General features: G+C 45.6%; 102 protein-coding genes, 2 tRNA genes and 1 pseudogene. 87 read left to right on the top strand and 18 right to left on the bottom strand.

Annotation, left to right across the window (positions count from 1 at the left end; translation table 11 throughout):
* Nucleotides 1-57 precede the first annotated feature (57 nt).
* Both EAI83_RS02295 and EAI83_RS02290 read right to left on the bottom strand, forming a co-directional pair.
* Nucleotides 58-783, bottom strand: a complete 726-nt coding sequence (locus tag EAI83_RS02295; protein ID WP_059085343.1) for a UTRA domain-containing protein — start codon at nucleotides 781-783, stop codon at nucleotides 58-60.
* A gap of 319 nt (nucleotides 784-1102) precedes the next feature.
* Nucleotides 1103-1834, bottom strand: coding sequence for a YoaK family protein (locus EAI83_RS02290; protein ID WP_129974551.1), 732 nt, complete (start codon nucleotides 1832-1834; stop codon nucleotides 1103-1105).
* Between the two features lie 221 nt (nucleotides 1835-2055).
* Between EAI83_RS02290 and rpmJ the strand changes: the two genes are divergently transcribed.
* The 13 genes from rpmJ to EAI83_RS02230 all read left to right on the top strand — a co-directional run bounded on the left by rpmJ (nucleotide 2056) and on the right by EAI83_RS02230 (nucleotide 11358).
* Nucleotides 2056-2169: a 50S ribosomal protein L36 gene (rpmJ, locus tag EAI83_RS02285; RefSeq protein ID WP_003022746.1), complete on the top strand. Its 114-nt coding sequence runs from the start codon at nucleotides 2056-2058 to the stop codon at nucleotides 2167-2169.
* A gap of 307 nt (nucleotides 2170-2476) precedes the next feature.
* Complete coding sequence (rpsM, locus tag EAI83_RS02280) at nucleotides 2477-2845, top strand: 30S ribosomal protein S13 (protein WP_008707282.1); 369 nt, start codon at nucleotides 2477-2479, stop codon at nucleotides 2843-2845.
* A 55-nt stretch (nucleotides 2846-2900) separates the two neighbouring features.
* A complete protein-coding gene (gene rpsK / locus EAI83_RS02275) occupies nucleotides 2901-3293 on the top strand; it encodes a 30S ribosomal protein S11 (RefSeq protein ID WP_015526942.1) in 393 nt (130 codons plus the stop codon).
* A 16-nt stretch (nucleotides 3294-3309) separates the two neighbouring features.
* Complete coding sequence (gene rpsD / locus EAI83_RS02270) at nucleotides 3310-3903, top strand: 30S ribosomal protein S4 (protein WP_015526943.1); 594 nt, start codon at nucleotides 3310-3312, stop codon at nucleotides 3901-3903.
* Nucleotides 3904-3987: 84 nt separating this feature from the next.
* The gene (locus EAI83_RS02265) at nucleotides 3988-4947 is read left to right on the top strand and encodes a DNA-directed RNA polymerase subunit alpha (RefSeq protein ID WP_059085345.1); all 960 of its coding nucleotides are present in this window, start codon (nucleotides 3988-3990) and stop codon (nucleotides 4945-4947) included.
* A gap of 91 nt (nucleotides 4948-5038) precedes the next feature.
* The gene (locus EAI83_RS02260; protein WP_021976084.1) at nucleotides 5039-5575 is read left to right on the top strand and encodes a bL17 family ribosomal protein; all 537 of its coding nucleotides are present in this window, start codon (nucleotides 5039-5041) and stop codon (nucleotides 5573-5575) included.
* Between the two features lie 197 nt (nucleotides 5576-5772).
* Complete coding sequence (locus EAI83_RS17145) at nucleotides 5773-5937, top strand: hypothetical protein (RefSeq protein WP_161206335.1); 165 nt, start codon at nucleotides 5773-5775, stop codon at nucleotides 5935-5937.
* Nucleotides 5938-5972: 35 nt separating this feature from the next.
* On the top strand, nucleotides 5973-6152 hold the full coding sequence (locus EAI83_RS02255) for a LytTR family transcriptional regulator DNA-binding domain-containing protein (protein WP_235812329.1): 180 nt from the start codon (nucleotides 5973-5975) through the stop codon (nucleotides 6150-6152).
* Nucleotides 6153-6381: 229 nt separating this feature from the next.
* Nucleotides 6382-7236, top strand: coding sequence for a phosphatidylinositol-specific phospholipase C/glycerophosphodiester phosphodiesterase family protein (locus tag EAI83_RS02250; RefSeq protein ID WP_022426417.1), 855 nt, complete (start codon nucleotides 6382-6384; stop codon nucleotides 7234-7236).
* A 30-nt stretch (nucleotides 7237-7266) separates the two neighbouring features.
* A complete protein-coding gene (locus tag EAI83_RS02245) occupies nucleotides 7267-8601 on the top strand; it encodes a MurT ligase domain-containing protein (RefSeq protein WP_015526950.1) in 1335 nt (444 codons plus the stop codon).
* Entirely contained in the window at nucleotides 8598-9326 is a 729-nt protein-coding gene (locus tag EAI83_RS02240; RefSeq protein WP_015526951.1) for a type 1 glutamine amidotransferase, read from the top strand. The genes EAI83_RS02245 and EAI83_RS02240 overlap by 4 nt, the downstream gene beginning before the upstream one ends.
* A gap of 9 nt (nucleotides 9327-9335) precedes the next feature.
* Nucleotides 9336-9953 carry a WYL domain-containing protein gene (locus EAI83_RS02235; RefSeq protein WP_129974550.1) on the top strand — a complete coding sequence of 206 codons (618 nt, stop codon included), beginning with the start codon at nucleotides 9336-9338 and terminating at the stop codon, nucleotides 9951-9953.
* 13 nt (nucleotides 9954-9966) lie between these two features.
* A complete protein-coding gene (locus EAI83_RS02230) occupies nucleotides 9967-11358 on the top strand; it encodes a substrate-binding domain-containing protein (RefSeq protein WP_129974549.1) in 1392 nt (463 codons plus the stop codon).
* A 95-nt stretch (nucleotides 11359-11453) separates the two neighbouring features.
* Here the strand turns inward: EAI83_RS02230 and EAI83_RS02225 are convergent, their stop codons facing one another.
* Complete coding sequence (locus tag EAI83_RS02225) at nucleotides 11454-12026, bottom strand: xanthine phosphoribosyltransferase (RefSeq protein ID WP_015526955.1); 573 nt, start codon at nucleotides 12024-12026, stop codon at nucleotides 11454-11456.
* Between the two features lie 173 nt (nucleotides 12027-12199).
* On the opposite strand from EAI83_RS02225, the gene EAI83_RS02220 reads away from it, so the two are divergent.
* The 3 genes from EAI83_RS02220 to EAI83_RS02210 all read left to right on the top strand — a co-directional run bounded on the left by EAI83_RS02220 (nucleotide 12200) and on the right by EAI83_RS02210 (nucleotide 13741).
* Nucleotides 12200-12427 carry a hypothetical protein gene (locus tag EAI83_RS02220; protein ID WP_022426230.1) on the top strand — a complete coding sequence of 76 codons (228 nt, stop codon included), beginning with the start codon at nucleotides 12200-12202 and terminating at the stop codon, nucleotides 12425-12427.
* A gap of 14 nt (nucleotides 12428-12441) precedes the next feature.
* Nucleotides 12442-12810, top strand: coding sequence for a metal-sensing transcriptional repressor (locus tag EAI83_RS02215; protein ID WP_015526957.1), 369 nt, complete (start codon nucleotides 12442-12444; stop codon nucleotides 12808-12810).
* 94 nt (nucleotides 12811-12904) lie between these two features.
* Complete coding sequence (locus EAI83_RS02210) at nucleotides 12905-13741, top strand: Mrp/NBP35 family ATP-binding protein (protein WP_129974548.1); 837 nt, start codon at nucleotides 12905-12907, stop codon at nucleotides 13739-13741.
* Between the two features lie 167 nt (nucleotides 13742-13908).
* Here EAI83_RS02210 and EAI83_RS02205 read toward each other — a convergent pair whose 3' ends face one another.
* On the bottom strand, nucleotides 13909-14787 hold the full coding sequence (locus EAI83_RS02205; protein WP_021650784.1) for a LysR family transcriptional regulator: 879 nt from the start codon (nucleotides 14785-14787) through the stop codon (nucleotides 13909-13911).
* A gap of 154 nt (nucleotides 14788-14941) precedes the next feature.
* Between EAI83_RS02205 and EAI83_RS02200 the strand changes: the two genes are divergently transcribed.
* The 26 genes from EAI83_RS02200 to EAI83_RS02075 all read left to right on the top strand — a co-directional run bounded on the left by EAI83_RS02200 (nucleotide 14942) and on the right by EAI83_RS02075 (nucleotide 45719).
* Complete coding sequence (locus EAI83_RS02200) at nucleotides 14942-18697, top strand: phosphoribosylformylglycinamidine synthase (protein ID WP_129974547.1); 3756 nt, start codon at nucleotides 14942-14944, stop codon at nucleotides 18695-18697.
* A gap of 368 nt (nucleotides 18698-19065) precedes the next feature.
* Nucleotides 19066-19138: transfer RNA gene (locus EAI83_RS02195), tRNA-Val, on the top strand.
* Between the two features lie 16 nt (nucleotides 19139-19154).
* Nucleotides 19155-19228: transfer RNA gene (locus EAI83_RS02190), tRNA-Met, on the top strand.
* 179 nt (nucleotides 19229-19407) lie between these two features.
* The gene (locus EAI83_RS02185) at nucleotides 19408-20373 is read left to right on the top strand and encodes a diacylglycerol/lipid kinase family protein (protein ID WP_059085348.1); all 966 of its coding nucleotides are present in this window, start codon (nucleotides 19408-19410) and stop codon (nucleotides 20371-20373) included.
* 93 nt (nucleotides 20374-20466) lie between these two features.
* Entirely contained in the window at nucleotides 20467-22584 is a 2118-nt protein-coding gene (locus tag EAI83_RS02180; RefSeq protein WP_021650786.1) for a glutamine synthetase III family protein, read from the top strand.
* 204 nt (nucleotides 22585-22788) lie between these two features.
* Nucleotides 22789-23706: an AAA family ATPase gene (locus EAI83_RS02175; protein ID WP_015526964.1), complete on the top strand. Its 918-nt coding sequence runs from the start codon at nucleotides 22789-22791 to the stop codon at nucleotides 23704-23706.
* The gene (locus EAI83_RS02170) at nucleotides 23699-25498 is read left to right on the top strand and encodes a nitric oxide reductase activation protein (RefSeq protein ID WP_192926459.1); all 1800 of its coding nucleotides are present in this window, start codon (nucleotides 23699-23701) and stop codon (nucleotides 25496-25498) included. The genes EAI83_RS02175 and EAI83_RS02170 overlap by 8 nt, the downstream gene beginning before the upstream one ends.
* A 218-nt stretch (nucleotides 25499-25716) precedes the next feature.
* On the top strand, nucleotides 25717-27615 hold the full coding sequence (locus tag EAI83_RS02165; RefSeq protein WP_044961039.1) for an OPT family oligopeptide transporter: 1899 nt from the start codon (nucleotides 25717-25719) through the stop codon (nucleotides 27613-27615).
* Entirely contained in the window at nucleotides 27615-27989 is a 375-nt protein-coding gene (locus tag EAI83_RS02160; protein WP_021650789.1) for a PqqD family protein, read from the top strand. The genes EAI83_RS02165 and EAI83_RS02160 overlap by 1 nt, the downstream gene beginning before the upstream one ends.
* 191 nt (nucleotides 27990-28180) lie before the next feature.
* The gene (locus EAI83_RS02155) at nucleotides 28181-29050 is read left to right on the top strand and encodes a YitT family protein (protein ID WP_022426731.1); all 870 of its coding nucleotides are present in this window, start codon (nucleotides 28181-28183) and stop codon (nucleotides 29048-29050) included.
* Nucleotides 29051-29186: 136 nt separating this feature from the next.
* On the top strand, nucleotides 29187-30278 hold the full coding sequence (locus EAI83_RS02150) for a PucR family transcriptional regulator (RefSeq protein ID WP_015526970.1): 1092 nt from the start codon (nucleotides 29187-29189) through the stop codon (nucleotides 30276-30278).
* Between the two features lie 554 nt (nucleotides 30279-30832).
* Nucleotides 30833-31516: a cell division ATP-binding protein FtsE gene (ftsE, locus tag EAI83_RS02145; protein WP_015526972.1), complete on the top strand. Its 684-nt coding sequence runs from the start codon at nucleotides 30833-30835 to the stop codon at nucleotides 31514-31516.
* Complete coding sequence (gene ftsX / locus EAI83_RS02140) at nucleotides 31506-32411, top strand: permease-like cell division protein FtsX (RefSeq protein WP_129974546.1); 906 nt, start codon at nucleotides 31506-31508, stop codon at nucleotides 32409-32411. Before ftsE ends, ftsX begins: the two co-directional genes overlap by 11 nt.
* Nucleotides 32412-32583: 172 nt before the next feature.
* Nucleotides 32584-33771, top strand: a complete 1188-nt coding sequence (locus EAI83_RS02135) for a S41 family peptidase (protein ID WP_129974545.1) — start codon at nucleotides 32584-32586, stop codon at nucleotides 33769-33771.
* A 21-nt stretch (nucleotides 33772-33792) separates the two neighbouring features.
* Nucleotides 33793-34716, top strand: coding sequence for an AEC family transporter (locus EAI83_RS02130; protein WP_015526976.1), 924 nt, complete (start codon nucleotides 33793-33795; stop codon nucleotides 34714-34716).
* A gap of 360 nt (nucleotides 34717-35076) precedes the next feature.
* Nucleotides 35077-35724, top strand: a complete 648-nt coding sequence (locus EAI83_RS02125) for an L-rhamnose mutarotase (protein ID WP_129974544.1) — start codon at nucleotides 35077-35079, stop codon at nucleotides 35722-35724.
* Nucleotides 35725-36048: 324 nt separating this feature from the next.
* Entirely contained in the window at nucleotides 36049-36747 is a 699-nt protein-coding gene (locus tag EAI83_RS02120; protein ID WP_044961052.1) for a phosphatase PAP2 family protein, read from the top strand.
* A complete protein-coding gene (locus EAI83_RS02115) occupies nucleotides 36747-37769 on the top strand; it encodes a lysylphosphatidylglycerol synthase transmembrane domain-containing protein (RefSeq protein ID WP_022426551.1) in 1023 nt (340 codons plus the stop codon). Before EAI83_RS02120 ends, EAI83_RS02115 begins: the two co-directional genes overlap by 1 nt.
* Nucleotides 37770-37879: 110 nt before the next feature.
* Nucleotides 37880-38563, top strand: a complete 684-nt coding sequence (locus EAI83_RS02110) for a CDP-alcohol phosphatidyltransferase family protein (protein ID WP_015526979.1) — start codon at nucleotides 37880-37882, stop codon at nucleotides 38561-38563.
* Complete coding sequence (locus EAI83_RS02105; protein WP_015526980.1) at nucleotides 38560-39426, top strand: phosphatidylserine decarboxylase; 867 nt, start codon at nucleotides 38560-38562, stop codon at nucleotides 39424-39426. The genes EAI83_RS02110 and EAI83_RS02105 overlap by 4 nt, the downstream gene beginning before the upstream one ends.
* A gap of 224 nt (nucleotides 39427-39650) precedes the next feature.
* Nucleotides 39651-40331 carry a response regulator transcription factor gene (locus tag EAI83_RS02100; RefSeq protein ID WP_015526981.1) on the top strand — a complete coding sequence of 227 codons (681 nt, stop codon included), beginning with the start codon at nucleotides 39651-39653 and terminating at the stop codon, nucleotides 40329-40331.
* Nucleotides 40328-41845, top strand: coding sequence for a sensor histidine kinase (locus tag EAI83_RS02095; RefSeq protein WP_021650802.1), 1518 nt, complete (start codon nucleotides 40328-40330; stop codon nucleotides 41843-41845). Before EAI83_RS02100 ends, EAI83_RS02095 begins: the two co-directional genes overlap by 4 nt.
* 146 nt (nucleotides 41846-41991) lie before the next feature.
* Complete coding sequence (gene hisH, locus EAI83_RS02090) at nucleotides 41992-42621, top strand: imidazole glycerol phosphate synthase subunit HisH (RefSeq protein WP_021650803.1); 630 nt, start codon at nucleotides 41992-41994, stop codon at nucleotides 42619-42621.
* Nucleotides 42622-42623: 2 nt separating this feature from the next.
* Nucleotides 42624-43382, top strand: a complete 759-nt coding sequence (gene hisF, locus EAI83_RS02085) for an imidazole glycerol phosphate synthase subunit HisF (protein ID WP_059085355.1) — start codon at nucleotides 42624-42626, stop codon at nucleotides 43380-43382.
* 21 nt (nucleotides 43383-43403) lie between these two features.
* Nucleotides 43404-44078, top strand: a complete 675-nt coding sequence (gene ung / locus EAI83_RS02080) for a uracil-DNA glycosylase (protein ID WP_021650805.1) — start codon at nucleotides 43404-43406, stop codon at nucleotides 44076-44078.
* A gap of 15 nt (nucleotides 44079-44093) precedes the next feature.
* Complete coding sequence (locus EAI83_RS02075) at nucleotides 44094-45719, top strand: putative polysaccharide biosynthesis protein (protein ID WP_021650806.1); 1626 nt, start codon at nucleotides 44094-44096, stop codon at nucleotides 45717-45719.
* Between the two features lie 182 nt (nucleotides 45720-45901).
* Here EAI83_RS02075 and pepT read toward each other — a convergent pair whose 3' ends face one another.
* Complete coding sequence (pepT, locus tag EAI83_RS02070) at nucleotides 45902-47128, bottom strand: peptidase T (RefSeq protein ID WP_129974543.1); 1227 nt, start codon at nucleotides 47126-47128, stop codon at nucleotides 45902-45904.
* A 188-nt stretch (nucleotides 47129-47316) separates the two neighbouring features.
* Between pepT and uraA the strand changes: the two genes are divergently transcribed.
* From uraA to xerD, 6 genes are all read left to right on the top strand, one after another.
* The gene (uraA, locus tag EAI83_RS02065) at nucleotides 47317-48567 is read left to right on the top strand and encodes a uracil permease (protein WP_022426696.1); all 1251 of its coding nucleotides are present in this window, start codon (nucleotides 47317-47319) and stop codon (nucleotides 48565-48567) included.
* Between the two features lie 264 nt (nucleotides 48568-48831).
* A complete protein-coding gene (gene recA / locus EAI83_RS02060) occupies nucleotides 48832-49884 on the top strand; it encodes a recombinase RecA (protein WP_015526986.1) in 1053 nt (350 codons plus the stop codon).
* A gap of 3 nt (nucleotides 49885-49887) precedes the next feature.
* Nucleotides 49888-50376, top strand: a complete 489-nt coding sequence (locus tag EAI83_RS02055) for a regulatory protein RecX (RefSeq protein ID WP_022426695.1) — start codon at nucleotides 49888-49890, stop codon at nucleotides 50374-50376.
* Nucleotides 50377-50516: 140 nt separating this feature from the next.
* Nucleotides 50517-52076 carry a ribonuclease Y gene (gene rny / locus EAI83_RS02050; protein ID WP_021650814.1) on the top strand — a complete coding sequence of 520 codons (1560 nt, stop codon included), beginning with the start codon at nucleotides 50517-50519 and terminating at the stop codon, nucleotides 52074-52076.
* Between the two features lie 129 nt (nucleotides 52077-52205).
* A complete protein-coding gene (locus EAI83_RS02045) occupies nucleotides 52206-52814 on the top strand; it encodes a stage II sporulation protein M (protein WP_022426694.1) in 609 nt (202 codons plus the stop codon).
* Between the two features lie 179 nt (nucleotides 52815-52993).
* On the top strand, nucleotides 52994-53878 hold the full coding sequence (xerD, locus tag EAI83_RS02040; protein WP_015526990.1) for a site-specific tyrosine recombinase XerD: 885 nt from the start codon (nucleotides 52994-52996) through the stop codon (nucleotides 53876-53878).
* Nucleotides 53879-54018: 140 nt separating this feature from the next.
* Here xerD and EAI83_RS02035 read toward each other — a convergent pair whose 3' ends face one another.
* Both EAI83_RS02035 and EAI83_RS02030 read right to left on the bottom strand, forming a co-directional pair.
* Nucleotides 54019-55050, bottom strand: a complete 1032-nt coding sequence (locus EAI83_RS02035) for a 3-deoxy-7-phosphoheptulonate synthase (RefSeq protein WP_015526991.1) — start codon at nucleotides 55048-55050, stop codon at nucleotides 54019-54021.
* Between the two features lie 42 nt (nucleotides 55051-55092).
* On the bottom strand, nucleotides 55093-56427 hold the full coding sequence (locus tag EAI83_RS02030) for a polysaccharide biosynthesis protein (protein ID WP_022427043.1): 1335 nt from the start codon (nucleotides 56425-56427) through the stop codon (nucleotides 55093-55095).
* A 122-nt stretch (nucleotides 56428-56549) separates the two neighbouring features.
* Between EAI83_RS02030 and EAI83_RS02025 the strand changes: the two genes are divergently transcribed.
* The 4 genes from EAI83_RS02025 to EAI83_RS02010 all read left to right on the top strand — a co-directional run bounded on the left by EAI83_RS02025 (nucleotide 56550) and on the right by EAI83_RS02010 (nucleotide 61314).
* Complete coding sequence (locus tag EAI83_RS02025; protein WP_015526993.1) at nucleotides 56550-56978, top strand: RrF2 family transcriptional regulator; 429 nt, start codon at nucleotides 56550-56552, stop codon at nucleotides 56976-56978.
* A 25-nt stretch (nucleotides 56979-57003) separates the two neighbouring features.
* On the top strand, nucleotides 57004-58191 hold the full coding sequence (gene nifS, locus EAI83_RS02020; RefSeq protein ID WP_021650819.1) for a cysteine desulfurase NifS: 1188 nt from the start codon (nucleotides 57004-57006) through the stop codon (nucleotides 58189-58191).
* A gap of 28 nt (nucleotides 58192-58219) precedes the next feature.
* The gene (gene nifU, locus EAI83_RS02015; RefSeq protein WP_015526995.1) at nucleotides 58220-58666 is read left to right on the top strand and encodes a Fe-S cluster assembly scaffold protein NifU; all 447 of its coding nucleotides are present in this window, start codon (nucleotides 58220-58222) and stop codon (nucleotides 58664-58666) included.
* 89 nt (nucleotides 58667-58755) lie between these two features.
* Nucleotides 58756-61314 carry an HAD-IC family P-type ATPase gene (locus EAI83_RS02010; protein WP_129974542.1) on the top strand — a complete coding sequence of 853 codons (2559 nt, stop codon included), beginning with the start codon at nucleotides 58756-58758 and terminating at the stop codon, nucleotides 61312-61314.
* A gap of 135 nt (nucleotides 61315-61449) precedes the next feature.
* Here EAI83_RS02010 and EAI83_RS02005 read toward each other — a convergent pair whose 3' ends face one another.
* Complete coding sequence (locus EAI83_RS02005; protein WP_129974541.1) at nucleotides 61450-63504, bottom strand: hypothetical protein; 2055 nt, start codon at nucleotides 63502-63504, stop codon at nucleotides 61450-61452.
* Nucleotides 63505-63579: 75 nt separating this feature from the next.
* Nucleotides 63580-64398 carry a histidinol-phosphatase HisJ family protein gene (locus EAI83_RS02000; protein ID WP_022426901.1) on the bottom strand — a complete coding sequence of 273 codons (819 nt, stop codon included), beginning with the start codon at nucleotides 64396-64398 and terminating at the stop codon, nucleotides 63580-63582.
* Nucleotides 64399-64703: 305 nt separating this feature from the next.
* On the opposite strand from EAI83_RS02000, the gene gap reads away from it, so the two are divergent.
* The 3 genes from gap to tpiA all read left to right on the top strand — a co-directional run bounded on the left by gap (nucleotide 64704) and on the right by tpiA (nucleotide 67900).
* Nucleotides 64704-65723: a type I glyceraldehyde-3-phosphate dehydrogenase gene (gene gap / locus EAI83_RS01995; RefSeq protein WP_021652276.1), complete on the top strand. Its 1020-nt coding sequence runs from the start codon at nucleotides 64704-64706 to the stop codon at nucleotides 65721-65723.
* Between the two features lie 185 nt (nucleotides 65724-65908).
* On the top strand, nucleotides 65909-67105 hold the full coding sequence (locus tag EAI83_RS01990; RefSeq protein ID WP_015527000.1) for a phosphoglycerate kinase: 1197 nt from the start codon (nucleotides 65909-65911) through the stop codon (nucleotides 67103-67105).
* Between the two features lie 45 nt (nucleotides 67106-67150).
* Nucleotides 67151-67900: a triose-phosphate isomerase gene (tpiA, locus tag EAI83_RS01985; protein ID WP_021977259.1), complete on the top strand. Its 750-nt coding sequence runs from the start codon at nucleotides 67151-67153 to the stop codon at nucleotides 67898-67900.
* Between the two features lie 115 nt (nucleotides 67901-68015).
* Here tpiA and EAI83_RS01980 read toward each other — a convergent pair whose 3' ends face one another.
* Complete coding sequence (locus EAI83_RS01980) at nucleotides 68016-68294, bottom strand: helix-turn-helix domain-containing protein (RefSeq protein ID WP_015527002.1); 279 nt, start codon at nucleotides 68292-68294, stop codon at nucleotides 68016-68018.
* A 101-nt stretch (nucleotides 68295-68395) separates the two neighbouring features.
* Between EAI83_RS01980 and EAI83_RS01975 the strand changes: the two genes are divergently transcribed.
* The 7 genes from EAI83_RS01975 to EAI83_RS01945 all read left to right on the top strand — a co-directional run bounded on the left by EAI83_RS01975 (nucleotide 68396) and on the right by EAI83_RS01945 (nucleotide 76775).
* Complete coding sequence (locus tag EAI83_RS01975; protein WP_021652279.1) at nucleotides 68396-68617, top strand: hypothetical protein; 222 nt, start codon at nucleotides 68396-68398, stop codon at nucleotides 68615-68617.
* Between the two features lie 183 nt (nucleotides 68618-68800).
* On the top strand, nucleotides 68801-69919 hold the full coding sequence (locus tag EAI83_RS01970; protein WP_129974540.1) for an Mbeg1-like protein: 1119 nt from the start codon (nucleotides 68801-68803) through the stop codon (nucleotides 69917-69919).
* Between the two features lie 53 nt (nucleotides 69920-69972).
* Complete coding sequence (locus tag EAI83_RS01965; protein WP_092069668.1) at nucleotides 69973-71268, top strand: homoserine dehydrogenase; 1296 nt, start codon at nucleotides 69973-69975, stop codon at nucleotides 71266-71268.
* A 211-nt stretch (nucleotides 71269-71479) separates the two neighbouring features.
* On the top strand, nucleotides 71480-73021 hold the full coding sequence (gene gpmI, locus EAI83_RS01960) for a 2,3-bisphosphoglycerate-independent phosphoglycerate mutase (protein ID WP_015527007.1): 1542 nt from the start codon (nucleotides 71480-71482) through the stop codon (nucleotides 73019-73021).
* Nucleotides 73022-73278: 257 nt separating this feature from the next.
* The gene (locus tag EAI83_RS01955) at nucleotides 73279-74631 is read left to right on the top strand and encodes an MATE family efflux transporter (RefSeq protein ID WP_129974539.1); all 1353 of its coding nucleotides are present in this window, start codon (nucleotides 73279-73281) and stop codon (nucleotides 74629-74631) included.
* Between the two features lie 127 nt (nucleotides 74632-74758).
* On the top strand, nucleotides 74759-76393 hold the full coding sequence (locus tag EAI83_RS01950) for a L,D-transpeptidase family protein (protein ID WP_243113434.1): 1635 nt from the start codon (nucleotides 74759-74761) through the stop codon (nucleotides 76391-76393).
* 82 nt (nucleotides 76394-76475) lie between these two features.
* Nucleotides 76476-76775: a DUF3784 domain-containing protein gene (locus tag EAI83_RS01945; protein WP_015527011.1), complete on the top strand. Its 300-nt coding sequence runs from the start codon at nucleotides 76476-76478 to the stop codon at nucleotides 76773-76775.
* 106 nt (nucleotides 76776-76881) lie between these two features.
* Here EAI83_RS01945 and EAI83_RS01940 read toward each other — a convergent pair whose 3' ends face one another.
* Together EAI83_RS01940 and EAI83_RS01935 are read right to left on the bottom strand one after the other, a co-directional pair.
* Nucleotides 76882-78240: an MATE family efflux transporter gene (locus EAI83_RS01940; RefSeq protein WP_192926460.1), complete on the bottom strand. Its 1359-nt coding sequence runs from the start codon at nucleotides 78238-78240 to the stop codon at nucleotides 76882-76884.
* Nucleotides 78241-78242: 2 nt separating this feature from the next.
* The gene (locus EAI83_RS01935) at nucleotides 78243-78863 is read right to left on the bottom strand and encodes an HAD family hydrolase (RefSeq protein ID WP_129974537.1); all 621 of its coding nucleotides are present in this window, start codon (nucleotides 78861-78863) and stop codon (nucleotides 78243-78245) included.
* Between the two features lie 304 nt (nucleotides 78864-79167).
* On the opposite strand from EAI83_RS01935, the gene sfsA reads away from it, so the two are divergent.
* From sfsA to EAI83_RS01920, 3 genes are read left to right on the top strand one after another with little or no spacing between them, the layout of a single operon-like run.
* Nucleotides 79168-79848, top strand: coding sequence for a DNA/RNA nuclease SfsA (gene sfsA / locus EAI83_RS17465; RefSeq protein ID WP_129974536.1), 681 nt, complete (start codon nucleotides 79168-79170; stop codon nucleotides 79846-79848).
* Between the two features lie 12 nt (nucleotides 79849-79860).
* Entirely contained in the window at nucleotides 79861-80916 is a 1056-nt protein-coding gene (gene mutY / locus EAI83_RS17460) for an A/G-specific adenine glycosylase (protein ID WP_129974535.1), read from the top strand.
* Nucleotides 80913-81929, top strand: a complete 1017-nt coding sequence (locus EAI83_RS01920; RefSeq protein WP_118752574.1) for a glycosyltransferase family 2 protein — start codon at nucleotides 80913-80915, stop codon at nucleotides 81927-81929. Before mutY ends, EAI83_RS01920 begins: the two co-directional genes overlap by 4 nt.
* A 25-nt stretch (nucleotides 81930-81954) precedes the next feature.
* On the opposite strand, the gene EAI83_RS01915 is transcribed toward EAI83_RS01920, so the two are convergent.
* Nucleotides 81955-82644 carry a phosphatase PAP2 family protein gene (locus EAI83_RS01915; RefSeq protein ID WP_129974534.1) on the bottom strand — a complete coding sequence of 230 codons (690 nt, stop codon included), beginning with the start codon at nucleotides 82642-82644 and terminating at the stop codon, nucleotides 81955-81957.
* A 73-nt stretch (nucleotides 82645-82717) separates the two neighbouring features.
* Complete coding sequence (locus EAI83_RS01910) at nucleotides 82718-83650, bottom strand: diacylglycerol/lipid kinase family protein (RefSeq protein ID WP_059085371.1); 933 nt, start codon at nucleotides 83648-83650, stop codon at nucleotides 82718-82720.
* A gap of 180 nt (nucleotides 83651-83830) precedes the next feature.
* Here EAI83_RS01910 and EAI83_RS01905 point away from each other — a divergent pair, with 180 nt between their 5' ends.
* The 6 genes from EAI83_RS01905 to EAI83_RS01880 all read left to right on the top strand — a co-directional run bounded on the left by EAI83_RS01905 (nucleotide 83831) and on the right by EAI83_RS01880 (nucleotide 90115).
* Complete coding sequence (locus EAI83_RS01905; RefSeq protein WP_021652293.1) at nucleotides 83831-84505, top strand: response regulator transcription factor; 675 nt, start codon at nucleotides 83831-83833, stop codon at nucleotides 84503-84505.
* Nucleotides 84506-84659: 154 nt separating this feature from the next.
* Nucleotides 84660-86855, top strand: coding sequence for a DNA topoisomerase III (locus EAI83_RS01900; RefSeq protein ID WP_021652294.1), 2196 nt, complete (start codon nucleotides 84660-84662; stop codon nucleotides 86853-86855).
* A 48-nt stretch (nucleotides 86856-86903) separates the two neighbouring features.
* Entirely contained in the window at nucleotides 86904-87350 is a 447-nt protein-coding gene (locus tag EAI83_RS01895) for a DUF6483 family protein (RefSeq protein ID WP_015527020.1), read from the top strand.
* Entirely contained in the window at nucleotides 87350-88021 is a 672-nt protein-coding gene (locus tag EAI83_RS01890; protein WP_021652295.1) for a YkgJ family cysteine cluster protein, read from the top strand. Before EAI83_RS01895 ends, EAI83_RS01890 begins: the two co-directional genes overlap by 1 nt.
* Before the next feature lie 79 nt (nucleotides 88022-88100).
* Entirely contained in the window at nucleotides 88101-89000 is a 900-nt protein-coding gene (locus EAI83_RS01885) for a LysR family transcriptional regulator (protein ID WP_015527022.1), read from the top strand.
* Between the two features lie 326 nt (nucleotides 89001-89326).
* Entirely contained in the window at nucleotides 89327-90115 is a 789-nt protein-coding gene (locus EAI83_RS01880; protein WP_021652296.1) for a shikimate kinase, read from the top strand.
* Nucleotides 90116-90256: 141 nt separating this feature from the next.
* Here the strand turns inward: EAI83_RS01880 and EAI83_RS01875 are convergent, their stop codons facing one another.
* Nucleotides 90257-91165 (bottom strand): LysR family transcriptional regulator, encoded by a 909-nt coding sequence (locus tag EAI83_RS01875; protein WP_021652297.1) that lies wholly within the window; start codon nucleotides 91163-91165, stop codon nucleotides 90257-90259.
* Nucleotides 91166-91451: 286 nt separating this feature from the next.
* Here EAI83_RS01875 and EAI83_RS01870 point away from each other — a divergent pair, with 286 nt between their 5' ends.
* The 5 genes from EAI83_RS01870 (at nucleotide 91452) to EAI83_RS01850 (ending at nucleotide 98145) form a co-directional block, all read left to right on the top strand.
* Nucleotides 91452-92291 carry a sugar phosphate isomerase/epimerase family protein gene (locus EAI83_RS01870; protein WP_129974533.1) on the top strand — a complete coding sequence of 280 codons (840 nt, stop codon included), beginning with the start codon at nucleotides 91452-91454 and terminating at the stop codon, nucleotides 92289-92291.
* Between the two features lie 113 nt (nucleotides 92292-92404).
* Nucleotides 92405-94330: an FAD-dependent oxidoreductase gene (locus EAI83_RS01865; RefSeq protein WP_129974532.1), complete on the top strand. Its 1926-nt coding sequence runs from the start codon at nucleotides 92405-92407 to the stop codon at nucleotides 94328-94330.
* A 114-nt stretch (nucleotides 94331-94444) separates the two neighbouring features.
* Nucleotides 94445-95326: a shikimate dehydrogenase gene (aroE, locus tag EAI83_RS01860; RefSeq protein WP_015527027.1), complete on the top strand. Its 882-nt coding sequence runs from the start codon at nucleotides 94445-94447 to the stop codon at nucleotides 95324-95326.
* A gap of 5 nt (nucleotides 95327-95331) precedes the next feature.
* Nucleotides 95332-96531, top strand: coding sequence for an MFS transporter (locus EAI83_RS01855; protein ID WP_129974531.1), 1200 nt, complete (start codon nucleotides 95332-95334; stop codon nucleotides 96529-96531).
* Nucleotides 96532-96762: 231 nt separating this feature from the next.
* Complete coding sequence (locus EAI83_RS01850) at nucleotides 96763-98145, top strand: hypothetical protein (protein ID WP_129974530.1); 1383 nt, start codon at nucleotides 96763-96765, stop codon at nucleotides 98143-98145.
* Nucleotides 98146-98380: 235 nt separating this feature from the next.
* On the opposite strand, the gene aroD is transcribed toward EAI83_RS01850, so the two are convergent.
* The 3 genes from aroD to EAI83_RS01835 form a co-directional block, all read right to left on the bottom strand.
* The gene (aroD, locus tag EAI83_RS01845; protein ID WP_129974529.1) at nucleotides 98381-99142 is read right to left on the bottom strand and encodes a type I 3-dehydroquinate dehydratase; all 762 of its coding nucleotides are present in this window, start codon (nucleotides 99140-99142) and stop codon (nucleotides 98381-98383) included.
* A 37-nt stretch (nucleotides 99143-99179) separates the two neighbouring features.
* Nucleotides 99180-100058, bottom strand: coding sequence for a shikimate dehydrogenase (locus EAI83_RS01840; protein WP_129974528.1), 879 nt, complete (start codon nucleotides 100056-100058; stop codon nucleotides 99180-99182).
* A 222-nt stretch (nucleotides 100059-100280) separates the two neighbouring features.
* On the bottom strand, nucleotides 100281-102278 hold the full coding sequence (locus EAI83_RS01835) for an oxidoreductase (RefSeq protein ID WP_129974527.1): 1998 nt from the start codon (nucleotides 102276-102278) through the stop codon (nucleotides 100281-100283).
* A 357-nt stretch (nucleotides 102279-102635) separates the two neighbouring features.
* Between EAI83_RS01835 and EAI83_RS01830 the strand changes: the two genes are divergently transcribed.
* From EAI83_RS01830 to tnpA, 11 genes and pseudogenes are all read left to right on the top strand, one after another.
* Nucleotides 102636-103139 (top strand): NUDIX hydrolase, encoded by a 504-nt coding sequence (locus tag EAI83_RS01830; protein ID WP_092069605.1) that lies wholly within the window; start codon nucleotides 102636-102638, stop codon nucleotides 103137-103139.
* Nucleotides 103140-103449: 310 nt separating this feature from the next.
* A complete protein-coding gene (locus tag EAI83_RS01825; protein ID WP_015527035.1) occupies nucleotides 103450-103815 on the top strand; it encodes a BMC domain-containing protein in 366 nt (121 codons plus the stop codon).
* 11 nt (nucleotides 103816-103826) lie between these two features.
* Nucleotides 103827-104258, top strand: coding sequence for a BMC domain-containing protein (locus EAI83_RS01820; protein WP_044961969.1), 432 nt, complete (start codon nucleotides 103827-103829; stop codon nucleotides 104256-104258).
* An 18-nt stretch (nucleotides 104259-104276) separates the two neighbouring features.
* Entirely contained in the window at nucleotides 104277-104807 is a 531-nt protein-coding gene (locus EAI83_RS01815) for a EutP/PduV family microcompartment system protein (RefSeq protein WP_022426452.1), read from the top strand.
* Between the two features lie 129 nt (nucleotides 104808-104936).
* On the top strand, nucleotides 104937-105119 hold the full coding sequence (locus EAI83_RS01810) for a hypothetical protein (RefSeq protein ID WP_015527038.1): 183 nt from the start codon (nucleotides 104937-104939) through the stop codon (nucleotides 105117-105119).
* Entirely contained in the window at nucleotides 105112-106563 is a 1452-nt protein-coding gene (locus EAI83_RS01805) for an alanine/glycine:cation symporter family protein (protein WP_021652308.1), read from the top strand. The genes EAI83_RS01810 and EAI83_RS01805 overlap by 8 nt, the downstream gene beginning before the upstream one ends.
* A 3-nt stretch (nucleotides 106564-106566) precedes the next feature.
* The gene (locus EAI83_RS01800) at nucleotides 106567-108168 is read left to right on the top strand and encodes an amidohydrolase (protein WP_110102509.1); all 1602 of its coding nucleotides are present in this window, start codon (nucleotides 106567-106569) and stop codon (nucleotides 108166-108168) included.
* A gap of 46 nt (nucleotides 108169-108214) precedes the next feature.
* On the top strand, nucleotides 108215-113221 hold the full coding sequence (locus tag EAI83_RS01795; protein WP_059085378.1) for a leucine-rich repeat protein: 5007 nt from the start codon (nucleotides 108215-108217) through the stop codon (nucleotides 113219-113221).
* A 221-nt stretch (nucleotides 113222-113442) separates the two neighbouring features.
* Nucleotides 113443-113745 (top strand): annotated as a pseudogene (locus EAI83_RS01790) (nucleotidyltransferase domain-containing protein); the annotation flags it as partial.
* Nucleotides 113746-113973: 228 nt separating this feature from the next.
* Nucleotides 113974-114645 (top strand): transcriptional regulator, encoded by a 672-nt coding sequence (locus tag EAI83_RS01785; RefSeq protein WP_227573683.1) that lies wholly within the window; start codon nucleotides 113974-113976, stop codon nucleotides 114643-114645.
* 256 nt (nucleotides 114646-114901) lie between these two features.
* Nucleotides 114902-115312: an IS200/IS605 family transposase gene (gene tnpA / locus EAI83_RS01780; protein WP_180214424.1), complete on the top strand. Its 411-nt coding sequence runs from the start codon at nucleotides 114902-114904 to the stop codon at nucleotides 115310-115312.
* The last annotated feature ends 31 nt before the right edge of the window (nucleotides 115313-115343 follow it).

The raw sequence follows: 115343 nt of genomic DNA, 5'->3' as shown, positions 1-115343 counted from the left end.
AGCCACATTTGTCACCTGCTCATAACCGTATAGCTGCGAAGCAGTTATGAGCCGGGCTCATCGGCGCAGGGCATTATCATAAAATCGAAAATGATCCGGTCTGTGCCGTGACTGGGTATATTCAAACATCACACCGTCACTGTTATAAGTCTGGCTGGACACCACAGCCACGCAGTTATAATCCTTTACATTCAGATGAAGATATTTTTCATCAATTTCTGTAACCTTTTCCACAGTCATGATACGTTTGCTGTTGACAATGGTCATATGAAGCACCTGTTCCAGATATTCATAGATAGAATGACTGGCAATCTCGGCAGTAAGGCCGGGAACGGATTCCTTCAGAAAATAATTATGGTTGATGATCAGCGGGATATCTTCAAGATAATGGATACGCTGAATATAATATACTTCTGCACCAGCGGGAAATCCTGTGTAAGCTGACTGATTTTTGCTGATACAAAGCTCTGTAAAAAGAGCCACCTCCGTATGGGCATTCTGACCGTTCCTTGCAGCAGATTCCTTGAAGGTTTCGATCTCTCCGATGGTGAAAGCAGTCTTCTCGTTTGGACGGTAGATATTGCGGACACCTTTTCCCTGCATGGTCTGTACATAGCCGTCACTGACAAGAAGACTGACCGCACGTCGCAGGGTATTGCGGGAGCAGCCGTAAGTCTGGATCAGAGTGTTTTCGGAAGGCAGAAGCTCCTGATAGGCAAAGGTGTTGTCCTCTATTTTCATTTTCAGATCTTTATAGATATCTTCGTAAATACTTTTGGGCATTTCAATTCTCCATTCATGTTCGGTCAAAAATATATAGCAGGATTTATGATTTCTGAAATAATTATAAAAGATTTTCCCGGTAAGCGCAATGTAAATACCGTGGAATGTTTAAACAAGTTACAGAGTATATTGATATGTTATGAGGATAGTATGAGAAATATAGATGAAATCAATTTGTGGCCATTCAAAATCATGATACTGGATTTCGAACGCATATAAGCTGTAAGCGCCAGAGGGGCTTACGCGTAAACAAAAAAGGAAATGTGACAGTGTAAAAACAGATCACATTTCCTCTTATTTTATCAAAGCTAAAATAAAGTCAGGCCTCTTTTTTCTTATAGGAAAGATTCCTGAAGCTGCTGCCGTCAGAAGCTGTGCTTCGGGTAACTGCCGGTGTATCGGCTACGGTATTCCGGTCTGCACTGATCAGCCATACAGCATAGAAGGCAGGAACCAGACAGAGCCATACGCCTGAGAGACCGCAGGTCATATACAGGATCAGAGACAAAGCTGCACCTGTATGAAAAGAAAGCAGCGTCATTCCGTAGAATTTTGCTTTATCGCACTGTGCGCTGTCCTTTTTCATAAGGAACTGAGTGACAGCTGTGGTGAACTGGCGAAGGTTGTTGGTGGAAAAGATCGTGGAGCTGTTATATCCGCCGGGAGCCTTGAAGGTACACCACTGGAAAGGCATTGCAAAGAACACGGGGTAAAGAGCCACAACCGGAGACATTCCGGAAGGAAAGAATCCCAGGAGCAGGATCGAAAAGATATCGATCACGATACTGATAAAACGAAGATCTGCGGAAAAATGCTCTGGGATCCAGACCGTAAGGATAACAGCAGCCATATATATGAGAAGCGCACCCACACGCAGAAGCATATCCGAAAAATTCCTGCCTATGAGATCCCGCACAACACCAAGAAGATTGGCTGTCTGGGCATTGCCGAAAAGATCAGCTCTTGACACAATGGCATAAAGCCCCAGGTATCCACCGATAAAAGATAAGGTGTAATGTATCAGAAAACGATATTTCATTTCCGTATGCATATGTAAAGATTCCTTTCATTAAAATAGGCAGATTCCATATGTCTGCCGGACTTTGCCACCCATTATAATACAGCCTGTAAAAAAAATCAAAAATTTTTTTAATTTTTTCTTGCATTTCAGGAAAACAGGTGTTAGTATATATTTCAAGCGCGCAAATACTGTGTATGAGTGCGCCTGTGAAACTGCAGATATGAGACTAATTTACGGAAGGAGGATTTCCAGTGAAAGTAAGATCATCTGTAAAGCCGATCTGCGAGAAGTGCAAGGTCATTAAGAGAAAGGGATCCATCAGAATCATCTGTGAGAACCCGAAGCACAAACAGCGTCAGGGTTGATTTCCATATCGGGACTTCTTTGGAATGTTTGTGAAACGTGCGGCTGCAGTATGAAACACCCGGCAGGGTTGTTCTACTGAACAGATAATAAGCATGTATTGCCTAATACCGAGAGGCAACAGCGGTTAAGATCCGCAATTTCGGAAAGGCTGTGATTCGCCAATTACAGCTGGGTGTTTTACCGAGGCACCCCAATTAGGAAACTAGAAAAGAAAGAGGCAGGTCGATATGTCCCATTTCACCTTGCGAGAGCAAGTGACATACGATATGCGGAACTTTCAGAAACAGAAAATGGAGGAAACAGTACATGGCTCGTATAGCTGGTGTAGACTTACCAAGAGAGAAACGTATTGAAATCGGTCTTACCTACATTTATGGAATTGGTAGACCAAGCGCAGACAAAATTCTTGCTAAAGCAGAGGTTAATCCTGACACACGTGTCAGAGATCTGACTGATGACGAGGTTAAGAGACTGAGTGCTGTTATTGATGAGACAATGACAGTAGAAGGTGATCTGAGAAGGGAAATCGCCCTTAACATCAAGAGACTGCAGGAGATTGGATGCTACAGAGGTATCCGTCATCGTAAAGGACTCCCGGTTCGTGGTCAGAAGACTAAGACAAATGCGAGAACTCGCAAGGGACCGAAGAGAACTGTTGCAAACAAGAAGAAATAATTTATAGATATAACTAATTAATTTCAATAAAAGGAAAGTGTAGGTTAGTTTTAAAATGGCAAAAGTTACAAAGAAAACGACAAAACGTCGTGTCAAGAAAAACGTTGAACACGGACAGGCACACATTCAGTCTTCCTTCAACAATACAATCGTCACACTGACAGATAACGAGGGAAACGCTCTTTCATGGGCAAGTGCCGGTGGTCTTGGATTTAAAGGTTCAAGGAAATCTACCCCTTATGCAGCACAGATGGCAGCAGAGACTGCAACAAAGGCTGCTTTAATTCATGGATTAAAAACAGTAGACGTTATGGTAAAAGGCCCGGGCTCAGGCCGTGAAGCTGCAATCCGTGCGCTTCAGGCATGCGGACTTGAAGTAACCAGCATTCGTGACGTAACTCCGGTTCCTCACAACGGATGCCGTCCACCAAAACGCAGAAGAGTCTAATTAGGAGGTAGTTGAAATGGCAGTAAATAGAGTACCTGTTCTGAAAAGATGCAGATCCCTTGGCCTGGATCCGATTTACTTAGGAATTGATAAGAAGTCCACAAGACAGTTAAAACGTGCAAACCGCAAGGTGTCTGAGTATGGTCTTCAGTTAAAAGAGAAACAGAAAGCAAAATTTATCTACGGAGTTCTTGAGAAACCTTTCCGTAACTACTACAAGAAAGCCGACAGAATGCAGGGCCAGACAGGTGAGAACCTTATGGTTATGCTTGAGAGCAGACTTGACAACATCGTTTTCCGTATGGGATTTGCCAGAACAAGAAGAGAGGCTCGTCAGATCGTAGATCACAAGCACGTACTTGTTAACGGAAAATGTGTAAACATTCCGTCCTACCTGTGCAAAGCAGGAGACACAATTGAGATCAGAGAGAAGAGCAAAGGCTCTGAGAGATATAAAGGAATTCTTGAGATCACTGGCGGAAGACTTGTTCCGGAGTGGATCGACGTTGATCAGGAGAACCTGAAGGGTGTAGTTAAAGAGCTTCCTACAAGAGAGCAGATCGATGTTCCTGTAAACGAGATGCTTATCGTCGAGCTGTATTCTAAATAATTAGTAACTGTTTACTGTGTCTACAGTTATAAAAATTGGTAATACCCTCGAATGTTGATTAACCCAGAAGGAGGGAACCTTATAGTGTTTGATTTCAATAAACCAAAAATCGAAATAACCGAAATATCCGAAGATAAGAAGTTTGGAAGATTCGTTGTAGAGCCTCTGGAAAGAGGTTATGGTACTACCCTTGGCAATTCTTTAAGAAGAATTATGCTGTCCTCCCTTCCGGGAGCTGCAGTAAGCCAGGTGAAGATCGATGGTGTACTTCATGAATTCAGCTCCATTCCGGGCGTGAAGGAAGATGTGACCGAAATCATCATGAATCTGAAATCTCTTGCCATTAAGAATCACAGCAGTGACAATGAGCCGAAGACCGCATACATTGAGTGTGAGGGCAAAGGTGTTGTTACAGCAGCTGATATCCAGGCAGATCAGGATATTGAGATCATGAACCCGGATCAGGTGATCGCAACCCTGAACGGTGGAAAAGACTGCAGACTGGCCATGGAGCTTACCATTACCAAGGGACGTGGCTATATCAGTGCAGACAAAGGCAAAACCGATGACATGCCGATCGGTATGATCGCAGTGGATGCGATCTACACACCGGTAGACAGAGTCAACATGATCGTAGAGAATACACGAGTTGGTCAGGTAACTGACTTCGACAAGCTTACACTGGATGTATATACCAATGGAACACTTGATCCGGATGAGGCAGTCAGCCTTGCAGCAAAGGTTCTCAGCGAGCATTTAAACCTGTTCATTGATCTTTCCGAGAATGCTAAGACCGCAGAGGTTATGATCGAGAAAGAAGACAATGAGAAGGAAAAGGTTCTGGAGATGAGCATTGATGAGCTTGAGCTCTCTGTTCGTTCCTACAACTGCCTTAAGAGAGCCGGTATCAATACGGTTGAAGAATTATGCAACAAGACTTCTGACGATATGATGAAGGTTCGTAATCTGGGCCGCAAATCCTTAGAGGAAGTACTTGCAAAACTCAAAGAGCTGGGACTTCAGCTCCAGCCTACAGAGGAATAATCCGGAAACAGAGTAATGAGTGGGGTGTCAGCAGCAGGACAGTAAGACCGAACAAGCATGTCCTGGTGTCCCACAGATGGAGGATAATAAAATGGCAAAATATAGAAAATTAAGCAGAACATCTAACCAGAGAAAAGCACTTCTCAGAAATCAGGTTACAAACCTTCTTCATCACGGAAAGATCGTGACAACAGAAGCTAAGGCTAAAGAGATCCGTAAGATCGCTGAGGGACTTATCGCTATGGCTGTACGTGAGAAAGACAATTTCGAGACAGTTACAGTAACAGCTAAGGTTGCTCGTAAAGATGCTGACGGAAAACGTGTAAAAGAAGTCGTAGACGGCAAAAAGAAAACAGTTTACGATGAAGTTCAGAAAGAGATCAAGAAAGATGCTCCTTCCAGACTTCATGCACGTCGTGAGATGATGAAAGTTTTCTATCCTGTAACAGAGGTTCCTGCTAAGGGCGCTGGCAGAAAGAAAAATACAAAAGAAGTTGACATGGTTGACAAGATGTTCAGCGAGATTGCTCCGAAATACGCAGATCGTAACGGTGGTTACACAAGAATCGTTAAGATCGGACAGCGTAAAGGCGATGCAGCAATGGAAGTTCTTATCGAGCTTGTATAATTTACTTCTGACCGATTTAAAGGACATTTGCAGAAATGCAGATGTCCTTTTTTAATATTCCAAAAACTCGAAAAAATGCATAAATGGTGGGTTTTCGACCATAAATTACATTAAGATATCATAATTTGAATAACAAATCATGGTATAATATATAGAACAAAAAGTAACAATGATGGAGTAAAAGGGGATACATAAATATGACGATGATGACCATTGCCATTTGTGATGATATGCAGACGGATGCGAGAAAACTTCACAAACAGCTTGAGCGGATCGTTCCAGGGTCAGAAATTCGGATATTTAAAAGCGGCGAGCTTTTATTGGAAGAATTGGAAAAGAAAAGGAAACCTGAGGTAAGCTGAAAGACTTCGAAAAACAGCTTGACGACGGTACATTTTTGCGGTGTCATCAGAGCTTTATAGTAAATATGGAACGGGTCACAGGAGCTGAAAATGACAGCTTCCATATCGGAGAGCATGTAATACCGATCTCCCGATCCTATAATCGGAATGCACACGAGAAATATGATGAATATCTGAGGCTTCAGCAGGAATATGACGAGGAAGAAGAGGATTAACTTGATTATTATCCTTTTTTAGCGTACAATCGGTAATGTATGAAATACGACTACACGTATGCGAAAGGATGATAAACATGGTCGGTGGGACTTTTGGTATTACCGGACAGAAACAATATAGGAATGATTTGGGACAGGTTCCCGGATATGATAAATTTGCAGAAGATAAAAAGGAAAGCAGCGAGGAAATGTTTTCCTTTACGTCTTGTGCATTTTTTTGTTGCCTGAGATGATGCGACGTTTTATACTGACATTGGAAATACTGTTTGTATCACTTTTTCTTCTGGGAGGAAGTTTTCCGGAAACAGAAACTGCCCGGAATACATCAGGAGGATTTAGCTGGAAGGACTACAGGACCATTGCACATGCTCTGGGAGGTATGGACGGAAAGGATTACCTGAATTCCAGAGAGGGATTTCTGTTCATGTATGAACAGGGAGTTCGTCTTTTTGAATTGGATCTTTCCAGGACATCCGATGGAGTATGGGTCTGCAGGCATAACTGGAACGATCCCATGGGACAGTGGGATGGCAACGGAAAAAAAGTCCTTACAGAAAAGGAATTCAGACAAAGTAAAATATATGGGAAATACACCCCCATGACACTGGAGGATTTTTTCCTTCTTCTGAAAGATTATCCGGATGCATATGTGCTGATCGATTCCAAACAGTATTCTCTTCGCAATTATCAGAGAACACTGGAGGATTACAGTGATTATGTGGAAATTGCCAGGAATGCAGGTGCCGGTGAGACGCTGGATCGGATCATTCCGGAAATCTACAATGAAGCAATGTTTCCCGGAACGGCCATGCTCTATTCTTTTCCTTCCTATGTATATTCACTGTGGCAGGAGTATTCTGTGGAAGAGCTGGAGTATATTGCATCCTTCTGTAAAGAAAAGGAAATTCCGGCAGCAACAGTATACTGGGAGTATTGGTCAGAAGAAACGGAGAAGATCTTTGAAAAAAACGGGATCAGTCTGTATGTTTATACGGTTAATGACCGTGACCAGGCCAGAAGATACATTTCGCAGGGAGCAGAAGGAATCTGTACCGATTTCCTGACAGCGGAAGATCTGTGGTAAGAGAAATAAAAACAAAGGAATCAGAAGATTATGAAAATAAGAACAACCATTGCTGTGATGGCAGCAAAGATCACAGGACATGTCTGTAAGCTTATGGGCCGGCAGGGTGTGACCTGGGCCGGTAAGGTCGCGATGAAGATCTGTCCGGATATCCTGGAAGAGCTTTCTTCTCAGGTAAGAGAAAAAATATTTGTAGTATGCGGAACAAACGGAAAGACCACAACCAATAACATGCTGTGCGCAGGCCTTGAGGCAGAGGGAAAAAAGGTCATCTGCAATCATACCGGTTCAAACATGCTCAACGGAGTTGTGGCAGCCTTTGTATTGGGGGCAAAATTCAGCGGAAAACTGGATGCGGATTATGCCTGTATCGAGGTGGATGAGGCATCCACAAGACATGTGTTCACAAGGATCAGACCGGATTATATGGTTATGACCAATCTGTTCCGTGATCAGCTGGACCGTTATGGCGAGATCGATATCACTATGAACATCCTGGAAGAAATGATGAAAAAGGTTCCGGATATGAAGGTCATTGTCAATGGTGATGATGCACTGTCTGCATATCTTGCCATGGACTGCGGAAATCCTTTTGTAACCTACGGGATCAGCAAACCGGTGATCGAGAACAAAACAAACGAGATCCGTGAGGGCCGGTTCTGTAAGTGCTGTGGAGAAAGGCTGATCTACAGCTTCTATCATTACAGTCAGCTGGGAGACTACAGATGTCCGAAATGCGGCTTTAAACGTCCGGAGATCGACTTTGATGCCACAGATGTGAAGGTGGATGATCAGATTGCCTTTACAGTGGAGGATAAACGGATCGTGGCCAATTATAAGGGATTCTATAATGTGTATAATATTCTGGCTGCCTATGCGGGAATTCGTACCGCAGGCTTTAAGGCGGAGCATTTTAATGAGATGCTCCGGAAGTTTAATCCGGAAAACGGACGCAATGAACAGTTTCGGATCAAGGGCACCAGTGTTGTTCTGAATCTTGCCAAGAATCCGGCCGGTTTTAACCAGAACATTTCAGCTGTGATGCAGGACGGATCACCAAAGGATATCATCATTGTGATCAATGATAATGCACAGGATGGAAAAGATATCTCCTGGCTCTGGGATGTGGATTTTGATCTTTTCGGAGGGGACAATATCAATTCCATCACAGTCAGTGGTATCCGGTGTCAGGATATGCGCCTCCGTCTGAAATATGTGGATATCCCGTCCATGCTGGAAAATGATGTGGAGACAGCCATCCGCAAACGAATCGGGGATGGATGCGGCAATCTTTATGTACTTGTAAATTATACGGCGCTGTTTGGCACCAGAAATATCCTGAAGAAACTGGAGGGTGAGAAATGAAGATAACGATAGGGCATTTATATCCGGATCTTCTGAACCTTTACGGTGACAGAGGAAATATCCAGTGTCTGATGAAGCGCTGTCTCTGGAGAGGAATCGAGGCAGAAACCATAGCTTATGAACTGGATGACAGAATCGATTTTTCCAAACTGGATATCGTACTTCTTGGCGGTGGCTCCGACAGAGAACAGATGCTGGTATGTGAAAAGCTGAAGGAAATCCAGAAGGATTTCAAGGCGTATGTGGAAGACAATGGAGTTGTGATCGCAATCTGTGGAGGGTATCAGCTCCTTGGAAATTATTATAAGACGGATCAGGGAATGATCGAGGGTCTGAAGCTTGTAGATATGAGCACTGAGCAGGGAAAAGGCCGCCTTATTGGAAACATTGTGATGCAGAGCGATCTTTTTGATATGCCCATCGTAGGTTTTGAAAATCATGGAGGGCGTACCACCATCGGAAACAACAGATCCCTGGGAAAGGTTCTGTCAGGATACGGAAATGACGGACAATCCGGTGAGGAAGGGGTTGTATACAAAAATGTGATCGGTACGTATCTTCACGGACCGCTTCTTCCCAAGAACCCGCAGCTTGCAGATCTTCTGATCAGCCGTGCACTGGAAAAGAAATACGGTAAAAAGATCGAACTTGAGAAACTGGACGACAGCGAGGAACAGGAGGCAAACTCCTATATTTTCCATCGCTTTGTAAAAAACGAAGGATAAGAGGGCAGTATGGCAAAATCAAACAATCAGAAGGCGAAGATCCTGTACCTTGAAAAAATGCTGCGGGAAACAGGGGAGCATCGGGTAATATCTATGCAGAAGATCCTTGAGAATCTTGAGAAACAGGGAATCCGTGCAGAGCGAAAGAGCATTTATGATGATGTGGAGGTATTACGTTCTTTTGGAATGGATATCCGTTATACAAGAGAACGGCCGGGTGGGTATTATCTTGCCGGTGAGAGTGCCGGAGAGGAACAGCCGTCTGAAGAACCCGGGCTGACTGCGGAAGCTAAGGAGATTCATGAAACTAAAGATATTCATGAGACCTCTGTGGCAGGTTACCGGAAGCTTCTTGAGGCTTCAGCCGGAACCATAAAAAAAGAAATAAAACTTCTCTGTACTGGAGCTGTACAGGCGGAGGTGCGTGACTTTTTCGGCACAGATGCAGAATATAAGATGAAAGATAGCGGAGATCTGACGGTAACTGCAGAGCTTCCGGAAAATGGAAAATTCTACGGCTGGCTGACCGGGATGGGCGGCAGTGTACGTATCCTGAAACCCAAGAAATCTGCAGCCGCCTACAGAGACTATCTGAAATCACTGGCAAAGGACTATAAAGGCTTATAGGAGAGATTTGATCATGAAGAAAAAAACAGCAATCCTGCTTGTGGGAGCTTTTGTCTTTACAGCAGCCTTTTCCGGCTGTGGAAAAAACAAAGAGGCGACAGAGGCAGCCAATGAAAGTGTGGAGTCTGAAGACCCGGAAGGAAAAGCCAAAAACAGCAATGATGCAGAGGAAGAAGAAAAAGAAGAAGCAAAAGAAACTGCGGCAGCAGATAAGAAAGTAGGTGTGTTTCTGCCTTCATCAGCAGATGATCCCCGTTGGTCTGCTGATGGAGAAACTCTTCAGAATACACTGGAAGATGATGGATATGATGCAGAGATATTTTGGGCAGATGAAGACAGTGATACGCAGGTATCACAGATCCAGTCCATTCTGGACGATGAAGAGCTTTCTGCACTTGTCATCGCACCTTCAGATGCTTACAGCCTGAACGATGTGCTGGAGCAGGTGTATGAGAAATCTATCCCTGTGATTTCTTACGATCAGCTGATCATGGATACAGATAAGGTCAACTATTATGTTACCTTTAATACAAGAAAAGCCGGAAAAATGGTGGGAGATTCCATCATAAAAAAAATGGATCTGGAGAAAGCCCGGGAAGAAAAGAAAACTCTGACCATTGAGTTCCTTATGGGCTCTCCGGATGATCGTGACGCACTGTTCTTTTATAATGGCGTGATGGAGAAGCTTCAGGAATATTTCGACGACGGAACACTGGTATGTACTTCAGGAAAGCTGACCTTTGATGATACTGCAGTGATGCGTTCCGGAAGAAATACCGCAAAGAATGATATGGCGGAGATCCTTTCTCAGAGTTATACAGAGGGTGCGCCGGATATTATCTGCACAGGTGCCGACGACCTTGCACTTGGGGCTGTGGATGCCCTGGAGGATGCAGGACATGTGTCTGGAGAGGATGGTTGGCCTATGATCACAGGAGGCGGCTGTGAGGCAGAAGCAGTGACCGCTGCGATCCAGGGAAAGATTGAGGATGATCTGCTGTTTGATAACCGTGTACTGGCACATGACTGTGTGACGATGGTGGATGCTCTTCTGAAAGGGGAGAAGCCGGAGATCTCCGATTATGAGCAGTATGACAACGGGACCAAGATCGTGGGAACTGTGACCAGTGATATCCAGCTGATCGATGCAGATAATTATCAGATGCTTGTGGATGACGGATATTATGAAGAAAAAGAGATCATGCCGGAGGCAACTGCCACACCAACGCCGACAGTGACATCGGAAGCTACGGTGACGGAAGAACCGGATATAGATGAAAATACACCGGAAGCTGCATCGGCTTCATCGGAAAAGGAAGAAACGGAAATTTCCGGAACACCGACACCGGAGGAAACAGTAACTCCGACACCTTCAGAGAAAGCGGAAAAGGGTGCAGATGCATAGATCAGAAATGATATCATGATCTGGCTGTGATAAAAATAAAAATACTCCCGGAAACAATGTATATAAGTTTCCAGGAGTATTTTTTATGATAAATCTTATTCACGGAAAGTAAGTTTGCCATCAGCAATGGAATCAATGATAGCAAGGGATTCCAGATGGATACCCATGTCACGGATGGTCTGTCCGCCGGACTGGAAGCCTTTTTCGATAACGATTCCGGCTCCTTCAAGAGTTGCGCCGGATTTCTTAACGATGTCGATCAGACCGAGAAGTGCACAGCCATTGGCAAGAAAATCATCGATCAGGAGTACGTGATCTTCCGGTCCGAGAAATTTCTTGGAAAGGATCACATCGTAAACTTTCTTGTGGGTGAAAGACTCTACCTTGGTGGTGTACATCTCGCCGTCAAGGTTCACACTCTGTGCTTTCTTGGCAAATACAACCGGTACATGGAAATACTGTGCCGCAATACAGGCAATACCGATACCGGAAGCCTCGATGGTAAGGATCTTGGTGATTGGACAGTGGTCAAAACGTTTCTTGAATTCTTTGCCGACCTCGTTGATCAGGTCAATATCCATCTGATGATTCAGGAAGCTGTCCACTTTTAAAATATTTCCTTCTTTTACTACGCCGTCTGTCAGAATTCTGTCTTTTAAAAGCTGCATGAAATTTATCTCCTTTGATTTATCACATTAATATATGTTTACTGCCCACGGACAGAGCAGTAATATTTTTAATATGTATCATACGACAATATTTGCGTGAGTGCAATTATTTTTGACAAAAAAACATAAAATTATTATAATGGATAGGATGACTAAGAAAGGAACAGGCACAGATGAAAGAGTACGAAGTAATCTGGGAAATTTTTAACAAATGTCCGAGAAATCAGATGCGTGATGTATTTGTGGAAGAAGTGGAGATTGCAGATCCGGAAGCGTATGTGAAACAGAAATTTCAGGGGAAGGATGTCTCCTACGAGAAGACAGTAATGGAAGACGGAACCATCATTTTTGACATTCAGACATCTATGATCCGGCAGCGCTGTTCTTTCACGGAGATCTGAAGGAGGAAATACACATGAAAGAAACACATGTGCACGTTCTCGAGGATGGAACCGTTCTTGAACATACCCACGGGGAACAGGAACATGTGCATACTCACGATGGCACACATCCTCATCATCACAGCCACGCACAGACCAAGGCCGTACTCAACAGACTTTCCAGGGCCATCGGGCATATGGAATCCATTAAGCGTATGGTGGAGGAAGGACGTGACTGCAGCGAAGTGCTGATCCAGCTGTCAGCCGTAAAATCTGCGATCAATAATACAGGCAAGATCATCCTGCAGGATCATATAGAACACTGCATCGTGGATGCAGTGGAGCATGGAGACAGGGATGCTATCAAGGAACTGGAAAAAGCGATCGACAGATTTATGAAGTAAGGTAAGGAGTTCATGAGAGATCGTGAATGAGAAAAATACACGGACAGAGAGCCAGTTCTGTCTGTGTAAATACAAAGAATGAGAGGAATCTATTATGGCAAAAGAGTGTAGCAATACATCCTGCAACAAATCAAGCTGTGAAGGCTGCGGACAGAAACAGCCCCAGAGCCTCATGGCAGAACCAAATGTTTTTTCTGACGTAAAACATGTGATCGGAGTTGTCAGCGGAAAGGGAGGCGTGGGTAAATCCTTCGTAACAGGCTCCCTGGCAAACCTGATGGCTTCCAAGGGATATAAAGTGGGCATTATGGATGCTGATATCACCGGTCCGTCCATCCCGAAGATGTATGGCATCAAGGGCAATGCACAGGGCAGTGACAATGGGATCTATCCGATGCCAACTGCAAACGGAATCGAGGTTATGTCTGTAAACCTTCTTCTCCCGGATGAGGAGACACCGGTGATCTGGAGAGGTCCGGTCCTTGCAAATATGGTAAAACAGTTCTGGAGTGATGTGATCTGGGGTGAATTGGATTATCTCTTTGTAGATATGCCGCCAGGAACCGGAGATGTTCCGCTGACAGTATTCCAGTCCCTGCCGATCGAGGGTGTCGTGATCGTTACTTCTCCGCAGGATCTGGTCCGCATGATCGTCAAGAAGGCCTATAACATGGCTGATATGATGAAGGTTCCGGTCCTTGGAATCGTGGAGAACTATAGCTATGTGAAATGTCCGGACTGCGGAAAAGAGATTAAGGTCTTTGGCGAGAGCCATATCGATGAGATCGCTGCAGAACTGAAGGTTCCGGTCCTGGGCAAGATGCCGATTGACGTGAAGCTTGCAGAGCTTGCAGACAGCGGTCTGTTCAGTAAGATCGAGAATGAGTATATCACTGCGGCAGCAGACGTGATGCCGAAGGCTGAAGTGTAAGTAATAAGAATAATATCTGACCGATATCAATAACAGAAAAGACCACCGGAATTGAGTATATAAGGATCGTAATAACCTTATGGCAGATTCCGGTGGCTTTTTTACTGAATCAGGGAAGTATCCTGCTTCGATCGCGAAAAGCAGTAAGCGGCAGGAACTTGATCGTATCAGATCTGGGAAAAATATTTAAGAAAGCATTGGGCAGCCTGGGAAAGCTGCAGTGCTTCATGATGAGCGATCACGGCACTTCTTGCGGGCAGAGGTGTTTTCAGATGGACAGGTTCCAGACCCGGACGGTTGCGGAGCATATAATCCGGGATACAGGCAATACCAAGTCCGATCTCTGCAAGATCGATCAGCAGATCGTTGCTGTTCAGTTCAACCTCAGGCAGTAGCTTCAGTCCCTGGGCTGCAAACACCTGATGAAGATATTCGCTGGTGGTACTCTTTGGAGCGAGCATCAGGATGGGATAATCCAGAAGATTTTCCATGGAAAGAGGCGATTTGCCCATGGTGAAATAGTCCGGATTTGCCACGAAGATATCCCGGAATTCCAGCACAGTCTGAAGCTTGGTGTGGGCTGAAAGCCGGGAATTCGGGTAGTTGGTGACGATCAGCTCAGCCTGGCCGTTTTCCAGAAGCTCCGCACATCCGATGGAGGTACTGTTGATGATCTTGATCCGTACCTCCGGATGATCCTTGTGGAAACGGCGGAGATAGGGGATGAGAAAATAGCGGCACAGAGTATCGCTGGCACCAATCCGCAGCTGACCGGTAAGATTTCCTTCTCCGGAAAGGACAGCCTCTCCTTCGTTTAGCATGGAAAGGGCCGGCTTTACATGCTGGAGAAGAAGCTCTCCCTCCGGAGTCAGGATGACCCGTTTGGTGCTGCGCACAAACAGAGTATGGCCCAGCTTTTTTTCAAGGTTTTTGACGGCCTGGCTTACTGCAGACTGTGAGATAAAAAGCTGTCTGGAAGCCTCCGAAAAGCTCAGCGTCGTGGCCACGTAATAAAACACTTTGTAAAGTTCAAGATTGATATCCATATGTGAAAAATCCTCCGCTTATAAATGATATAAGATATATTAATTTTACTAATGATATTTCCTATGATACTATATTTTCAGCAGAAAAGAAAGACTGAAATGCTTTCTGCACGTTTACCATCCTTATTATCGGATATAGAGAAAGGAGCCTTCTATGAGCAACGTAAGACGTGTGTATGTAGAAAAGAAACCTGCCTTTGCAGTAAAAGCAAAGGAACTGAAACATGAGATCAAACATTATCTTGGTATCAGCACTGTGACAGCAGTCCGTGAGCTGATCCGTTATGACGTGGAGAATATCTCCGATGAAGTATTTGAGAAAGCCTGCAAGACCGTATTTGCAGAGCCGCCGGTAGATGATCTGTATCTTGAAAAATTTGATGTGGCAGAGGGCGCACGTGTATTTTCCGTAGAATTCCTTCCCGGACAGTTTGACCAGAGAGCCGATTCTGCAGTGCAGTGTGTACAGTTCCTGGATGAGAATGCAGCACCGATCATCCGTTCAGCAACTACTTATGTAATCGAAGGAACCGTTACAGATGCAGAGTTTGAGGCGATCAAACATCACTGCATCAACCCTGTGGATTCCCGTGAGACAGGTCTTGAGAAGCCGGAAACACTGGTAACAGTATTCCCGGATCCTGAGGATGTGAAGATTTTTGACGGATTCAAGGATATGGCTGAGGCTGATCTGAAGGAGCTGTACGCTTCTCTGAACCTCGCCATGACATTTAAGGACTTCCAGCATATCCAGAATTATTTCAGAAATGAAGAGAAACGCGATCCTTCCATGACAGAGATCCGTGTTCTGGATACCTATTGGTCTGATCATTGCCGTCATACTACTTTCTCCACAGAGCTTACCAGCGTGAAGTTTGACGAAGGTGATTATAAGACTCCTATTGAAAAAACATACAAAGAATATCTGGATGCCCATAAGGATATGTACAAGGGCCGTGATGATAAGTTTGTCTGCCTGATGGATCTTGCACTTATGGCAATGAAGAAACTGAAAGCAGAAGGCAAGCTTGCAGACCAGGAAGAATCTGATGAGATCAATGCCTGCAGTATCGTGGTACCGGTGGATGTGGACGGGAAAGAAGAAGAGTGGCTGATCAACTTCAAGAACGAGACACACAACCATCCGACGGAGATCGAGCCTTTTGGTGGTGCGGCAACCTGCCTTGGTGGAGCCATTCGTGATCCGCTTTCCGGACGTACCTATGTATACCAGGCAATGCGTGTAACCGGTGCGGCTGATCCGACCGTATCCGTAAAAGAAACTCTGAAAGGCAAACTTCCGCAGAAGAAACTTGTCCGCAGCGCAGCTCACGGTTACAGCTCCTACGGAAACCAGATCGGTCTTGCAACCGGTTCTGTAAAAGAAATCTATCATCCGGACTACGTTGCAAAACGTATGGAGATCGGTGCGGTTATGGGTGCTGCCCCGAGACGTGCGGTTATCCGTGAGAATTCCGATCCTGGAGATATCATCATCCTTCTTGGAGGACGTACCGGCCGTGACGGTATCGGCGGTGCTACCGGTTCTTCCAAGGTCCACACAGAGGCTTCCATCGAGGTCTGCGGCGCAGAGGTGCAGAAAGGTAACGCACCGACAGAGCGTAAGATCCAGAGAATGTTCCGCAGAGAGGAAGTCAGCCATATCATCAAGAAATGTAACGACTTTGGCGCAGGCGGTGTTTCCGTTGCCATCGGCGAGCTGGCACCGGGACTTCAGATCGACCTCGACAAGGTTCCGAAAAAATACGCAGGTCTTGACGGCACTGAGATCGCCATCTCTGAGTCTCAGGAGCGTATGGCTGTTGTAGTTGACCCGAAAGATGTGGATACTTTCCTGAAATTTGCAAATGAAGAGAATCTCGAGGCAATTCCGGTTGCAGTTGTAACGGAGGAGCCACGCCTTGTCCTTAACTGGAGAGGAAAAGAGATCGTAAATATCTCCCGTGCATTCCTGGATACCAACGGTGCACATCAGGAGACCTCCGTTGAGGTTGAGATCCCGTCAAAGGACGGAAATCTTTTCGAGGAACGTCCGGATGTAACAGATGTAAAGAAAAAATGGATGGATACTCTTGCTGACCTGAATGTATGCTCACAGAAGGGTCTTGTGGAGATGTTTGACGGCTCCATCGGCGCAGGCAGTGTATTTATGCCTCACGGTGGCAAATATCAGCTGACAGAGACACAGTCCATGGTTGCAAAGGTTCCGGTACAGAACGGAAAAACAGAGACTGTTACCATGATGAGCTACGGCTTTGATCCATACCTTTCCTCATGGAGTCCGTATCATGGAGCTGCCTACGCAGTAACCGAGTCTGTTGCCAAGATCGTTGCAACCGGTGGTGACTATAAGAAGATCCGTTTCACCTTCCAGGAATACTTCCGTCGTATGACAGAAGATCCTAAGAGATGGAGCCAGCCGTTCTCCGCACTGCTTGGCGCTTATGCGGCACAGATCGGATTCGGCCTTCCTTCCATCGGCGGTAAGGACAGTATGTCCGGAACCTTCAATGACATTGATGTTCCTCCGACACTGGTGTCCTTCGCAGTGGATGTTGCAAAGGTAAAAGATGTGATCACACCGGAGCTCAAAAAAGCAGGAAGCAAGCTGGTATGGCTCCGTGCACCGAAGGATTCCTATGATCTTCCGGATTATCCGGCTCTTATGGAGCAGTATGATAAATTACACCAGGATATCCAGGCAGGCCGTGTGATCTCCGCATATGCACTTGACCGTCATGGAATCGCTGCTGCAGTCAGCAAGATGGCCTTTGGTAACGGCATGGGTGTAAAGATCGAGCATAACCTTGATCCAAGAGATTTCTTTGCTCCGGCATTCGGCGATATCATCTGTGAGGTTCCGGATGGAAAAGTCGGTGAGCTTGCCATTACCTATACTGTGATCGGTGAGGTTACGGATAATGCGAAGTTCACCTACGGTGATACAGAGATCACTCTGAAAGAGGCGCTTTCCACATGGGAAGGAACTCTGGAGAATGTATTTAAAACAGCAGCAGGAACCGAGGACGTCAAGGCAGATGACGGTTCCCTTTACAAAGCAGACAGCATCTATGTATGCAAACATAAGGTTGCAAAACCGCGTGTATTTATTCCGGTATTCCCTGGAACAAACTGCGAGTATGACAGCACCCGTGCATTTGAGAGAGCAGGCGCTGAGGTAGACGTAAAGGTATTCAAGAACCTTACAGCAGAAGATATCCATGATTCTGTAGAGCTCTTTGAGAAAGCCATCGATCAGGCACAGATGATCATGTTCCCGGGCGGCTTCTCAGCCGGAGATGAGCCGGATGGATCCGCGAAATTCTTTGCTACCGCGTTCCAGAACGAGAAGATCAAGGAGGCAGTTATGAAGCTCCTCAATGAGCGTGACGGTCTTGCTCTTGGTATCTGCAACGGATTCCAGGCACTGATCAAACTGGGACTGGTACCGTACGGTGAGATCTGCGGACAGAAAGAGGATTCTCCGACACTGACCTACAACACCATCGGACGCCACGTATCCAAGATGGTTTACACCAAGGTTGTCAGCAACAAGTCTCCATGGCTTCAGAAAGCACAGCTTGGCGGCGTATACTGTAATCCGGCTTCTCATGGTGAGGGACGTTTTGTCGCAAACGATGAGTGGCTGAAGAAACTCAAGGAAAACGGACAGATCGCAACAGAGTATGTACCGGTAGATGAGACTGGATATGAGGGTGAGTTTAACGTAAACGGCTCTTATATGAACATCGAGGGAATCACAAGCCCGGATGGACGTGTTCTCGGAAAGATGGCACACAGTGAGCGTCGTGACGCAGGCGTTGCTGTCAATATCTACGGAGAGCAGGATATCAAGATTTTTGAATCTGGTGTTGAGTACTTCAGATAATACCAGGGGGAAAAGGTCAAAAAGTCGTTCGTGCTTGCACGATAAGACTTTTGAACTTGGACCCCGCCAAACATGAGGAAGTAGCAATTTACGTAGTAAATTAGCGGATTCCGAATGTTTGAGGATTGCGTGAGCTGCGTGCAGCGGAGCAATCCGGGAGTATCAAGTTATGGGCAATACTTTGCCCATAACATCCTTACAGTGGCAGGGGATTTCAGACCTCCCTGCCACTGTAAAAATACAAAAAAGCATATATTTTTTAAAAAATTAAAAAAAGTGAAAAAAACTGTTGACACAAGTCACAAACCATTATATAATAGCAAAGCGAGTTGCGGAACGGAAGAGTTCCTAAGACGAACAACTGTTATGGGATCTTAGCTCAGCTGGGAGAGCATCTGCCTTACAAGCAGAGGGTCATAGGTTCGAGCCCTATAGGTCCCATGTTACAAAAGAATATGGCGAGATAGCTCAGTTGGCTAGAGCACACGGTTCATACCCGTGGTGTCGAGGGTTCGAATCCCCCTCTCGCTATTTAACAAAAGGTCTGAAGATTCAATTTTATTGGGTTTTCGGACTTTTTTTGTTATAAAATTCCGGCTGCCTGTGGTAAGACCATATGTGAAAAGTTAAGATTGACATTTTACATCGTTTTTTTTATCATAGTAAAAGAATAGACATAACGAATCATTTCGGGAAATGAGGATTGTATAATGAAAAAAAGAATGCTTTTTGTTTTCAACCCCAAAGCAGGAAAAGGAAGAATCAAGATGCATCTGCTGGACATTGTGGATATCTTTAATAAAGGTGGGTACGAAGTGATCATCCGTGCCACGCAGGGACCGAAGGATGCTTATGAACAGGTGAAGGAATATGCAGATCAGGTAGATCTGATCGCCTGCAGTGGAGGTGACGGTACACTGGATGAGGTGGTTACCGGAATCGTGGAAGTGGGCAGCCAGACACCGATCGGGTATATCCCTGCAGGAAGCACCAATGATTTTGCCAACAGTCTGTTTATGCCGAAGAGTATGACTGCAGCTGCCTCCATGATCATGGAGGAGCAGATCTATCACTGTGACATCGGTAAATTTAATAACCAGACATTTGCCTATGTGGCTGCGTTTGGACTGTTTACCAATGTTTCCTATGAGACAGACCAGGATCTGAAAAATATCCTGGGACATGTTGCCTATGTGCTGGAAGGGATGAAGCAGCTTTTTGAGGTGAAATCCTATCATCTGAAGGTAACCTCCGATGAGCTGACTGTGGAGAATGATTTTATCTACGGTATGATCAGCAATTCCAGATCTGTAGGCGGATTTAAGAATCTTACCGGAAAAAACGTGGATATGAATGACGGACTGTTTGAGGTGACACTGATCACCAATCCGAAGAATCCGCTGGAGCTTCAGGAGATCATGACTGCGCTTCTTACTGCAGAGGATAATACAGATCTGATCTATTCTTTTAAGTCTGCGCATGTTGTGATAGAGTCAGAGGAGGCTGTTCCGTGGACGCTGGATGGAGAGTTCGGTGGAGATCAGACCCGTGTGGAGATCGATAATCTTCATGAGGCCATGAACCTTTATCTTACCAGCAGTAAGAAACAGAAAAAAAGCCGGTTGAACCAGAAAATGCAGGAGATCAAGGAGATTACCCAGAAGAGCGAAGAATGATCCGAGTATCCGAAGACAAGGTGATCATACAGAGATGAAAATGTCTTTCCTCATAAGAAAGACTGGATATACAGGAACGAAAAGGAGGAAGAAATGGGAGATTATATCAACGTAAAGGAAATCTTTGGCTGCGATGTATTTAACGATTCTGTTATGCAGGACCGTTTGCCGAAGAAGGTATACCGCGAACTGAAAAAGACAATAGAAGAGGGTAAGGAGCTGTCCATGGAGATCGCTGATGTGGTTGCACATGAGATGAAGGAATGGGCTATTGAGAAAGGTGCTACTCATTATTGTCACTGGTTTCAGCCGCTGACAGGTGTTACTGCCGAGAAACATGACGCATTTGTCACAGCGCCAAGAGAGGACGGCAAGGTACTCTTAAGCTTTTCTGGCAAGGAGCTGATCAAGGGTGAGCCGGATGCATCCTCATTTCCATCCGGAGGACTTCGTGCAACATTCGAGGCAAGAGGCTATACAACATGGGATTGTACATCACCTGCCTTTGTACGTCATGACGCAGCCGGCGGGATCTTATGTATCCCCACAGCATTCTGCTCCTACACAGGAGAGGCGCTTGACCAGAAAACACCGCTTCTTCGTTCCATGGAAGCGGTCAATACACAGGCGCTTCGACTTCTTCGCCTTTTCGGAAATACAACATCAAAAAAAGTAACTCCTTCCGTTGGAGCTGAGCAGGAGTATTTCCTGGTTGATAAGGAGAAATGGCTCCAGAGAAAAGATCTGATCTATACAGGAAGAACTCTTTTCGGTGCTATGCCGCCGAAGGGACAGGAGATGGATGACCATTATTTCGGAACCATCCGTCAGAGAATCTCCGCATACATGAAGGAAGTCAACGAGGAGTGCTGGAAGCTGGGCGTAACAGCAAAGACACAGCACAATGAGGTTGCACCTGCACAGCATGAGCTGGCACCGATCTACGCACCGGTAAATATTGCAGCAGATCACAACCAGATCATGATGCGTATCCTCAAAAAAGTTGCAAGCCGCCATGGTATGCGCTGCCTGCTTCATGAGAAACCGTTTGCAGGAGTTAACGGTTCCGGTAAGCACAACAACTGGTCCCTGACGACGGATGACGGGATCAACCTTCTTGAGCCGGGAAAAACTCCTCATGAGAATATCCAGTTCCTTCTTGTTCTCACCTGTATCCTGAAAGCCGTTGATGAGCATGCAGATCTTCTGAGAGAGTCTGCAGCAGACGTTGGAAACGATGAACGTCTCGGAGGAAACGAGGCACCGCCGGCAGTTATCTCCGTATTCCTTGGTGAGCAGCTTCAGGATGTTCTGGAGCAGCTGATCAGCACAGGTACCGCCACACACAGTAAGACCGGCGAGATCCTGGATACCGGTGTTAAGACACTTCCGGATTTCATGAAGGATGCTACAGACCGAAACAGAACATCACCATTTGCGTTCACAGGAAACAAATTTGAGTTCCGTATGGTTGGTTCCCGTGATTCCATTTCCGAGTGCAACGTAGTTCTGAACACGATTGCAGCAGAAGTATTCCGCGATGCATGCGACCGTCTGGAAGCAGCAGACGATTTTGATACTGCAGTACATGACCTGATCAAGGAGTATGCGATCCAGCATCAGCGTATTGTATTCAACGGAAACGGATATGCACCAGAGTGGGAGGCAGAGGCAAAGAGACGTGGACTTCCGATCCTTCCGTCTATGGTAGATGCCATTCCTGCGCTGACTACAGATAAGGCTGTGAAGCTTTTTGAATCCTTTAATGTATTTACAAGAGCAGAGCTTGAGTCCAGAGCAGAGATCCAGTATGAAGGCTATGCAAAGGCTATCAACATTGAGGCCAAGACCATGGTGGATGTAGCTACCAAGCAGATCATCCCGGCAGTGATCCGTTATACAACGGTTCTTGCAGAGTCCATCAATTCTGTGAAGGCAGTGAGCGCAGCGCTTGATGTCAGTGTACAGACAAGTCTTCTGGAAAAAACCTCCGCACTTCTTGCTGAGACCAAGACAGCTATGGATAAGCTTTCCGGACTGATCGCTGAGTCGGAATCCCATGAAGAGGGACGTGACCGTGCTGTATTCTTCCGAGAGAGCGTGGTACCGGCAATGCAGGCTTTAAGAAAACCTGTAGACGAGCTTGAGATGATCGTAGATAAAGATATGTGGCCGATGCCATCCTACGGTGATCTGATCTTTGAGGTATGATCGGTTAAATAAAATACAGGAAATAAGAGATGTTCCCTGGGTGCAGCGGCATCTTTGAAATCAAATGACGGGACAGATGTAAGATCTGTCCCGTTTTTTACCTGGCGGAGAAAAAATCTGTAAGCGGTTATCCGTCATAGGATCATATAATAACTGCGGATGAGGATATCTGCGGTATTCAATCAGATTCAGGAGTAAGTATATATGATAGAATTAGAATTTTTAAAAGAACAGAACGTTTCCGAAAGCCTGATCCACGGTATCGAGGAGTTTCGAAAAAATTATAACGTTGATGAGGGGGCTGCAGCCAGAGTTACCAGACCGTCCATACCGTTCTACGGAAAAGAAATCCTGGAAATGGCCATTGCAGGACTTCTGGAAGGAGAAAATCTTCTTCTTGCAGGCCCAAAGGCCACGGGAAAAAATATCCTGGCAGAAAATCTGGCATATGCTTTTGGCCGTCCGGTTTATAATGTATCTTTCCATGTCAATACAAACAGTGGAGACCTGATCGGAACGGATACCTTTGTAAACAATGAAGTCTGCCTCCGAAAGGGCAGCATCTATCAGTGTGCCGAGTATGGTGGCTTCGGTATTCTGGATGAGATCAATATGGCAAAGAACGATGCGGTCTCTGTCCTTCATGCAACTCTGGACTATCGCCGCTCCATTGATGTTCCGGGCTATGACCGGATCGACCTTCATCCTGCGGCACGTTTTATCGGAACCATGAACTACGGATATGCAGGAACAAAGGAGCTGAACGAAGCTCTGGTTTCCCGTTTCCTGGTGATCGATATGCCAGCGCAGACAGAAGAAACCCTGGGATTTATTTTCCGCAAAATGTTCCCGGAGGCAAAGGAAAAGGCAGTGGAACAGTTTATCGGTGTATTTATGGATCTTCAGAAGAAATCCGTAAACAGTGAGATCTCCACAAAAGCGCTGGATCTTCGAGGACTTCTGGCTGCCATGAAGATTGTTCGTGCAGGACTTTCTCCCCTGGCAGCAGTGCAGATGGGAGTGGTGAACAAAACCTTCGATATTTTTGAAAAGGAGATCGTGGACGATGTAGTCCGTACAAGGATCCCGGAAGAGTGGACAAAGGACGATGTCTATGCATAAAGATCTGACAGAAGAACTTTCTATAGAAGATTACAAGATGGAGCTGGAAAACCGGATCCGTAATCTCCTCTGGACGGTAAGCGGCGACTATACACTGGATGTGAAGCCGGATGTATCGCTGTTTCTCCGCTCAAAAGAGATCGCTCTTTACGATGGGATCAAACAGGGGGCTTTTGCCAGATATTTTGACAAAAATCTGCTTGGCCTTTATCTTGTAAAAAAAATCTATCTGGATGCCTCTGAGACGGAGCTGACCGGGCTGACACAGCTCTGTATCGAAGCGGCAGTGGGAGAGCGGATCTGTGAAGAGCGCCCCGGGGTTCGCCGCATGAGAAAAAAAGCTCTGGAAGATATCCTGGATCAGGAATATGAAACCCTGCCTTCCTACGATAAGCTGTTAGACAGGCTGAAAATTGCAGTATTCCGTGATGTACTTACAGGAAGCGTACAGCCTCTGGAGAAAAAACTGTCTGCATTCCGGGATCAGATCTATGCCTGCGCAGAAAGCAGAGATACCATGGAACTGATTCGGATCATCGACAGCCTCTATAATGCGGTCATCGATCCGGACTTTGAGAAGAAAAACGGTTCCCTTGAACGGGTAATGGCGGTGACGCTGGAAGAACTGACGGAATTTGGCTGGGAAGACTACCTTAATGAAGAGATGTATGAGGAAGCTCTGGAAAATTATGTGGAAAAGCTCACAGACCGGATGACAGATATTGAAGATTCCTCGCTGACACAGGATATGGAAGAAAAACGTAAGGTGAAAAACAAGATCACGGTGATTTCAGAGGAAGCTCTTCAGAAAGCTCATACCTATGTGGAACTGAATTTTGGAAAAACCTATCTCACACCTGCGGAAGAAAAAAGAATGAACCATCTTATGTGCCGGGGAATACACGGAGACTGCAGCCTGTATTTTACAGAAGGAATCCTGAAAAATCCGGTTCGTGATAATTATCAGTACCAGTATGCAAAGCGTCTGCGTAATAAGAACATATGGATCTATCATGACAAGCACAGAATTGCAAAACGAAATATTGCCATATTGACTGAGCTCCTGAAAAAAGCACTGGTGATCCGAAGTGAAAATCAGGAAGTCCTATCAGACCGGGGAACTATCGTTCCTTCTAGGCTGTGGCGTATAGGCAGAAGCGGTGAGGCAAATCTTTTCAAGAGGATTCTTCGTGGAGACAATACGGATTTTGTGGTGGATATACTGATCGATGCCAGTGGTTCACAGATGAGTCGGCAGGGAGATGTGGCACTGCAGGCTTATATGATCAGCTCTGCCCTGAGCAATGTGGACATCCCTCATCGGGTTATGAGCTACTGTACATTCTGGGATCATACGATCCTGCACAGGTTCCGGGAATATGATGATCCGGTTTCGGCGGATGAGGATATTTTCAATTATGTGACTTCCTCCAATAATCGGGACGGGCTTGCCATAAAAGCAGCGGGATACAGTCTTTTGCAGAGGGAAGAGGAAAAAAAGATCCTGATCATCTTAAGTGACGGACGCCCCTACGATGTGATCATAAACCGCCCCAATGCAAAAAATCCGGCCCCTTATCAGGGAAAATATGCCATTTCAGATACTGCAACAGAGGTGCGGCGTCTTCGGAGCCAGGGCGTCAGTGTTCTGGGGGTATTTGCAGGCGAAGAGAAGGATCTTCCGGCGGAAAAGAAGATTTTTGGAAAGGATTTTGCCTATATCCGGGATATCGGAAATTTCTCGAAGATCGTAGGGCGATATCTGACAAAACAGCTGGAAACGGACAACTGAAAAAAAAAAGTATTTTATTTTAAATGTATAATATTCAATTGTAAGGAATAAGGTCACTATGTTAGCATAAAAGCTGCATAGTGACCAATTATTTGCTTATAATTATACAGAAAATTGTAAATAATATATAATATCTCAGATATAATTTCTTGCAAAATACTGCGAAATTTGCTATACTATATAACGTTACTAATTTACTAGATAAAGGGAGAGGAAATATGAACAAAAACACAGAGTTCAAACCTTACATTCCTGCGGAGAAAATCACTCCGGAGCTCACAGTTACATCTGTGATCATGGGATGTATTCTTGCTGTCATCTTCGGCGCAGCCAATGCTTACCTTGGTCTTCGTGTTGGTATGACAGTATCTGCCTCCATTCCGGCGGCAGTTATCTCCATGGGTGTTATCCGCGTGATTCTTCGCAGAAACTCCATTCTGGAGAGCAATATGGTCCAGACTATCGGTTCAGCCGGTGAGTCTCTTGCAGCAGGTGCTATCTTCACCATGCCTGCACTGTTCCTCTGGGCAGAGGAAGGACTTACAAGCAAACCAGGCATCGTTGAGATCACTCTGATCGCACTTTGCGGTGGTATCCTTGGTGTACTTTTCATGGTACCCCTTCGTAATGCCCTCATTGTTAAAGAGCATGCAACTCTTCTCTATCCGGAAGGAACTGCCTGCGCAGACGTTCTTCTTGCCGGTGAGGAAGGTGGAGCAAATGCTTCCACAGTATTCTCCGGTATGGGACTTGCTGCTGTCTTCAAATTTGTTGTTGATGGACTGAAGCTTCTTCCGGCAGATGTTTCTGCAGCATTTAAATCCTTCAAGGGTGAGATCGGTATGGAGGTTTATCCGGCACTTCTCGGTGTTGGTTATATCGTAGGACCGAAGATCGCATCCTACATGTTTACAGGTTCTCTTATCGGCTGGATGGTCATCATTCCGCTGATCTGCCTGTTCGGACCTGATACATGGATGTATCCGGCAGCAGAGGGAACGACCATTGCCCAGCTTTACGCAAACGGCGGAGCATCAGCAATCTGGTCTACTTATGTTAAATATATCGGCGCAGGTGCTATCGCAACAGGTGGTATCATTTCCCTGATCAAATCCCTGCCGCTGATCGTTACAACCTTCCGTGACTCCATGAAGAGCATGAAGGGAAGCAAGAACACAAGCACAGAGAGAACCGCACAGGATCTTCCGATGCAGTTCATCCTTCTCGGTGTTATAGCAATGGTATTTATCATCTGGATCGTTCCGGCAATCCCGGTAACTCTTCTTGGTGCATGTATCATCGTAGTTTTTGGATTCTTCTTTGCAACAGTATCTTCCCGTATGGTAGGTCTTGTAGGAAGCTCCAACAACCCGGTTTCCGGTATGGCTATCGCTACTCTTCTGATTGCTACATTTGCGATCAAGAGCTCCGGTAAAACAGGTATCGACGGAATGACAGCAGCGATCGCTGTTGGTTCTGTTATCTGTATCATCGCAGCGATCGCCGGTGATACCTCTCAGGACCTTAAGACAGGATACCTTCTCGGTGCTACACCTAAGAAGCAGCAGATGGGCGAGATGCTCGGTGTTGTTGTTTCCGGTCTTGCTATCGGCGGTGTTCTGTATCTTCTGGATGCAGCATGGGGCTACGGTACAGCAGAGATCCCTGCGCCACAGGCTCAGCTTATGAAGATGATCGTTGAGGGAATCATGGGCGGAAACCTTCCATGGGGACTTGTATTTGTAGGTGTATTCCTTGCAATCTGCCTTGAGATCCTCCGTATCCCGGTAATGCCTTTCGCAATCGGTCTTTACCTTCCAATCTACCTGAACGCAACCATCATGATCGGTGGTATCGTTCGTGGATTACTTGACAGCAGAAAAGGTGTTGACGAAAAAACCAAGACAGCTCAGTCCACAGATGGTACCCTGTACTGTGCTGGTATGATCGCCGGCGAGGGTCTTGTTGGAATTCTTCTTGCGATCTTTGCAGTTGTCGGTATCAGCCTTGATATGTCCGGCGTTGTAAACCTTGGAAATATCGGCGGCGTTGTGCTGATGATCATCATGATCCTGTCACTGCTTAAATTCTCTATCTGGAGAAAGAAGAAAGCCTGATGAGAAAAAACAAAAAGGATAAGAAACAGGATATCAACTATCTTGATCTGATCCCGGAAACAAACCAGTCGATCCGGTGGCACCGGGACCTGAAGCAGCGGATCATTCTTGAGATAGAGAATAAGGGTATGTTCAATACCATCGCGCAGAAGGTTTTTGGCAAGCCAAGGTTTTCCAAGGTTCATCTTGATGAAATGGGAACTTTTATCTGGCCTGAGATCGATGGAGCCAAAACCGTGCAGGAGCTTGCCCTGCTGGTGAAAGAGCATTTCGGAGATAAGGCAGAACCGCTTTATCCGAGAATCGTAAAATACTTTCAGATAATGGAAAGCTATGAATTTGTTCATTTTATAAATAAAAAGACAGAAAAATAGCATGGAGAACGGGAACGGACGCAGAATAGTGTACGGTCCCGTTCTTTTTATGACACGTCAGTGCGGGAAACTGATGCAGTTGTCATATGATACTATAGCATTTCCGGGATTTTCACAACGGAATAGAAATATTGAGGACATTTCAAGACAGAAATTCCGGGAATTGCTGTAAAAAATGAAAGGAGCACTTTATGAGTCTTGTGAAAAAAAAGGACTGGTATCTGGATTATCTTCTGATCATAGTAGGAACCGGGCTGATGGCACTTGCCATCAATTCCGTTTTTGATGCAACCGGGCTGGTAACAGGCGGCTTTTCCGGTATAGCGATCCTGGTGAAGCATTGGACCGGTGAGATTATAGATGGCGGGGTTCCGCTGTGGCTTACCAATATCACGCTGAACATTCCGCTGTTTTTTCTGGGATGGCGGATCAAAGGCTTTTCCTTTGTAAAAAAAGCTCTGGTCGGTGAGATCTCCCTCTCAACCTGGCTTGCCATTCAGCCTGTGTGGAATATTGCGGGAGATGATCTCCTTCTGGCTGCTGTATACGGTGGTGTGATCCTGGGAATCGGCATTGGAATGGTTTTCCTTGGACAGGGAACCACAGGCGGAACGGATATGATGGCAGCACTGATCCAGAAGTATATGCGTCATTATTCCATCGCACAGATCATGCAGTTTATTGATGGGCTTATTGTGATCGTAGGAATGTATGTGTTCGGTATCCAGCGGGCCCTGTATGCCATCATTGCGGTTTATCTGGTAACAAAAGTATCCGACAGTCTGATCGAAGGTCTGAAGTTTTCCAAACAGACATTTATCGTCACGGAGAAGCCGGATGAGGTTGCCAGAGTCATTATGGAAGACCTGGATCGCGGAGCGACAGGGATCTGTGGCAAGGGGATGTATTCCGGTCAGGAGAAGACGATCATCTTCTGTGTGGTAAACAAAAAGGAAATTGTGAAGCTGAAAGAGCTGGTAGATGATATTGATCCCAACGCTTTTGTGATCGTTTCCGATGCAAGAGAAGTTCATGGAGAAGGTTTTATAGAGAAAAATTAGGCGGATTTCAACAAAAATTTGTAAATTTTTTCAGTTTTACTCTTTCATTTTTGGTGATTTTGTATTAAAATAGCCATAGATAGAGAGGGAAAGACAGAAGATAAGCATACACATAAGTGAGAAGGGATTGAACGGAATGATATCGAATCAGGTGTTACAGAATACGCTCGAGGGACTTAAAGAAATATCAAGGACGGAATTTTGTGTCATTGACACAGACGGCAAGGTACTTGCGTCTACCTTTTCTGATTTTGAGATCCAGCCGGCAGATATCCAGGCTTTTGTAGAATCCCAGGCGGACAGCCAGCTTGTCAAGGGATTTCAGTACTTTAAGGTCTGTGATGATTATCAGTTGGAATATGTCCTGGTAGCCCACGGAGATGATGAGGATACTTATATGGTAGGCAAGCTTGCAGCCTTCCAGATCCAGAATCTGATCGTTGCGTACAAGGAGCGTTTTGACAAAGACAGCTTTATCAAGAATCTTCTTCTTGATAATCTTCTTCTGGTGGATATTTACAACAGAGCGAAGAAGCTTCATATTGAAGCAGATGTCCGTCGTGTAGTTATGATCCTGGAACTGAACCAGGAGAAAGATCACAGCTCTGTAGAGAGCGTGAAAAGCCTTTTTGGCGGAAAGAGCAGAGATTTTATCACTGCTGTTGATGAGAAGAGCATCATTATAGTCAAGGAACTGGAAGAGGGAGAGGGCTATCCGGAGATGGATAAGCTGGCTCATACGATTATGGATACTCTGGATCTGAATAAAGATGGTGAGGATGTCCACATGGCATACGGTACCATTGTCAATGAGTTGAAAGAAGTTTCACGTTCCTACAAGGAAGCGCGTATGGCCCTTGATGTAGGTAAGATCTTCTTCGGAGACAGGGAAGTTATCGCATACAGCTCACTTGGAATCGGACGTCTGATCTATCAGCTGCCTATTCCTCTGTGTAAGATGTTTATCCGCGAGATCTTTGACAACAAATCTCCGGATGATTTCGATGAGGAGACACTTGTCACCATCGATAAATTCTTTGAGAACAGTCTGAACGTATCTGAAACTTCACGTCAGCTGTATATCCACAGAAATACGCTGGTATATCGTCTGGATAAACTCCAGAAGAGTACAGGCCTTGATTTGAGAGTGTTTGAGGATGCCATTACATTTAAGATCGCGCTGATGGTTGTTCGATATATGAAATATATGGAGACATTAGAGTATTAATAGCATTCGGAATGCAGGATGATAGTTTGCTATATTAAGGCAACATATTAGAACTTTTAAACTGCCGCTTATTCCTTCCCGGAATAGGTGGCAGTTTTTGTATGAGCGTTTTTCATCATGGAATATTGTTGTAAATGTCCCTCCTGTTTGGAAGCATTCACGAAGTGTGTTACTGAGAACGGAGTGAGCAGTAACGAATTCACATGAACTTCACAGAATAACATCCATGACTCTATTGTAATTTTGGTATTTTTACGTTAAAATAAATAATTTGGAGAGGGCTGTTGATTACTGTTCACTGGTAATGTCCCGCGAGGTGTTTTTTGTGAGCGAAGGTCACAGAAAACCCGAGACATATCGCGCGAATTTATGCGATCAGCATAAATTCTGTGCATCGCGAAGCGTGTTACTGAGAACGGAGTGAACAGTAACGTGAACAGTAACCGTTGTAGGGCCCGGGAAATTTATTCTTGCATTTAAACAGAAAATATATTACAATAATATTACAAAAAAATTAAGAAAATTATGCTTTCATAATATAGAGGAGGATATATATGATCGATCTTGTAGATGTGAGCAAATCTTACGGCCCGGGTCTTCCGGCTGTGAATCATGCGAACTTACATGTTGATAAAGGGGAATTCGTATTTGTAGTAGGAAGCAGTGGCTCCGGTAAATCCACACTGATCAAGCTTCTGATGAAAGAACTGGATTCTACCAGCGGAACGATCACAGTCAGCGGGGAACGTCTGGAGAAGATGAAACACAGACGCGTTGCCAAGTATCGCAGAAAGCTTGGGGTAGTATTTCAGGATTTCCGTCTTTTAAAAGACCGTAATGTATATGAGAATGTAGCATTTGCGCAGCGTGTCATAGGAAGACCTACCCGTGTGATACGCAAACGTGTGCCGGAGGTTCTCCAGGAGGTAGGACTTGCAGGAAAGTATAAGGCATACCCGGATGAGCTTTCCGGTGGTGAGCAGCAGAGAGTTGCTCTTGCCAGAGCACTGGTAAACCGCCCGGACATCCTTCTGGCAGATGAGCCGACCGGAAACCTGGATCCGAAAACCTCTGAAGAGATCATGGCTCTGATGGAACAGATCAATGACAGAGGAACCACAGTTCTGGTAGTTACCCACAATAAGGACATCGTCAATGCCATGCGCAAGCGAGTAGTCACCATGCACAACGGCAAGATCATCAGCGATGAGAAAGAGGGAGGATATCATGAGGCCTAGTACGATCTGGTATACCCTGAAGCAGGGCTTTAAGAATATAAAAAGAAACTGGATGTTTTCCCTGGCATGTATCATCACGATGGCAGCCTGCATTTTTCTGGTAGGCATTTTCTATTCCATCGTGAACAACGTCGGTAATATTGCCCATAAGGTGGAAGAAGAAGTGCCGATCACAGTATTCTTTGATGAGGGCACTTCAGAGGAAGAGATCCAGGCGATCGGCGATGCTATTCAGTCCAGGCCGGAAGTGGCCAGGATGGACTATCAGTCCGCAGATCAGGCATGGGAAGAATACAAACAGAAATATTTTGGAGATGAAGATGCGGCAGATGGATTTAAAGATGATAACCCTCTTGCCAATTCATCCAATTATCAGGTATATCTTAATGATATTACCAAGCAGACAGAACTGGTGAATTATATCCAGGGACTGGAACATGTCCGGAAGGTAAATCAGTCTGAACAGGCATCCAGGACACTTGGTTCCATTAACAAGCTGGTTTCTTATGTGTCGATTGCCGTGATCGCAATCCTTTTGGTCATTTCCATATTCCTGATCAGCAATACAGTATCTATGGGTATTTCTGTCCGCAAGGAAGAAATCGGAATTATGAAATACATAGGAGCTACAGATGCTTTTGTACGACTGCCATTCCTTCTGGAAGGTATGATCCTCGGTGTGATCGGTGCGGCGATACCGCTGATCTGCCTGTTTTTCCTGTATAATTCCGCTGTAGAGTTTATTCTGACAAAATTCAATGTATTGACAGGAATCGTGGATTTCATTCCAATTTGGCAGATTTATGAGGGTCTGGTTCCCATGGGACTTGGACTTGGTGTGGGAATCGGTCTTTTGGGAAGCTTTTTCACAACAAGAAAACATCTCAGAGTATAACCAAATAGCAGAGAATCTTATGTATCCGCATGATGTGTGATCATAAGATATACAGCGGCTGTCGGAATATCGGCAGCCGCTTTCGGTATATAAAAACCGAACGGCGCACAGAGGAGTACAGAAAATCTGTGATCTTATCGGCTTTGCCGGCTGTGCAGAAGAAAGGAAAAATATGAAAAATAAAGAATTCAAAAAAGGTATAGCCATTGGAGTGGCAGCAACGCTGGTTGTGACAGGCGCTGTTTTTACCAGCTATCAGAAAGTACTGTTTCCGAACGGCAATGCGCTTTCCGATGTGAAAACGGTTCAGAAGCTGAATTACCTGGAAGAACTGATCGATGAAGAATATCTGGATGAAAAAGACGAAAGCAGCCTGCGTGAGGGGCTTTATGCTGGCCTGCTTGCCGGCCTGAAGGATCCGTACTCCACCTATTACACAGCAGAACAGTATAAAGAGCTGAATACTTCCAATGAAGGCTCCTACGTAGGGATTGGTGCCGTTCTTCAGAAGGATGACACCGGAGGGGCAAAGATCATACAGCTTTATGAGGGTGGCCCTGGAGAACAGGCGGGACTGAAAAAGGGAGATGTGATCAAGGCAGTAGATGGAGCTGATGTTACAGACAAAGAAACTTCCGATATTGCTTCCATGGTCCGTGACAGTGAGAAAGCTTCCGTAATGCTGACCATACAGCGGGAAAACGAAGAGAAACCTCGGGATGTCAAAGTGGAGATCCGGGATGTGGAGATCCAGACCGTTTCCCATGAGATGCTTTCCGGAGACACCGGCTATATCCGAATCTCCGAATTTTCTGAGGTGACCAGCGATCAGTATAAAAAAGCATTTGCAGATCTGAAGGATCAGGGAATGAAGAAGCTGGTTGTGGATCTCCGTGATAATCCGGGAGGCCTTCTTACTGCAGTCTGCGGCGTACTCCGCCAGATACTTCCGGAAGGGCTGATCGTCTATACAGAGGACAAAAACGGAAAAAGGGAAGAGGAAACCTGCGACGGAAAAAATGAACTGGACATGCCGCTGGCTGTTCTGGTAAACGGAAACAGTGCCAGTGCATCGGAGATCTTTGCGGGGGCGGTAAAGGACTATGGGATTGGAACGATTGTAGGAACAACTACCTATGGGAAGGGTGTGGTGCAGACCATCCAGCCTCTTACCGATGGCAGTGCGGTAAAGATCACCATCGCAAAATATTTTACGCCAAAGGGCAATGATATCAACAAAAAAGGAATCACTCCGGATGTGGAAGCAGAGCTTTCCGGAGACATCACAGACTGGACAGAACTTACACATAAAGAAGACGCGCAACTTCAGACAGCCCTGAAAGAGATCGGACAGAGCTGACGCGTTCGGAGGGGAGAAAAAATGATAACTTTACAATTATTGCAGCAGATCATCGTATTTTTTCTGATGATGTCCTGTGGATTTACAGTGGTAAAATGCGGACTTATCGATGCAAAAAGCAGCAGGACACTTTCAGTCATCTGTATCTACATCATCATGCCCTGTGTAATGATCAATGCTTTTCAGATCGAATATTCCAGAAGCATCCGGAATGGCTTCCTTCTGGCAGTGGCAGCAGCCATCCTGATCCATATTTTTCTTCTGGTATTTGTACAGATCATCGGCAAGCCACTGAAATTAAGTGTGGTAGAAAAAGAATCCATCATCTATTCCAATTCCGGAAATCTGGTGATCCCTCTTGTAACGGTAGTCCTTGGGGAAAAATGGGTGATCTATGCCAGTGCTTTCCTGAGTGTGCAGATGATCCTGATGTGGACCCACGGACAGTCGCTGATGGAGGCGAAGGCCGGCATCAACTGGAAAAAAATCCTCTGCAACATCAATTTGATCGCTATTATCCTTGGAATCGTTCTGTTCTTCACGCAGATCAGATTGCCGGTGATTCTTGGAAACACCATGAGCCAGATTTCAGCCACCCTGGGACCTGTATGTATGATCATGCTTGGAATGACCATGACGGAGGTAAAATGGAAAGATATTTTCAGCCATTCCAGGATCTATCTGATCACGATCTTGAAAATGGTGGTGACTCCGCTGCTCATACTGTTGTTTTTGAAGTATCTGCCCTTGGCTTCAATGGTAAAGGATGGAAAAACCATTCTGCTTATCAGTCTGATGGCAGTGATCACACCGTCGGCAACAACGATTGTACAGCTGGCACAGCTCTACGATCAGGACCCGGTCTATGCCAGCACCATCAATGTAATGACAACGCTGGTAAGTATCATAACCATGCCACTGATGGTCATGTTGTATCTTGCCTGAGCATCTCAGGGAATCGTTACGGATAACTTTGTGTCAGGCAACATGCTTTGCGGAATATTATCTGGTTACTGTTCACTGGTAATATTCCGCGAGGTGTTTTTTGTGAGCGAAGGTCACAGAAAACCCGAGACATACCGCGCGGATTTATGCGATTAGCATAAATCCTGTGCATCGCGAAGCGTGTTGCTGAGAACGGAGTGAACAGTAACATTACCTGTGAACAGTGATCGGAAATCCTACCCTCATAATTGTAAAAACAAAATAAAAGTGATAGAATCAAATCATATGAGAGCAGAAGAACTATATCTGCTCATAGTGGAAAACATAGCACAGGATCATCAAAACAGGAGGATAGCATAAATGGAACGACATGCTTTTGCAATGAAAGTAAAAGAAGGAAAAATGAATGATTACCGTAAGACCTTAGGCGAGATCTGGCCGGAGCTTACTGCATATCTTGACCGTAACGGCATTCATAATTTCAGCATCTGGAATGCGGCAGACCTGATCTTCGGATATTACGAAAATGCAGACGGAGAGGTGATCTCTCCGGAAGAGGAGAAAGTAAAGGCAGCATTGACTGAAAAGATCGGAGATACCTTTACCTGGATCTCTACTCCTGGAAAAGACATGCGCCTGACGTATCATAATTTTGGTGTTGTGAGAGAAAACAAAGAGCTGATCCGCCACAGAATGTTCATGACAAAATTAAAAGACGGCTGTGAGGAAGAATATAAAGCCCGTCATGACGGACTTGTGGCGCAGAGAGGCGAAACAATAGATCCGGGCCCGGACAGCAACTTCAGCATCTGGAGTGCAGGCGGATATATTTTTGGATATGATGAGATCGACACAACCATGGAAGTGGAAGAAACACCGGAAGCAAGAGAGGCAACCATCGCATGGGAGACACGCCAGCTCGGGATCATGGACTGGATCACCAACGATGTGGACTGGATGACAAAAGAAGTACATCCATCCAGTGTACGTCTTGCATGGCATAATTAAAAAATGGGAAAATAAAAAGGAAGGAGGCCGGGGCTTTGTTTGGAGGTAGCCCCGGCAGTATGAAAAAGAAAAAAGTGTTATCAAAGGTAGTACCCTTTGCACATCTAATAATATACTCATATTTTGTGGTCATTCTGTGACGTCATTCTGAAAAAAGTATGAACAAAAAAGAAAAAATAACTGAACTCAAATCTTAACAATTCTTAAACTTTCCATATTTAGTTGAAACCATACGCCCCGACTGTTATACTGTGACTAGCAGATGTTAGCAGGAGAAGAATATGTTTTATTCCTGATATCAATAAAATAATGAGGCGTGAATTTATGAAACGTTTTTGGAAATATGTAACAGGGATCGTACCTGCGTACGGGCTTTTTCCCCTTGTTTTTTCATTTGTATTTAACTGTCTTGTATATTCCGGTTCAAGGGCGATCGCAGGCGGTTGGTATCATCACAATATAGAAAGTAATCTTGATCTGCGGCTCCCATTTGTGCCGCAGTTTTTGATTATCTATTTTGGCTGTTATGTATTCTGGGCAGTGAATTATATCCTTGCGGCAAGGCAGGAGCGGGAACAGGTTTACCGTTTTTTTACTGCGGATATTATATCCCGTTGTGTGTGTCTGATCATATTTCTGGCATATCCCACTACCAATACAAGACCGGTGATCGAAGGAAACGGAATCTGGGATCTGCTGGCCGGCTGGCTGTATTCCATTGATGCGGCAGATAACCTGTTTCCATCTATCCATTGTCTGGTAAGCTGGTTCTGTTTTCTGGGGATCAAGGATCAGAAAAGAATTCCGACATGGTATAAGGGGGTATCGTTTACACTGGCTGTGCTGGTTTTTCTGTCTACCATTTTTACCAAGCAGCATGTACTTGTGGATGTGGCAGGTGGTGTGATCCTGGCTCAGGTATGCTTTATTCTGGGACAGAAAACAAAACTCTGGCATATTTATGAACGGTTTGGAACTAAAATTGAAAAGAAGATCAACAGCTATACAGAAGGTGTCAAGTGATGAAGAGCAGAAAAAAAATCATATTTAACGGAGTGTTCCTGGCAGTAGTTTTTGCCCTGACTATCTACGGCGTTTTTCATGGAGAAGACCTGTCTTCCATGATGGATGCCATACATAGGGCAGATAAACGGTGGCTGCTTCCGGGAATTGCACTGGTAGCATTTTTTATCTGGGGGGAATCCATCATTATCTGGTATATGATGCGTTCCAGCGGGATTCATCTGAAAAAAAGAACCTGCTTTCTGTTTTCGTCTGTAGGATTCTTTTTCAGCTGTATCACACCATCCGCCAGCGGCGGACAGCCCATGCAGATCTACTATATGAAAAAAGAGAAGATTTCCATTCCGGTGTCAACGGTGATCCTGATGATCGTGACGATTACCTATAAGCTGGTGCTTGTGGTGATCGGTATTGGGATCGCAATTTTCGGAAGAGGATTTCTTCACAAATATCTGGAAGGAATCCTGCCGGTGTTTTATCTGGGGCTGATGCTGAATATCTTCTGTGTCACTTTTATGACCATTCTGGTATTTCATCCGCTTTTGGCAAAAGCGATCCTGATGAAGGGCATGAAGCTTTTGGAACGGTTTCATCTGATGAGGAAAAAAGAGGGACGGCTGAAAAAACTGGAAGCTTCCATGGATACTTACCGAAATACTGCGGCATATCTGAAGAATAATCCGCTGGTGATCGTTAAAGTAATAGAGATCACTTTTATCCAGCGTATGGCACTGTTTGCAGTAACCTGGTTCGTATATCAGGCTTTTGGACTCCATGGAACCGGTTTCTGGGATATCCTTTTTCTCCAGGCAGTGATATCGGTATCTGTGGATATGCTGCCGCTTCCGGGAGGAATGGGGATCAGTGAGACTTTGTTTCTTACCATTTTCAGTCCGGTATTCGGTGGCCTGCTGCTTCCGGGAATGGTGCTTAGCAGAGGGCTGGGATATTACGGAGAGCTGCTGATCAGTGCGGTGTTTACTGCGGTGGCTCAGCTCACTATCGGAAAAAAGGAATCCTGAAAAGATTTGATCGAATGCAGATCGCGGAGATCTGCTTGACCCAGATCAGGTAAGTCTCCTGTGGGACTGTGAATATAGCCTGACATGAAAAAGAAAAAAGAGGTGTGCAAATGATAGGATTTTATGATTACACGGTAATAATGACTTACATAAGCGTAGTTTCTTCCATGATCGGAATCTTCTGCGCTGTGACGGACCATATTTCAGCAGCGGTGTGCTGTCTTGCATTTTCCGGACTGTGCGATATGTTTGACGGAAAGATCGCAAGAACTAAGAAGAACAGAACGGAGGAAGAGAAATGCTTCGGGATCCAGATCGATTCCCTTGCAGATATCGTCTGTTTCGGGATCCTTCCCATTGTGCTGGGATTTAAGCTTGGAATGTGTCATATTTACGGAATAGCTATTCTTTTATTTTACGGTCTGGCAGGCCTGATCCGTCTGGCATACTTCAATGTTATGGAGGAAAAACGTCAGAATGAAACCTCCGAAAACCGAAAATATTATCAGGGACTTCCCATCACATCCATGTCTGTGGTCCTGCCGCTTCTGTTTGTGGTATCCTTGCTTTTTCCGGAGTATAAATGGTTTGTGGTGCTCCTTCATATTGCAATGCTGACGGTAGGACTTCTGTTTATCCTGGATTTTAAATTCCGTAAGCCCACCAACAGGGAGCTGGTGATCATTGTTGCGGTAGTTTCTGTGGCAGTCCTTCTTGTACTTTTCTACAACGAAGGATGGTGGAAGTTCAATTATCTCTATAAGCTTTCCATGGAGAGAGGTGGTAATCTATGATCCGGACAGCGGACAGAATGGGGCATATTACAGAGGAGGATTCCTTTCAGAACAACCTTCTGGAAAAAATCTACGGTTCTGTAGCCGGACGCATGCTGATACGTCCACTGGTCACTCCTGTTGTTTCCATTGCCATGGGAAAGCTTCTGGATTCCAGGCTTTCGGCAGCAGCGGTGAAACCCTTTATACGGTTCAATCATCTGGATATGAGTGATTATGAAAAGCGTAAATACATCTCTTACAATGATTTTTTCAAGCGGAAGATCCGGGAGGGTGCCCGCCATATTGATATGGAACCGGGACATTTTATCAGTCCCTGTGACTGCAGGGTGAGTGTGTATCCGGTAGATGAAAAAGCCCGTCTTCATATCAAACAGACCGAATATACCATAGATGAGCTTCTCAGGAATCCTTCTCTTGGAAAAAGATATCAGGGTGGCTATGTGTGGGTGCTTCGTCTCTGTGTTCAGGATTATCACAGATATATTTATCCGGACAATGCGGCGGAGTCCGGACGCATCCGGATCCCGGGGATCCTGCATACAGTCAACCCCGTGGCCAACGATGCCTATCCGATCTACAAGGAAAACAGCAGAGAGTATTCTCTTTTGAAAACAGAGAATTTCCGTACCGTGCTGATGATGGAGGTAGGTGCTCTTCTTGTCGGAAGGATCGAAAACCGGCCAGGGAAAGCATTTGTGAAACGGGGAGACGAAAAAGGAAATTTTGCTTTCGGAGGCTCCACCATTGTGCTGATCACCGAAAAAAATGCGGTAAAGCCAGATGAAGATATTTTAAACAATTCCCGTGAAGGAATTGAAACAAGAGTATTCATGGGAGAAAAGATCGGAGAATCCTTTTAGAGGGTTCTCCTTTTTTGCGGATAAAATTAAAAAAATGAAATTACGTTCACACACACAACACAAACCTGTGATATATTATGAGCAGTAGCAAAGCGGAATGGAAATATCCGCTTTAGAATGAAACGGAAGTAAAAGCTCAGCTTTTTGTAAAGAGGGATGATACAGAGCATTTCGGGCTGTCAGCAGCTGTCCGGAACAGCGACTGAGAAACGGAGGAAGATAGAATGGATGCATTAAAAATTCTTGTAGTAGATGACGAGAGCAGAATGAGAAAACTGGTAAAGGATTTTCTCACCAAAAAGAATTTCCAGGTACTGGAAGCCGGTGACGGTGAGGAGGCCATGGATATTTTTTATAAAGAAAAGGACATTGCGCTTCTGATCCTGGATGTGATGATGCCGAAGATGGATGGCTGGGAAGTATGTCGTGAGATCCGCAAAAATTCCAAGGTTCCCATCATTATGCTGACAGCAAGAGGAGATGAGCGTGATGAGCTTCTGGGATTTGAACTCGGGGTGGACGAATATATCTCCAAACCCTTCAGCCCCAAGATCCTTGTAGCACGTGTAGAAGCCATTCTTCGAAGAACGGGACAGAGCAACCCAGATGAGATACTTTCAGCAGGTGGGATTGTCATTGACAAGGCAGCGCATCAGGCAACGGTAGATGATAAACCGATGGATCTGAGCTTCAAGGAATTTGAGCTTCTGACTTATTTCCTGGAGAATGAGGGAATCGCTCTTTCCAGAGAAAAGATCCTGAATTCTGTGTGGAATTATGATTATTTCGGAGATGCCAGAACCATTGATACTCATGTCAAAAAACTGAGAAGTAAAATGGGCGATAAGGGCGAGTATATCAAGACAGTCTGGGGGATGGGCTATAAGTTTGAGGTAGGAGAATGAAAAAAACGAAGGAAAAAATAAAAAAGATCCACAGTCTCCGCCATCAGATCACAGCATACTTTATCGGTCTGCTGTTTTTATCCATTCTGACTATTACCGTGATCAACGGAGCCTTTCTTGAAAAATATTATGTGACAAAAAAGATCGATGTACTTCTGAATCTCCGAACAACTTTGGAAAATACAGATATTGACAAGATGATGAACAGCAACAGTTCGAAAGGTATGGAGAGTATTCCCGATGAGATCCAGAGAGCCTGCTCCAGAAACAATCTTTCCTGGGTTATCATTGACAGCAGCAATACCAGCTGGCTTTCCTGGGGCGAAAATGAAAAAATGCTTCAGAGCAAGCTGTTCGGATATGTCTATGATCTGGATGAGGACGGAGATAAGAGCCGGACCTTGAAGCAGGGTGACAATTATACCATCCAGCAGTCGCATGACCGTTTTGCGGGAATGGATTATGTGGAATGCTGGGGACAGCTGGATGAGGAACATTATTTTATCATAAGGACACCCCTTGAGAGCATCCGGGAGAGCGCTGATATTTCCAATAAGTTTTACTTTGCGGTAGGTCTGATGATCATAATCTTAAGTGGTCTGGTCATTATGGTCGTGACCAGGAGGATCACCCGTCCCATCAGTGAGCTTACGGAACTTTCCAGAAAAATGTCAGATCTGGATTTTGAGGCAAAGTACGAGAGCAAGGTCGGCAATGAGATCGATGTTCTGGGAGATAATTTCAATCGGATGTCCTCACAGCTGGAGACTACCATCAGTGAACTGAAATCTGCAAATAATGAACTGCAGCGTGACATTGAGGACAAGATCAAGATCGACAAGATGCGAAAGGAATTTCTGGATAACGTGTCCCATGAACTGAAAACTCCCATTGCCCTGATCCAGGGCTATGCAGAAGGCTTAAAAGAAAATATTTCTGATGATCCTGAGAGCAGAGAGTTCTATTGCGATGTCATTATGGATGAAGCCTCCAAGATGAATAAACTGGTAAAAAATCTTCTCACACTGAATCAGCTGGAATCCGGCAAAGATGCAGTTGTAATGGAGCGGTTTGATATCGTATCCCTGATCCGCGGTGTGCTTCAGACCATGAATATCATGATCGGGCAGAAGAATGCAAAAGTGATCTTTGAGGCGGAGAAGCCGGTTTATGTATGGGCCGATGAGTTTAAGATCGAAGAGGTTGTGACAAACTATGTAAGCAATGCCCTGAACCATCTGGAGGGAGAGAAAGAAATCGAGATCAAGCTGCAGGATGAGGGTAACCGTGTGAAGATCAGTGTGTTTAACACAGGGACTCCGATCCCTGAGGCAGATGTACCGAATCTCTGGAATAAATTTTATAAAGTTGATAAAGCGAGAACCAGGGAATACGGCGGAAGCGGTATCGGTTTATCCATTGTAAAGGCCATCATGGAAAGCATGAACCAGGAATATGGCGTGCAGAACTTTGATAATGGCGTGGAATTCTGGTTTACACTGGACCGGAAATAATAAAACTTTACCGTGATAATGTGAAAAAATGGGCGGCAGCAGAGAAAAGTCTTTGCAACCGCCTGTTTTTGCGTTATACTAAAGCAATGTAAATCGAAGGTGAGAGAGGAATATCGAGATACAAAAGAGCAGGAGGAAGCATTATTATGATAGGAATCATTGACTACGATGCAGGAAACATCAAAAGTGTGGAAAAAGCACTTCAGTATCTGGGACAGGAGACTGTCGTCTCAAGAGATCCCCAGGTGCTTCTGAAAGCAGATAAAGTAATCCTTCCAGGGGTTGGAAGCTTTGGTGATGCTATGGAAAATCTCAAAAAATACGGACTTGTTCCGGTAATACATGAGATCGTGGAAAAGGGAACGCCATTTCTTGGGATATGCCTGGGACTGCAGCTGCTTTTTGAGAGCAGTGATGAGACACCGGGAGTGGAAGGTCTTGGAATCCTGAAGGGGAAAATCCTGCGCATCCCGCCAAGTCCGGGACTGAAGATTCCGCATATGGGCTGGAATTCCCTGCATATTCAGAACAGCGGAAGATTATTTAAGGGTATTCCGGAAAACACATACGTTTACTTTGTACATTCCTATTATCTTCAGGCAGAGGAGGAAGAGATCGTGAAAGCGACCACTCAGTACAGCACATGCATCCATGCGTCTGTGGAGAAGGGAAATGTATTTGCGTGTCAGTTCCATCCGGAAAAAAGCAGCCGGTGGGGCTTGAAGATCCTTGAGAATTTTGCGGCACTTGAGTCAGGCACCGGAAAGGAGGCATAATCATGTTTACAAAAAGAATCATTCCATGTCTGGATGTAAATAAAGGACGTGTAGTAAAAGGCGTGAATTTTGTTGATCTTAAGGATGCCGGAGATCCGGTGGAAATTGCCAAAGCTTACGATGCAGCCGGTGCGGACGAGCTTGTTTTTCTTGATATCACTGCCTCCTGCGAGGAGCGTGATACCGTGGTGGATATGGTAAGAGCTGTTGCAGCCAACGTATTTATCCCGTTTACCGTAGGCGGAGGAATCCGTACCGTAGATGATTTCCGGAAGCTTCTCCGTGAAGGTGCAGATAAGATTTCTGTAAATTCCGCAGCTATCGACCGTCCGGAGTTGATCCATGAGGCCGCACAGAAATTCGGAAGCCAGTGTGTAGTAGTTGCCATTGATGCCAAGAGAAGACAGGATGGCGGCTGGAATATCTACAAACATGGCGGAAGACTGGATACCGGTATTGATGCTCTTGAATGGGCAAAGAAGGTGGAAGAACTTGGCGCAGGTGAGATCCTTCTTACCAGCATGGACTGTGACGGAACCAAGGCCGGGTATGATATTGAACTTACAAGAGCCGTTGCAGATGCGGTTTCCATCCCGGTGATCGCCTCCGGTGGTGCCGGAACCCTGGAGCATTTTTATGATGCACTGACAGAAGGCGGAGCAGATGCGGCACTGGCAGCATCTCTGTTCCACTACAAAGAGCTGGAGATCCGGGAAGTGAAGGATTACCTTGCGGAAAAAGGAATTTCCGTGAGAAGATAAGTTGGATGAGAGGTGATAGATATGGCTCCTATAGCAGGAGACTGGCAGGAGGCACTGAAAGGTGAGTTTCATCAGCCCTACTATGCCAAACTTTATAAAACCGTGATGACAGAATACAGAACAAGAAAGATTTTTCCGCCGCCGGAAGATATGTTCAATGCGTTTCATTTTACGCCTCTGCATCAGGTAAAGGTTGTGATCCTGGGACAGGACCCTTATCACAATGACGGACAGGCTCATGGGCTTTGCTTTTCCGTAAAAAAAGGTGTGGAAACACCGCCATCTCTGGTGAATATTTATAAGGAACTTGAGGATGATATGGGATGTTATATCCCAAACAACGGTAATCTGGAAAAATGGGCAAAGCAGGGCGTGCTTCTTTTGAACACAGTGCTGACTGTACGTGCACATCAGGCCAATTCCCACAGAGGGATCGGCTGGGAACAGTTTACCGATGCGGCCATCCGGATCCTGGACCAGGAGGATCGCCCGATCGTGTTTCTTCTCTGGGGGCGGCCTGCTCAGATGAAGGCATCCATGCTTCATAATCCGAAGCATCTGATCCTGGAAGCACCACATCCAAGCCCCCTTTCTGCCTACCGGGGATTTTTCGGATGCAAGCATTTCAGCAAGGCTAATGAATTTTTGAAAGCCAATGGGGTAGAACCTGTTGACTGGCAGATTGAGAATATTTAAGTTAAGGAAAGTAAAATGGGTAAAAAAAATGATAACACACTTGTGAAAAACGCATCTTTTCTTATGGTTGCGGCGCTGATCTCCAAGATCATCGGAATGCTGTACAAGAGTCCACTTTCAACTACACTGGGAAGTCAGAGCTTTGCACTTTTCCAGTTTGCACAGAATGTATATTTTATCCTGCTGATGATCGCGTCCTTCAGTATTCCTCAGGCTGTATCCAAGATCATGGCGGAGAAGATCGCTTTTCACAGATATAAGGATGCACAGAAGGTATTTTACGGTGCACTGATCTATGCGGCAGTTGCCGGCGGTATCGTGGCGCTGATCTGTGTATTTGGTGCAGGGATCCTGGTTCCGGACAGTATGGCTAACGCCCGTCTGGCACTGCAGATGCTTGCGCCCACAATTTTCATGTCCGGTCTCTGCGGTGTATTCCGTGGATATTTCCAGGCATACCGCAATATGATGCCTACATCGATCTCGCAGATCATTGAGCAGATCTTTGTGGCAACCTTTGCGCTTCTGATGTCACATGTATTTATCCAGCATTTTTCCGCAACAGGAGATATGGATCTGGTCCATCGCTGGGGTGCGGCAGGTGCTACCATGGGTACCGGAGCAGGTGTGGCTTCCGCGCTGATCTTTATGCTGATCGTTTATGGGGTAAACCGTAAGATCATCCGGAAAAGGATCGTCAATGACCGCCATTCTGTAAATGAGAGTATGGGTCATGTAATGAGTAATATCGTGCTCATCATCATGCCAATCATTCTCAGTGCTTTTATTTATAATGTAAACGGATATATCAACAGTTATATGTATTCCGGTATCATGGATATCAAGGGTGCTGCCAAGGACGTGATCCAGACCTTGTATTCCGAGTACGGATATTATATGACGCTGATCAATATCCCGCTTACCCTGGCAAGTACAGCACCGACATCTATGATCCCTGAGGTTTCCGCGCATTATGCAATGCACGATATTGAAGGGGCAAATATGAAGACAGACCGTGCCACATGGATCAGTATGCTGATCTCCATTCCGGCGGCAGTAGGTCTTGCAGTTCTTTCCGGACCGATCACGAGACTGATCTTCCCGGGAACCAATGGCGTAGGCGGACAGCTTCTGATCCTGGGAGGAATCACCATTATCCTGAATGGCAACTCCAATATCACCAACGGTGTACTTCAGGGAATCGGCAAGCCGAAGCTCCCGATGATCCATGCAGCCATTGCACTGGTGGCAGATGTGATAGCCATGGCCCTGCTTCTGGTATTTACCAATCTTGGCGTTTATACCATTGTCATCGCCCAGATCGTTTATGCAGTTGTGATGTGTCTTCTCAACGACCGTTCCATCAAGAAATATATGGGCTATAAGAATCCATGGAGAAGTGCTTATTTAAGCCCGTTCCTTGCATCTATCCCGATGGGGGTTGTTGCGGGAGTGGTGTATTACGGTCTGTATGCACTGATCCATTCCAATGTGATCTGCCTAGGTATTTCCGTGATCCTGGCAGCAGTTGTATACTTTATTGTATATCTGTTTGTAAGCAAGCCCGGTGAAGAAGAGCTGGGTATGATGCCTGGTGGAAGATATATGAAGAAGCTGGCGAGAATGATGAAGATCATCTGATCTGTAAGTCCGATCAGTAAACGGCAATACAGTTATTCGGTGCAGAACTCAAAGTGAACACAGCTAGCACATGAAAAAATACTCACAGATTTGTTCCGGCAGATTTCCAGCCGGAGGATCTGTGAGTATTTTTTATTGTATCAGGTCTCTGGAAATGCAGGCTTTTGAAGAAGGGATTCCTTTTAGACTTTTTTCTGTGAAAACAGTCTTATGATCTCCAGAGTAACGTTCACAGCGGCATCCATTCCTTCTGCTGTAATATGCTCATAAGGCCCGTGATAGGCATGTCCGCCGGTTCCGAGATTCGGGCAGGGCAGTCCCATAAAGCTTAACTGTGCACCGTCTGTGCCGCCGCGGATAGGCAGGATCAGCGGTGTGACACCGCAGCTGTGGCAGGCTTCCTCAGCCAGAGATATCAGCCATGGGCAGGTATCGATGATCTCTTTCATATTGCGGTACTGCTGGGCGATGGTAAGAGTTACGGTACCTTCCCCCCATTTTTCATTGAGGATCTCCGTGATATGTGTGAGCGTTTTCTGACGGATCTCAAAAGAAGCGGCATCGTGATCCCGGACAATATACTGAAGCTCAGCCTGGGAAACATCTCCTTTCATGGAACACAGATGGAAAAATCCTTCGTAATCATCTGTATTCCTGGGAGTGTCCGCTGCCGGAAGCATGGAGTTAAATTCCATGGCAACGAGGGCTGCGTTGATCATAGTATTTTTGGAAGAACCGGGATGTACATTAACACCCTGGAAGGTTATTTTTGCACTGCAGGCGTTAAAGTTTTCGTACTGGATCTCGCCTTCCGTATCACCGTCCAGGGTATATGCATAATCCGCACCGAATTTTTTTACATCAAAGTGGGCCGGTCCCATGCCGATCTCTTCATCCGGAGTAAAAGCAACGCAGAGAGGTCCGTGAGGTATTTTTTCCGTAAGGATATGCTCCAGCGCAGTGAGGATCTCTGCAATGCCGGCCTTGTCGTCTGCGCCCAGGATCGTGGTTCCGTCTGAGGTGATCAGGGTACGCCCGGCAAGTGAAGCAAGATGGGGGAACATTTCCGGGGAAAGAGTTCTGCCGCTTGTGCCGAGAGGGAGATCTTTTCCATCGTACTCCTTTGTGACCACCGGTGTGACTGCATGGTCGCAGAAATCGGAAACTGTATCCATATGAGCGATAAAGCCCAGTGCTTTGCAGTGCTCCAGACCTTCTGTAGCAGGAAGATGTGCATAAACGTAACAGTGTTCATCCAGAGACACATCAGAGATCCCAAGGCCTTTCAGTTCCTCCACAAGAAGCCGGGCCAGGTTAAACTGGCACTGGGAAGAGGGGGAAGAAGAGCTTTCTTCATTGCTGGGGGTGGATATTTTTACATAGGATAGAAGTCGTTGGTATGCTTTCATAGAAGAATATTCCTTTCTGAAAAATTCCTTCCGGAACAGACAGCAGCTGTATTTATGGAATCCGCCTGTTTTTCCGGAGATAATAACAGTATACCACACAGTATCCGTATATTTTCAGAAAAAATATCCCACGATGTGAAAACCTGTGCTATAATCTGTGAGATAATAAAAAACAGGAGGATTTGAGAGTGGAAAAAAGAATCATACAGGTCGAAGAAAAAGTACCTGCAAAGATGCTGATACCGTTAAGTATCCAGCATATGTTCGCCATGTTCGGAGCATCCGTACTGGTGCCATTCCTTTTTGGTATCAGTCCGGCTATTGTGCTTCTGATGAATGGTGTGGGAACACTCCTTTTTATTTTCATCACAAAAGGAAAGGCACCGGCTTATTTGGGCTCCAGTTTTGCCTTCCTTTCACCGGCTCTTCTGGTGATCAGCAAGTATGGATATGAGTATGCTCTTGGTGGTTTCGTTGTTCTGGGTATTGCTGGTATGTGCGTGGCATTGATCGTCCGCCAGTGCGGAACAGACTGGATCGATATCGTGCTTCCTACAGCGGCAATGGGACCGGTAGTGGCACTGATCGGTCTGGAACTTGCGGGAAATGCAGCAAGTACGGCAGGACTTCTGGACGAGAAGGTAGATCCGAAGAATGTGATCGTATTTCTGGTCACACTTGGAGTTGCGGTATTCGGGCAGATCCTGTTCCGGGGCTTCCTTTCTGTGATTCCGATCCTGATCGCGATCATTGTGGGATATGTGGCAGCAGGTGCATGCGGGCTTCTGGATTTTACACAGGTAAGGGAAGCGGCATTTTTGGCTCTTCCCAACTTTACATCTCCGAAATTTAATTTTGAGGCCATTATGACGATCTTTCCGGCATTGCTTCTGGTAACCTCCGAGCATATCGGCCATCAGATCGTAACTGGAAAGATCGTTGGAAGAAATCTTCTGAAAGATCCGGGTCTCCACAGATCCCTGTTTGCAGATTTCTTCTCTACCACAGTTTCCGGATGCCTTGGTTCTGTGCCGACAACTACTTACGGTGAGAACATCGGTGTCATGGCAGTGACAAAGGTTTACAGTGTACAGGTGATCGGTGGTGCGGCAGTGCTTTCTATCTGCTGTTCCTTCCTTGGCAAACTGGCAGCCCTGATCAGTACCATTCCCGGTCCGGTGATCGGTGGGATTTCCTTCCTTCTTTACGGAATGATCGGAACCTCCGGCCTTCGTATGCTGGTTGACAATCACGTGGATTACAGCAAGTCCAGAAATCTGACGCTGACAAGCGTTGTCTTTGTTGTAGGTCTTTCCGGAATTGCCCTGAAGCTTGGAAATGTTGAGCTTACCGGTATGGTGCTGGCATGTGTGGTTGCCATGGCATTAAGCCTTGTATTCTATATTCTGGACAAACTGAAGCTGACCAACGATCAGTGACAGGAAATATATTGCATAAAAAGCAGATGAAGAGGGAAATCTTTTTATCTGCTTTTTTGCATTCAGAGAGGAAAAAGAAATCATGTATGGGAAGCTTTTTGTCGGATTTTCAGAGATCCTGTCAACAAAAAAACAGAGGGATTTTCAAGTATCTTATTGACAATCATTCCGTTTTATAATACTATGTAATACAGAAAACACGAACAAAGGTTCGGATTAAAGGAAACCTGATTAGAAAGAGAATAAAGAATAGGAGATTACATAATGATCAGTGAAGAGAAGCAGAAGGCGCTGGAAGCGGCTCTTGGAAATATTGAGAAACAGTTCGGTAAAGGCTCTGTCATGAAGCTTGGAGATTCCAGTTCCCATATGCAGGTGGAGGCAGTTCCCACAGGATGCTTAAGCCTGGATATCGCCCTTGGCGTAGGTGGTGTTCCCAAGGGACGTATCGTGGAGATCTACGGACCGGAGTCCAGTGGTAAGACAACGGTAGCCTTACATATGGTCGCTGAAGTGCAGAAGAGAGGCGGAATCGCAGGATTTATCGATGCGGAGCATGCTCTTGATCCTGTTTATGCCAAGAGTATAGGTGTTGATATCGACAACCTTTATATTTCACAGCCGGATAACGGAGAGCAGGCGCTGGAGATCACAGAGACTATGGTACGTTCCGGTGCTGTGGATATCGTGATCGTGGACTCTGTTGCAGCCCTGGTCCCCAAGGCTGAGATCGAAGGAGATATGGGAGACAGCCATGTAGGTCTGCAGGCCCGTCTGATGTCACAGGCACTCCGTAAACTGACAGCTGTTATCAGCAAGTCCAACTGCGTGGTGATCTTTATCAACCAGCTTCGTGAAAAGGTTGGAGTGATGTTTGGCAATCCGGAAACTACAACCGGTGGACGTGCGCTGAAATTCTATGCATCTGTCCGTATGGATGTACGCCGTGTGGAAACATTGAAGCAGGGTGGTGAGATGGTCGGAAACCACACCCGTGTGAAAGTAGTTAAGAACAAGGTGGCTCCGCCATTTAAGCAGGCAGAATTTGATATCATGTTCGGAACCGGTATTTCCAGAGAGGGAGATATCCTGGATCTGGCTGCAGAATGCTCCATCGTAAACAAGAGCGGAGCCTGGTATGCATATGAGGGGGATAAGATCGGACAGGGACGTGAGAATGCCAAATTATTCCTGAGAGAGCATCCGGAGATCCGCGATGAGATCGAGAAGAAGGTTCGTGTACATTATCATCTGGATCCGGCAGATGAGACAGCAGAAGCAGCAGTACAGGCAGAAGATACAGAGAAGGAAGAGTAATCCATGCTGGATCTGGAAGAACGAAACCGTGCAAGAAAGAAAGCCATGCGGCTTCTGGAACATATGGACCGCACAGAGAAAGGCCTGACGGATAAACTCCGTCAGGCTGAATTTTCACCGGAGGCAGTAGAAGATGCCATTGCTTATGTGAAGTCCTATGGGTATATCAACGATGCCCGTTATGCCAGAACCTATATCTCCTTCCGCATGGAAACCAGGAGCCGTCAGAAGATCCTCTCGGAACTTCAGTTAAAGGGTGTGGACCGTCAGACTGCCCTGGATGCCTGGAATGAGATGGAAGAGCTTATGGAACCGGACGAGCGGGAGGTATTACGCAGGACGATCGAGAAGAAATATGCGCCGGACACAGAGCTTGATGAAGGACAGATGCGAAGGCTGTATGGATATCTGGCCAGACGAGCGTTCCGGTATGAGGATATTTCCCATACCCTGGAAGAAATGAACATCCGGGTGAACCGTGATATGGAATGACTCTGCGGAGAAAAAGAGCCAGTTTATATATGCTAACCAAAATCTGCTTTTTCATGAGAAAAACTTGACATAAATGTGAAAAACAGCTAAACTTGTATTGTTGTATTTGTACAATGAAAACTAAATAAGGAGGTGCTCCTGTGGCAGGCACAATTATCGGTGTTATTGTCGCTGTGGTAGTCACGCTACTTATTGCAGTTCCTGTTACTTGCAAGGTTGCTGTTGACAAGAAAGTACGCAAGGATGCGGAAATCATAGGTACAGCAGAGGATAAGGCAAGGAATATTCTTGATGAAGCATTGAAAGCAGCAGAGACCAAGAAACGTGAAACTTTACTTGAAGTAAAGGAAGAATCTCTGCGAACTAAAAATGAACTGGAAAGGGAAACCAAGGAACGGAGAAACGAGCTGCAGAGATACGAGAAGCGAGTTTTGTCAAAAGAGGAATCTGTTGACAAAAAAGCCAATGCAGTGGAGAAGCGTGAGCTGGAATGTACAGCGAAATTTAACGAGTTACAAGAAAAAGAAAAACGAGTAAATGAACTTGAGGAAAAAGGAGTACAGGAACTGGAACGAGTTTCAGGTCTTACCTCCGAACAGGCAAAAGAAGAATTACTGAAATCTGTAGAAGATGACGTAAAGGTGGATGTTGCAAGACTCTATAAAGAGCTTGAGAACAGAGCAAAGGAAGATGCCAATAAGAAAGCCAGGGAATATGTAGTCAATGCCATTCAGAAATGTGCAGTGGATCATGTTTCCGAGACAACGATTTCTGTGGTACAGCTTCCAAGTGATGAAATGAAGGGAAGGATCATCGGTCGTGAAGGCCGTAACATCCGTACACTTGAGACACTTACCGGTGTGGATCTGATCATTGATGATACACCGGAGGCAGTGGTACTCTCCGCATTTGATCCGATCAGGAGAGAGATCGCCAGAGTGGCTCTTGAGAAACTGATCGTGGATGGACGTATCCATCCGGCAAGAATTGAAGAGATGGTAGAGAAAGCCCAGAAAGAAGTGGAAGCACAGATCCGGGAAGATGGTGAGAATGCTGCCATGGATGTAGGGGTACATGGAATCCATCCGGAACTTCTGAAGCTTCTTGGACGTATGAAATTCCGTTCAAGCTATGGACAGAATGCTCTGAGACATTCAATTGAGGTTGCACAGCTTTCCGGACTTCTTGCAGGAGAAGTTGGTGTGGATGTGCGTATGGCCAAGCGTGCCGGACTTCTTCATGACATTGGTAAATCCATTGACCATGAGGTAGAAGGTTCTCATATTCAGATCGGTGTGGATCTCTGCAAGAAATACAAGGAGTCCCCGATCGTTATCAACACGGTTGCGTCTCATCATGGTGATGTGGAGCCGGAATCTCTGATCGCGTGTATTGTACAGGCTGCTGATGCAATTTCCGCAGCAAGACCTGGAGCAAGACGTGAGACCCTGGAAACCTATACTAATCGTCTGAAACAGCTTGAGGATATCACCAATGAATTCAAAGGTGTAGAGAAATCTTTTGCTATTCAGGCAGGAAGAGAAATTCGTGTTATGGTCGTGCCGGATCATGTAAGTGATGCAGATATGGTTCTCCTTGCAAGAGATATTGCAAAGCAGATCGAGGCAGAGCTTGAGTATCCTGGACAGATCAAAGTTAATGTGATCCGTGAAAGCAGAGCGGTTGACTACGCAAAATAAGCTTTCAATGGAAGAAAGTTCTGGAAATATCAAAGGTCGGACAGCTTTTTAGCTGGCCGGCCTTTTTGTCATGTGGAAAAACGGTCATATTACCGGAAAAACAGGCGTAAACTGGTACAGGGTGAGTAAATGGAGAGTAAGACAGAGAACCGGAAGTGGAAAAATGCCGGACGTTTTCCGGCGGAGCTTCTTTTTATGACCGGATTTTTTGCGGGAAATGTGTTGCCAAATCTGATCTGGAAAATGGAGTGGAAACAGAAAACCCTGGCTTCTTTTTATCTGATCCGCAGCTTTGCAGGAAAAGATATTTCCGGCGGAGCTTATTTCCTGGAAGTGCTGCGACGAAGAGGAGGTTTTTTTCTTCTGTTGTTTTTATGCGGATTTACAATATTCGGAGTGCCTTTGACGGTCGCATATATGCTGTTTTTGGGAATAGAGACAGGAATGATCCTGGCATTATCGGTTCTGGAATTTGGTATTTATGGCGGTGTGGCCGGCGCCGGACTTCTGATGCCGCAGTATCTGGTCTATATTCCGGCGTATTTTTATCTTGCAGGTATCGTATACAGACAATCGTATGGGATCTGGAAAAATTATGGACTTGTGCCGCAGAAAACAGGGGCTTATTTTCGGCAGGGGATCACAGTTTTTCTGCTGTATACAGGAGGAATCCTCGCAGAAAGTTTTCTGAATCCCTGGATCGTAGAAAAAGTTATAAAGGGCCTGAAATTTTTTTGAGGAAAATTTCCACAATATCTAGTAATGGTTTCCATAAAATCTGCGATATTTGGTGGTTTGCGCCGGAAAGTGTTGAAATTGTGCGGTTTTACGATGAAAAACTGTTTGATTTTATGTAAAATTCACAGTATAATTCAGTCATAAACGAGTATGATTTTAGAGAAACGGGATGCAGAGAAATGGACATAGAGATACGGGAATTTATTACATATTTACATAATAGAAAAAGGACGTCACATAATACAGAAGTATCTTACCAGAGAGACCTGAAGAAGATGGCAGTGTATTTTGCAGATCGTGGGATCTATGATATCCGAGATGTAGGAGAACTGGAGCTGGAAGGCTATCTCAGCTATATGGAGAGAGGACAGTTCGCTTCCTCAACGATCTCCAGAAATGTAGCATCTATCCGTGCCTTGTTTCAGTATCTTTATCAGGAGAACAGGATCGAGAGGGATCCGTCTCTGGAACTGAAGCCGCCCAAGGTTGAGAAGCGGATGCCGGAGATCCTTACTGTGGATGAGGTAGACCGCCTTTTGAAACAGCCGGATCTGAATACACCGAAGGGAATCCGGGACAGTGCCATGCTGGAGCTTTTGTATGCTACAGGAATGCGCGTCAGTGAACTTTTGCGGCTGAACCTGGAGGATCTCAATCTGCGGCTTGGTTATGTAGTCTGTCACGATGAGGATAAGGAACGGGTGATCCCGATAGGAAATGTATGCAAAACAGCCATGGAGAAATATCTGAAGGAAGCCCGTGGAAAATTTGTGAAAGAAAATGAGACGGAGAGTCTTTTTACCAACTGTTCAGGAAAATCCATGAGCAGACAGGGATTCTGGAAGGTTCTGAAGGGATATGCAGAGGAAGCCGGGATCCAGCATGATATCACGCCGCATACACTGAGACATTCTTTTGCCGCACATATGCTGCAGAATGGAGCGGACGTGAAGAGTGTGCAGGAAATGCTTGGACATTCGGATATTTCCACCACACAGGTCTATCTGAATTTTGGCGTTGCGAAAATGCGAGACGTATATATGAAAGCACATCCGAGGCATTGATCTGTAAGAAATAATATAAAAAACGCGTTCAAAAAAGAACCGGCAGCTTCCAAAATGGAAGAATGCCGGTTCTTTTTTTTGAACATAAAGTGTAAAAGGATCACAAATATCCGTTTCCTGAACTGCAGATCAGACAGATCTTAGCAATTTTCAGCAATCGTGTAAAGCAGCTTCTCAGACTCATCCCAACCAAGGCAGGCATCTGTGATGGATTTTCCGTAGATGTGATCTCCACCGATCTTCTGGTTGCCTGGCTCGATATAGCTCTCGATCATGAGACCCTTTACCATGGAGTGAAGCTCAGGATCTACCTGACGGCTGTGAAGAACCTCACTTGCGATACGAACCTGCTGCTCGTAATGCTTGTTGGAGTTGGAGTGGTTGGTATCCACGATCACTGCCGGGTTGGCAAGGTTCTTTGCATGGTATTTATCATAGAGAAGACGAAGATCCTCGTAATGGTAGTTTGGGATTGCTTCCCCATGCTTGTTTACTGCACCACGAAGGATTGCGTGAGAGAGTGGATTACCGGTGGTCTCAACCTCCCAGCTTCTGTAAATAAAACGATGAGCGCCCTGTGCTGCAACAATGGAGTTCAGCATAACGCTGTAGTCACCACTGGTAGGATTCTTCATACCAGCCGGAACATCCATGCCGCTGACAGTGAGTCTGTGCTGCTGATCTTCAACAGAACGTGCGCCTACAGCAACGTAGGAAAGCAGATCAGAGAGATAACGGTAGTTCTCCGGGTAAAGCATCTCATCTGCACAGGTGAAGCCGCTTTCGCGGATAGCGCGCATGTGCATCTTACGGATCGCGATCAGTCCGGCAAGAAGGTTCGGTTTTTTCTCAGGATCCGGCTGATGGACCATTCCCTTGTATCCTTCACCGGTCGTACGTGGTTTGTTTGTGTAAACACGCGGGATGATAAGGACTTTATCCTCGATCTTTTCCTGAACTTTGCGAAGTCTTAAAAGATAATCGCATACGGCATCTTCGTTATCTGCAGAACATGGTCCGATGATAGCGAGGAATTTATCGGATTTTCCGGTGAAAACGTCGCGAATCTCAGCATCGCGTTTCTCCTTGAGCGCCTGAAGTTCAGCATCGAGCGGATACTGATTGCGGATTTCCTCAGGAGTTGGCAGTTTTTTTATGAATTCAAAACTCATAGTACTTTATTCCTCCATAACTATAGACATTTCGATTATTTATTATAAACGATTATTGGCCGATTGTCGATAGGGAAATTTTAGCGCTTTCACGTGTAGAAGAGTAAGCAGCAGCTCACCCAGAAAAATCCCGTAAAAATAGCCTCGGATCCCTGTTGCCGGAATTATAAAAACAACGGAGAAAATACGGATGAGAATGCCGGCAATACTGTGTATCAGACAGAGCCCCGGTTTTCCAAGTCCCTGCAGGATGCTGGTGAGCATGGTGTTTGTATAAAGAAAAGGACAGATAAAAGACAGATACCGTATGTAGGTGCCGGCAGTCTGGCTGTGAAAAAGCAATGTTCCGAGGAATGGGCCAAAAAGAAAGAATCCGCTTCCGCATAGAAATCCCAGGAACATGCACAGAAAAAAGGTCTGATCTGTGACACGGCGGATCTGCTTCTGCTTTCCCAGTGCATCAAGCTGTGCGATGGAAGGCATCAGCATTACAGCAGCGGAAGACGTAAGTGTGGAAGGAAACAGGAGCAGGGGCAGTGCCATTCCTGTAAAGAGCCCATAGATCTTCAGTGAGTCTGAGGCTGTCATGCCGGAACGCAGAAGCATCTGTGGGATCAGGACCGCTTCTATGCTGCCGAGAAGTGTCAGAAGGATCCTGTTCAGGGAAATGGGAAAAGACAGTGTGAAAAGGTCCTTTATCAGCGGAAAGATCCTGACGGGAGTCTTTTCGTGTATAGGGTGATTTCCGAAATGAAAGGAAACTACCAGCAGCGACACCAGCGAAGCGGCAGTCTCTCCGGCAAGGGAACCTCCCGCTGCGATCAATGCAGTGATCGGACGCCCTTCGGAAAGAAAGATCAGATATAGGATATAGGTAGTGCCGATCCGTGCAGACTGCTCCGAAAGCTGCACGACTGCCGGAACAGAGGCTTTTTTTCGGGCATAATAATAGCTGTCAATGCAGGAATGAATGGCACAGAGAGGAATACTGACAGCTGTTATGCGAAGAAGACCGGCAGTCTGCGGTGTTTTCAGAATTGCGGAAGCAAAAAAATATGCGTGCTGAAAAAGCAGAAAACCGGCTGCAGCAGAAAAAAAGACAGCCATAAGTGTTCCTGTGACCAGCGAAAAACGTGCCTCCTTTTTCTCTTGAAGGGCAAGTCTGGACGCGATCAGGCGTGAAAGGGCAGACTGGATCCCTGTATAGGATAAAGCGGCCATAAGTCCCTGGAGAGGAAGAACCAGCTGATACAAACCAAGACCTTCCGCACCAATGGCATGGGAGAGGAATATTCTATAAAAGAAACCTGCGATACGGCTGATAAGGCCTGTGCAGGCAAGAATCAGGGTTCCTTTGAGAAATATTTTTTTTGACATGGATAACCTTGAGTCTTTTTTGTCAGTATATGAAGAAGTTAGTCTTGACAGAACCATATGTTTCTGATAGAGTAAACATGAAATCCGAGGAAAACACTGGGAATTGAAAAAGAGGTGAGCGGATGAAACTGTCAACAAGAGCAAAATACGGACTTAAGGCTTTGATAGACCTTGGTCTTTACAGTGAAAAAGAAGCGGTCTCGCTTCAGAGTATTGCGGGCCGTCAGAATATATCAGTCAGCTATCTGGAGCAGCTGATGGCACTTTTGAAGAAAGCGGGCCTTGTGAAGAGTGTCCGCGGCGCAGCCGGAGGATACTTCCTTGGAAGACCGGCAGAAGAGATTTCAGTGGGAGATATCCTTCGTGTCCTGGAGGGTGGCCTGGAGGCTGCAACATGTCCGGGAACAGAAGGTGACGGTGGCTGCCAGGGTTCTGATCTCTGCGTGGCTAAATTAGTGTGGAAGAGGATCAACGACAGCATCACAGATGCAGTGGATACCCTGATGCTCAGTGAGCTGATCGAAGAAAGCCGGAGAATACACGAAAAATAATTATCCTGAACAGGAGGAAAAGAAAATGGGAAAAATGATATATCTGGACAATGCGGCTACCACAAAGACCGCACCGGAAGTTGTGGAGGCTATGCTGCCGTATTTTACAGAGTTTTATGGAAATGCTTCAACCGTTTATGATTTTGCGGCAAACAGCAAGGCTGCCATCGCAAAGGCAAGACAGCAGATCGCAGATGTGATCGGAGCCAAAAAAGAGGAGATCTATTTTACTGCAGGTGGTTCCGAGTCTGATAACTGGGCTCTGAAAGCGACCTTTGAGGCATATAAAAATAAAGGAAACCATATCATCACAACAAAGATCGAGCATCATGCCATCCTTCATACCTGCGAGTACCTTGAAAAAGAGCGTGGTGCCAAGGTCACATACCTGGATGTAGATGAGAATGGTTTCATTGACCTGGATGAGCTTCAGAAAGCCATCACACCGGAGACCATCCTGATCTCTGTTATGGCTGCAAACAATGAGATTGGTACTCTTGAGCCGCTGAAAGAGATCGGACAGATCGCACATGAGCATGGAATCCTGTTCCATACAGATGCTGTTCAGGCATTCGGCCAGATCCCGATCAATGTAGATGAGTTCAATATCGATATGCTCAGCTCCAGCGGACATAAGATCAACGGACCGAAGGGAATCGGCTTCCTCTATATCCGTAAGGGCGTTAAGATCCGCTCCTTCGTACATGGCGGAGCACAGGAGAGAAAACGTCGTGCAGGTACAGAGAACGTTCCTGGTATCGTAGGATACGGTCTTGCAGCAGAGCGTGCAAACAAGTCCATGAAAGAGCGTACTGCAAAAGAAATCGAGATCAGAGATCATATGATCAGCAGGATCCTCACAGAGATCCCGTACGTACGTCTCAATGGAGATAAAGTAAAACGTCTTCCGAACAACGTAAATGTAAGCATCCAGTTCATCGAGGGAGAGTCACTTCTTCTGATGCTTGATAATTTCGGAATCTGTGCATCCAGCGGTTCCGCATGTACATCCGGTTCTCTGGATCCGTCACACGTTCTGTTAGCTATCGGTCTTCCTCATGAGATCGCACACGGATCTCTCCGTATGACCTTAAGCGAGGAGACGACAATGGAGGATGTTGATTTTGTAGTAGATAAGCTGAAAGATATTACTGCAAACTTAAGAAGCATGTCTCCATTATATGAAGATTTTATTAAAAAGCAGAAAAAATAATAAAAATACTTGCCAGGAGGAAAAAATAATGTATAGTGAAAAAGTAATGGATCATTTTCAGCATCCACGTAATGTCGGTGAGATCGAGAACGCAAGTGGCGTGGGTACTGTAGGAAATGCAAAATGCGGTGATATTATGAGAATATTCCTTGATATCGATGACGAAACTCATATTATCAAAGACTGCAAATTTAAAACATTTGGATGCGGTGCAGCAGTTGCAACAAGCAGCATGGCAACAGAACTTGTAATGGGCAAGACCATTGAGGAAGCTATGGAAGTAACCAACAAGGCCGTTATGGAGGCTCTGGACGGACTTCCGCCGGTAAAGATCCACTGTTCCCTGCTTGCTGAGGAAGCAATTCATGCAGCTCTCTGGGATTATGCAGAGAAACATCACATTAAGATCGAGGGTCTTTCCAAACCGAAGTCTGATATCCACGAGGGTGAAGAGGATACAGAAGAGGAGTATTGATTCCTTTTATTTACGATCATAACCGGGGCATGAGCAAGCTTCAGTCGAACAGAACCGTAAGCCATTGAAAGGACAGGTAAGTAAGAAGCATGACAGGACTTACGAACGAAGAAGTTCAGGAAAGAATTGCGCAGGGCCAGGTAAATAATAACGAAAACCCCAACACCAGGACATATAAGCAGATCATTCTGGAGAATACGTTGACATTCTTCAATTTTCTGAACCTGGTGCTGCTGGTTCTCGTACTGCTGGTTGGTTCCTACAAAAACTCCATGTTTGTAGGAATCATTTTTATTAATACCGTGATCGGGATCATTCAGGAGGTCCGTGCCAAGAAGACGATTGACAAGCTGGCCATCCTGACAGAATCCAAGACGGTTGTTCTGCGTGAAGGAAAAAAATGGAAAATTTCTACAGAGAAGCTGGTTGTCGATGATCTGATATTCCTGAAGGCCGGAGAACAGGTTCCGGCAGATGCGAAGATCCTGGAGGGAAGTCTTGAGGTCAATGAATCTCTGCTTACCGGTGAGGCAGACAATCTTCCGAAGAATCCGGGAGATGAGCTTTTTTCCGGAAGCTTTGTGACGGCGGGACAGGCCTGTTGCCAGATCATCCATGTGGGAAGTGACAACTATGCGTCAAGGATCACCAGCGAGGCAAAGGAATTCAAACGCCATAATTCAGAGCTTAGAAATTCCCTGAATGCCATTCTGAAGGTGATCAGTATCATTATCGTACCAATGGGTGCGCTGCTTTTTTATAAACAGTATTATTTTGTGGGAGACAATATCCGGGATTCTGTTGTCAATATGGTTGCAGCGGTCCTGGGAATGATCCCGGAGGGACTGGTCCTTCTTACCAGTGTGGCACTGACTCTGGGTGCGCTGAAGCTTGCCCAGAAGAAGACGCTGGTGCAGGAGCTGTACTGTATAGAAACTCTTGCACGCGTGGATACGCTCTGCCTGGATAAGACAGGAACTATCACAGAGGGTACCATGTGTGTGGAGGCGGTGGAGAACTATCCGCCGGTGTATGATGAGATTTCAGAGACAATATCCGGGAAAGATCCTGAATCCGGCGAAGGTGACAGCGATGGAACTGAGAGTTCTGCGACTTCTGCAGTTTCAGCAACAGATGCGATCGCAAAGGAGGATGGAAGCGCGAATCTCGTATTACAGGAAAAGTCAGAAGCTGACCCGGAGAAACATAGTCAGGAAGATCCGGAGAAGACCCGGGAGATCGAGCATATCATGGGAAATCTGCTTTCTGTGCTGAAGGATCAGAATGCCACTGCCGATGCACTCAGGGCAAGATTTAAAGTATCTCAGGATATGGAGCTGGATCATGTGATCCCGTTTTCTTCTGACAGGAAGTACAGCGGATCTGCATTTACAGATACAGGTACTTATCTGATGGGTGCAGCGCAGTTTCTTTTTCCGGAAGGGAACCCGGAGCTGATGGAGTATTGTGGCAGATTTGCAGAGGAAGGTCTTCGTGTGTTGGTTCTTGCCCATAGTGTAAATGTGAGTGAGGGAGCGGAGCTTCCGGAGGGACTGGAACCTGTCGGACTTTTGCTTATTACCGATGTGATCCGTGCAGAGGCACCGGATACGCTGGCATATTTCGAAAGTCAGGGTGTTGATCTGAAAGTGATCTCCGGTGATGATCCGGTGACGGTTTCTGCAATTGCCAGACGTGCCGGCCTTAAAAATGCAGAGCATTATATAGATGCGACAACGATCACAACTCAGGAACAGATGGACGAGGCAGTTGCAGAATATAGTGTGTTCGGGCGTGTAACACCTCAGCAGAAGCAGGCAATGGTGAAGTCTTTACAGGCTCAGAAGCATACGGTTGCCATGACCGGTGATGGTGTCAATGATGTTCTGGCGCTTAAAGAGGCGGACTGCAGTATTGCCATGGCTGAGGGCAGTGATGCTGCCAAGAATATTGCCAATGTGGTATTGCTGGATTCTAATTTTGCAGCAATGCCGGAAATTGTGAATCAGGGACGCCGGGTTGTAAATAATATCCGTACTGCGGCATCGATGTTTCTGATCAAAACGATTTTTTCCGTGCTGCTGTCACTGATCACGATCTTCTTCGGGGATTCCTATCCCTTTGAGCCGATCCAGATGTCTCTGATCAGTGCCTGCGCTGTTGGTATTCCTACATTCCTTCTGGCACAGGAGAATAATTATGAGAAGATCGACCATACATTTTTGCGTCATGTATTTATGAATGCATTTCCGGCTGCTGTGACCATCACGGGCTGTGTGTTCAGTGTGATGCTGGTATGCCAGAATGTATACCATTCCAATGCTATGCTGAATACAGCCTGTGTGCTTGTAACAGGATGGAATTATATGGCAGCACTTAAGACAGTTTACGCACCTCTGAATAAGTATCGAAAGGTGATCATTTACAGTATGCAGGTGATCTTTTTCGGTGCGGCGGTGGTTCTGCAGAATCTTCTGACACTGGGATCGCTGGAATTCGGAATGATCATTTTGGTGTTCCTTCTGATGACATTTTCTCCGATCCTGATCGATGTGATCACGGCCTGGCTCAGAAATATTTACAGCCGTTCGCTGGATAGTGGGGAACAGGGGAAATTTGCTGCATTTATTGATAAGCTGAGAAAATAATAATATGAGAAATAAAAAAGGACACTGCCCGTTGAAAATGGCAGTGTCCTTTTTTTGCAAATAAACTGTGAAGCAGTTATCCGGTGCAGAGCTGTGTAGAGAATGCAGATTGTGGATATCCGCCTGACAAAGCTATTATTTTGTGTGCATAAGCCAGATAAATCCGAAGGCCGGGATCTCTACAGCCTGTGCGTCTCTCTGAACTCCTGTGAGAAGATCTGTGTAGGTACCGTCCTGTTCGTTGATCCAGGCTACCTTATCCTGGTCGCTGAAGTTGTAGATGCAGATCAGCTTTTCTTCAGAAGTTTCTCTTACCAGGGCAAGGAGAGCTTTTTCCCAGGTTTCCAGTGTATGTGCAGAAACTTCAGGTGCAAATACCGGATGGCTGGCACGGATGGATTCCAGCTGCTCAAGACTGTTGAAAATGCGTCCCTGGATCGTTTCGGCATCGGCTCTGTTCCGGGCAAGTGCCCAGTTGAAACGTCCGTTGTGGAGCCAGCGGGGATCAGCTGCTTTGGAAATGTCTGTTTTATAGGTGTAGTCATTCAGCTGTCCGACCTCGTCACCGCTTCGAAGTACCGGAATTCCGGGGAGGGAAAGAAGCAATGCATGAAGTGCTACGTCATAGCGGATTCCCCGGCTGACACCCTCCATATTTCCTTCATAATCAAAACGCTCGATTCCTGCAAGAGATGCGGTTGTTCCGCAGAGCTCAGATTTCTCGGTTTCCGGATTTACATAAATTTCACCCCGGGCAAAGGAATCAGGGAAAATACCTGCCAGGAATTCATTCAGATAATCTCTGTGAGGCCCTTCTGTGATAAAGCTTCCTTTCAGGAAATCATAGTCCAGATTCCAGCGTACCGTGTTGCGGTTACGGAGGTAATTCTGGAATACCGGTGCCTGCGGAAGGTCTGCAGCTCTGTCGATTCCCCGGCGGAGAAGGGCAGTGTCCTTTGTGGCAACGGTATGCCAGAGATCGGACATCAGCTGGGTGCTGTTTACAATGTGAAGTTCCGGCATATCGGAAGTTCCGCCAAATGCAGCAGCCTCTGCAGGTGGGCGGTCTGTTTCGCCAAGGAGAAGAATTCCGGGGCATACGATCTCACACACCATTCGGGTCATACGCAGCAGAGAGTGAAGCTTCCAGAGATTTTCTTCCGGCATCATCGGAAGGACACCAAGGCTGAATACAGAAGCACCTTCATTTGCAAGCTCCAGGATCTGAAGAAGCATTGCATTGAAATAAGCCGGAGTCTGGAGCACACATGGCGCACCGGACTGTGGGTCATCCACAGAAAGACTTAACGGGATCTCAAGAGCCAGGCGGATACCTGCTTTCCTACAGTTAGCTGCAAGTGTGTACAGATCTTCGGAGGTTCCGATCTCCGGGATAATGCGAAGAGAGCAGTTGGAGGTTGCCTGGAAAAGATCTGTCAGGTACAGAGTGTCTGCATTACATTCGCTGATATAGTCCAGTTTATTAGATAGACCGGAAAGAGTATCTGCGAAGTCAGCAGGATTTACAGCCATTCCGGTGAAAGTAGTCTTACGGAACCAGTCAGGATCAGCAACGCAGGTCTGGTCAGCTTCCTTCATGGAAAGAGAACGCTCACGATAAATCTCTTTCATTTTTTTTGTGAGGCTTGAGAATGTGCCGGCAACTTCCGGATGATCGCGGAACAGCTCGCAGTAGAGCCATTTCAGATCATTGTAGTAGTATTTCAGACGTTTCTCGTAGAGGGCATCGTAAGCTGTGTCCTCCTTGGAAGTTTCGACTTTCAGAGGCTCGGTCTTGGAAGTAGTAACTTTCGCCGGTTCAGTCTTTGAGGTCTCAACCTTGATCGGCTCGGTCTTGGAAGTCTCGACCTTGATCGGTTCGGTCTTGGAAGTCTCGACCTTGATCGGCTCGGTCTTTGAGGTCTCAACCTTGATCGGCTCAGTCTTGGAAGTCTCGACCTTGATCGGTTCGGTCTTGGAAGTCTCGACTTTGATCGGTTCAGTTTTTGAGGTTTCGACTTTAAGCGTTTCCTTCTTTACGGTTTCAAGTTTTTTCACTTCGGCTTTAGCATTTTCAACAGATTTGGCAGCACTGGAACTGGTGCCGGCAGCAGAGGTATTTTTTTTCAGCTGCTTTTCTTTTTTTGCCTGCATGGCAGCTTTCTTTTTCTGGAGTCTTTTTGTTGACATATAGAGTTCCTCCTTAGATAAAATGATATTTTCGGTATAAAAATGTAAACTCTCTCACCGGAGAGAGAAACAGAGCTACAGCTTATGAAAAACAGGACGGCGGTTTTTAAATACAGCATAATAGGAAAAACCACATTCACGGAGAACATCAGCCGCCTTGTCAAAGGCATAGCCGATCTTATCCGGAGTATGGGCATCTGCACCGATGGTGATGATCTCACCGCCAAGCTCACGGTAACGTCGGATAATATTGACACATGGATTCGGTTCACCAAGCCCGTAGTGATAACCGCCTGTGTTCAGCTCGATTCCCACATTTTTGCGGATCAATGTCCGCAGGATCTCGTCCAGGATCTCCTTATATCGTCCGTAAGAATACTGACGGTTCTGATTTGGACCATAACGTACTACATAGTCGATATGTCCGTACACATCCATCTCGTCAAAAGCAGCGATATTTTCCAGGATGGATTCAAAATATTCCATGTAGCATGCGGATTCCTTACGGCCCTCAAAATAAGAAGGATAATAAGGATCGTATCCGTGCACCACATGGGAGGAACCAATAACGAAATCAAAGGGAACTTCTTTCAGAAGATCGGAAAAAGATTCTGCAAGCTGAGGCTGAAGTCCAAGCTCGATCCCGAAGTTAACCTGAATCTGGTCTTTAAAAGCATCCGCAAGACTCTCAAGTTTCTGACGGTATGCAGGGATGTTCAGGGAAAAATCAAGATTTTCCGGAGTATCGGGATAATCCGGATCAAAATGTTCAGTAAAACAGATTCCCGTGAGACCCTGGTCTGCGGCAGTCTGGATCATTTCTTCCATCGGTGTATCGGAATCTGCGGAAAAAGAGGAGTGCATATGGCAGTCCCATAAAATTTTCTGGTCCATTTTGTACCTCCATATTCAAGCCTTTATATTCTGTGACAATGATCGTATCTGCCTGTTATGAATCCGGGAAAGTCAAACTCCCAGCGGGAATATAGATATCCGTTTTGGGAATCAGCAGGACAGAACTTTCTATCAGAGAATTATAGCACATTTTTCAGAAATTTTCTTAATATTTATTTTAATGTTCTTTTTTATAAATAGCTCTTGAATTTTTGTTTGGAATTAGGTACAATATGAAACAGGTTGATGTTTCTTTAACAAAGGAACGATTTAAATCACCATTCAATTCATAGGAGGAATTTATCATGGCAGTAAAAGTTGCAATTAATGGTTTTGGACGTATCGGTCGTCTTGCATTCCGTCAGATGTTTGGAGCAGAAGGATTTGAGATCGTAGCAATCAACGATCTTACATCTCCTAAGATGCTTGCTCACTTATTAAAATATGATTCTACACAGGGAAGATATGCTCTTGCTGATAAAGTAACAGCAGGCGAGGATTCCATCACAGTAGACGGAAAAGAGATCAAAATCTATGCTAAGGCTAACGCTGCAGAGCTTCCATGGGGAGAGATCGGTGTAGACGTAGTTCTTGAGTGCACAGGTTTCTACACATCCAAAGACAAAGCTCAGGCTCATATCGATGCAGGTGCTAAGCACGTAGTTATTTCCGCTCCGGCTGGAAACGACCTTAAGACAATCGTTTACAACGTAAACCATCAGGGTCTTACAAACGAGGACAAGATCATCTCCGCAGCTTCCTGTACAACAAACTGCCTTGCACCAATGGCTAAGGCTCTTAACGATCTTGCACCGATCAAATCCGGTATCATGTGCACAATCCACGCTTACACAGGCGATCAGATGACACTTGACGGACCGCAGAGAAAAGGCGATCTGAGAAGATCCCGTGCAGCTGCAGTTAACATCGTTCCGAACAGCACAGGTGCTGCTAAAGCTATCGGACTTGTTATCCCAGAGCTTAACGGCAAACTTATCGGTTCTGCACAGCGTGTACCTACCCCAACAGGTTCTACAACAATCCTTACAGCAGTAGTTGAAGGAAACGTTACTAAAGAGCAGATCAACGCAGCTATGAAAGCAGCTTCCAATGAGTCCTTCGGATACAACGAGGATGAGATCGTATCCAGCGATATCGTTGGTATGAGATTTGGTTCCCTCTTCGATGCTACTCAGACAATGGTACTTCCACTTGAGAATGGCACAACAGAGGTTCAGGTAGTTTCCTGGTATGACAACGAGAACTCCTACACAAGCCAGATGGTTCGTACAATCAAGCACTTCGGAAAACTTCTGAACGCTTAATTTTCTGCGAACGGGTGTAGAAGAATAGACTCAGAAAGGGTCCGGTCTGAAGAGGACCGGGCCCTTTTTTTCCAAAAGACCAAACAAAAAAATGTCTGAGGAATGACTGTTAACAGAGCGGACAACAATACCGCTCGCCCTTATTCATCTGCTTTTGCAGAAATAAAAGTTAAGGAGATATAGAGATGCTGAACAAAAAAAGTGTTGACGATATCAATGTAAAAGGACAGAAAGTACTTGTAAGATGCGACTTCAATGTTCCGCTTCAGGATGGAAAGATCACAGATGAGAACCGTCTTGTAGCTGCTCTTCCTACAATCAAGAAACTGATCGCAGACGGCGGAAAGGTTATCCTTTGCTCCCACCTTGGAAAACCGAAGGGAGAGCCGAAACCGGAGCTTTCTCTTGCACCTGTAGCAGTTCGTCTTTCTGAGCTTCTTGGCCAGGAAGTAAAATTTGCAGCAGATCCTGAGGTAGTAGGACCGAACGCAAAAGCTGCTGTAGCAGAGATGAAAGATGGCGATGTAGTTCTTCTTGAGAACACACGTTATCGTGCAGAAGAGACAAAGAACGAAGACAAGTTCAGCGAAGATCTTGCTTCCCTCTGTGATGTATTTGTAAATGATGCATTCGGAACTGCTCACAGAGCTCACTGCTCTAACGTAGGTGTTACCAAATATGTAAAAACAGCAGTTGTAGGATATCTGATGCAGAAAGAGATCGATTTCCTTGGAAACGCTGTAAACAATCCGGAGAGACCATTCGTAGCAATTCTTGGCGGTGCTAAGGTTTCCAGCAAGATCTCTGTAATCAACAACCTTCTTGACAAGGTAGATACACTGATCATTGGTGGTGGTATGTCCTATACGTTCTCCAAGGCTATGGGCGGACATATCGGAACATCCCTCTGCGAGGATGATTACCTTCAGTATGCTCTTGACATGATGAAGAAAGCAGAGGAGAAGGGCGTGAAGCTTCTTCTTCCTGTAGATAACAGAATCGGTGATAACTTCTCCAACGACTGCAACATCCAGGTTGTAAAACGTGGTGAGATTCCGGACGGATGGGAAGGAATGGATATCGGACCGGAGACTGAGAAGCTTTTTGCAGACGCTGTAAAAGATGCCAAGACTGTTGTATGGAACGGACCGATGGGATGCTTCGAGATGCCGAACTTCGCTCATGGTACAGAAGCAGTTGCCAAAGCTCTTGCTGAGACAGATGCAACAACGATCATCGGTGGCGGTGATTCTGCAGCAGCTGTAAATATCCTCGGATATGGCGACAAGATGACACACATCTCCACAGGCGGCGGTGCTTCTCTTGAGTTCCTTGAGGGAAAAGAGCTTCCGGGTGTAGCAGCAGCTAACGATAAAGACTGATAAAAAATAAAGTGTTCCAAGAACACAAAAAAGGAGATAAAAACAATGGCAAGAAAGAAAATTATTGCTGGAAACTGGAAAATGAACATGACACCAAGCGAGGCTGTAAAGCTTGTTGAGACTTTAAAACCGCTTGTTGTTAACGATGAAGTTGACGTAGTATTCTGCGTACCGGCTATCGACATCATCCCTGTTGTTGAGGCAGCTAAAGGTTCTAACATCCAGGTTGGTGCTGAGAACATGTACTTCGAGGAGAAAGGCGCTTACACAGGTGAGATCGCTCCGGCTATGCTCGTAGATGCAGGCGTTAAGTACGTTGTACTTGGACACTCCGAGAGAAGAGAGTACTTCGGTGAGACAAACGAGGACGTTAACAAAAAAATGCTCAAAGCTTTCGAGCATGGCATCACACCGATCATGTGCTGTGGTGAGACACTTACTCAGAGAGAGCAGGGCGTAACAATGGACTTCATCCGTCAGCAGGTTAAGGTTGGATTCCAGGGTGTTACAGCTGATCAGGCTAAGACAGCAGTTATCGCTTACGAGCCGATCTGGGCTATCGGAACAGGTAAGACAGCTACAACAGAGCAGGCTCAGGAGGTTTGCGCTGATATCCGTAAATGCATCGCTGAGATCTATGATGACGCTACAGCAGCAGAGATCCGTATCCAGTACGGCGGATCTGTAAACGCTGCAACAGCTCCTGACTTATTCGCTCAGGCTGACATCGACGGCGGTCTTGTAGGCGGCGCTTCCCTGAAACCAGATTTCGGAAAGATCGTAAACTACAAATAAGATTCACTTAAAAAGGGGCTTCGGCCCCTTTTTTTATATCTTTTTATAAAAAAACCAGAAAAACTCTCCCTGACACGGATAGCACAGCTAACAAAAAAGCTGCATCTGATCACAGTCAGAGAGAGTTTTTCTTATCTTCAGAGTAAGGATTGTTTTTCTCTGAAGCTTTTTCTGTATGTTCGTTCCTTTCGTCAGGCTCGGGAACGTGTTCCACAATGTCCTCGATCTCGCAGTGGAGAATGGAACACAGCCTGTCTATGGTATAAATTTCAACATTTTTATTTTTTCGAAGTCTGTCCAGAAGTGAACGGGTGATCTGGTAATGTTCATAAAGATCATACTGAGTGATTCCACGCTCCTTCATCGTGACCCAAAATCTGTCATATTTTATCATATATATATCCTGTCCGATTCATCCTTGAATTAATCTTACTATGAAGGTAAAATTGGAATCACAACAGTGTCCTTATATAGACACTACAGAAAGGAGAAGCAATGAGGAAGTTTTTTAAAATCTTAATTTCAGTGGTGATCACACTGTATTTTTCAGCTACCATGTTCTACTGCTTTGTGGCAGGAACACCGGATGACGGAAAAGGGGCAGTGATCTATATGATGTCAGCAGCAGGCCTGTCGATACTGTTTCCGGCTTTTACCTGCGGCTGCATTCATTACATCCTTTATCTCAGAAAAAAAATGGATGAAAGGAGCAAATGATCAGGATTTATGGTATGATAACAATAAATATCTGGCAGGGTATGTCGTTTCAGAAAACGGTTATCTGATAACGGCAGAAACGCATCAGATGGCTGTGCTGTGATGCAGCCGTTACGTATTATAATAGAAAGAAAGCCTGCAGCTGTGCGTAAGACGCTTATATGATCATTTGCGGAGGATTTTATGGGGAATATTCTGGATTATCTTGACTGGAGAGGAGATCTTACCTTTGAGCAGTCACCCTTTAATGAAGTTGACAATCTGATACTGGCGTGTTTTTCCTATCTTGATCTGGATGAGAGGGCAGAAGTAAAAAACGGAAATACTCTTTCTGTAGAAGAACTCTTTGCGGCTTTTTCCAGACGGGAAATGAAGAAGGATCTGAAAGCAGAAAGCGCCTTTCTGCAGAATACACCGATGCTCCTTGAAAAAATGGCCTGTGCGGAGAGATTCCGGAAATGTACAGTAGGGGGCTTTGTCAATGAAATCCTTTCCAGTCAGGCTCAGCAGTTTGCGGCAGTGACTATAGGACTGGATGATGGAACCACATATATTTCCTTTCGGGGAACCGATGATACCATTGTGGGATGGAAGGAGGATTTTAACTTAAGCAACGGAGTTGTTCCTTCGCACAGAAAGGCGTTGGGATATCTGGAAACGCATGGAACTTATATACAGTCCATGCTGCGGATCGGCGGTCATTCCAAAGGAGGAAATCTGGCTATGTATGCAGCGATGCAGTGCAGTGACATCCTGCAGGAAAAGCTTCTTTCTGTCTATGATAATGATGGCCCGGGTTTCCCGGAAGGATTTTTCAGTCCCGGAAGAGTGGAAAGGGTTTTGCCAAAAGTCACTCGTATCATTCCCGAGGCATCTGTGATCGGTATGCTGCTCAGCCACCAGAAAGATCCGCGGATCGTAGCCAGTACACAGAAGGGGATCCTGCAGCATGATGCTTTTACCTGGGAGGTAATGGGGCCATCCTTTATAGAGAAAGAAAGTTTGACAAGAAGAGCTGCGGCGTCAGATCGAAGTCTTCATAAATGGATCGACCATATGGATGAAAAACAGAGAGAGCATCTCATCGGGGAACTCTTTTCTGTGTTGGAAGCAACCGGAGCAGATACCATTTCCCAAATCCAGGAAGGTGGTCTGAAAAGTCTGGCTGCCATGGTGCGCCAGCTGGATAAACTGGATCCACAGTCAAAAGCTATGGTGCAGGAACTGATCACCGGACTTTTTGGCAGCTGGCTGGAATTACTTCCTCTGCCGGAACTTGACAAAAAGCGTTTTCTGCCATAACATAGGAGTTACTCTGATAAAAATTGGAAAAAACGGAAAGGGGACATCAGAAAATGAGCGAAAAAGTCGTAAATGCGGCCCTTCTTGGTCTCGGAACAGTAGGAACCGGTGTATATAAAGTGATCAAAAGCCAGGAGCAGGAAATGACAGCCAAGCTTGGATGCCAGGTAAAGATCACAAAGATCCTGGTGCGTAACCTAGAGAAAGCGTCCGGGAAGGTAGACGATCCTTCTGTTCTTACAACAGACTGGGCAGATATTGAGGGAGATCCTTCCATTGATATTGTGATCGAGCTGATCGGCGGGATCGAGCCGGCACGTACTTATATCCTTGCAGCACTGAAAGTCGGCAAGAACGTTGTAACTGCAAACAAGGATCTGATCGCAGTCCACGGAAAAGAGATCCTGGAAACTGCCAGGGCAGCGCAGAAGGATTTTCTGTTTGAGGCAGCAGTTGCCGGAGGAATCCCGATCATCAGCCCGTTGAAGAACAGTCTTGAGGCCAACCATGTAACGGAAGTTATGGGAATCGTAAACGGAACTACGAACTTTATCCTTACCAAGATGTCCCAGGAGGGAATGGAATTTTCAGATGCTCTTGCTCTTGCTACAGAACTTGGATATGCAGAGGCAGATCCTACTGCAGATATCGAGGGAATTGATGCTGGAAGAAAGGTTGCCATCCTTGCATCAGTTGCCTTTAATTCCAGAGTTACCCTTGATAATGTTCATATAGAAGGAATCACAAAGATCACGGCAAAGGATATCCGTTACGCAAAAGAAATGGGTTGCGAGATCAAGCTTCTGGGTGTTGCACGCTGTCAGGAGGACGGCGTTGAGGCCTATGTCTGCCCGATGCTGATCCCGGCAGAGCATCCCCTTGCATCCGTCAATGATTCTTATAATGCGGTTTTTGTACACGGAGATGCAGTAGGAGATACCATGTTCTACGGACGTGGAGCAGGTGAGCTTCCTACAGCAAGTGCGGTTGCCGGTGATGTATTTGAGGTAGTCCGTAATATGAAGGCAGATTGCTGCGGAAGAGTAGGCTGCACCTGCTATAAGACACTTCCGGTAAAAGATATGGCAGATACCCATAACCGTTATTTCCTCCGCCTGCAGGTAGAGGACCGCTGCGGTGTGCTGGCTGAAATCCTGGAGCATTTTGCAAAATATCAGGCAAGCGTGGCACAGATCATGCAGAAAGAAAGCAAGAGACCGGATACCGCAGAGGTTGTTGTGATCACCAAACTTGTAAGCGAGGGCGCTTTCTTTAAGGTTAAGGAAGAACTGGAAAACAGCGCATCTGTAAGAAAGATTTCTTCTATGATCCGTGTATACCAGAAATAATATCTTTCGCGTAAATTTACAGATCAGCCGTATCAGTTGTCAGGAAATTGAAAACAGACAAATTTTTGTCAAAGAAAACGTTGCAAAATTTCTGGATTTTGGTACTATATAAAATGGAAAACAAAAGAATCCTGAATGGTACAGAGGGTTTCAGAATCAGTGAAGAGCTGTGCCGGACAGATTTTCGATCAAAGATAAGAAGGGGAAAATTATGAGCAAAAAACCAACAGTTTTAATGATCCTTGATGGATACGGACTCAATGACAGACATGACGGAAATGCTGTATATGAGGCAAAAACACCGGTTATGGACGGACTCATGAAAGATTATCCGTTTGTAAAAGGCAATGCCAGCGGTCTTGCGGTAGGTCTTCCGGACGGACAGATGGGTAACTCCGAGGTTGGTCATATGAACATGGGCGCAGGCCGTATCGTATACCAGGAGCTTACAAGGATCACAAAAGAGATCCAGGACGGCGATTTCTTCAAGAATGAGGCACTTCTTTCTGCTATGAAGAATGCAAAAGACAACGATTCCGCGATTCATTTTATGGGACTTCTTTCTGACGGTGGCGTACACAGCCACAATACACATCTCTACGGACTTCTTGAGATGGCAAAGAGAGAGGGACTCAAGAAAGTTTACGTACACTGCTTCCTGGATGGACGTGACACACCGCCTGCATCCGGTAAAGAGTTTGTAGAGCAGCTGGAAGCTAAAATGAAAGAGATCGGCGTTGGTGAGATCGGTGTGATCTCCGGACGTTATTATGCAATGGATCGTGATAACCGCTGGGATCGTGTTGAGCTTGCATATAAAGCTCTTACACAGGGCGAAGGCGTAAAGGGAACAGATGCTGCAGCAGCAGTTCAGGCTTCCTATGATGATGACAAGACAGATGAATTTGTGCTTCCGACTGTTATCGAGAAGGACGGCAAACCGGTTGCAACTATTTCCGATAAGGATTCCGTTGTATTCTTCAACTTCCGTCCGGACCGTGCAAGAGAGATCACAAGAGCTTTCTGTGATGACGATTTTAAGGGCTTTGAGAGAGCAAAGAGACTGGATACCACATTCGTATGCTTCACAGAGTATGATGATACCATCCAGAACAAGCTGGTAGCATTCCACAAGGTTCTTCTTCACAATACCTTCGGTGAGTACCTTGCAGCTCACGATATGACACAGGCACGTATCGCCGAGACAGAGAAATATGCACATGTTACATTCTTCTTCAACGGTGGTGTTGAGGAACCAAACAAAGGAGAGGACAGAATCCTTGTAAAATCCCCGAAGGTTCCGACCTACGATATGCAGCCGGAGATGAGTGCACCGGAGGTTTGTGAAAAGCTTGTAGAGGCGATCAAATCTGACAAATATGATGTGATCATCATCAACTTTGCGAACCCGGATATGGTTGGCCATACAGGTGTTGAGGCAGCTGCGATCAAGGCTGTTGAGACTGTTGATGCGTGTGTTGGTAAGGCTGTAGAGGCAATCAAAGAGGTTGACGGACAGCTCTTTATCTGCGCTGACCATGGTAACGCAGAGCAGCTTGTAAATTATGAAACAGGTGAGCCATGGACAGCTCATACAACGAACCCGGTACCGTTTATCCTTGTAAACGCAGATCCGAAATACACACTTCGTGAGAACGGATGTCTTGCAGATATCGTTCCGACTCTGATCCAGCTTATGGGTATGGAGCAGCCGAAGGAAATGACAGGAGAGTCTCTTCTTGTTGAGAAATAAATAAGATTCACGGAATCCCGGCAGATTTTTACGGATCTGCCGGGATTTTTTCATCCGATTGTTTCTGTTTTCACACATGAAAAAAAATTTCAAAATCATCTTGTAAAATCATTCCATTTCAACTATAATCCCTCTGATACATAAAAACAGGTAACTTTTGAGCAACTGTAAAGTTACAGAAAGAATAATAAAAAGAATAACAAAAAGCAGCACAAAGTTTAGGAACGATCAAATTAAATGGGGGGAAAAAAGATTTCATGAAAACAGACATGACACAGGGAAAACCGGTAAAAGTGCTCCTGGGATTTACGATCCCGGTATTTATTGGTAATGTATTTCAGCAGTTCTACAATATGGTAGATGCGGTGGTTGTAGGAAAATTTGTAGGAACAAAGGCACTGGCGGCAGTTGGCTCAACAGGAACTATCATCTTTTTGATCATAGGCTTTCTTCTGGGACTTACTGCCGGTTTTACCGTACTGACTGCACAGAAGTACGGTGCGGGAAAAATGGATGAGATGCGTCAGACCGTGGGAAATGCACTGATCCTGACAGCGCTGATCTCGGCAGTGATGACAGCAGTCAGCATGACAGGTATGCATGCACTTCTGAAATTTATGCATACGCCGGATGATATTTTCAAGGATGCATATGCTTACGTTATGATCATCTGCGGAGGGATTTTTGCCCAGGCATTATATAATATCCTGGCCAGTATCCTCCGTGCACTGGGAAACAGTAAGGTACCACTGTATTTTCTGATCTTATCTGCAATGCTGAATATTGTGCTTGACCTTGTATTTATCATCGTGTTTAAGCTGGGAGCGCCTGGAGCAGCCTGGGCTACCATTATTTCCCAGGGAGTTTCAGGAGTCTTATGTCTGGTATATATCTGGAAGTTTGTGCCGGAGCTCCGTATGAAAAAAGAAGACTGGTATTTCAGATGTAACCTCGCAGCCAAGCAGATCGGTGTGGGAATCCCAATGGGACTGCAGTATTCCATTACGGCGATCGGAACCATGATGGTACAGTCAGCCTTAAATATGCTTGGCTCTTATGCGGTGGCGGCGTTTACAGCAGGAAGTAAGATCGAGCAGATCTTCACCCAGGCATATGTGGCACAGGGAACTGCCAGCGCTACCTACAATGCACAGAATATCGGAGCCGGAAAGCTTGAGAGAGTGCGGGAAGGCTTCCGGGCTTCGCATTTTATAGGAATTGTATATTCTGTTGTTGTTGGTAGTTTTCTGTTCTTTGCGGGAAAATATTTTGCATATCTGTTTATCTCAGATAACATTGAAGAAGTGCTTCCTATGGTAGCAATCTATGTAAAATGTGTGGCACTGTTTTTTATTCCTCTGTATTTTGTCAATGTACTGCGAAACGGGATCCAGGGAATGGGATATGGTCTTCTTCCTATGATGGCCGGTGTGGCTGAGCTTGCAGGAAGAGGGATCACCGCTACCGTTGCAGCCGGAAAAAGCAGCTATATCGGTACCTGTCTTGCAAGTCCGGTGGCCTGGATCTTTGCGTCAGTGCTCCTTTGGGTAATGTATTTCTATGTTATGAAAGATATGGCGCGGAAGCTGTACGGTACAAATAAGTTATAAAAAAACCGTGAAATGAGATGCAATTTCCGGAAAGTATGATATAATGAAAAAGCTGGTGAGTAAGACCAGAAAGTATCAATGGAAAGATGCCTTTTTTAAAGGCACATGAACATAGAGGTGAATAAATATGAGCAACGATGAAAAGAGGGATATCGAGGACAGGATCAATGATGCCATGGCAAAGATCGTCAGTGATACTGCAGGAGAGCCTCAGCCTGAAAATAAAAATAACAGATCAGCTGCTCACAAGTCGGCACGACCTTCGAAATCAGCAAGGCCAAGGAAGATCACCTACGTACCTATCGATGAATCTGAATTTGAACCTATTGTTATACCCGAAAAGAAAAAGCATAAAGCACTGAAGGTAACCGGAATGATCGCCGCCATGGTTTTGGTAGTGGCAGGCTGTGCATATGCAGGAGTATCTTATTATTACACCAGTCATTTCTTTGAGGGCACAACGATTAACGGGATTGACAGCTCCAACAGGACTGCATATGAGGTTGAGCAGGAGATCGCAAAAAAAATGGAAGGCTATTCCATCCAGGTAAAGGCCAGAGATCAGGAACCGCAGACGATAGAAGGAACGGATATCAGTTATCGTTATATATCCAGTGGTGAAGTTCTGAAGCTTTTGAAAGCGCAGAAGCCCTATGAATGGGTGAGAGGATTTTTTGAAAAGACGACTTACACAGCCAGTGAGCAGACAGCTTTTGACAAGTCAAAGCTGGAGTCAGAAGTGAAAGCACTGAACTGTGCCCAGAAAGAGAATCAGGTAGCACCGGAGAATGCGTACGTAAGCTTTAATGATTCCGAGTTTACGATCGTGCCGGAGACAGAGGGAAGTGAACTGAAGGTAAAAGAAGCCTATCAGATGATCAGTGATGCTATCAGCAGCGATGACGGGGAAGTAGATCTTGGCAGTAACCCAGATGCTTATGTGAAAGCAGATGTGACCAGCGACAGTGCAGATCTGCAGGCAACGGTGGATGCATATAATAACTTTGCGAGGGCAAGTATCACCTACACATTTGGAGATGAGACAGTAACACTTGATGGAAGCACCATCAAGAACTGGCTGCAGTTTGACGAAAAGGGCCAGCTGATCCAGGATGATGCATCCTTCAAACAGCATATCGTGGATTATGTGGCACAGCTTGCAGCGGATCATGATACAGTAGGTACAGAGCGTCAGTTCCAGACAACAAGCGGAAGAACCGTTTCGGTTTCCGGTTCTGCATATGGCTGGAAGATCGATCAGGACGGAGAGGTGGCACAGCTTACCCAGGAGATCCAGTCCGGAGCTCAGACGACCAGAGAGCCGGTTTATTCCATGAGAGCCAATTCTTATGGTGTGAATGATCTGGGAAATACCTACATTGAAGTGGACCTTACAGAACAGTATATGTGGTATTATCAGGATGGAAATGTGATCTTTGAATCAGATATCGTATCCGGACTTGCAAGTGATCCGGAGAGAAAAACACCTCCTGGAATCTTCACCTTGTACTATAAGAAGAGCCCGGATGTGTTACGTGGCACCAAGAAACCAGACGGAACCTATTCCTATGAACAGCCGGTAACCTACTGGATGCCGTTTAACGGAGGCATTGGATTCCATGATGCAGACTGGCAGCCGTACTTTGGAGGCGACCGGTATCTAACCGGAGGTTCCCACGGCTGTATCAATATGCCGCCGGATAAAGCGGGAGAGCTTTACAACATTATCCAGTATAATGTTCCGATCGTCTGTTTCTATTGATCGGATCTGTAGTCAAAAAACAAACAGGAGCCAGCCGGTGATCCGGTGTGTGGCTCCTGTTCTTTAGCAGGAGGAAAATATTATGTTTGATCAGTCATTCAGCTTTATACTTACAATCGCAGCACTGGTAGTAGGATTTATGCTTTTTACCGGACACGGTTCCTTTTTTATGAAAGGCGGAAACACACAGGCCAGAGCCCAGAAGTATGATGAGAAAAAAATGGAAAAGGTTTCAGGAATCTGTCTGATACTTATCGGAGTGGCTACAGGAGTTGACGCATTTACCACAAGTGTAGCAGCAAAGATCGCCTATGTAGTAATTCTGTTTGTGATACTTGCGGTATTTCTGTTTGTACTCAGAACAAAATGTATCAAAAAATGATCAGAAGTATCAGAACTATCCTTTAGGTAAAAAAGCAGAACTCCCCGTGAAACGGTAACCTGTCTGATCAGGCTCCGGTATCCGCGGGGAGTTTTTCTGTCTGTATTTAGTTTAATTTCGTTCGGCTGGTCTGCCGGAATGTCAGAGTAAAGATGATTCCCTTTACGATGGAAGTAAGGGAAAGTGCCCACCAGATACCATTAAGTCCCATTCCCGCATGAGTCAGCAGCATGGCAAGCGGGATTCTGGCCCCTGTCAGGATAATACTGATGATACTGCAGAGCTTGGTCATACCAAGGCCGGACAGTGCACCGATGGTCATCAGCTCAATGGCCATGAAAGCCTCACAGAAGCCGATGATGATCAGGTAATTTACAGAAATCCCAAGGGATTCCGGATCATGGAAAAACAGTCCGGAGATCGGGCGTGGGAGCAGCACAAAGGCTGCAGTTATGATAAGGCCCCAGATTGTCAGGATACCAAAGGAAATACGGTAGCCCTGGCGGATGCGGTCGTATTTTTTTGCACCGAAATTCTGTGCGGTAAAAGCATTTAAGGCAGAGGCAAAGCCGTCCGCGGTGTTCCAGGAAACGGATTCGATCTGTCCGCCCACACGCTGGACAGCAATGGCAGCAGCACCGAAGGCGGAAACCATTCTGGTCAGTACCATGGAGATCATACAGTAGAGCATGCTCTGGATAGCGGTTGGAAAACCAATGCGGAAGATATTTTTATAAAATTTTCCCGGAAAACGTGAAAAAAGATGAAGTTCACGAAGTACATTTGTTTCCAGCCCGGAAGTAAAGATCCGGAAAACCAGCACTGCAAAAACCAGAAACTGTGCAGTTACTGTGGCAATGGCAGCACCTGCCGTTTCAAGCCGTGGAAAAGGTCCAATTCCAAGGATCAGGAGCGGATCCAGGAGCATATTTCCCACAAGTCCAAGAAAATTGGCCATCAGTGGAGACCTGGAATCTCCCTGGGCTGTAAAAAGTCCGGTGAGAGTCAGGTTCAGGAAGGAAAAAATGATCAGTCCGCAGGTGATCAGCATATAAGATCTGGCAGAAGAATATGCTTCCGGGTCTGTCAGATTAAAAAATCCGATCAGAGGATCAAGAAATATAATACTTGCTGCAGAAAATAAGAGACCGAACAGAATGGTCATCTGCAGGGCACTGGCCGCGTAGGAACGTGCCTCTTTATAATCCTTCCGGCCGCAGGATTGTGCGGTGTTTACCTGTCCGCCCATTCGTGGAAGGGCTACCAGTCCCTGGGAAAGCCACACATACATGCCGCCCACACCGACACCGGCAACTGCCTTGGAGCCCAGAAGCCCGATCCAGGCCATGTCTGTGATATTATAGGCAGTTCCAAGAAGGGAAGATGCCATGATAGGAAGAGCAAGCTCTGAAAGCGTTTTCAGGATCGGACCGGAAGTAAGGTCTATGGATTTTGATCTTTTCATACTCATCTGCATATCTCCGTAAGGTCAAAAGGCCTGGTGATCCGGTAATCCGGTTTATCCACCTGACCGAAACCGTATTCAGCAAAGATAAAAGGAACTCCTGCTTTCCGGCAGGCATTAAAGTCTCCTATAGTATCACCGATATAAACCGGATCGGAAAGATTATTATCCTCGCGGATCTTCATGATATTTTCCGCTTTGGCCATGCCGGTGTCACCGGGACAGAGATGGCCCTTGAAATAGTGTCCGAAGCCTGTGGATTTCAGGAACACTTCAATATATCCGGCCTGGCAGTTACTGACGATAAAAAGAGGAAAACGGCTGGAAAGAATCTTCAGTGTTTTCTCAAGATCCGGATACAGCGGAGCACATTTGCGAAGCAGTGCCTCGTGCTCTGCCTGGCAGCAGCCGTCGATGATACGAAGCTGTTCTGCTTCCGGAAGCTCAGGGAAAAGAGCCTTTGCGATATCCGGCAGCAGCTGGCCGAAAAGCCCCATCAGTCGTTTGGCGCTTACGTCGGTATCCATGTGCTCCGTATGGATAAGGTAATCACTCCAGGCCTCAGCTACGATCCCGGTGGAATCCCAGAGCGTACCGTCAACATCAAAAATAACACTGTCCATCAGAAAAACCTCCCCAAAAAACTATGATATGTAAAAAAAAACAACCCTTTGTACTGGACATAGTACAAAACAAGTTACTGTTCACTCCGTTCTCAGCAATACGCTTCGCGATGCACAGAATTTATGCTAATCGCATAAATTCGTGCGGTATGTCTCGGGTTTTCTGTGACCTTCGCTCACAAAAAACACCTCGCAGAATATTACCAGTGAACAGTTATCAAAATAATTCTATATGAGAAAAGAAAAAAAAGCAACTGCGCTTTTGAAGATTTTATGTTATAGTAAGGGTTACGAGGGAAAAACTATGAATTATAAGAATACGATCAGAGGTATATTCAAAGACAGGCCTAACCGTTTTATCGCTCATGTGCAGATCGGAGATCAGCTGGAAACGGTCCATGTGAAGAATACAGGCAGATGCCGGGAACTTCTTGTTCCGGAAGCAGAAGTGATCCTGGAAAAGAGTGATAATCCTGCCAGGAAAACGAAATACGATCTGATCAGTGTGAACAAGGAGGGCCGCTGGATCAATATGGATTCCCAGGCCCCAAATAAAGCAGCAGAAGAGTGGGTGGCGGCCGGAAATCTTTTTCCGGAGAAAGTGACTGTCAGGAGAGAAAAGACATACGGAAATTCCCGTTTTGACCTGTATGTGGAATCCGGGAAGCGAAAGGCTTTTATCGAGGTAAAAGGCGTCACTCTGGAAGAAAATAATATCGTGCGCTTTCCGGACGCACCTACAGAACGGGGGATCAAGCATCTCTGTGAGCTGATGCATGCAGCAGCTCACGGCTATGAGGCGTATCTTCTTCTGGTGATCCAGATGAAGGATGTAAGGTATTTTGAACCAAATCGGGAGACACATCCGGAATTTGGAGAAACACTTAAGACGGCAGCAGATGCTGGTGTTCACATCCTGGCCTATGACTGTGCCGTCACGGAAGATTCCATGAAGATCTGTGATCCGATACCGGTAAGATTATAGAAAGGAAACGATATGCCTGAAAACATTGCAGAACCCCTTCTGAAATGGTACGATAAAAACAAAAGGATCCTGCCCTGGAGAGATAAAGACAATGCCTATTATACCTGGGTATCTGAGATCATGCTCCAGCAGACCCGAGTGGAAGCGGTGAAACCTTATTTTCAGCGCTTTATCCAGGAACTTCCGGATGTAGCAGCCCTTGCGGCGGCACCGGAAGAGAGGATCATCAAGCTGTGGGAAGGCCTTGGCTATTACAGCCGTGTCCGCAACATGCAGAAAGCGGCTGTTCAGGTCATGGAAGAATATGGAGGCAGGATCCCTGAGGATTTTGAGACACTTCTCTCGTTAAAAGGAATAGGAAGATATACGGCAGGTGCCATTGCGTCCATTGCCTACGGAAAGAAAGTCCCTGCAGTAGATGGAAATGTGCTGCGGGTATACGCAAGACTCACCGAAAACCGTGGAGATATCATGAAACAGTCTGTACGGAAATCGGTGGAAAATGATCTTACAGAGCAGATGTCTGAGGACAGACCAGGGGATTTCAACCAGGCTATGATGGAGCTGGGAGCTGTAGTCTGTGTTCCAAACGGAGCAGCAAAGTGCGAAGAATGCCCGCTGGGGCATTTTTGCCTTGCCAGAAAGCATGGAAATGTAGAAGAACTTCCCGTAAAAGCACCGAAGAAAGCCCGCACCATAGAACAGCGAACGGTCCTTGTGATCCAGGATGGAGCAGGTACAGCGATCCGTAAACGTCCGGATACAGGACTTCTGGCAGGCCTTTATGAGCTTCCAAATGTGGAAGGACATCTGACGGAGAAGACGGCACTTGCCCGGGTAAAAGCCATGGGGCTGGAACCACTGCGGATCGAAGCACTGCCGGATGCGAAGCACATTTTTTCCCATATTGAATGGAGGATGTATGCTTATCGTATCGCTGTATCCTCTCTGGAAGAAGCACCGCAGGGGGAGTTCCTGTTTGTGGATAAGAGAGAATCCGATAAAAAATATGCAATACCATCTGCGTTTCGCGCATACACCAGATATATGAAGGAGGAAAACTCATGAAACTTTTGAGCGTAGCAATACCATGCTATAATTCAGAGGCTTATATGTCAAAATGCATCAATTCCCTGCTGATCGGAGGAGAGGAAGTGGAGATCATCATTGTAGATGATGGCTCCAGTGACCGTACTGCCGAGATCGCAGATGATTATGCCGAGAAATATCCAACTATCGTAAAAGCTATACATCAGGAAAATGGCGGCCATGGACAGGCAGTCAACACAGGAATCAAAAACGCAACAGGACTTTATTTCAAGGTTGTGGACAGTGATGACTGGGTAAATCAGGACGCCTACTATGAGGTCCTGAAAACACTTTATGAACTGACACGTGGGGCTGAGACCGTGGATCTTCTCATCAGTAATTTCGTTTATGAGAAGCAGGGAGCTACCCGCAAAAAGGTCATGCAGTACAGACACTGTTTTCCGACAAACCAGATTTTCGGATGGGATGAGGTACGCCACATGAAAAAAGGCCAGTATCTCCTTATGCATTCCATGATATACCGTACAAAACTTCTCCATGACTGTGGAATGGAGCTTCCGAAGCATACGTTCTACGTAGATAACCTGTTTGCGTTTGAGCCGCTTCCCTATGTAAAAAATCTCTATTATCTGGATGTAAATTTCTATCGATATTTTATTGGAAGAGATGATCAGTCTGTCAATGAGAAAGTGATGATCAAGCGTATCGATCAGCAGATCCGTGTAAACAAACTGATGGTGGACGCCTATCTGAAGGCTAATGTGAGCAACCGCAGACTTCGTGCTTATATGTTCAGCTATCTGGATATCATCACAACCGTTTCTTCGATCATGCTGGTAAGAGCTGCAACGCAGGAATGCCTGGATAAAAAACAGGAGCTGCAGGATTACATCAAAGACCAGAATATGGGACTGTATCGGAAGCTTCGGAGAAGTCTCTTCGGAAGGGTGTCCAATCTTCCCGGAAGAGGTGGAAGAAAGATGTTTGTGGCAGCTTATAAGATCTGTCAGAAGTTTTATGGATTTAATTAAAAAAAAGCCCCCAACGGGGCTTTTTTTATAAATTCTGTTCCGGCTTCTTCTTGCGCATATTGGATAGGGAGCGCTGTTCCTCGTAATCCTCCACTCTCTGTGGATAGAACAGGAGATGTCCGAACAGTGCCAGTGTGGTACCAAGACATACATCGATCACGGAGTGCTGCTTGATAAACATGGTGGACAGGATGATCAGAACAGAAAGGATCAGGGCTCCTCGCTGAAGCCATTTCCTGTCTTTCAGTGCCTGGCAGTGATGAATGGCAAAATAAACAGCCAGGGAATTAAATACATGGATACTTGGCAGGATGTTGGTGGGAGTATCTGTCCGATAGAGCTCGGCCACCAGTCGTGTAAAGATGTTGCTTCTGGGGAATACCGCAGGGCGGAGATACTGAACGTTCGGATAGATGTAGGAAACAACAAGGAAAACCGTCATTCCCATCATCAGGTTGAAGATCAGCTGGAAATATTCCTTTTTATTCTTATTGCGAAACAGGAAATACACAACCGTTATTACCACATATGGAAACCATAAAAGGTACGGAATAATAAAAATCTCGCAGAACGGGATCATATCATCAAAAACAGTATGTACAACATGGTAGGCTCGTACAGGCCGCTGCTCCAGATATCCAAACAGGATAAGATAGGCAACGAAATAGATTGCTATGATAAAACCGTGCCTGTATTTTTTTATTTTACTCAACATTTTGCCGCTCCTTTTCTTGAGGTATGGCTGATGTCAGCCTTAAGCTTCTTTTTTGTTAAGTATCTACCTGCTACTATAACACAGGCATTATGATTTTTAAAGGTTTCTTTTCAATGGTCACAGAAAATTCACGCTGGATTCCGCCGGATTCTCCGTCTTTATGCACAGGAAGGGAATGGGCACTTGTAATATGTACGTTCCTGCACTGTAAAATATGTACACCGCGAATGCGGGTATGTTTTCCCCAGAGAGCGCTCGGCAGGCAGAACAGCATTTTCAGCTTGGAGATTCCTTCAATAACGATCACATCCAGTAAACCATCCTCCGGACTGGCGTTTGGACAGAATTTAAAGCCTCCGCCTTCATATTTCTGGTTCATTACAGCCGCAAACCAAGTCCTGCTGAAGGTTTGTGGCTTGTTCCCGTCAAGTGTTATCGTGACCGGGGACGGAGTAAGGAAGAGAAATTGCTTCAGTGCCACCATAAGGTAGATGAGTTTACCCATATGGAGACGGTTGAGAAATTTTTTGCCAGGTGTGATCAGGACTTCCTGACAGATTGCCGCATCGTAGCCTATTCCTGCACTGATGCCGAAACGGTAGGAATGGCTGCCAAGGTGGAGAACAGGAACATCCATGAAAATGGTCCGTCTGTTCTCAAGAATAGAGCGAAGCGCTTCAAAAGGATCAAAGGGCAGGCCCATACTGCGGCAGAAATCGTTGCCGGACCCGACCGGGATAAATCCGAAAACAACCGAAGACAGATCAATGATCCCGGTAAGTACTTCGTAAATAGTGCCGTCACCGCCTACTGTTACCAGAGTTACCGGGTCCTCCGGTGTTCCGGCAGTACTGATCCTTCGTGCCAGTACTGTGGCGTGTCCCACATATTCTGTGAGAAAATACTGATATGAGATCCCCTGACTTTCCATGATGCTGCGAAGCCGGTTCCAGACATTACGTCCCTCACCGGATCTTGAATTGGGATTCACAATAAAAGAATACATAATAAAAAACCTCCAAACAACTCTCTGCTTTATCATAACATTGACGTTCGGCTTTTACAAATTAAAATTTCTTAAGGATTTCTATATTTTACATAAACTTAACCTTTTTTCTATGTTGGATTTTACGAATGCACTTTATACTTGCACGTATCAGATGAAAAATGAAGCTGGAGGAAAATTATGATATATCTTGTGGAAGATGATGAAAGTATCCGTGAACTTGTTGTATATACATTAAACAGTCAGGGTCTGGAGGCACAGGGTTTTGAACGGCCATCACTTTTCTGGAAAGCGCTGGAAAAAGAACTGCCTTCACTGGTGCTTCTGGACATTATGCTTCCGGAGGAAGACGGACTGTCTATTTTAAAAAAAATCCGTATCCGTCCGGATGTGCGGAAACTTCCGGTGATCATGCTTACTGCAAAAGGAAGTGAGTTTGATACCGTGGTAGGTCTGGACAGCGGTGCAGATGATTACATTCCGAAGCCGTTCCGCATGATGGAACTGATCTCCAGGGTACGTGCCCTTCTTCGGAGATCAGAGGACAATGGCGCAGAGGAGTATCGTATGGAAAATCTTTATGTATGTCCGGGAAGACATGAGGTAACTGTTGATCAGGAGCCTGTGAATCTGACACTGAAAGAATACGAGATGCTTTGTCTCCTTCTGAAAAACAGTGGTACGGTTCTTTCCAGAACACAGCTTTTAAATCAGATCTGGGGATATGAATTCGACGGGGAGAGCAGAACCGTAGATGTACATATCCGTACCCTTCGCCAGAAGCTTGGCCCGGCAGGAGATCTGGTGGAAACAGTTCGTGGAGTGGGCTATAAGATCAGCGGAAAATGTGCATGAACAGCTGCTGAGAGTAATATGAAAGTAAAGAGCATTTCGACGGAAAAAGGCTTCGGCCCTTTTCTGGACGAAGTGCTTTTTTCATGCTATAATAGTTGAACCCCGGAGCCATTAGGAAACAGGCTCCAAAGAGTAAGAGGTGAAAGAAAAAAATATGAAATCATTAGTAATTGCGGAGAAGCCATCCGTTGCCAGAGACATTGCCAGAGTCCTCCACTGCAGTCAGAAGGGGAACGGAACCCTGGAAGGAAAAGACTATGTAGTGACCTGGGCCCTGGGACATCTGGTAACACTGGCAGATCCGGAAGAATACGATAAAAAATATACCAAATGGGAGCTTTCCACGCTTCCCATGATGCCGGAGAAAATGAAACTGGTGGTGATACGCCAGACCTCCAAGCAGTACAATGCGGTGAAAACCCAGCTTTACAGGAAGGATATCGGGGAGATCATCATTGCCACAGATGCTGGACGTGAGGGAGAACTGGTAGCAAGATGGATCCTTGCAAAGGCAGACTGCCATAAACCTATTAAGCGTCTGTGGATCTCATCCGTAACGGACAAAGCAATCCGTGACGGCTTTGCCCACCTTAAAAACGGCCATGATTATGATGATCTTTACCGTGCGGCACAGGCCAGGGCGGAGGCGGACTGGCTGGTGGGAATGAACGGGACCAGAGCGCTGACCTGTAAATATAATGCCCAGCTTTCCTGCGGACGTGTGCAGACCCCCACCCTTGCCATGATCGCAAGAAGAGAGCAGGAAATCCGGGAATTTAAGCCGGAGGATTATTACGGGATCACTCTGCAGGCGGGAAATGTACGCTGGACCTGGCGTGACGGAAAAAGCGGAAGCCTCCGCACCTTTAAGAAGGAGCGTGCCCAGGAGATCCAGACAAAGGCAGGAAAAAGCAACCTTACCATAACAAAGGTTTCCAGAAAGCCGAAGAAGACCTATGCGCCGGGGCTTTATGACCTGACCACTCTTCAGAGAGAAGCCAATCAGAAATACGGCTTTTCTGCAAAGGAAACTCTGAATATCATGCAGAGGCTCTACGAGAATCACAAAGTCCTTACCTACCCAAGAACGGATTCCAGATATATAGGAAAAGATGTAGTTCCTACCATTAAAGAGCGTCTTCAGGCATGCGGGACAGGTCCTTATCGAAAACTTGCCGGTGCGCTGGTCAATAAACCGATCCAGACCAGTGCTGGCTTTGTGGATGACAAAAAAGTCAGTGACCATCATGCCATCATTCCTACAGAACAGTTTGTACAGCTGGATCATATGACCAACGAGGAACGGAAGATTTACGATATGGTAGTACGCCGTTTCCTGAGCGTGCTGTATCCGCCGGCTGTATATGAGCTGGTAAGCATGGAAGGAACTGCAGCAGGAGAAACTTTCGCTGCAAGCGGACGTATTGTAAAAAGTGCAGGGTGGAGAGAGGTTTATGAAGGCGGCTGGCAGGATGAGGATGAAGAGGAATCCGGTGATAAGCTGAAAGACCAGAAGCTTCCGGAGCTTACGGAAGGTCAGATACTTACTGTGGAAGGAGCAGCTCTTACAGCAGGCAAAACAAAACCACCGGCCAGATTTACAGAGGCCACACTTCTTGGTGCCATGGAAAATCCGGTTCATTTTATGGAAAGCCACGACAAAAAAGCGGCAAAAACCCTTGGTGAGACCGGTGGACTTGGAACGGTAGCCACAAGAGCGGACATCATCGAGAAGCTTTTCAACAGCTTTATGATGGAAAAAAGAGGCAATGAGATCTACATTACCTCCAAGGCGAAACAGCTTCTGGAGCTGGTTCCGGAAGAATTGAAAAAGCCGGAGCTTACCGCAGACTGGGAGATGAAGCTCAGTGATATTGCAAACGGAAAGCTCCGTCAGGATAAATTCCTCACAGGGATCCGTAAATATGCCTGTGAGATCGTAGATGAGATCAAAGGCGGACAGGGAACATTCCGCCATGACAATATGACAAACAAGAAGTGCCCTAACTGCGGCAAACATCTTCTGGCAGTCAACGGAAAGAATGCCAAAATGCTGGTGTGCGAGGACCGGGAATGCGGATACAGAGAGACAGTATCCAGGACCACCAATGCGCGCTGTCCGAAATGCCATAAGCGTATGGAGATGCTTCTGAAGGGAAAAGAAGAGACCTTTGTATGTCAGTGCGGCTATAAAGAAAAGCTTTCATCCTTCCAGGCAAGACGAGCCAAAGAGGGTGCAGGTGTGAATAAGCGTGATGTGCAGCGTTATCTTAAGAAACAGCAGAAAGAGGCCAATGAGCCGGTGAACAATGCATTTGCACAGGCGTTGTCAGGAATTAAACTGGATTAAATAAATTGCCTGTCCAGATATCCGGGGTTCGGATGAGCGGAGGACCGGATGCAGATACGTCGGTCGGAGAAATGTGTCTGGCAGAACAGGACAGCAGAAAGAGAGGAAAACGATTTGGGATTACAGGATGACAGAATGTCAGGAAATATTCAGGATATCGCAAGACTGATCACAAGACTTCTTCTTAAGGGAGATATGCCGCAGTATACACTTCCTGCAGCAGAGGCAGATTATACAGAGGCAGACCAGCTTTTTAAGAAGGTTATCGGACTTGCTGATGAGGGTGATATCAACGGAGCGGAAAATGAGCTTCTTATGAACATGGAGGAAGATGATCCAGATTATCTGGAGCTTGCCCTTACCTTTTATCTGCATCTCAATGATATGGACGTAGATTACCTGGATGATCACGATTATTCCAGGGAGGAGATCCTGGACGGGTTGAAAAGCCTGGCTGAGGACTGGGGAGTTACAGGACTGGAGGCACTTGTCTGATGCGGCGGGAGGTTACACTGGAGGAAATTTCCGACGGTCGTTTATACGAGGCAAATGACATGGTAAAGGCAGACTGTCAGGACTGTAAGGGCTGTTTTGACTGCTGTACGGGAATGGGAGATTCTGTTGTACTGGATCCGCTGGATGTATGGCGGTTAAGTCAGGGACTTCACTTAAGTGTGGACCAGCTGCTTGCCGGAAAAATAGAGCTTGGCGTCACAGACGGAAATATTCTGCCGCATCTTAGGATGACAGGGGCAGAGGAACGATGCGTATTTCTGAATAGCAACGGAAGATGCTCCATCCACAGCTTTCGTCCGGGCTTCTGCCGTTTGTTCCCGCTGGGAAGATACTATGAGGACGGGAGTTTTAAATACATCCTTCAGATCCACGAGTGCAAAAAGACCAGCCGCAGTAAGATCAAGGTCCGGAAATGGGTAGATACTCCGGATTTTCAAAATTACGAAAAATTTGTCTGTGACTGGCATTATTTTCTTCTGGATGTCCAGGCGGTTCTCTATGAGAGCGAGGACAGTGATCTGATCCGAAACCTGAACATGTATGTGGTGAACCAGTTTTACAGGAAGCCTTATGATGAGAAGCGGGATTTTTATGAGCAGTTTTATGAGAGACTTGCGGCGGGAAAAGAACTCCTGAGCCTTGGAGTGTGAAACAGACCAGGCAGCGAGGTGTCTGAGCTTACCTGCCTGAAAGTCTCTCGCGCGGAGGAAAGAAAGGATTTTTTGACATATGAACTTAAATCAGCTCACATATTTTGTGACTCTTGCCCAGATCGAAAATTATACCAGAGCAGCCAAGAGGCTGGATATAACCCAGCCAAGCCTGAGCCATGCGATTTCCAACCTTGAAAAGGAACTGCAGGTCCCACTTTTTGAGCGTCACGGAAGAAATGTGACCATGACCAAATACGGGGAAATGTTTCTGAAATATGTGCAGGACTCCTTACATATCCTGAATCTTGGTGTGGAGAGGATACAGGAAGCGGCAAGGATTCCGGGAGGAAGTATTTCCATCGGGTATATCCATACCCAGGGACGCAGATTTATCCCGGAGCTTGTCCGGGGGTTCCTTAATGAACAGGAGGGGAAGAAGATTGATTTCCGTTTTCAGAATGCAGCTACCGGAAGTCTGATCCGGGGGCTGAAGGAAGAGAAATTCGACGTGATCTTCTGTTCCCGGGCAGAGGGCGAGAAGGAGATCAGCTTTGTGCCGGTGTCAGAAGAAAAGCTGGTGGCTGTAGTGCCTGAGAACCATGCTCTTGCAGACCGAAATTCAGTGACCATAAAAGAGCTGGGGCAGTATCCGCAGGTGACCTTTACCCCTGCAAGCGGACTGTATTTTGTGATCCGGGAGCTTTTCGAAAAGGAAGGACTTTCACCGGAGACGGCCTTTGAGGTAGAAGAGGATGGTGCACTGGCAGGTATGGTGGCGGAGGAATTTGGTGTAGGCATTGTGCCGGATGTACCGGTGATCCATACACTTCCTGTGAAAATCTTAAATATTGAGAATCTGCACTGCCGTCGTTACATATACATGGGAATGATGAAAAACCGGTATCCAAGTGCGCTTGTGGAGCAGTTCCGGGATTATATATACAAGCATTACCGGATCTATGAAGTGATACAGTAGAATCTTGGTGATAAAATTTTTGTAAAAAATCTCTGCTTCTGTAATAGGGCGGAGATTTTTTTGACACAGATCCTGGCGTGAATACTATAGCAATTCCATAAATTACTGCAAACAATTCAGTCCCTCATAGCGTGAAGTCCTGCGTCAGATATCTTTGCCGTGCCTAAAAATTATAAAAATAATCTATAGATCACATGCGTAAATTCAATGAAAATTTGGGTTGAGATAAAAATGACCAGTTGGTATAATAAGGACAGATACTTGATTTAAAGTGATAAAGTGATGACGGAAATCCGTAATAAAATGAACGAAGTAAAGGAGATATTATGAACCAGTTAGAAGTATTAAGAGAAAGCCTTGGACAGTGCGATGAGATCATCCTGGACGCACTCCTTATGAGAAACAGGATCGTAGAGGACATCATGGTATACAAGGAAGCTAACGATCTTCCGGTACTTCAGCCGGAACAGGAGGCGAAGCAGAAAGGATGGCTGGAAGCCAGAATGGAAGGCAGACGTCATAAGAAAGAGGTCAATGATGTTTTTGCAAGCATCACACAGAACAGTAAAAGAATCCAGTCCAGAAATCTTTTCAATTATAATATCTTCCTGATCGGATTTATGGGAGCTGGTAAATCTACGATCTCCGACTATCTGAAGAATGTTCTTGCCATGGATGTTGTGGAGATGGATCAGTGTATCGTGGAGAGACAGGGAATGAGCATTTCCGATATCTTTGAGACTTACGGTGAAGAGTATTTCCGTGAGCTCGAGACAAATCTTCTGATCGAGATGCAGTCCAGATCTAATGTTGTAGTATCCTGTGGCGGTGGTGTTCCGATGCGGGAGCGCAATGTTACCGAGATGAAAAAAAATGGCCGTGTTGTACTTCTGACTGCAAAGCCGGAAACGATTCTGGAACGTGTAAAGGATAATCATGACCGTCCTTTACTTGAGAACAACAAAAATGTTTCATTTATCGCTGATCTGTTGGAAAAACGTCGCGCGAAATATGAGGCAGCAGCAGATATAGTTGTTGAGACAGACGGAAAGAGTGAGCTTGAGATCTGCGAGGAGCTGATCCACAGACTTCGTGAGGCAGAGGCAAATAAATAACTGCTGATCATAAAACAGAATAGTTTTACATATAAAAGGGACAGCTGTCCGATAAACCGTACAGAAACAGAACGGAGATCGGACAGCTGTCCTTTATGATATAAAAGATCCGGACCATATATTTGCAGATGAACAGATCGTTTAATTGGTCTTATAAAAAATCTCCCTCGAGGTTTCCTCGATCACAAATTTTTTAAAGGCTTCCACGACCGGCGGATGGTATACATCCTTCAGCATGGCCATGTAGAAATTCCGCTGCCAGCTTGGAGAGACAAGGGGCAGGATCTTAAGGTTCAGAGAGTGAAGGATCGGGATATCCGGTGCAATGCAGATGCCGAAATCATTGGCAACAAACCCTGCGGCAACCTGATCCTCATCGATCTCAAAAGCCACATCCGGGTACTGACCGATGCTCTTAAATAACTGGTCAATGATCTGGCGGAGACCGCTTCTCTTCTTGAAGATGATCTGCTTGTATGGAAGCGTTTCCTCCAGATGGATCTCGGATTTCTCAGCAAGAGGATGTTCCGGCGGAACGATGACGACCAGATCCTGCTTGGCAACCGGAATAAATTCGATCAGTGGTTCGTCGTCAAATTTGGAACAGAAGCCGATATCGTATTTCTTCTCTTTCAGTCCGGTGAGGATATCGCCGGTAAGAACCTTATCACAGAACAGATTGAAATGGATCTGTTTTCCCTTATTGGCATTAAGAAAGCTGCGGATGATCTTTGGCATAAAGTCAACACCCAGAGTTCTGAGAAAAGCCACATCGATCTGTCCTTCTCCCTTTCCTGCAAGCTGGAGACCGTTTACGGAGGAATCCAGCCGGTTCAGGGTTTGTTCCACATCCTCCAGAAAAGACTTGCCATATTTGGTGAGAGAAACATTCCGTCCGTTTTTTTCAAATAATTTCACTCCAAGCTCTTCCTCCAGAGAAGAGATCGCGTGACTTAGGCTGGGCTGTGTGATGGCCAGAACATCCGCAGCTTTTGTATAATGTTCCAGATGAGCCAGTGTCACGAAATAGCGAAGATGATACAGATTCATTTTTCAATACTCCTTTCGTAAGTTTATCTGAATGTTTTACTTCGAACAGATCCCCGGTAAGTCTGACAGACATAAGAGATTTGCCGGGCCGTATGCAGTGACGGCGGCAATACGGCTGAATATGTTTTATATAGTATAACATGATATATTGATAAAATCTATGGATTCTCCTGGTACAATCAATTTGTTTTGTATTTAACAAAGTTATATAATGCTTATAGAAAAAAGATACAAAATAATTTAAAAAAAACAAATAAAATTATTTAAATTTTCAGGAGGAATTATCATGTCAAAAGAATTTCCAATCACAATCAGTTCCTGGACACTGGGAGATCAGTGCAAATTTGAGGACCGTGTAAAAGCTGCCAAAGAGGCTGGCTATGAGGGAATCGGCCTGAGAGCAGAAACCTACGTAGATGCCCTGAATGAGGGACTTTTCGACGAGGATATCCTGGCGATCCTGGATAAATATGAAATGAAGGTAACAGAGGTTGAGTACATCGTGCAGTGGGCAGAGGAGCATCGTTCCTATGAGCAGAAATACAAAGAACAGCTCTGCTTCCATATGTGTGAATTATTTAACGTAAAACAGATCAACTGCGGACTGATGGAGAACTATTCCGTAGAGTACACAGCACAGAAGCTTCGTGAGCTTTGCCACAGAGCAGGCAAATACATCATCGGTGTTGAGCCAATGCCATACAGCGGAATCCCGGATGTGAAAAAGGGCTGGGCTGTTGTAAAAGCTGCTGACTGCGAGAATGCGAAACTGATCCTTGATACATGGCACTGGGTAAGAGCAAACCAGCCAATCGAGCTTTCCGTACTTGAGGGAATCCCGGCAGACAAGATCGTATCCATCCAGATCAACGATGTATGGGAAAGACCATATGCAACAACGATCTTAAGAGATGAGTCCATGCATGACCGTCTTGCTCCTGGAACAGGAATCGGAACAACAGTACCGTTCGTAAAAATGATCAAAGAAAAAGGCATCAGACCAAATGTCATCGGCGTAGAGGTTATCAGCGATGCAAACCTTGAAAAAGGTATCGAGTATGCTGCAAAACATACATATGAGAACACAAAGAAGGTACTGGAAGAGGCTTGGCCGGAAGTACTGTAATTAATATAAGAAACTAATATTTCAGACGGGCCCCTGTTTCCGACGTCATACCGGTGACAGGGCGTTACCGTGAAAGAAACAAAAAGATTGTTTCAAAGGAAAGGAGAACGCATATGAAATTCAATGCGATGTTTCAGCCGATCGAGATCGGTCCTATGACAGTAAAGAATCGTTTTGTTGTTCCGCCAATGGGAAATAACTTTGCAAACACAGACGGAACAATGAGTGAGCAGTCCGCTGCATATTACAGAGAAAGAGCAAAAGGCGGATTTGGTCTGATCACTATCGAGGCTACTGTAGTTCACAAGGGCGCAAAGGGCGGCCCGCGTAAACCATGTCTTTATGACGACTCTACGATCGAGAGCTTCCGCAAGGTTATCGACGGATGTCATGCAGAAGGAGCAAAGGTGTCCATCCAGCTTCAGAACGCAGGTCCGGAAGGAAATGCAAAGAACGCAGGAGCACCGATCACAGCAGCAACCAGTATCCCGTCAGTGTGCGGCCGTGATATTCCGAAGCAGCTTACAACTGAGGAAGTTTACGAGCTGATCAAAGGCTACGGTGAGGCAGCAAGAAGAGCAATGGAAGCAGGAGCAGATGCTGTTGAAATCCATATGGCACACGGTTATCTGGTAAGTACCTTCCTCTCTCCGAGAACAAACAAGAGAGTGGATGAGTTTGGCGGATGCTTTGAGAACCGTATGCGTTTCTCCCGTCTGATCATCGAGGAAGTTAAAAAAGCAACACAGGGAAAAATTGCAGTTCTTGCAAGAATCAACTGTGCAGATGAGGTTCCGGGCGGACTTGATGTCCACGACAGTGCAGCGATCGCAGCATATCTGGAAAGTTGCGGACTGGACGGACTCCATGTATCCCGTGCCGTTCATATCAAGGATGAGTTTATGTGGGCACCGACTGTTATCCACGGTGGATTCTCTGCAGCAGAGGTTGAGGAGATCAAACGTGCGGTAAATATTCCGGTGATCACAGTTGGACGTTATACAGAGCCACAGTTCGCAGAGCTGATGGTAAAAGAAGGAAGAGCAGACCTTGTAGCATTCGGACGTCAGAGCCTTGCAGATCCGGCTATGCCGAAGAAAGCACAGGAAGAGCGTCTTGAGGATATGACTCCTTGTATCGCCTGTCTTCAGGGCTGTGTTGCAAACATGTATGCAGGAAATCCGGTATGCTGTCTGACAAACCCGTTCCTGGGTCATGAGGCAGAGCCGCTTGAGAAAGCGGAAGAGCCGAAGAAGGTTATGGTTATCGGTGGTGGTGTTGCAGGACTTTCCGCTGCATTTATCGCAAAAGAGAGAGGCCATGAGGTAACACTTTATGAGGCAGGAGATGTTCTCGGCGGAAACATGAGACTTGCTGCATATCCGCCGGGAAAAGGTGACATCACAAACATGATCCGCAACTACATCCATCGCTGTCAGAAGGATGGCGTTAAGATCGTGATGAACTGTGAGGTAACTCCGGAGCTTATCAAAGAAGAGAAGCCGGACAGCGTGATCATTGCCACCGGTTCCAAGACTCTGATCCTTCCGATTGAGGGAATCGACAATCCGGCTATCATCCACGGCTCTGACCTTCTGGATGGCAAGAGAGCAGCAGGCAAAAAGGTTCTCGTTGTCGGCGGTGGAATGGTTGGATGCGAGACAGCTGCATTTTTAGGCGAGCAGGAGCATGATGTAACTGTTATCGAGTTCCGTGATACCGTAGGTGCAGACGTGATCCACGAGCACAGAGTATATCTGATGAAGGATTTCGAGGACTACGGAATCAAGGAGATCACCGGAGCAAAGGTATGCAAATTCTATGAAGACGGGGTAGAATATGAGACCGCTGACGGAGTACGTCACGAGTCAAGAGGATATGATTCTGTGATCCTTTCCATGGGATTCCGCAACTACAATCCTCTGGAAGAGAAGATCAAAGACCTTGTACCTGAGACACATGTGATCGGAGATGCTATCCGTGCAAGACGTGCACTGGATGCAACAAAAGAGGCTTATGAGGTAGCTTCCAGGATCTGATCTGCCAATCTATCCAATAAACCGGACAGTACAAAAATTAAAAAGATGACCTGTCAGACACCGGAGAAAATATATCCGGTGTCTGACAGGGGAAAATGCAGGAGGTAAAAAGAAATGGAACAGAGAATTAAAGGAACAACTGGTTTACTTGCACTGATCGGAAGCCCTGTAGGACATTCCGGATCCCCGGCTATGTACAACTTCAGCTTCCAGTACCATAACCTGGACTATGCTTACATGGCATTTGATATCAAAGAGGATCAGGTTCCGGCAGCTCTTGATGCAATGCGTCTGTTCAAAATGAGAGGCTGTAATGTAACCATGCCTTGCAAGAACAAAGTAGCTCAGTGTGTAGACGAGCTTTCACCGGCAGCAAAGATCATCGGCGCTGTAAATACTATCGTAAATGAGGATGGAAAACTTGTTGGACATATCACAGACGGTATCGGATTTGTCCGCAACCTGAAAGAGCATGGTGTTGATGTAAAGGGCAAAAAGATGGTAGTCCTCGGAGCAGGCGGAGCAGCTACAGCTCTAACTGTACAGTGTGCCCTTGACGGAGCAGCATCCATCGCGATCTTCAACCCTGACGATCCATTCCTTGACAGAGCAAAAGGAACTGCTGAGAAGCTTGCAAAAGAAGTACCGGACTGCAAAGTAAGCGTATATTGCCTTGACGATCAGGACAAACTGAGAGAAGAGATCGCAAACGCAGATATCCTCGCGAACGGAACACTTGCAGGAATGAAACCACATGATGACATCACACTGGTTGATAAATCCATGTTCCATAAGGATCTTGTTGTTGCTGACTGTGTATACAATCCGGCCGAGACAAAGATGGTAAAAGAAGCAAAAGAAGCAGGCGTGAAGCTTGCGGTAGGCGGAAAAGGAATGCTTCTGTGGCAGGGTGCAGCATCTTACAAGCTTTACACAGGTCTTGAGATGCCGACAGATGAGTACCAGAAATTTCAGGCTGAGAACGAAGGGAAATAAGAAAAATGAGCCAGACAGGTAAGAAAAATTTAGTGATTACTTCTATCGCGCTGTATTTTACATATTTCATCCATGGAATCGGAGCTTCCATCATGGGTCAGTACAAGCCGGAGCTTGCTGCTCACTGGGGAGCAAAGGCTTTAAGTGATGGAACTATGGATGTCAGCATGGTAGTATCTGTAATTGCCGCACTTGGACTTGGAAGACTGATCTCTCTTCCGTTTTCCGGTCCCCTGTCCGACAAATTCGGACGCAGATTAAGCGGAATCATCGGCGTGATCTGTTATGCATCATACTTTATGGGAATCGCATTTGCTCCGTCTATGGGAGTTGCCTACGCCTTTGCCATTGTAGGCGGTATCGCAAACTCCTTCCTGGACACCTGCGTAAGCCCGACATGTATGGAGATTTATGTAAACAATCCTTCTGTAGCGAACCTGTTTACAAAATTCTCCATGTGTATCAGCCAGTTTCTGCTTCCTTTCCTCATCGGATTTGTAGCAGCGGCGAATATGTCCTACAGAACCATTTTTATTGTTGCAGGTGCTGCGATCTTTATCGATGGAATCCTGATCCTGTTCCTGCCATTCCCGGAGAGAAATACAGCAGGTACAGTAAAGAAAGAAAAAGCAAAATTAAAGATCACTCCTGCAGCTCTTGCAGCAATCCTCATCGGATTTACAAGCTCTTCTACATTCATGCTGTGGCTGAACTGTAACCAGGAGCTCGGAAAGCTTTATAACTTAAGTGATCCTTCCAAGATCCAGTCCTTTTATGCAGTAGGAACCTTTGCAGCAATCCTGTGTTCCTCTGTATTTATCAAAAAAGGACTGAAGGAGATCAATATCCTGATCATTTATCCGCTGATCTCTTTCATCATGCTGGGACTGTGCTACTTTATCCAGAATCCGACAATCTGTCTTATCGGTGGATTTGTGATCGGTTTTGCAGGCGCAGGCGGTGTGCTTCAGCTGGCTGTTTCCACAACTGCGGAGTTCTTCCCGGAAAACAAGGGAACTGCAACATCCATGGTCATGATCGCATCCAGCGTTGCGAACTACACCATTCTGACACTGGCCGGCTACATTACAAAGACTGCCGGAACCAGTGCTCCGAGAATGATCCTGCTTCTCAATATGGCAGTGACATTCATAGGAATCCTTCTTGCACTGTTCGTTAAGATGAACCGTGGAAAAGAGGCTTGACTGAATCAAGGAAATCCCTTGGGGTGAATATCCGTTTGACTACAGTAAAAAAAGTGAATCATTGTATGGATACAGATAAAGATGACTGAATCTGTGCAAAACAAAGTTCCAATTCGGGAACAATTCCCGGATTGGACTTTACCGTTTCTGAAAATGTTTGTTAATTAACAAACTTACAAAATAAAAGATACTATATATGTATTATCAAAAAAACGACAAAGGAGAATCGTTATGGCACGTGCAGCAAGACAGCGAAGAGAAAACGAACTGCCCTACATTCCGTTTGGGCCATTTCAGATTCGTTTTCCGTTTATTCACTATAAAATTGAGTCCGTAGAGTTTATCCAGGGCCTGATCCTCGGGGTTACGGCACTGGCGGCGGTTCCTTATCTGGAACAATATCTGGGATTGCCTTATGAGCTGGCATGGAGCTGTGTGATCATAGAGACCATGCTGTATATGCTACACAGCTTACTTGGTGATCCGGTTGTACCGGGATGGATCACACCGACCCTTCCGCTGACGATCGTATTCCTGGAAGGCTTCCCTATGGGAAAAGAACGTATCCAGGCAATGATCGCCCTGCAGATGCTGGTTGGTCTCGTGTTCATATTTATGGGCATCACCAAGCTTGCGGATAAATTTGTCCATGCAGTACCAAATTCTGTTAAGGGTGGTATCCTTCTTGCTGCGCCGGTGACGGTTATGGCAGGACAGCTGGGAGAGGGCGGCAACATGCATAAGTATCCGCTGGCGATCGTTGCCGGTGTAGGCCTTCTGATCCTGATCAGCTTTTCAGATAAATATCAGGAGAAGAGAAAGAACAACAAATTCCTGGATCTTGTTGCCAGGTATGGAAACCTTTTCCCGTATCTGATCGCCATGGTGGTAGGTCTTCTTGTAGGAGAGCTGGATGCGCCTGGTTTGGAGTTGGGAACCTTTATCAAGATCCCGCAGTTCAAAGAGATCATCTCACAGGTAAGTATCTTTGGTGTGGGAGTCCCGCCGGTCTCCATGTTTGTCAAAGCGCTTCCCCTGGCACTTGTATGCTATGTTATCGCCTTTGGTGATTTTGTTACCACAGAGACACTGGTTACAGAGGCACGTCAGTCCAGAAACGATGAGTATATTGATTTCAATTCCAGCCGTTCCAACCTGGTCAGCGGCATCAGGAACCTGATCCTTTCCGTCATTGCGCCGTTTCCGCCGCTTTCCGGTCCGTTATGGGTTGGAATGACAGTATCTGTTTCCATCCGTTACAAGGAGGGAAAGAAAGCCATGAAGTCTCTGATCGGTGGTATGGCGTCTTTCCGTATCGCAACGTTTTTAAGTGTGCTGATCATTCCGGTTGTAAGCTTCTTCCGTCCGATCTTCGGAGTCGGTTCCTCCATTACTCTGATGTTCCAGGCATTTGTCTGTGCAAGGATCGGTATGGATTACTGCAGAACAGACCGTGACAAGATGATCGCAGGTGTTATGGCAGCTGTGCTTGCAACCCAGGGAACTGCATGGGCATCCGCATGGGCCTTGGCTGTAGGCTTCGGTCTGAATATCTTCCTTTCAAACTGGGACCCCAGAAAGAAAGAGGAGAATGCCATCGAGGATAAAAATTGATCAGAGGAATAACAAAGATATAAAAAACAGAAAAAGAAGAAGTGTGCTGGATGGGTCAGCACACTTCTTTTTTTGTCATGAGATTTGTTGTTTTTAATTATTATTTTAATAGATTTGCTATTATGGAATTAAAATTGCAAAAATTTGTTACATCAATTGGGTTTAAAAACTGGTTTATAATTCGCGTTCTGTTACAAAAATCTACCGTAGATCCTTTTTATGGGAGGTTACAGGATCACAGGCTTTTGTGGATAATGTCAAGAACCTGTGCAAGCTCGTTGACATTGATCTGTCCCGGTGCGGAAGCTTTGGTAGCTGCACCGAAGGTAAGGGCGGAACCGAAGGTTTCACCAGCGAGACGGCTGACAACACCTGTACCTGCCATGGACATGGTAATGATCGGGCGGTCGGCGAACTGCTCGGACATTTCCAGCGTGGCACTTAAGAGTGTAAGCACGTCCTGTTTGTTTCTTGGCATAACAGCCATTTTCGGGATATCTGCGCCATAGTCCTGCATCATGCGAAGACGGCGCACGATCTCATACTTCTCAGGAGTTGCGTCAAAATCATGGTTGGAAGCGATGACCTTTACACCATAGCTGTGTGCTTCCTGGATCATGCTTTTTACGATCTCCTCACCTGTGAAGGCTTCTACATCAATGAGATCTACATAGCCGCTTTTTGCGACAGCCATGTTGAGTGCTTTGTAAGCTTCGTTGGAGATCGCTTTTTCTCCGCCTTCCTTTGCAGTACGGAAGGTGAAGAGGATCGGAGTGTCCTTTAAAACGGTCTGGAGATCTTTTGCCACATCCAGAACCTTGTCTGTGTCAAAAACGTCCTCAAACCAGTCAACACGCCATTCCACAACGTCTACAGGGATCCTTGCGAAGGTCCCTGCCTCAAGGAGGATATCATCCTTTGTCTGTCCCACGATCGGGACACAGATCTTCGGTCTTCCCTCTCCGAGTGTGATATTTCTTACCTGAACTGTTTTCATAATGGTCCTTTCTGATACGACAGGAACAGATAGCAGTTTAGTCGTCGTATCTGATGTTAAGAATCTCTTTCATATGTTCGATCGGCATCGGTTCGCCGGTCCACAGTTCAAATGCAGCGGAGCCCTGGAAAAGCATCATGCCAAGGCCGTTCATTGTCTTGCAGCCAACTTCCTTTGCCATAGAACGCATAGCAGTTTCAAGAGGGGAGTAAGGCACGTCAACAACGATAAGCTCCGGGCGGAAGTAAGACTTGTCCGGAACAACGGACTGACCTTCCAGTGGTTTCATTCCAACACCTGTCGCATTTACGAAAATATAACTGTCAGCCATTTCTTTTTTCAGCTGGTCGAGATCAGCCAGATCATAGAGAACAGCATGGCTTGAAGTTCTGGTGTTGATCTTTTCTACCGTAGATACTGCACGGTCCCAGAATTCATCTTTGCGGTTGAAGATCACAATCTCGCCTACACCGTCAAGTGCTGCCTGGATCTCGATAGCAGTTGCGGCACCACCTGCACCTACGATGGTCATTTTCTTTCCGATGGCGTTGATGTTATTGTCTTTCAGTGCTGCCATAAATCCGATACCGTCTGTGATATGGCCTGTAAGATGACCATGATCATTAACGATGGTGTTTACAGCGCCGCACATTTCTGCTGCCGGTGAAAGCTCGTCAAGGTACTGGCCTACCAGAGTTTTGTTCGGCATGGAAACGTTGGAACCTCTCATTTTCAGAGTACGGATGGCATTTACAGCATCCTCGATCTCGTCTGCACCAACCTCAAATGAAAGATATGCATAATCATAGCCAAGCTTTGCAAAAGCTTCATTCTGCATGGCAGGAGAGCTGGAGTGGCGGATCGGATATGCCATAAGACCAATCAGCTCGGTATGTCCTGTGATTCTTTCTGACATGGTAATAACTCCTCTCATTGGTAAAATCTGGATGAAGATTTGTCTTTTTTAAACCTCCCACCACATAGATCTGAAGAAGCTGCGGACATTCTTCGGACGGCTGCGGGGGAGGAAGACGTGGAAAATCTATGTTACGGATCACCGAGTGAACTGTAACAGATCTATATACACTTTCCGGTAGAAGGATTGAAGTGTTCCCGGAAAGGGTATAGCGGAAAAATATTAAAGGTATCCTTTCTGCTCAAGAATGGTAAGGATATTGCGTCCTTCCTGGGTACCGTCAATGATTCGTCTTGCTCTCTGGCTGTCGCCGATGTTCATGATCTCAACATCCTCAGAAGAAAATTCCTCTGTGAGGTTCTGGTAAAGCTGTCCCTGAGCTCTCATTCCGAGACATACGAAGCCGTACTCAAATGGAAGCTCATAAGGCTCACCGTCGCCCCTGACAAGGAAGGAAGAATCCTTAACCTCAAGGAGAGCAGTTTTTGTAAGCTGATGTACATTGTGTTTTTTCATCATGGTCTTTGTGTCATTTTTGCTTACCGGGTCAAGATCACGTCCGATCTGATCCATCATCTCAACGATAGAGATGTCTGCGTTTCTGTCAGCAAAGAATTCCACAACATCAAGACCTACAGCACCGCCGCCTACAACAACAACCTTTTTGCCTTCCAGATCCTTCGGAAAATCATTAATGTGGCTGATCATACCAAGAATAGAATAAATATTATGGTTCTCGTTGTCAATACGATCCTTCAGTCCTGCAATCGGAGGCAGAAGCGGAGCGGAGCCGGTGGAGCTTACGATGATATTCGGATGGAACTTGCGGATGTTTTCCGGTGTTCCTTCTGTGTTTTTGAAGATGTAAAGATTATCAAGCTGTTCAGCACGATGCATGAGATAGTGCGGGAAATCAGCAAGACGGTTCTTTGCAGGGATCTTTGAGATCAGAGATGCAAGTCCGCCAAGCTCATTGCCTTTTTCAAGAAGGAAGGTATTGCATCCAACCTCTGCGGCTGTACAGGCAGCTTCCAGTCCGGCAGTGCCTCCGCCGATAACGACCACGTTGCAGTTTTTATTTACATGTTTTTTCTTATATACATCGCCCTCAAGAACCGATGGGTTTACAGTACAGCGGATCGGACGGTTTACACCGATACGGTTTCCGGCACAGCCAACGTTACAGGAGATACATTTGCGGAGGTCACACTCATGACCTGTGGCAACCTTGTTTACCCATGCAGGGTCTGCGATCAGACCACGGCCCATACCGATCAGGTCTGCATCACCGTCAGCCAGGATACGCTCAGCAACCTTCGGGTCACGGACATTACCCATGGAGATACATGGCTTGTTGAATTTTTCTCTTACGGCCTTTGCCATGTAGGAACGCCATCCGTCCGGGAGATAATTTGCATCGATCTGGTACTGGATGGAACCGTTAAGTCCGCAGGAAACATCGAAGATATCAACCTCTTCCTGAAGATGCTCCAGGTATTCCAGAGTATCCTCCAGTGTATTTCCACCCTCCATCAGCTCATCCGCACTGAGACGGAGCATGATCGGGAAGAAAGGTCCTACCTGTTTTCTTACCTCATCGATGACCATACGGCAGAAACGGGTACGGTTCTCAACAGATCCGCCGAATTCATCGGTACGCTTGTTTGTGATCGGGGAGAGGAACTGACTAATCAGATAGGAGTGTCCTGCATGGATCTCTACCGCATCAAAGCCAGCTGTCTGTGCACGTTTTGCAGCCTCACCGTATTTTTTTACGATGTGAAGAATCTCGTCTTTGGAAAGAGGACGCGGGATCTCGCCGCCTTCTTTGGATGGAACGTCAGATGCGGAAACCGGCTGCATGTTGATCCTGGAAGAAACAGCGGAAGCTCCGGCATGGTTGATCTGGATCGCGATCTTTGTTCCGTATCTATGAATATTTTCACAGAATTTGAAAAGACGTGGCAGATAGTTGTCATGGTCGATGCGCAGCTGTGTGGTTCCGTTGGAGCCCTGCGGGGAATCGATGCTTGCGTTCTCTACGATGATGAGACCTGTGCCACCCTTTGCACGCTGCTCATAATAATTGATATGAAGAAAACTCATTTCGCCGTTCTGTTCACCGTAGTTGGTGCCCATCGGCATCATAACAATACGGTTCTTGATAGTCATATTTTTAACGGTTAATGGGGAAAAAATATGCGGATAATCATTCTTCATCTGAAAAAAACCTCCCTGGTTATTTTAAATAGAATCGTTTGTTTGTGTTAATTATATAACAGAATAATCTATAAAACTAATTCATAATACGAGCGATATAATAAAAATAATCTATAGATTTTTGCATATCATCTTTCAGGCTGCAGGTACTTGCATGTTTATAATGTGAAAAAAACAGATGTAGAACGGTAACGCTAACTGGAAAATGGTATCGGATCCAGGGGTTTACATATATGATTTTAACGTGTTATCATAACAAATAAAAAAGATACAGAAAACGGAGAAACGGGCAGGCTGAAACGGATCAAATGTAAGACTGTATTTCCGCGTTCTGTAAAAAGACAGGAGATAGATAAAATGGAATTCTGGGATATTTACGATGCAGATAAGAAACCGACAGGACGAACTATGAAGCGCAATGACTGGTGTTTAAAGGATGGAGAGTATCATCTGACAGTTTTGGGCGTGGTAGCAAGACCGGACAAGACCTTTCTTATTACTAAACGTGTGATGACAAAGGCCTGGGCTCCGGGCTGGTGGGAGGTTTCCGGCGGTGCAGCCCAGGCAGGAGAGGCTTCCCGTGATGCAGTACTCCGTGAGGTGAAAGAGGAGACCGGACTGGACGCCAGTGAGGCAGAGGGCGGATACCTTTTTACATATAAAAGAGAGAACCCGGGGGAAGGAGATAATTACTTTGTGGATGTGTACCGTTTTGTCATGGATGTGGAGGATAAGGATCTGAAGCTTCAGACAGAAGAGACAGACGGATATATGTTTGCAACCCTGGAGCAGATCCGGGCGTTTGCCGCAGAGGGAAAATTCCTACATTATGACAGTATTAAGAAGGTGTTTGAGTTCTGAGCAGATTTCTGACTGGTTTTCCGCGAGGATTTGAAAATAAATGTTGTTTTTTGTGGATTTATATTTTTAAAAACGTTGTTTTTTGACTTGTTTTCGAAGAATTGTCTTGACATTAAAATTGGTAAATAGTAAAATTAAATCAGATGAACTGCCAGACTGTTTTTTGACCATGAGCAGGTAGCAGAGCGGATTTCAAAGATCTGCCTGACTTTAGGAAGCTGTAAGCCGGATGAATGAAATCCGGCTTATAAAATTATCCAATATTATCAGATCGAGAATAATATAAAATTTTGAAAGCGAGGAATCATCAATGGCGGATGAACATAGAGATCAGATCAGAATCGTACAGGAAACCGTAGCCGGTAAGGAGATCACATTTGCCCATATCATGGGTGGTCCGGCACCTATCATATATCAGAAGCTTGGACTGAATCCGCAGGTGGACTATGGATCATCTGCAATTGGTATCATGAACATGACACCTTCCGAGTCTGCTGTGATCGCATCCGATATTGCTGTGAAGAGCGGTAATGTGTATCTTGGATTTGCAGACCGTTTTACAGGAACACTGATCATAACAGGAGAGATTTCCGATGTGCAGACTGCAATGGAGGAGATCGTGGATTATTTCCGTGATACTCTGGGATATGTAGTATGCAATATCACCAAGAGATAAGGAAGTGTACCATGGAAGAACGGATAACAAAGGAAGAACTGCTGGAGAGGCTGTTTCATGATGATTATGAGAACCTTAAGGGAAGAAGACTTCGGCTGACCCGGGTGAGAGTACCTGGAAAGGAGCTTTCCTTTGCACATGTTTTTACACCAAATGACAGATCGATATATGAGAATCTTGCGTTACATATCGGTGTTCATGAAGGTGAAGATCACAGAGGAGATGCCATCGGCATGGTCCGTGTCACACCCTGGGAGGCAATCGTGGTTGCGGCAGATGTTGCAGTGAAGGCAGCTCATGTGGAAGTAGGATTTATGGATCGTTTCTGCGGGACGCTGATCCTGACAGGCGGTTTTACGGAAGTGATGACAGCTGTGGAGGAAGTGGTACGATTTTTCCATGAGACATTGAAATTCGATGTCTGTAAGATCCACAGAAGCTGAGGCAGGACGGGATAAAAAATGAAAAAAATTTTTCTGATGGGTCGAAGTGAAGCCGGCAAAACATCCCTGACACAGGCGCTTAAAGGGGAAGAGCTTCATTATCATAAGACTCAGTATACCAATACAAATGAAGATACTATTGATTCACCGGGAGAATATGCGGAATCCAAGCATTTCAGCGTAGGACTGGCCTGCTTTTCCTTTGAGGCGGATGTGATCGCCATTGTACAGGCAGCCAATGAGCCCTTTAACCTGTTTAGTGACGGCAGCAGGAATTTTCTACTACGGCCGCTGATCGGGATCATCACCAAGGTGGATTCTCCCCATGCCAACATTCCCATGGTCAGACAGTGGATGGAGAACATGGGCTGTGAGAGGATCTTTATGGTAAATAACAAGACAAGGGAAGGCATCAGCGAGCTGATGGATTATCTGCAGGATGATCTCCCGACGCTTACGCTTGAACAGGCGAAATTCAAGCAGAGCCTTGGCCTTAACGAATGGGATTCCATGCCGGAAGGGGTGGAGTATCCGGAATCCATACGGTAAAATAGTAATATTCACGAAAAATGAATAAAAATACAAAATTCAAACAGAAAAAGTAGAAATTCCTCCGGAACTGTGATATACTGTCATCGTTTGGAAGATTCGTGGGCTGAAATGTAAGATCCCCAGAGCATGAAGGATAAAGAGGATAGAAACGGGGCTCGCAGATATATGGCAGAAGAGCTGTATGTCGGGAACACCGGGTATCCGTATCTGCCTTCATGTTCCGGGGATTTTTTATATTCTATACACAGATTTTCCGAGTGGATGCAAAAGACAAAAAATAAGAAGGACAGGAGAGGAAAAGATGTTTGAATTATTTGAAAATCTGACCAACTGGCTCTGGGGACTGCCGTTGCTGATCACGATCCTCGCTACAGGCGTATATCTGACAGTACGTTCCGGTTTCTTCCAGTTTCGCCATTTTGGTTACATTGTGAAAAACATGTTCAGTAAAGAACGTCGCCAGGAAGGCGGAGATGACGGAAAGAGCCTGACACCGTTCCAGGCTATTTCCATTGCGATCGGAGGTACTGTTGGTGTATCCAATATGTCCGGTGTTGCAACGGCTATTGCAACAGGAGGACCTGGGGCATTATTCTGGCTCTGGATCGCAGCGCTTCTTGCCATGGTCATCAAGATGGCAGAGGTAACACTTGCTGTATACTACAGAGAGAAACAGCCAAACGGTGAGTACCAGGGAGGCCCGACCTACTACATGCAGAAGGGGCTTGGCGGAGAGAAAAAGCTTCCCTTCTGGAAACTTTTTGCAGTACTGTTCGGCGGCTGTATTTTCATGACATGGTTCATTACTTTGCAGAATTATACAGTATCAGAGGCTGTCGGAAGTACCTTCCACCTGCCGTACATCGTACCGTCACTTTTGTATGTGGCAGCGATCTATCTGATCATCATCGGCGGTGTAAAGAAAGTCGGCGTGATCTCTTCCTATATGACACCGATCATGTGTATGCTTTACATTGTAGGCTCTCTCGCAATACTGGTAGTGAATTTTGACAAGCTGCCGGAAACCTTTGGACTGATCTTCAAGGGTGCATTTACAACACAGGCGGCAGTCGGCGGATTTATGGGAGCCGGTGTTGCAACAGCAATGCGTCTTGGCTTTGCCCGTTCCGTATACAGCAACGAGGCAGGCTGGGGAACATCTCCTATGATCCATGCTTCCGCAAAGACAGACCATCCTGTAAAACAGGGACTGATGGGAGCATTTGAGGTATTTGCAGACACCATCGTAGTCTGCTCCATGACAGGTCTTGTTGTTATCATCACCGGCTACTGGAATTCAGGACTTCAGGGATCAGAGCTGACACTGACAGCATTTGAGTCTGGAATGGGCTCCATTGCGAGAGCACTGATCGCGATCAGTATTTTTCTTTTTGGATTAACAACATCAACCGGATGGTTCACCTACTACAGCGTGATCCTGAAGCACTGGCTGAAAAATAATCAGAAGGTTCTGAAGATTGCAGAGAAGGTTTTTATCCTTGGAACACCATTATGGGGTCTTCTGGTCACAGTGCTTACTCTTTACGGAAACGGAACACCGGCGCAGCTGTGGGTAATTGCAGACTTTACAACCGTATTCCCTACATTTGTAAATGTTGCCACATTGTTTATCTTAAGTGGTACTTTCTTTAAACTGCTGAAGGATTACAAGGCGCGTTACATGGGAATCGGAAAGGTAGACAAGGATATGGCACTTTTCTACGAGGATAAAAAAGAAAAAGAGGAAAAATAAACAGTGGATACAATTTTTTTTAACGGATGTATAAGAACACTGGATGACAGTGAAAAAGTGGCAGAGGCTGTGGGAATCGAAAATGGCCGGATCGTTTTTGTGGGAACTGATAAAGAAGCGGAAGCTTTTTCCTGCAAAAAGCGGATCGACCTTAAGGGAAGGCTGATGCTGCCCGGTTTTGTGGATACACATATGCATATGCTGCATTATGCATTTGTGGAAAGATCTGTAAAACTGTTTGACTGCACAAGTGTTGAGGAAATGCTTGCCGCAGCAAAAAAAAGACTGGAGGAGAGCAAAGGTCAGAAGCTGACCTGGCTCTACTGCAGAGGCTGGAATGAGGAGCATTTTGATAAGCCACGCTATCCGCACAAGGATGAGCTGGATGCGCTCTCAACGGAAATCCCCATCATTATGGTGCGTGTCTGCGGGCATGTGGCTGTGTGCAACAGCTGCGGTCTGGAGCTTCTGAAAAAAATCCCGGAGTTCCCGGAGATTGAGAAGGAGGTTGACCTGGATACCGGACTTCTGAAGGAGAATGCAGTACAGTTTTATTCTTCCGTATTGGAAGCACCATCCCAGGAAGAAGTGGAAGACTACATCAAATACAGTGCGAAGAAGCTGAATGAATGTGGATTTACAGGTGTACAGTCCGATGATCTTGCTTCACTTCCGGGGAAAAACTGGCGTCGGATCATGGCCTCCTATAAGGCACTGGATGCCAGAGGAGAGCTGAGTATCCGCCATTATGAGCAGTGCCTTTTTGAGCGGGCGGAGGATGCGAAGGCTTTTATTGAGGAAGGATATCGTACCGGACAGAGGGGGTATCACTTTACTGTCGGACCAATGAAGCTGATCCAAGATGGTTCCCTTGGTGCAAGAACAGCGGCCATGAATGAGCCTTACGAGGATTCGCCGGGAAATACCGGGATCATCACATTCAGTCAGGAGGAGCTTGACGATCTGTTTGCTTTTTTTGACCAGCATCAGATGCAGGCAGCGGTACACTGTATCGGCGATCGTGCCATGGATATGGTCATTGAGGCAGCAGCGAAATCTCCTTACCGGAAGGATAATAAAAAGGGCAGACATGGTATCGTGCATTGCCAGATCACCAATCCGCGTATTTTGCAGGGGATGAAAGACCAGGATCTTCTGGCATATATCCAGCCGGTATTTATCGATCTGGATATGAACACAGTGGAACCTGCCATCGGCGCACACCGTATGGATAAGGTGTATGCATGGAAGAGCATGCTGGATATGGGAATCCATACGTCCGGCGGTTCGGATGCTCCTGTGGTAAGCTTTGATGCCATGGAGAATATTTATTTTGCAGTCACCCGCAAAAATATCAGCGGTCAGCCACAGGAAGGCTGGATCCCATCCGAAAAAATGTCTGTAGATGAGGCGGTGAAGCTTTTTACAAAAAACGCAGCTTACGCTTCCTATACAGAGAAGGAGAACGGAACGATTGAAACCGGGAAAAACGCGGATCTTGTAGTTCTTGAGAAAGATATTTATTCCATTGATCCCGATGAGATCAAGACGGTGAAGGTGGATATGACAGTTCTTGGCGGCAAAGTCGTCTTTGAACGGGAATAAACCATTCCCATAAATATTTATGAAAAAGAAAAAGGAGGAGAGTAAGATGAAGAGAAAACTGGCACTGCTTCTGACAGTGACAATGCTGGCAACAAGTGTGTATACACCGTGGCTGGCAAATGCGGCAGAGTTTACTTCCGGTGAAGAAAACTCTCTGTACACGGAAGAGAAACCGGAAACAGAAGAAATTGAAGAAGAACCGGAAGCAGACACAGAAGAAGCCGGAGAAGAGGAGGTACAGGAAGATATCCTTTCCGACGAAAACACGGACACTGGTGAAGCGGAAGAAATTCAGCCATCAGAGGAAATGACAGAGGAGGAAGAAACACAGGAGCTTCTGCCAGAGCCGGCTGACGGAGAACAGGAATCTGCTTTTGAGGATGGCCAGACAGAAGAAGCCGGCGCAGGTACCACAGGCGTCTGGAACGGACTTAACTATAAGGTATCCAATGGGGAAGTAACGATCCTTTCAGTGGTCTATGATCAGCATTTTGACAAAGACGGGAAAAAGACCGGGGAGGACCGCTGTCAGCAGACAGACGGAAAGATCCCTTCAAGTATCGCAGGCTATCCGGTTACGGAGATCGCAGGAGGAGCCTATGCGAACTGCATTAACATGACTGAGGTGGTCATTCCGTCAACGGTGAAGAGAGTGGAAAGGGAAGCCTTCAGCGGCTGTACTTCTGTTCGCAGTATTTCACTTCCGGATAATGGAGTTACCATCTGTGCCGGTGTTTTTCAGGGCTGTACGGCACTGAATTCTGTTCATATACCGGCATCTGTAAAGGCGGATGGAGCCATCGGGGAAAGTCCGGCCTATGCAGGCGTATTTGCACGATGCAGCGCACTGCGGAATGTAACCTTCGGAGAAGGCATTACCTCGATCCCCAAGGGATTCTTTTTAAGCTGTACCGGGCTTCTCAGTATCAATATACCGGACAGTGTGACAAATATCGAAAAAAATGCGTTTAACAGCTGCGTCAATCTGAAAGATGTCCATCTTTCCGCAAAGCTTGAGTCTATCGAAGCAGGAGCCTTTAATAACTGTAAAAGTCTGAGCAAGATCCAGCTGCCTTCCACACTGAAGGTTTTAAGAGGCAGTGCGTTCAGCGAAACCAGTCTTACAGAAATCAATATTCCGCCACAGATGAAAACAGAGGATTATACCGCAGCCAACAGAGCATGGGGAGGACCGTTTGCAGGTCTGACGACACTTAAGAAGGTTACATTTGAGCAGGGAATGGAAGAAATCCCGAGAGGTATTTTTTATTCACCGGGGTCAATGCTCATGCTGGAGGAAGTGGTTCTGCCGGATTCCGTAAAAAAAATCGGCTATCGGGCATTCTGTAACTGCGGATATCTTAAAGAGATCACACTGCCCAAAAACCTGGAATCTATCGATGCAGATGCATTCTGGAACTGTACGGATCTGAAGCTGAGCAGAAGTGAACTTCCGGCATCCCTGAAAGTCATCAATGGTTCTGCGTTCTATGGCTGTAAAAATATTGACAGGATCGTATTTCCGGAAGGACTGGAATTTCTTGGAGGAAGTGCCTTTGGAGGCTGTACAGGCCTTAACGAGATCAATGTGCCGGCAGGTGTTGATACTGCTTACCGGGAAGCAGGACCTTTTGTAGATTGTTCCAATCTTAAAAAGGTTACATTCGCAAAGGGAATCGATAATGTTCCCTACAGCATTTTTGAGAACTGTAAAGGCCTTGAAACCGTAGAGATCCCGGATACAGTGAAAAAAATTGAGTCCTATGCCTTCAGCGGCTGTACAGGGCTTACAAAGGTGAATATTCCAAAGAACGTAACACAGATCGACAATGATGCATTTCTGAAATGCAGTGCGCTGAAGGAAATCCAGCTTCCGGAATCGCTGGTCTATATGGGATCTGAGGTCTTTAAAGCATGCACGGCACTGGAGAAGATCACATTTCCTTCCCGGAATATTGCAAATGGAACAGGCTCCAATATTTTTGCGGAGTGCAGTTCCCTGAAGAATGCTACGATCCCTTCCGGGGTTACAAAGCTGAATGATAGCCTTTTTGATGGCGTATCAGAAAATTTTGCCATTTACGGATATACAGGATCCTATGCAGAAAGCTACGCAAAGGACCACTCATTCAAGTTTGTTTCCGTAGGAACCACAGAAAAATTAAACTTTAAGATCACATTCAACAAAAATGCGAAAAAAGCAGTGCTGTCGGAGAAACAGAAGACAAAGCTCCTGAAAAAGGGAGAGGCATTCGGAACCCTTCCGGTACCTGTCTATAAGGGATATTATTTCCTGGGATGGTATACCAGAGCAGGAAAAGGCGGCACGAAGATCACTTCCAAGTCTTTATTACTTCTGCCCGAGGATTTGACATTATACGCACACTGGGCAAAAGCAGATCTGACCAAGGCAAAGATCACCGTTGGAAGCCGTACCTGGAACGGAAAGGCATCCCTTCCAAAGGTAACGGTAAAATTTAACGGTATAACCTTAAAATCCGGTAAGGATTATAAGGCATCGACCAAAAGCAAAGAGCCGGGAACCGGAAGTGTGACTATTAAGGGATCGGGTGCTTTTGCAGGATCAAAATCTGTAAAGAAAAATTTCAAGATCAATAAGGCTGCACGTACACTGAAGGTATCCAATGTGATCAAAGGAGCCGGCAATAAAGGAAAAACGTTCACCATTTCCACAAAGATCAACGGAGGTAAGGCAGATAAACCGAAGATCACCTTTAAGAGCAGCAATTCTTCCGTTGCAAAGCTAAACGGAAGTAAGGCGACACTTCAGAAGACGGGATATTCTTATATTACCGTAAATGTAGGCGCCACAAAGCATTACAAGGCAGTATCCAAAAAGGCTCTTGCGGTTCTTCAGGGAAAACAGAACATTACCTTAAATCCGGACGGAATGAAAAAAGGTACAAAAGCCAATACCTATGTTACCTCCGGCGAACTTCTGGCGAAGCCATTAAGAGTCAAGGCACTGGATGAGGCGGCAGTTACCTGCAGCGTGAATGCATCCGGATTAAATGGAGAAGCATGGATCACCGGCGGAGACAAGCTTACGGCAAAGGGTAGAGGAAAGATCACCATCAGGCTCACCGCAAAAGAGAGTAAGCATCATGTTTACCCAAAGACAACCAAAACCATTACGGTGGAGGTGAACGGTTTTGCCGTTTACGGCAAGGAATGGGCTTATGAACAGAACAATAACGGAACCATAACCCTGGTAAGATATTATGGAAAGAATTCCAAGGTCGGTATTCCGTCAAGCCTGAGCATAGCTTCCTCTGCAAGAAAAGTAACAGCACTGGGGGCGGGACTGTTTAAGAACAATACGACGATAACGTCCGTAAGCATTCCTTCCAGCGTAAATACCATTGGAGCCAGTGCATTTGAGGGCTGTAGCAGCCTCAGTGAGGTCAGCAATTCTTCTGCACTTAAGAAGATCGGCGCAAATGCCTTTAAGAACTGTAAAAAACTTAAAAATATCGAATTACCGGAAACGGTTACATCCATTGGAGCCGCAGCGTTTATGAACTGTTCTGCACTTACCATGATCAGGCTTCCTTACGAGCTTACTATCATTGAAGCAAATACTTTCTCCGGATGTACCACAATGGGGGGAGCGCTGTATCTTCCGTTAAATCTGGAGACTATCGGAGATTCTGCTTTTGAAAACTGCCGGGCTATCGGCAAGGTACACGTTTTCGGTTATGTGACCAGAATCGGAAAAAATGCTTTCCAGGGCTGCGAAAGCCTTGCGGAAGCAGCTTATGCCGGAATCAAAAGAGGATGGACTCAGTCCATTTCCTGGGGCGCAGGCAATGAAAAACTTAAAAACGCAAGCCTTACCTCCTATGTTTACGGAGAAAACTTCCTTTCAAGTTTCGTGAAGATGTCAGAAGAAGAATTCCTTACAGATCATGCAGATTACCTTGGAAATGCAGAGATCAGCAAGGTTGCAAAAGAATTGCAGAGTGAATCCTATACTGCAATGGCATCAAAAAGTAAATTTGATGATATGGCAGCAGCACTGATCAGCCAGCTGGAAGCAGGCACACCGAATGTAAAAGCCATATTTGAACATTTTACTGGTGTAAGCTACAGTGAAGATAAGCTTAACATGGAGATGGCCAGAGAACTTCTTCAGAGTATGCAGGAAGAGGACTGGAACAGAAGATATGATTCGCTGGCAGATCTGTTGAAAGTAATAAATGGATTTTTCGGTGAAGCCAAGAATATCCGTGAAAGCTTTAAACTGGACGGGAGAACCCGTTATCAGTTTGCCCGGACAGTTTCCTCAAAGTTTTTAAATGGAGCGGTAGATGCCAGCAAACTGAATAATGCATTTAAACTGTTTACGGATAACTGGGGCAAGATCGAAAAAGCGAACAAAGCAATTGGAAAGGGATTAGACCTTTATGACTTTGTGATCTCCTGGATGCTGGTCCTGCATGTAGAATATGATCAGATCGTACAGCTGATGCATCTGGTTCCGACAGACAGTGGTCTTTATACAGGACTGAATAAGCTGGAACAGTGGTACAGTAAGGATATCTACAGTATGGCGGTGGATTATATAGCAGATGATATTCTGAGTGAAACAGCAGACCTTACCAATGATCTTATAACAAAAGGTATCGTAAATACTGTATGGAAGGGGCAGAAGCTGGGTGCTTCCAGCTATACCCTTGTAGCAAAATGGGGATTTAAACTGGTGGGCAAGGCATTCAGCGGAATCCAGCCATCGATCTCAGCTTACAATAAGGCATGGATCACTATCTGTAATACAAGATATCTTCAGTCCCAGATGGAAAATCTGCGAATAAAACTGGCAAACGGCCAGAATGATAATACAAACAGAAAATATTTTGCAACAGCAGCAAAGGCATACTTCGCATCTCTGCGTCAGCAGGTTGAGTATGTATCCAAAGCTGTTGACAGCAAACAGTCCAGCGAGCTTATGTTCCTGTACAGAAGATACGAACCAGGACTTACCTACAATTCCTACATCTATTCCCAGATCGCACGGTATGAGGGAATCTGACAAAAAAGGAGAAAACTGTAAATAACGCCAAAAAAGCTGTCCGTAAATGCGGGCAGCTTTTTTTACGGGAAACTGAGAAGATGTTACTGTTCACTCCGTTCTCAGTAACAGTAAAATTGATACATGGAAAATACTGATTGAGAAACAAGGGTAAACTGGTTATAATAAAATTAAGAAGTAAGCAGAGCATAGAATGATCAGTAGAAAATGAGGGATGATATATGCCAAAGATGATGCAGGATTTAATCGAACAGTATGTAGAAGAGATCAAGAAGATCTATGGTTCCTATGTACGCCAGATAATCCTTTATGGTTCATGTGCAAGGGGTGACTTTCGTCCGGATTCTGATGTGGACATTATGATTCTGGCAGATATATCAGATCTGGAATTAAAGGCATATGCACAACAGCTCTCGTACATGACCTATGACTTTAATATGGATCATGACACGGATATTAAGCCTATTGCAAAAAGTGAAGCACATTTTAACAAGTGGATTGTGAACTATCCATTTTATTCCAGTAAACTTGCAGAACAAATTTCAAATGATAGTTATGGAATAGAAAATATGGATGCAAAATATCTGGCAGAAGATTTGATCGAGAATGAGCCGAAGCTTTTTGGATAAATTTTTTTACTCTGAATGATATACTGTAAAAGCAACAATAATAAAGATAAAAGCACTCTCTTTACATATAGTAACAGGCAGTATTTACATATCCACAAATTTCAGAACAACAAGGAGAACCGTATGGATCATTTCAAATTACACTCCGAATACAACCCACAGGAGACTAGCCTCAGGCTATCGAAAAACTGGTCAATCATTATAGTGCTTCTTATTGTAGTGGGAATATCTATGGTTACTTTTGGATCCATCGTATGTAATAAATTGCGACAACCACAAAACTATATTGAAGCAGTAGACTCAGATAGTATAGAAATGAAAACTGCTGAATTGTTATCAGGAATTGATGGAACAATGATGTTTCGATACAATTCAAGGGATACATTTAAAACGTTATCTATTTACTTGTCAGAATATCAGCTTGGACAACGAGTTTCACATAAAAAAGTTTTGGAACTTTCCTATGAAGATGTGAAATCTTCCACAAATGGATTGATTGTCATTACACCGGATTTTGATAATTTTACTGCAAAGCTCATCGCAGCAGATAAATATTCAAAATATATGACAGAAATACCAATTTTGGAGGGAGTTAAAAACAGGGAATATTATGGAAGATCAGCAACGACTATTGAAAACAAATGCAGGATAGAGTATGGAACAGAGCAAGGATTAGCAGCACTGATTTATGGAGAAAAAGGATTAAGCTCGTTGCCAATACAGGATATTGCAGGGGAGCATATAGATACAGATAATGAGTACATGTATTACTATTCGGTTGAATTTATAAAATAGCACTAATAAAAAGAAGAGGATGTCACGTAATCTGATTTGATTCGTTGGCATCCTTTTTTGGCATTTAGGACAATAAGCGGGAATCCTCGGCAATTCAATTACCGAGATGAAAGCGCAAGATTGTGCATATCTGCACATTGAAATAATATAATAATCTCCCAATCCCTTGATATTAATGCCGTAACCGGCATATAATCATTCGAAAATATGTTCGATTTTTGCTGCGCATTTTTATTCGTTATGTTATACTATATGTATGAAAGAAAATCTAATACATTACAGGACTTGTGTGTGTAATATTAATTACCATATGGTGTGGTCGGTGAAATACCGGCGGAAGATATTAAACCCAGAAATTGAGGAATACCTAAAGGAACTGGTGCAGCAGATTGCTGAGGATAAAGGTTTTACTGTTCATTTATTTGAATGTGGTGAAGGTGATCATGTCCATTGTTTTGTATCAGCTCCACCAAAACTGTCCATAACAGCGATCGTCAAGTATCTGAAGGGGATCACCGGCAGAAAACTGTTCGAACGTTTTCCGGAAATAAGAGACCAGCTATGGAAGGGAGAGCTGTGGAACCATTCCTATTATGTGGAAACGATCGGATCTGTATCGGAGGAAAATATCCGCCGTTATATTGAGCATCAGAGCAAGTCGTATTAAACCAAGGTGGAGTGTAGATCTCTATCTGCAT

Origin of the sequence: Blautia sp. aa_0143 (assembly GCF_004167315.1) — a bacterium.
Taxonomy (GTDB): domain Bacteria; phylum Bacillota; class Clostridia; order Lachnospirales; family Lachnospiraceae; genus Blautia_A; species Blautia_A fusiformis.
Note: the sequence above shows the minus strand (reverse complement) of the source record. Positions and strands in the feature narration are given on the sequence as shown.

Coding starts and splice junctions, on each gene's coding strand:
- EAI83_RS01810 (WP_015527038.1), top strand. CDS start 104,937: ATGAAGGATAAAGAGGATAGAAACGGGGCTCGCAGATATATGGCAGAA.
- EAI83_RS01980 (WP_015527002.1), bottom strand. CDS start 68,294: ATGATAAAATATGACAGATTTTGGGTCACGATGAAGGAGCGTGGAATC.
- ung (WP_021650805.1), top strand. CDS start 43,404: ATGGCTCCTATAGCAGGAGACTGGCAGGAGGCACTGAAAGGTGAGTTT.
- EAI83_RS01970 (WP_129974540.1), top strand. CDS start 68,801: ATGGGGAATATTCTGGATTATCTTGACTGGAGAGGAGATCTTACCTTT.
- EAI83_RS02115 (WP_022426551.1), top strand. CDS start 36,747: ATGAAGAGCAGAAAAAAAATCATATTTAACGGAGTGTTCCTGGCAGTA.
- rpsK (WP_015526942.1), top strand. CDS start 2,901: ATGGCAAAAGTTACAAAGAAAACGACAAAACGTCGTGTCAAGAAAAAC.
- EAI83_RS01920 (WP_118752574.1), top strand. CDS start 80,913: ATGAAACTTTTGAGCGTAGCAATACCATGCTATAATTCAGAGGCTTAT.
- EAI83_RS02290 (WP_129974551.1), bottom strand. CDS start 1,834: ATGCATACGGAAATGAAATATCGTTTTCTGATACATTACACCTTATCT.
- EAI83_RS02170 (WP_192926459.1), top strand. CDS start 23,699: ATGCATAAAGATCTGACAGAAGAACTTTCTATAGAAGATTACAAGATG.
- EAI83_RS01895 (WP_015527020.1), top strand. CDS start 86,904: ATGCAGATACGTCGGTCGGAGAAATGTGTCTGGCAGAACAGGACAGCA.
- EAI83_RS01900 (WP_021652294.1), top strand. CDS start 84,660: ATGAAATCATTAGTAATTGCGGAGAAGCCATCCGTTGCCAGAGACATT.
- EAI83_RS02045 (WP_022426694.1), top strand. CDS start 52,206: ATGGAGAGTAAGACAGAGAACCGGAAGTGGAAAAATGCCGGACGTTTT.
- gap (WP_021652276.1), top strand. CDS start 64,704: ATGGCAGTAAAAGTTGCAATTAATGGTTTTGGACGTATCGGTCGTCTT.
- xerD (WP_015526990.1), top strand. CDS start 52,994: ATGGACATAGAGATACGGGAATTTATTACATATTTACATAATAGAAAA.
- pepT (WP_129974543.1), bottom strand. CDS start 47,128: ATGAAAGCATACCAACGACTTCTATCCTATGTAAAAATATCCACCCCC.
- EAI83_RS02075 (WP_021650806.1), top strand. CDS start 44,094: ATGGGTAAAAAAAATGATAACACACTTGTGAAAAACGCATCTTTTCTT.
- EAI83_RS01965 (WP_092069668.1), top strand. CDS start 69,973: ATGAGCGAAAAAGTCGTAAATGCGGCCCTTCTTGGTCTCGGAACAGTA.
- EAI83_RS02210 (WP_129974548.1), top strand. CDS start 12,905: ATGGCAAAAGAGTGTAGCAATACATCCTGCAACAAATCAAGCTGTGAA.
- EAI83_RS02110 (WP_015526979.1), top strand. CDS start 37,880: ATGATAGGATTTTATGATTACACGGTAATAATGACTTACATAAGCGTA.
- nifU (WP_015526995.1), top strand. CDS start 58,220: ATGTATAGTGAAAAAGTAATGGATCATTTTCAGCATCCACGTAATGTC.
- EAI83_RS01910 (WP_059085371.1), bottom strand. CDS start 83,650: ATGTATTCTTTTATTGTGAATCCCAATTCAAGATCCGGTGAGGGACGT.
- rpsD (WP_015526943.1), top strand. CDS start 3,310: ATGGCAGTAAATAGAGTACCTGTTCTGAAAAGATGCAGATCCCTTGGC.
- hisH (WP_021650803.1), top strand. CDS start 41,992: ATGATAGGAATCATTGACTACGATGCAGGAAACATCAAAAGTGTGGAA.
- EAI83_RS02025 (WP_015526993.1), top strand. CDS start 56,550: ATGAAACTGTCAACAAGAGCAAAATACGGACTTAAGGCTTTGATAGAC.
- EAI83_RS02220 (WP_022426230.1), top strand. CDS start 12,200: ATGAAAGAGTACGAAGTAATCTGGGAAATTTTTAACAAATGTCCGAGA.
- sfsA (WP_129974536.1), top strand. CDS start 79,168: ATGAATTATAAGAATACGATCAGAGGTATATTCAAAGACAGGCCTAAC.
- EAI83_RS02135 (WP_129974545.1), top strand. CDS start 32,584: ATGAAAAATAAAGAATTCAAAAAAGGTATAGCCATTGGAGTGGCAGCA.
- EAI83_RS02150 (WP_015526970.1), top strand. CDS start 29,187: ATGATATCGAATCAGGTGTTACAGAATACGCTCGAGGGACTTAAAGAA.
- EAI83_RS01795 (WP_059085378.1), top strand. CDS start 108,215: ATGAAGAGAAAACTGGCACTGCTTCTGACAGTGACAATGCTGGCAACA.
- EAI83_RS02180 (WP_021650786.1), top strand. CDS start 20,467: ATGGGAGATTATATCAACGTAAAGGAAATCTTTGGCTGCGATGTATTT.
- aroE (WP_015527027.1), top strand. CDS start 94,445: ATGGAACAGAGAATTAAAGGAACAACTGGTTTACTTGCACTGATCGGA.
- EAI83_RS01890 (WP_021652295.1), top strand. CDS start 87,350: ATGCGGCGGGAGGTTACACTGGAGGAAATTTCCGACGGTCGTTTATAC.
- EAI83_RS02235 (WP_129974550.1), top strand. CDS start 9,336: ATGGCAAAATCAAACAATCAGAAGGCGAAGATCCTGTACCTTGAAAAA.
- ftsE (WP_015526972.1), top strand. CDS start 30,833: ATGATCGATCTTGTAGATGTGAGCAAATCTTACGGCCCGGGTCTTCCG.
- nifS (WP_021650819.1), top strand. CDS start 57,004: ATGGGAAAAATGATATATCTGGACAATGCGGCTACCACAAAGACCGCA.
- EAI83_RS01940 (WP_192926460.1), bottom strand. CDS start 78,240: ATGAAAAGATCAAAATCCATAGACCTTACTTCCGGTCCGATCCTGAAA.
- EAI83_RS02200 (WP_129974547.1), top strand. CDS start 14,942: ATGAGCAACGTAAGACGTGTGTATGTAGAAAAGAAACCTGCCTTTGCA.
- EAI83_RS02165 (WP_044961039.1), top strand. CDS start 25,717: ATGAACAAAAACACAGAGTTCAAACCTTACATTCCTGCGGAGAAAATC.
- EAI83_RS01880 (WP_021652296.1), top strand. CDS start 89,327: ATGAACCAGTTAGAAGTATTAAGAGAAAGCCTTGGACAGTGCGATGAG.
- EAI83_RS01885 (WP_015527022.1), top strand. CDS start 88,101: ATGAACTTAAATCAGCTCACATATTTTGTGACTCTTGCCCAGATCGAA.
- aroD (WP_129974529.1), bottom strand. CDS start 99,142: ATGAAAACAGTTCAGGTAAGAAATATCACACTCGGAGAGGGAAGACCG.
- EAI83_RS01955 (WP_129974539.1), top strand. CDS start 73,279: ATGAAAACAGACATGACACAGGGAAAACCGGTAAAAGTGCTCCTGGGA.
- EAI83_RS01785 (WP_227573683.1), top strand. CDS start 113,974: ATGGATCATTTCAAATTACACTCCGAATACAACCCACAGGAGACTAGC.
- EAI83_RS01865 (WP_129974532.1), top strand. CDS start 92,405: ATGAAATTCAATGCGATGTTTCAGCCGATCGAGATCGGTCCTATGACA.
- EAI83_RS01815 (WP_022426452.1), top strand. CDS start 104,277: ATGAAAAAAATTTTTCTGATGGGTCGAAGTGAAGCCGGCAAAACATCC.
- tpiA (WP_021977259.1), top strand. CDS start 67,151: ATGGCAAGAAAGAAAATTATTGCTGGAAACTGGAAAATGAACATGACA.
- EAI83_RS01950 (WP_243113434.1), top strand. CDS start 74,759: ATGAGCAACGATGAAAAGAGGGATATCGAGGACAGGATCAATGATGCC.
- EAI83_RS02160 (WP_021650789.1), top strand. CDS start 27,615: ATGAGAAAAAACAAAAAGGATAAGAAACAGGATATCAACTATCTTGAT.
- EAI83_RS02175 (WP_015526964.1), top strand. CDS start 22,789: ATGATAGAATTAGAATTTTTAAAAGAACAGAACGTTTCCGAAAGCCTG.
- rpsM (WP_008707282.1), top strand. CDS start 2,477: ATGGCTCGTATAGCTGGTGTAGACTTACCAAGAGAGAAACGTATTGAA.
- EAI83_RS02125 (WP_129974544.1), top strand. CDS start 35,077: ATGGAACGACATGCTTTTGCAATGAAAGTAAAAGAAGGAAAAATGAAT.
- EAI83_RS02185 (WP_059085348.1), top strand. CDS start 19,408: ATGAAAAAAAGAATGCTTTTTGTTTTCAACCCCAAAGCAGGAAAAGGA.
- EAI83_RS01840 (WP_129974528.1), bottom strand. CDS start 100,058: ATGTCAGAAAGAATCACAGGACATACCGAGCTGATTGGTCTTATGGCA.
- EAI83_RS17145 (WP_161206335.1), top strand. CDS start 5,773: ATGACGATGATGACCATTGCCATTTGTGATGATATGCAGACGGATGCG.
- EAI83_RS01825 (WP_015527035.1), top strand. CDS start 103,450: ATGGCGGATGAACATAGAGATCAGATCAGAATCGTACAGGAAACCGTA.
- EAI83_RS02000 (WP_022426901.1), bottom strand. CDS start 64,398: ATGGACCAGAAAATTTTATGGGACTGCCATATGCACTCCTCTTTTTCC.
- EAI83_RS02250 (WP_022426417.1), top strand. CDS start 6,382: ATGATGCGACGTTTTATACTGACATTGGAAATACTGTTTGTATCACTT.
- EAI83_RS02205 (WP_021650784.1), bottom strand. CDS start 14,787: ATGGATATCAATCTTGAACTTTACAAAGTGTTTTATTACGTGGCCACG.
- EAI83_RS02095 (WP_021650802.1), top strand. CDS start 40,328: ATGAAAAAAACGAAGGAAAAAATAAAAAAGATCCACAGTCTCCGCCAT.
- EAI83_RS02005 (WP_129974541.1), bottom strand. CDS start 63,504: ATGTCAACAAAAAGACTCCAGAAAAAGAAAGCTGCCATGCAGGCAAAA.
- EAI83_RS02030 (WP_022427043.1), bottom strand. CDS start 56,427: ATGTCAAAAAAAATATTTCTCAAAGGAACCCTGATTCTTGCCTGCACA.
- EAI83_RS01905 (WP_021652293.1), top strand. CDS start 83,831: ATGATATATCTTGTGGAAGATGATGAAAGTATCCGTGAACTTGTTGTA.
- EAI83_RS02010 (WP_129974542.1), top strand. CDS start 58,756: ATGACAGGACTTACGAACGAAGAAGTTCAGGAAAGAATTGCGCAGGGC.
- EAI83_RS01945 (WP_015527011.1), top strand. CDS start 76,476: ATGTTTGATCAGTCATTCAGCTTTATACTTACAATCGCAGCACTGGTA.
- tnpA (WP_180214424.1), top strand. CDS start 114,902: ATGAAAGAAAATCTAATACATTACAGGACTTGTGTGTGTAATATTAAT.
- EAI83_RS01820 (WP_044961969.1), top strand. CDS start 103,827: ATGGAAGAACGGATAACAAAGGAAGAACTGCTGGAGAGGCTGTTTCAT.
- EAI83_RS02245 (WP_015526950.1), top strand. CDS start 7,267: ATGAAAATAAGAACAACCATTGCTGTGATGGCAGCAAAGATCACAGGA.
- EAI83_RS02215 (WP_015526957.1), top strand. CDS start 12,442: ATGAAAGAAACACATGTGCACGTTCTCGAGGATGGAACCGTTCTTGAA.
- EAI83_RS02295 (WP_059085343.1), bottom strand. CDS start 783: ATGCCCAAAAGTATTTACGAAGATATCTATAAAGATCTGAAAATGAAA.
- ftsX (WP_129974546.1), top strand. CDS start 31,506: ATGAGGCCTAGTACGATCTGGTATACCCTGAAGCAGGGCTTTAAGAAT.
- EAI83_RS02260 (WP_021976084.1), top strand. CDS start 5,039: ATGGCAAAATATAGAAAATTAAGCAGAACATCTAACCAGAGAAAAGCA.
- EAI83_RS01935 (WP_129974537.1), bottom strand. CDS start 78,863: ATGGACAGTGTTATTTTTGATGTTGACGGTACGCTCTGGGATTCCACC.
- EAI83_RS02130 (WP_015526976.1), top strand. CDS start 33,793: ATGATAACTTTACAATTATTGCAGCAGATCATCGTATTTTTTCTGATG.
- mutY (WP_129974535.1), top strand. CDS start 79,861: ATGCCTGAAAACATTGCAGAACCCCTTCTGAAATGGTACGATAAAAAC.
- EAI83_RS02155 (WP_022426731.1), top strand. CDS start 28,181: ATGAGTCTTGTGAAAAAAAAGGACTGGTATCTGGATTATCTTCTGATC.
- EAI83_RS01850 (WP_129974530.1), top strand. CDS start 96,763: ATGGCACGTGCAGCAAGACAGCGAAGAGAAAACGAACTGCCCTACATT.
- gpmI (WP_015527007.1), top strand. CDS start 71,480: ATGAGCAAAAAACCAACAGTTTTAATGATCCTTGATGGATACGGACTC.
- EAI83_RS01875 (WP_021652297.1), bottom strand. CDS start 91,165: ATGAATCTGTATCATCTTCGCTATTTCGTGACACTGGCTCATCTGGAA.
- EAI83_RS01855 (WP_129974531.1), top strand. CDS start 95,332: ATGAGCCAGACAGGTAAGAAAAATTTAGTGATTACTTCTATCGCGCTG.
- EAI83_RS02240 (WP_015526951.1), top strand. CDS start 8,598: ATGAAGATAACGATAGGGCATTTATATCCGGATCTTCTGAACCTTTAC.
- EAI83_RS01915 (WP_129974534.1), bottom strand. CDS start 82,644: ATGTTGAGTAAAATAAAAAAATACAGGCACGGTTTTATCATAGCAATC.
- EAI83_RS01990 (WP_015527000.1), top strand. CDS start 65,909: ATGCTGAACAAAAAAAGTGTTGACGATATCAATGTAAAAGGACAGAAA.
- recA (WP_015526986.1), top strand. CDS start 48,832: ATGATCAGTGAAGAGAAGCAGAAGGCGCTGGAAGCGGCTCTTGGAAAT.
- EAI83_RS01835 (WP_129974527.1), bottom strand. CDS start 102,278: ATGAAGAATGATTATCCGCATATTTTTTCCCCATTAACCGTTAAAAAT.
- EAI83_RS02035 (WP_015526991.1), bottom strand. CDS start 55,050: ATGAGTTTTGAATTCATAAAAAAACTGCCAACTCCTGAGGAAATCCGC.
- EAI83_RS01830 (WP_092069605.1), top strand. CDS start 102,636: ATGGAATTCTGGGATATTTACGATGCAGATAAGAAACCGACAGGACGA.
- EAI83_RS01870 (WP_129974533.1), top strand. CDS start 91,452: ATGTCAAAAGAATTTCCAATCACAATCAGTTCCTGGACACTGGGAGAT.
- hisF (WP_059085355.1), top strand. CDS start 42,624: ATGTTTACAAAAAGAATCATTCCATGTCTGGATGTAAATAAAGGACGT.
- EAI83_RS01975 (WP_021652279.1), top strand. CDS start 68,396: ATGAGGAAGTTTTTTAAAATCTTAATTTCAGTGGTGATCACACTGTAT.
- EAI83_RS02120 (WP_044961052.1), top strand. CDS start 36,049: ATGAAACGTTTTTGGAAATATGTAACAGGGATCGTACCTGCGTACGGG.
- EAI83_RS02225 (WP_015526955.1), bottom strand. CDS start 12,026: ATGCAGCTTTTAAAAGACAGAATTCTGACAGACGGCGTAGTAAAAGAA.
- EAI83_RS02230 (WP_129974549.1), top strand. CDS start 9,967: ATGAAGAAAAAAACAGCAATCCTGCTTGTGGGAGCTTTTGTCTTTACA.
- EAI83_RS02055 (WP_022426695.1), top strand. CDS start 49,888: ATGCTGGATCTGGAAGAACGAAACCGTGCAAGAAAGAAAGCCATGCGG.
- EAI83_RS01805 (WP_021652308.1), top strand. CDS start 105,112: ATGTTTGAATTATTTGAAAATCTGACCAACTGGCTCTGGGGACTGCCG.
- EAI83_RS02100 (WP_015526981.1), top strand. CDS start 39,651: ATGGATGCATTAAAAATTCTTGTAGTAGATGACGAGAGCAGAATGAGA.
- EAI83_RS02105 (WP_015526980.1), top strand. CDS start 38,560: ATGATCCGGACAGCGGACAGAATGGGGCATATTACAGAGGAGGATTCC.